General features: G+C 67.3%; 113 protein-coding genes and 5 tRNA genes (1 of these 118 cut by a window edge). 84 read left to right on the top strand and 34 right to left on the bottom strand.

Annotated elements, in window-relative coordinates; all coding sequences use genetic code 11:
• The first annotated feature begins 308 nt into the window (after positions 1-308).
• On the top strand, positions 309-632 hold the full coding sequence (locus tag M2351_RS40740) for a hypothetical protein (RefSeq protein ID WP_264661660.1): 324 nt from the start codon (positions 309-311) through the stop codon (positions 630-632).
• Positions 633-1,334: 702 nt separating this feature from the next.
• Here the strand turns inward: M2351_RS40740 and M2351_RS40735 are convergent.
• Positions 1,335-1,652 (bottom strand): hypothetical protein, encoded by a 318-nt coding sequence (locus M2351_RS40735; RefSeq protein ID WP_264661659.1) that lies wholly within the window; start codon positions 1,650-1,652, stop codon positions 1,335-1,337.
• 158 nt (positions 1,653-1,810) lie between these two features.
• On the opposite strand from M2351_RS40735, the gene M2351_RS40730 reads away from it, so the two are divergent.
• From M2351_RS40730 to M2351_RS40590, 29 genes are all read left to right on the top strand, one after another.
• On the top strand, positions 1,811-2,134 hold the full coding sequence (locus M2351_RS40730) for an HNH endonuclease (protein ID WP_264661658.1): 324 nt from the start codon (positions 1,811-1,813) through the stop codon (positions 2,132-2,134).
• Positions 2,135-2,257: 123 nt separating this feature from the next.
• Complete coding sequence (locus M2351_RS40725) at positions 2,258-2,641, top strand: hypothetical protein (RefSeq protein ID WP_264661657.1); 384 nt, start codon at positions 2,258-2,260, stop codon at positions 2,639-2,641.
• The gene (locus M2351_RS40720; RefSeq protein ID WP_264661656.1) at positions 2,598-4,394 is read left to right on the top strand and encodes a terminase large subunit; all 1,797 of its coding nucleotides are present in this window, start codon (positions 2,598-2,600) and stop codon (positions 4,392-4,394) included. Before M2351_RS40725 ends, M2351_RS40720 begins: the two co-directional genes overlap by 44 nt.
• A 2-nt stretch (positions 4,395-4,396) precedes the next feature.
• Complete coding sequence (locus M2351_RS40715) at positions 4,397-4,588, top strand: hypothetical protein (protein WP_264661655.1); 192 nt, start codon at positions 4,397-4,399, stop codon at positions 4,586-4,588.
• A 47-nt stretch (positions 4,589-4,635) separates the two neighbouring features.
• Entirely contained in the window at positions 4,636-5,886 is a 1,251-nt protein-coding gene (locus M2351_RS40710) for a phage portal protein (RefSeq protein WP_264661654.1), read from the top strand.
• Between the two features lie 6 nt (positions 5,887-5,892).
• Complete coding sequence (locus M2351_RS40705) at positions 5,893-6,792, top strand: S49 family peptidase (RefSeq protein ID WP_264661653.1); 900 nt, start codon at positions 5,893-5,895, stop codon at positions 6,790-6,792.
• Between the two features lie 78 nt (positions 6,793-6,870).
• Positions 6,871-8,208: a phage major capsid protein gene (locus tag M2351_RS40700; RefSeq protein ID WP_264661652.1), complete on the top strand. Its 1,338-nt coding sequence runs from the start codon at positions 6,871-6,873 to the stop codon at positions 8,206-8,208.
• A 36-nt stretch (positions 8,209-8,244) separates the two neighbouring features.
• Complete coding sequence (locus tag M2351_RS40695) at positions 8,245-8,706, top strand: discoidin domain-containing protein (RefSeq protein WP_264661651.1); 462 nt, start codon at positions 8,245-8,247, stop codon at positions 8,704-8,706.
• Positions 8,706-9,035, top strand: coding sequence for a hypothetical protein (locus M2351_RS40690; protein ID WP_264661650.1), 330 nt, complete (start codon positions 8,706-8,708; stop codon positions 9,033-9,035). The genes M2351_RS40695 and M2351_RS40690 overlap by 1 nt, the downstream gene beginning before the upstream one ends.
• A gap of 3 nt (positions 9,036-9,038) precedes the next feature.
• Positions 9,039-9,407: a hypothetical protein gene (locus M2351_RS40685; RefSeq protein ID WP_264661649.1), complete on the top strand. Its 369-nt coding sequence runs from the start codon at positions 9,039-9,041 to the stop codon at positions 9,405-9,407.
• Positions 9,383-9,694: a hypothetical protein gene (locus M2351_RS40680; RefSeq protein ID WP_264661648.1), complete on the top strand. Its 312-nt coding sequence runs from the start codon at positions 9,383-9,385 to the stop codon at positions 9,692-9,694. The genes M2351_RS40685 and M2351_RS40680 overlap by 25 nt, the downstream gene beginning before the upstream one ends.
• Entirely contained in the window at positions 9,691-10,017 is a 327-nt protein-coding gene (locus M2351_RS40675) for a hypothetical protein (RefSeq protein ID WP_264661647.1), read from the top strand. Before M2351_RS40680 ends, M2351_RS40675 begins: the two co-directional genes overlap by 4 nt.
• A 2-nt stretch (positions 10,018-10,019) precedes the next feature.
• The gene (locus tag M2351_RS40670) at positions 10,020-10,727 is read left to right on the top strand and encodes a hypothetical protein (RefSeq protein WP_264661646.1); all 708 of its coding nucleotides are present in this window, start codon (positions 10,020-10,022) and stop codon (positions 10,725-10,727) included.
• An 8-nt stretch (positions 10,728-10,735) separates the two neighbouring features.
• Positions 10,736-11,188: a DUF4128 domain-containing protein gene (locus M2351_RS40665; protein ID WP_264661645.1), complete on the top strand. Its 453-nt coding sequence runs from the start codon at positions 10,736-10,738 to the stop codon at positions 11,186-11,188.
• 11 nt (positions 11,189-11,199) lie between these two features.
• Entirely contained in the window at positions 11,200-11,691 is a 492-nt protein-coding gene (locus M2351_RS40660; RefSeq protein ID WP_264661644.1) for a hypothetical protein, read from the top strand.
• 98 nt (positions 11,692-11,789) lie between these two features.
• Positions 11,790-12,149, top strand: a complete 360-nt coding sequence (locus M2351_RS40655; protein ID WP_264661643.1) for a hypothetical protein — start codon at positions 11,790-11,792, stop codon at positions 12,147-12,149.
• Between the two features lie 71 nt (positions 12,150-12,220).
• Positions 12,221-12,409, top strand: a complete 189-nt coding sequence (locus M2351_RS40650; RefSeq protein WP_264661642.1) for a hypothetical protein — start codon at positions 12,221-12,223, stop codon at positions 12,407-12,409.
• Between the two features lie 30 nt (positions 12,410-12,439).
• Positions 12,440-15,916 (top strand): phage tail length tape measure family protein, encoded by a 3,477-nt coding sequence (locus tag M2351_RS40645; RefSeq protein ID WP_264661641.1) that lies wholly within the window; start codon positions 12,440-12,442, stop codon positions 15,914-15,916.
• Complete coding sequence (locus M2351_RS40640) at positions 15,913-16,281, top strand: phage tail protein (RefSeq protein WP_264661640.1); 369 nt, start codon at positions 15,913-15,915, stop codon at positions 16,279-16,281. Before M2351_RS40645 ends, M2351_RS40640 begins: the two co-directional genes overlap by 4 nt.
• A gap of 10 nt (positions 16,282-16,291) precedes the next feature.
• Positions 16,292-17,005 carry a phage minor tail protein L gene (locus M2351_RS40635; protein ID WP_264661639.1) on the top strand — a complete coding sequence of 238 codons (714 nt, stop codon included), beginning with the start codon at positions 16,292-16,294 and terminating at the stop codon, positions 17,003-17,005.
• Position 17,006: 1 nt separating this feature from the next.
• Complete coding sequence (locus tag M2351_RS40630; protein ID WP_264660943.1) at positions 17,007-17,720, top strand: C40 family peptidase; 714 nt, start codon at positions 17,007-17,009, stop codon at positions 17,718-17,720.
• Positions 17,720-22,216, top strand: a complete 4,497-nt coding sequence (gene gpJ / locus M2351_RS40625) for a TipJ family phage tail tip protein (RefSeq protein WP_264660944.1) — start codon at positions 17,720-17,722, stop codon at positions 22,214-22,216. Before M2351_RS40630 ends, gpJ begins: the two co-directional genes overlap by 1 nt.
• The gene (locus tag M2351_RS40620; RefSeq protein ID WP_264660945.1) at positions 22,213-22,632 is read left to right on the top strand and encodes a hypothetical protein; all 420 of its coding nucleotides are present in this window, start codon (positions 22,213-22,215) and stop codon (positions 22,630-22,632) included. Before gpJ ends, M2351_RS40620 begins: the two co-directional genes overlap by 4 nt.
• Positions 22,629-22,829: a hypothetical protein gene (locus M2351_RS40615; RefSeq protein WP_264660946.1), complete on the top strand. Its 201-nt coding sequence runs from the start codon at positions 22,629-22,631 to the stop codon at positions 22,827-22,829. Before M2351_RS40620 ends, M2351_RS40615 begins: the two co-directional genes overlap by 4 nt.
• Positions 22,830-27,635: a cell envelope integrity protein TolA gene (locus tag M2351_RS40610; RefSeq protein WP_264661638.1), complete on the top strand. Its 4,806-nt coding sequence runs from the start codon at positions 22,830-22,832 to the stop codon at positions 27,633-27,635. It begins immediately after the preceding gene.
• A 15-nt stretch (positions 27,636-27,650) separates the two neighbouring features.
• The gene (locus M2351_RS40605; protein WP_264661637.1) at positions 27,651-28,100 is read left to right on the top strand and encodes a hypothetical protein; all 450 of its coding nucleotides are present in this window, start codon (positions 27,651-27,653) and stop codon (positions 28,098-28,100) included.
• On the top strand, positions 28,100-28,384 hold the full coding sequence (locus tag M2351_RS40600; protein WP_264661636.1) for a hypothetical protein: 285 nt from the start codon (positions 28,100-28,102) through the stop codon (positions 28,382-28,384). The genes M2351_RS40605 and M2351_RS40600 overlap by 1 nt, the downstream gene beginning before the upstream one ends.
• Before the next feature lie 1,333 nt (positions 28,385-29,717).
• On the top strand, positions 29,718-30,224 hold the full coding sequence (locus M2351_RS40595) for a structural protein (protein ID WP_264661635.1): 507 nt from the start codon (positions 29,718-29,720) through the stop codon (positions 30,222-30,224).
• 375 nt (positions 30,225-30,599) lie between these two features.
• Complete coding sequence (locus M2351_RS40590; RefSeq protein WP_264661634.1) at positions 30,600-30,998, top strand: holin family protein; 399 nt, start codon at positions 30,600-30,602, stop codon at positions 30,996-30,998.
• 154 nt (positions 30,999-31,152) lie between these two features.
• On the opposite strand, the gene M2351_RS40585 is transcribed toward M2351_RS40590, so the two are convergent.
• The 8 genes from M2351_RS40585 to M2351_RS40550 form a co-directional block, all read right to left on the bottom strand.
• Positions 31,153-31,443 (bottom strand): hypothetical protein, encoded by a 291-nt coding sequence (locus M2351_RS40585; protein ID WP_264661633.1) that lies wholly within the window; start codon positions 31,441-31,443, stop codon positions 31,153-31,155.
• 241 nt (positions 31,444-31,684) lie between these two features.
• A complete protein-coding gene (locus tag M2351_RS40580) occupies positions 31,685-31,930 on the bottom strand; it encodes a DUF4167 domain-containing protein (protein ID WP_264661632.1) in 246 nt (81 codons plus the stop codon).
• A gap of 94 nt (positions 31,931-32,024) precedes the next feature.
• A tRNA-Ile gene (locus M2351_RS40575) sits at positions 32,025-32,100 on the bottom strand.
• Between the two features lies 1 nt (position 32,101).
• Positions 32,102-32,186: transfer RNA gene (locus M2351_RS40570), tRNA-Leu, on the bottom strand.
• Between the two features lie 2 nt (positions 32,187-32,188).
• Positions 32,189-32,265, bottom strand: a tRNA-Pro gene (locus M2351_RS40565).
• A 5-nt stretch (positions 32,266-32,270) separates the two neighbouring features.
• A tRNA-Ile gene (locus M2351_RS40560) sits at positions 32,271-32,344 on the bottom strand.
• A 2-nt stretch (positions 32,345-32,346) separates the two neighbouring features.
• Positions 32,347-32,431, bottom strand: a tRNA-Leu gene (locus M2351_RS40555).
• On the bottom strand, positions 32,431-32,592 hold the full coding sequence (locus tag M2351_RS40550) for a hypothetical protein (RefSeq protein WP_264661631.1): 162 nt from the start codon (positions 32,590-32,592) through the stop codon (positions 32,431-32,433). Before M2351_RS40550 ends, M2351_RS40555 begins: the two co-directional genes overlap by 1 nt.
• Before the next feature lie 62 nt (positions 32,593-32,654).
• On the opposite strand from M2351_RS40550, the gene M2351_RS40545 reads away from it, so the two are divergent.
• Positions 32,655-32,867 carry a hypothetical protein gene (locus tag M2351_RS40545; protein WP_264661630.1) on the top strand — a complete coding sequence of 71 codons (213 nt, stop codon included), beginning with the start codon at positions 32,655-32,657 and terminating at the stop codon, positions 32,865-32,867.
• Between the two features lie 578 nt (positions 32,868-33,445).
• Complete coding sequence (locus tag M2351_RS40540) at positions 33,446-33,766, top strand: hypothetical protein (RefSeq protein WP_264661629.1); 321 nt, start codon at positions 33,446-33,448, stop codon at positions 33,764-33,766.
• A 102-nt stretch (positions 33,767-33,868) separates the two neighbouring features.
• On the opposite strand, the gene M2351_RS40535 is transcribed toward M2351_RS40540, so the two are convergent.
• Positions 33,869-34,633: a hypothetical protein gene (locus M2351_RS40535; RefSeq protein ID WP_264661628.1), complete on the bottom strand. Its 765-nt coding sequence runs from the start codon at positions 34,631-34,633 to the stop codon at positions 33,869-33,871.
• Between the two features lie 330 nt (positions 34,634-34,963).
• Between M2351_RS40535 and M2351_RS40530 the strand changes: the two genes are divergently transcribed.
• Both M2351_RS40530 and M2351_RS40525 read left to right on the top strand, forming a co-directional pair.
• Entirely contained in the window at positions 34,964-35,089 is a 126-nt protein-coding gene (locus M2351_RS40530; protein WP_264661627.1) for a hypothetical protein, read from the top strand.
• A gap of 343 nt (positions 35,090-35,432) precedes the next feature.
• A complete protein-coding gene (locus tag M2351_RS40525; RefSeq protein WP_264661626.1) occupies positions 35,433-36,869 on the top strand; it encodes an ATP-binding response regulator in 1,437 nt (478 codons plus the stop codon).
• Positions 36,870-37,109: 240 nt separating this feature from the next.
• On the opposite strand, the gene M2351_RS40520 is transcribed toward M2351_RS40525, so the two are convergent.
• The 4 genes from M2351_RS40520 to M2351_RS40505 all read right to left on the bottom strand — a co-directional run bounded on the left by M2351_RS40520 (position 37,110) and on the right by M2351_RS40505 (position 40,733).
• Positions 37,110-37,364, bottom strand: a complete 255-nt coding sequence (locus M2351_RS40520; protein ID WP_264661625.1) for a hypothetical protein — start codon at positions 37,362-37,364, stop codon at positions 37,110-37,112.
• Positions 37,365-39,005: 1,641 nt separating this feature from the next.
• The gene (locus M2351_RS40515; RefSeq protein WP_264661624.1) at positions 39,006-39,902 is read right to left on the bottom strand and encodes an IS3 family transposase; all 897 of its coding nucleotides are present in this window, start codon (positions 39,900-39,902) and stop codon (positions 39,006-39,008) included.
• On the bottom strand, positions 39,899-40,270 hold the full coding sequence (locus M2351_RS40510) for a transposase (RefSeq protein WP_264661623.1): 372 nt from the start codon (positions 40,268-40,270) through the stop codon (positions 39,899-39,901). The genes M2351_RS40515 and M2351_RS40510 overlap by 4 nt, the downstream gene beginning before the upstream one ends.
• A gap of 154 nt (positions 40,271-40,424) precedes the next feature.
• Complete coding sequence (locus tag M2351_RS40505; RefSeq protein ID WP_264661622.1) at positions 40,425-40,733, bottom strand: hypothetical protein; 309 nt, start codon at positions 40,731-40,733, stop codon at positions 40,425-40,427.
• A gap of 316 nt (positions 40,734-41,049) precedes the next feature.
• Here M2351_RS40505 and M2351_RS40500 point away from each other — a divergent pair, with 316 nt between their 5' ends.
• Positions 41,050-41,238 carry a hypothetical protein gene (locus tag M2351_RS40500; RefSeq protein ID WP_264661621.1) on the top strand — a complete coding sequence of 63 codons (189 nt, stop codon included), beginning with the start codon at positions 41,050-41,052 and terminating at the stop codon, positions 41,236-41,238.
• Between the two features lie 787 nt (positions 41,239-42,025).
• Positions 42,026-42,469: a hypothetical protein gene (locus M2351_RS40495; RefSeq protein ID WP_264661620.1), complete on the top strand. Its 444-nt coding sequence runs from the start codon at positions 42,026-42,028 to the stop codon at positions 42,467-42,469.
• A gap of 410 nt (positions 42,470-42,879) precedes the next feature.
• On the opposite strand, the gene M2351_RS40490 is transcribed toward M2351_RS40495, so the two are convergent.
• Together M2351_RS40490 and M2351_RS40485 are read right to left on the bottom strand one after the other, a co-directional pair.
• Positions 42,880-44,253: a transposase gene (locus M2351_RS40490; protein WP_264661619.1), complete on the bottom strand. Its 1,374-nt coding sequence runs from the start codon at positions 44,251-44,253 to the stop codon at positions 42,880-42,882.
• A 59-nt stretch (positions 44,254-44,312) separates the two neighbouring features.
• Positions 44,313-45,026 carry an IS5 family transposase gene (locus M2351_RS40485; RefSeq protein WP_264661618.1) on the bottom strand — a complete coding sequence of 238 codons (714 nt, stop codon included), beginning with the start codon at positions 45,024-45,026 and terminating at the stop codon, positions 44,313-44,315.
• A gap of 260 nt (positions 45,027-45,286) precedes the next feature.
• Between M2351_RS40485 and M2351_RS40480 the strand changes: the two genes are divergently transcribed.
• The 3 genes from M2351_RS40480 to M2351_RS40470 all read left to right on the top strand — a co-directional run bounded on the left by M2351_RS40480 (position 45,287) and on the right by M2351_RS40470 (position 48,030).
• Positions 45,287-45,688, top strand: a complete 402-nt coding sequence (locus tag M2351_RS40480) for a WapI family immunity protein (RefSeq protein ID WP_264661617.1) — start codon at positions 45,287-45,289, stop codon at positions 45,686-45,688.
• 502 nt (positions 45,689-46,190) lie between these two features.
• Complete coding sequence (locus M2351_RS40475; protein ID WP_264661616.1) at positions 46,191-47,540, top strand: IS701 family transposase; 1,350 nt, start codon at positions 46,191-46,193, stop codon at positions 47,538-47,540.
• A 298-nt stretch (positions 47,541-47,838) separates the two neighbouring features.
• The gene (locus tag M2351_RS40470) at positions 47,839-48,030 is read left to right on the top strand and encodes a hypothetical protein (RefSeq protein WP_264661615.1); all 192 of its coding nucleotides are present in this window, start codon (positions 47,839-47,841) and stop codon (positions 48,028-48,030) included.
• Between the two features lie 74 nt (positions 48,031-48,104).
• On the opposite strand, the gene M2351_RS40465 is transcribed toward M2351_RS40470, so the two are convergent.
• From M2351_RS40465 to M2351_RS40455, 3 genes are all read right to left on the bottom strand, one after another.
• Positions 48,105-48,314, bottom strand: a complete 210-nt coding sequence (locus M2351_RS40465) for a DUF3008 family protein (protein WP_264661614.1) — start codon at positions 48,312-48,314, stop codon at positions 48,105-48,107.
• 70 nt (positions 48,315-48,384) lie between these two features.
• Positions 48,385-49,476 (bottom strand): site-2 protease family protein, encoded by a 1,092-nt coding sequence (locus tag M2351_RS40460; RefSeq protein WP_264661613.1) that lies wholly within the window; start codon positions 49,474-49,476, stop codon positions 48,385-48,387.
• A 119-nt stretch (positions 49,477-49,595) separates the two neighbouring features.
• Positions 49,596-50,480: a LysR substrate-binding domain-containing protein gene (locus M2351_RS40455; RefSeq protein WP_264661612.1), complete on the bottom strand. Its 885-nt coding sequence runs from the start codon at positions 50,478-50,480 to the stop codon at positions 49,596-49,598.
• A gap of 430 nt (positions 50,481-50,910) precedes the next feature.
• Between M2351_RS40455 and M2351_RS40450 the strand changes: the two genes are divergently transcribed.
• The gene (locus tag M2351_RS40450; protein WP_264661611.1) at positions 50,911-52,029 is read left to right on the top strand and encodes an NADH:flavin oxidoreductase/NADH oxidase; all 1,119 of its coding nucleotides are present in this window, start codon (positions 50,911-50,913) and stop codon (positions 52,027-52,029) included.
• Positions 52,030-52,074: 45 nt separating this feature from the next.
• Here M2351_RS40450 and M2351_RS40445 read toward each other — a convergent pair whose 3' ends face one another.
• A complete protein-coding gene (locus tag M2351_RS40445; RefSeq protein ID WP_264661610.1) occupies positions 52,075-52,695 on the bottom strand; it encodes a TetR/AcrR family transcriptional regulator in 621 nt (206 codons plus the stop codon).
• Between the two features lie 218 nt (positions 52,696-52,913).
• Between M2351_RS40445 and M2351_RS40440 the strand changes: the two genes are divergently transcribed.
• The 12 genes from M2351_RS40440 to M2351_RS40385 all read left to right on the top strand — a co-directional run bounded on the left by M2351_RS40440 (position 52,914) and on the right by M2351_RS40385 (position 65,446).
• A complete protein-coding gene (locus M2351_RS40440) occupies positions 52,914-54,020 on the top strand; it encodes an HlyD family secretion protein (protein WP_264661609.1) in 1,107 nt (368 codons plus the stop codon).
• A gap of 36 nt (positions 54,021-54,056) precedes the next feature.
• Positions 54,057-55,766: a DHA2 family efflux MFS transporter permease subunit gene (locus M2351_RS40435; protein ID WP_264661608.1), complete on the top strand. Its 1,710-nt coding sequence runs from the start codon at positions 54,057-54,059 to the stop codon at positions 55,764-55,766.
• A gap of 108 nt (positions 55,767-55,874) precedes the next feature.
• Positions 55,875-56,399, top strand: coding sequence for a hypothetical protein (locus M2351_RS40430; RefSeq protein ID WP_264661607.1), 525 nt, complete (start codon positions 55,875-55,877; stop codon positions 56,397-56,399).
• Between the two features lie 264 nt (positions 56,400-56,663).
• A complete protein-coding gene (locus tag M2351_RS40425) occupies positions 56,664-58,508 on the top strand; it encodes an autotransporter domain-containing protein (RefSeq protein ID WP_264661606.1) in 1,845 nt (614 codons plus the stop codon).
• 151 nt (positions 58,509-58,659) lie between these two features.
• On the top strand, positions 58,660-59,484 hold the full coding sequence (locus tag M2351_RS40420; RefSeq protein ID WP_264661605.1) for a universal stress protein: 825 nt from the start codon (positions 58,660-58,662) through the stop codon (positions 59,482-59,484).
• Between the two features lie 91 nt (positions 59,485-59,575).
• Positions 59,576-59,821 carry a hypothetical protein gene (locus tag M2351_RS40415; RefSeq protein WP_264661604.1) on the top strand — a complete coding sequence of 82 codons (246 nt, stop codon included), beginning with the start codon at positions 59,576-59,578 and terminating at the stop codon, positions 59,819-59,821.
• 192 nt (positions 59,822-60,013) lie between these two features.
• Complete coding sequence (locus M2351_RS40410; protein WP_264661603.1) at positions 60,014-60,313, top strand: DUF2934 domain-containing protein; 300 nt, start codon at positions 60,014-60,016, stop codon at positions 60,311-60,313.
• Between the two features lie 49 nt (positions 60,314-60,362).
• Positions 60,363-60,770 carry an Hsp20/alpha crystallin family protein gene (locus M2351_RS40405; protein ID WP_264661602.1) on the top strand — a complete coding sequence of 136 codons (408 nt, stop codon included), beginning with the start codon at positions 60,363-60,365 and terminating at the stop codon, positions 60,768-60,770.
• A gap of 11 nt (positions 60,771-60,781) precedes the next feature.
• Positions 60,782-63,235 carry an endopeptidase La gene (gene lon / locus M2351_RS40400; RefSeq protein WP_264661601.1) on the top strand — a complete coding sequence of 818 codons (2,454 nt, stop codon included), beginning with the start codon at positions 60,782-60,784 and terminating at the stop codon, positions 63,233-63,235.
• A 131-nt stretch (positions 63,236-63,366) separates the two neighbouring features.
• A complete protein-coding gene (locus tag M2351_RS40395) occupies positions 63,367-64,185 on the top strand; it encodes a DUF2076 domain-containing protein (RefSeq protein WP_264661600.1) in 819 nt (272 codons plus the stop codon).
• A 253-nt stretch (positions 64,186-64,438) separates the two neighbouring features.
• Positions 64,439-64,960, top strand: a complete 522-nt coding sequence (locus tag M2351_RS40390) for a MarR family transcriptional regulator (protein ID WP_264661599.1) — start codon at positions 64,439-64,441, stop codon at positions 64,958-64,960.
• Between the two features lie 78 nt (positions 64,961-65,038).
• The gene (locus M2351_RS40385) at positions 65,039-65,446 is read left to right on the top strand and encodes a NifB/NifX family molybdenum-iron cluster-binding protein (protein WP_264661598.1); all 408 of its coding nucleotides are present in this window, start codon (positions 65,039-65,041) and stop codon (positions 65,444-65,446) included.
• Positions 65,447-65,449: 3 nt separating this feature from the next.
• Here M2351_RS40385 and M2351_RS40380 read toward each other — a convergent pair whose 3' ends face one another.
• Positions 65,450-66,142 (bottom strand): sensor histidine kinase, encoded by a 693-nt coding sequence (locus M2351_RS40380; protein WP_264661597.1) that lies wholly within the window; start codon positions 66,140-66,142, stop codon positions 65,450-65,452.
• A gap of 250 nt (positions 66,143-66,392) precedes the next feature.
• Here M2351_RS40380 and M2351_RS40375 point away from each other — a divergent pair, with 250 nt between their 5' ends.
• Positions 66,393-67,421, top strand: a complete 1,029-nt coding sequence (locus M2351_RS40375) for an esterase-like activity of phytase family protein (protein WP_264661596.1) — start codon at positions 66,393-66,395, stop codon at positions 67,419-67,421.
• Positions 67,422-67,452: 31 nt separating this feature from the next.
• Here M2351_RS40375 and M2351_RS40370 read toward each other — a convergent pair whose 3' ends face one another.
• Entirely contained in the window at positions 67,453-68,043 is a 591-nt protein-coding gene (locus tag M2351_RS40370) for a LabA-like NYN domain-containing protein (RefSeq protein WP_264662435.1), read from the bottom strand.
• Between the two features lie 310 nt (positions 68,044-68,353).
• On the opposite strand from M2351_RS40370, the gene rpoZ reads away from it, so the two are divergent.
• The 11 genes from rpoZ (at position 68,354) to M2351_RS40315 (ending at position 79,333) form a co-directional block, all read left to right on the top strand.
• Entirely contained in the window at positions 68,354-68,800 is a 447-nt protein-coding gene (gene rpoZ / locus M2351_RS40365) for a DNA-directed RNA polymerase subunit omega (RefSeq protein WP_264661595.1), read from the top strand.
• Between the two features lie 88 nt (positions 68,801-68,888).
• Complete coding sequence (locus M2351_RS40360; protein WP_209762378.1) at positions 68,889-71,060, top strand: RelA/SpoT family protein; 2,172 nt, start codon at positions 68,889-68,891, stop codon at positions 71,058-71,060.
• A gap of 39 nt (positions 71,061-71,099) precedes the next feature.
• Positions 71,100-71,513 carry an HIT family protein gene (locus M2351_RS40355; protein WP_264661594.1) on the top strand — a complete coding sequence of 138 codons (414 nt, stop codon included), beginning with the start codon at positions 71,100-71,102 and terminating at the stop codon, positions 71,511-71,513.
• A 220-nt stretch (positions 71,514-71,733) separates the two neighbouring features.
• Positions 71,734-72,903, top strand: coding sequence for a formate-dependent phosphoribosylglycinamide formyltransferase (gene purT / locus M2351_RS40350; protein ID WP_264661593.1), 1,170 nt, complete (start codon positions 71,734-71,736; stop codon positions 72,901-72,903).
• A gap of 156 nt (positions 72,904-73,059) precedes the next feature.
• The gene (locus tag M2351_RS40345) at positions 73,060-73,812 is read left to right on the top strand and encodes a pyridoxine 5'-phosphate synthase (protein ID WP_264661592.1); all 753 of its coding nucleotides are present in this window, start codon (positions 73,060-73,062) and stop codon (positions 73,810-73,812) included.
• On the top strand, positions 73,809-74,264 hold the full coding sequence (acpS, locus tag M2351_RS40340; protein ID WP_209762390.1) for a holo-ACP synthase: 456 nt from the start codon (positions 73,809-73,811) through the stop codon (positions 74,262-74,264). Before M2351_RS40345 ends, acpS begins: the two co-directional genes overlap by 4 nt.
• Positions 74,261-75,031: a signal peptidase I gene (gene lepB / locus M2351_RS40335; RefSeq protein ID WP_264661591.1), complete on the top strand. Its 771-nt coding sequence runs from the start codon at positions 74,261-74,263 to the stop codon at positions 75,029-75,031. The genes acpS and lepB overlap by 4 nt, the downstream gene beginning before the upstream one ends.
• Before the next feature lie 31 nt (positions 75,032-75,062).
• The gene (gene rnc, locus M2351_RS40330) at positions 75,063-75,842 is read left to right on the top strand and encodes a ribonuclease III (RefSeq protein ID WP_264661590.1); all 780 of its coding nucleotides are present in this window, start codon (positions 75,063-75,065) and stop codon (positions 75,840-75,842) included.
• Positions 75,835-76,824, top strand: coding sequence for a GTPase Era (era, locus tag M2351_RS40325; RefSeq protein WP_406567497.1), 990 nt, complete (start codon positions 75,835-75,837; stop codon positions 76,822-76,824). Before rnc ends, era begins: the two co-directional genes overlap by 8 nt.
• Before the next feature lie 95 nt (positions 76,825-76,919).
• Positions 76,920-78,332 (top strand): YcjX family GTP-binding protein, encoded by a 1,413-nt coding sequence (locus tag M2351_RS40320; protein WP_264661589.1) that lies wholly within the window; start codon positions 76,920-76,922, stop codon positions 78,330-78,332.
• Positions 78,329-79,333 carry a YcjF family protein gene (locus M2351_RS40315; RefSeq protein ID WP_264661588.1) on the top strand — a complete coding sequence of 335 codons (1,005 nt, stop codon included), beginning with the start codon at positions 78,329-78,331 and terminating at the stop codon, positions 79,331-79,333. The genes M2351_RS40320 and M2351_RS40315 overlap by 4 nt, the downstream gene beginning before the upstream one ends.
• Positions 79,334-79,389: 56 nt before the next feature.
• Here the strand turns inward: M2351_RS40315 and M2351_RS40310 are convergent, their stop codons facing one another.
• From M2351_RS40310 to M2351_RS40300, 3 genes are all read right to left on the bottom strand, one after another.
• Entirely contained in the window at positions 79,390-80,784 is a 1,395-nt protein-coding gene (locus tag M2351_RS40310; RefSeq protein WP_264661587.1) for a hypothetical protein, read from the bottom strand.
• A gap of 23 nt (positions 80,785-80,807) precedes the next feature.
• Positions 80,808-81,404, bottom strand: a complete 597-nt coding sequence (locus M2351_RS40305) for a BON domain-containing protein (protein ID WP_264661586.1) — start codon at positions 81,402-81,404, stop codon at positions 80,808-80,810.
• 166 nt (positions 81,405-81,570) lie between these two features.
• Positions 81,571-82,374 (bottom strand): N-acetylmuramoyl-L-alanine amidase family protein, encoded by an 804-nt coding sequence (locus tag M2351_RS40300; protein ID WP_264661585.1) that lies wholly within the window; start codon positions 82,372-82,374, stop codon positions 81,571-81,573.
• 316 nt (positions 82,375-82,690) lie between these two features.
• Here M2351_RS40300 and M2351_RS40295 point away from each other — a divergent pair, with 316 nt between their 5' ends.
• Complete coding sequence (locus M2351_RS40295) at positions 82,691-82,843, top strand: hypothetical protein (protein WP_264661584.1); 153 nt, start codon at positions 82,691-82,693, stop codon at positions 82,841-82,843.
• A 151-nt stretch (positions 82,844-82,994) separates the two neighbouring features.
• Here M2351_RS40295 and M2351_RS40290 read toward each other — a convergent pair whose 3' ends face one another.
• A complete protein-coding gene (locus M2351_RS40290; RefSeq protein WP_264661583.1) occupies positions 82,995-83,417 on the bottom strand; it encodes a hypothetical protein in 423 nt (140 codons plus the stop codon).
• 153 nt (positions 83,418-83,570) lie between these two features.
• Here M2351_RS40290 and purU point away from each other — a divergent pair, with 153 nt between their 5' ends.
• On the top strand, positions 83,571-84,437 hold the full coding sequence (gene purU / locus M2351_RS40285; RefSeq protein ID WP_264661582.1) for a formyltetrahydrofolate deformylase: 867 nt from the start codon (positions 83,571-83,573) through the stop codon (positions 84,435-84,437).
• Positions 84,438-84,481: 44 nt separating this feature from the next.
• Here the strand turns inward: purU and M2351_RS40280 are convergent, their stop codons facing one another.
• On the bottom strand, positions 84,482-85,282 hold the full coding sequence (locus tag M2351_RS40280) for a response regulator (protein WP_264661581.1): 801 nt from the start codon (positions 85,280-85,282) through the stop codon (positions 84,482-84,484).
• Positions 85,283-85,951: 669 nt separating this feature from the next.
• On the opposite strand from M2351_RS40280, the gene M2351_RS40275 reads away from it, so the two are divergent.
• The 3 genes from M2351_RS40275 (at position 85,952) to M2351_RS40265 (ending at position 88,931) form a co-directional block, all read left to right on the top strand.
• Positions 85,952-86,485: a hypothetical protein gene (locus tag M2351_RS40275; protein WP_264661580.1), complete on the top strand. Its 534-nt coding sequence runs from the start codon at positions 85,952-85,954 to the stop codon at positions 86,483-86,485.
• 361 nt (positions 86,486-86,846) lie between these two features.
• Positions 86,847-88,499, top strand: a complete 1,653-nt coding sequence (locus M2351_RS40270) for an AMP-binding protein (RefSeq protein WP_264661579.1) — start codon at positions 86,847-86,849, stop codon at positions 88,497-88,499.
• A gap of 30 nt (positions 88,500-88,529) precedes the next feature.
• Positions 88,530-88,931, top strand: coding sequence for a GtrA family protein (locus M2351_RS40265; protein ID WP_264661578.1), 402 nt, complete (start codon positions 88,530-88,532; stop codon positions 88,929-88,931).
• Here the strand turns inward: M2351_RS40265 and M2351_RS40260 are convergent.
• From M2351_RS40260 to M2351_RS40250, 3 genes are all read right to left on the bottom strand, one after another.
• Positions 88,895-89,689: a class I SAM-dependent methyltransferase gene (locus tag M2351_RS40260; RefSeq protein WP_264661577.1), complete on the bottom strand. Its 795-nt coding sequence runs from the start codon at positions 89,687-89,689 to the stop codon at positions 88,895-88,897. The two genes, M2351_RS40265 and M2351_RS40260, sit on opposite strands and share 37 nt — an antisense overlap.
• Positions 89,690-89,869: 180 nt before the next feature.
• On the bottom strand, positions 89,870-91,552 hold the full coding sequence (locus M2351_RS40255; protein ID WP_264661576.1) for a glycosyltransferase family 39 protein: 1,683 nt from the start codon (positions 91,550-91,552) through the stop codon (positions 89,870-89,872).
• 156 nt (positions 91,553-91,708) lie between these two features.
• Positions 91,709-92,578 (bottom strand): ChbG/HpnK family deacetylase, encoded by an 870-nt coding sequence (locus M2351_RS40250; protein ID WP_264661575.1) that lies wholly within the window; start codon positions 92,576-92,578, stop codon positions 91,709-91,711.
• A gap of 72 nt (positions 92,579-92,650) precedes the next feature.
• On the opposite strand from M2351_RS40250, the gene hutI reads away from it, so the two are divergent.
• Genes hutI through hutU form a run of 4 tightly spaced genes read left to right on the top strand, consistent with a single transcriptional unit; the run spans position 92,651 to position 96,323 of the window.
• Entirely contained in the window at positions 92,651-93,889 is a 1,239-nt protein-coding gene (hutI, locus tag M2351_RS40245) for an imidazolonepropionase (protein WP_264661574.1), read from the top strand.
• A 45-nt stretch (positions 93,890-93,934) separates the two neighbouring features.
• On the top strand, positions 93,935-94,183 hold the full coding sequence (locus M2351_RS40240) for a hypothetical protein (RefSeq protein WP_264661573.1): 249 nt from the start codon (positions 93,935-93,937) through the stop codon (positions 94,181-94,183).
• Positions 94,180-94,581, top strand: coding sequence for a type II toxin-antitoxin system VapC family toxin (locus tag M2351_RS40235; RefSeq protein WP_264661572.1), 402 nt, complete (start codon positions 94,180-94,182; stop codon positions 94,579-94,581). The genes M2351_RS40240 and M2351_RS40235 overlap by 4 nt, the downstream gene beginning before the upstream one ends.
• A gap of 56 nt (positions 94,582-94,637) precedes the next feature.
• Positions 94,638-96,323, top strand: coding sequence for a urocanate hydratase (gene hutU / locus M2351_RS40230; protein WP_264661571.1), 1,686 nt, complete (start codon positions 94,638-94,640; stop codon positions 96,321-96,323).
• On the opposite strand, the gene M2351_RS40225 is transcribed toward hutU, so the two are convergent.
• Positions 96,301-97,263, bottom strand: a complete 963-nt coding sequence (locus tag M2351_RS40225) for a DMT family transporter (RefSeq protein WP_264661570.1) — start codon at positions 97,261-97,263, stop codon at positions 96,301-96,303. The genes hutU and M2351_RS40225 overlap by 23 nt on opposite strands.
• A 19-nt stretch (positions 97,264-97,282) precedes the next feature.
• Complete coding sequence (locus M2351_RS40220) at positions 97,283-98,089, bottom strand: helix-turn-helix transcriptional regulator (protein WP_264661569.1); 807 nt, start codon at positions 98,087-98,089, stop codon at positions 97,283-97,285.
• A 100-nt stretch (positions 98,090-98,189) separates the two neighbouring features.
• Here M2351_RS40220 and M2351_RS40215 point away from each other — a divergent pair, with 100 nt between their 5' ends.
• From M2351_RS40215 to M2351_RS40180, 8 genes are all read left to right on the top strand, one after another.
• Entirely contained in the window at positions 98,190-98,966 is a 777-nt protein-coding gene (locus M2351_RS40215; RefSeq protein WP_264661568.1) for a class I SAM-dependent methyltransferase, read from the top strand.
• 379 nt (positions 98,967-99,345) lie between these two features.
• Entirely contained in the window at positions 99,346-100,947 is a 1,602-nt protein-coding gene (locus M2351_RS40210) for an ABC transporter substrate-binding protein (protein ID WP_264661567.1), read from the top strand.
• A 126-nt stretch (positions 100,948-101,073) separates the two neighbouring features.
• Positions 101,074-102,084, top strand: a complete 1,011-nt coding sequence (locus M2351_RS40205; protein ID WP_209762455.1) for an ABC transporter permease subunit — start codon at positions 101,074-101,076, stop codon at positions 102,082-102,084.
• 9 nt (positions 102,085-102,093) lie between these two features.
• The gene (locus M2351_RS40200; RefSeq protein ID WP_264661566.1) at positions 102,094-103,008 is read left to right on the top strand and encodes an ABC transporter permease subunit; all 915 of its coding nucleotides are present in this window, start codon (positions 102,094-102,096) and stop codon (positions 103,006-103,008) included.
• A 15-nt stretch (positions 103,009-103,023) separates the two neighbouring features.
• Positions 103,024-104,028, top strand: a complete 1,005-nt coding sequence (locus tag M2351_RS40195) for an ABC transporter ATP-binding protein (RefSeq protein WP_264661565.1) — start codon at positions 103,024-103,026, stop codon at positions 104,026-104,028.
• Entirely contained in the window at positions 104,025-105,032 is a 1,008-nt protein-coding gene (locus M2351_RS40190) for a peptide ABC transporter ATP-binding protein (protein WP_264661564.1), read from the top strand. The genes M2351_RS40195 and M2351_RS40190 overlap by 4 nt, the downstream gene beginning before the upstream one ends.
• A gap of 169 nt (positions 105,033-105,201) precedes the next feature.
• Positions 105,202-105,906, top strand: coding sequence for an aspartyl/asparaginyl beta-hydroxylase domain-containing protein (locus tag M2351_RS40185; RefSeq protein ID WP_264661563.1), 705 nt, complete (start codon positions 105,202-105,204; stop codon positions 105,904-105,906).
• A gap of 283 nt (positions 105,907-106,189) precedes the next feature.
• Positions 106,190-107,356, top strand: a complete 1,167-nt coding sequence (locus M2351_RS40180; protein ID WP_264661562.1) for a GNAT family N-acetyltransferase — start codon at positions 106,190-106,192, stop codon at positions 107,354-107,356.
• On the opposite strand, the gene M2351_RS40175 is transcribed toward M2351_RS40180, so the two are convergent.
• Positions 107,242-107,517, bottom strand: a complete 276-nt coding sequence (locus M2351_RS40175) for a DUF3072 domain-containing protein (protein WP_264661561.1) — start codon at positions 107,515-107,517, stop codon at positions 107,242-107,244. The two genes, M2351_RS40180 and M2351_RS40175, sit on opposite strands and share 115 nt — an antisense overlap.
• A 231-nt stretch (positions 107,518-107,748) precedes the next feature.
• Here M2351_RS40175 and M2351_RS40170 point away from each other — a divergent pair, with 231 nt between their 5' ends.
• Complete coding sequence (locus M2351_RS40170) at positions 107,749-108,159, top strand: bacteriohemerythrin (protein WP_264661560.1); 411 nt, start codon at positions 107,749-107,751, stop codon at positions 108,157-108,159.
• 50 nt (positions 108,160-108,209) lie between these two features.
• Here M2351_RS40170 and M2351_RS40165 read toward each other — a convergent pair whose 3' ends face one another.
• Entirely contained in the window at positions 108,210-108,641 is a 432-nt protein-coding gene (locus tag M2351_RS40165; protein WP_264661559.1) for a CBS domain-containing protein, read from the bottom strand.
• Between the two features lie 504 nt (positions 108,642-109,145).
• Between M2351_RS40165 and M2351_RS40160 the strand changes: the two genes are divergently transcribed.
• Positions 109,146-109,811 carry a MotA/TolQ/ExbB proton channel family protein gene (locus M2351_RS40160; protein WP_264661558.1) on the top strand — a complete coding sequence of 222 codons (666 nt, stop codon included), beginning with the start codon at positions 109,146-109,148 and terminating at the stop codon, positions 109,809-109,811.
• On the top strand, positions 109,808-110,247 hold the 5' portion of the coding sequence (locus M2351_RS40155) for a hypothetical protein (RefSeq protein ID WP_264661557.1). The gene runs 190 nt beyond the window's last position; 440 of the gene's 630 nt are visible here — the first part of the coding sequence; it begins with the start codon at positions 109,808-109,810; the stop codon falls past the right edge of the window. The genes M2351_RS40160 and M2351_RS40155 overlap by 4 nt, the downstream gene beginning before the upstream one ends.

Raw genomic sequence — 110,247 nt, 5'->3', positions numbered from 1 at the left:
TATTCGCTGTCCAAACCCGATACGGGACCGCACTCACGCCACGCGGTCCTGCTCGCCACGCCAGAGGCTCCGATGACGGCTGAGCAGCCCCCTTACGTGCGGGTGATTGATGGACAAGTGCAGGTGGTCCAATGGTCACTGAACCACCGCGAGACCAAGCCAACCGTCATCCCCGACCCAGTAGGCCTCGCTCGCGACCCACTGAACGCTCATTTCGAGGCGACTGCCGGAGAGCGTGCCCTCGTCGTCGCCGATCACAATGAAGTCCTGGGCCAGCCAGCCCAGCCCGTTATGCTGGGAGGCTGAGCATGCCCGATCCCAACAGCCACGACTTAGCGCAGATGGCCCGCGGGCTCTCACCAACCCTGGCCGGCGTTGTCATCGGCATGCTGGCCCGCTGGGCACGGGAAAGCCGTGAAGGCGGGTGGAAGGCGCTTGTGCGTGTGGTGGTCCTCGACGTTCCAAGCATCCTCGCCTTGACGGTTGCGTCCGGCGTGCTCGCGCAGCAACTCCAGGCCGACACGCTCATGGCATGTGGCATGGGGACCTGTGCCGGTTATGCGGGGAGTGAAGTGCTCAAGCTTCTGCTGGCCAAGCTGCCGGGTGGGCAAATCGACAAAGGTGAGGGGTGACTATAACCATTGGTTAACAATTTTCGGTTGATGTGTAGCCGGCATCACAGCAACCAGTGTTAGCCGAAGGCGGGCGGCCAGCATGGTTTCACTCCTCACCATTCCCTCCGACGTGTTGACCGGCATGGTTGCCGTTATCGAGGCCGCGCGCGCGAGGATAGAGAAGAGGCTAAAGGGCCCACTCGATAAGCCGGTACATCACAGCCCAGGGCGTTGCGATACCCAGAGTCCAAGTTGCCACTAGAGGAACGCCGCGAAGCTTTTTGTCGTCAGATACGGGGGTGGTGGCCTTCATTGCGGCCTGCGGGATCGTTGGAAGATATTGGGACATGACTACCTGCCGATTCTTGTATGGATGCAGGATGCGCGACAATTAATTAACGGCGAATAAAGCCACCATCGGCGTCTCGCTCAAATTCAGGTTTACTGCTTTAGGAATGTGGGTCGCTCCCATAGCATTGCCGCGGCATTGCCCGGAGTGCAATCGGTCAATCCTGTCGATGTAGAGGCCGCTTAACTTGATTGGCGTAGTCAATACAGCCGATCCATCTGCGGCGTGATACCACGGCCACTACCGCTGATCACCTGCCCGGCGAACCTGCCCGGCGAAGCGGCGTTCAAAAAGTCTTTAGCTGCGGCCAACGCCGACCAAGCGCGATACGGGAGGGGTGAGTTGGCTCCGGGTGTTGGCGGCAACCCACCTCACCTGCGACCGCCGAAGAGCATGCGGAACGCTGCCTCGGAAGTGAACGCAATTCGCGCTTCGGCATCCATGTCTAAATACCGTCTAGCACACCAGATGGCAAATTCATCTGGCATGATTAGAACCCTGATAACAGTGAAACCCTGAGATGCAGCCGCAGAAGCTGTTGCCTCCGATCGCCGAAGCCATTCGTCGTAGGTTTCAGGCAGTTTGTTGCCGTCAACAAAACGCTGCTTTATCTCCGGCCAGTCCTCGCGTCGATGCCAAACCATGACGATGAAATTATCGTCATCATCTGTGTCGTCGTCGTTGCTCATCGCCGGGCCTGTTTCTTGTGTCCAGCCGTTTTTCCCACGAACAGCGAACCCATCAGAATGTGCCTGTGCACTACTGGCATGCTACGCCCGTGCTATGAGGAACGGGTGGATGCCTTTCTCATCTGTGGCGTGAGCGTGCGCGTGGAGCGGAGGGGCTGATGCCGGGCAATCCGTTCTACCGCACGCCGTTCTGGCTGGGCCTCCGCAAGCAGGCGCTCGCTCAGGCCAACTACCGGTGCTTGGCGCAAGGCTGCGGCAAGCTTGGGACGCACGTGGATCACATCATCACCCGCCCACGTGGTGCGCCTGGCCCCACGCAGGCCGACGTGCTGACGAACCTGCGGGTGCTGTGCGCCCAGCACGATGCTCAGGTCAAGGAAGGGCGCGGCGGGGTGAGGCGCAACGGCGGGCAGCTGACGGTCCGCGGCTGTGACGCCAACGGCCGGCCGCTCGACCCCAACCACCCGTGGAACCGGGCCTGACCCGCGCGAGGTCCTCGTCTGGTCCATGGGGTAGGGGGTTTCAATCCTTACCGACGCATGGGGGCCGCGACCGGTCAGGGCAGTTTCCCGCACGACCGCGGATTGAAATCCGGGAGAAATGCAATGGCAGTCCGGGGCGCCAAGCCGAAGGCGACCGTTCTGAAGCTGGTCACCGGCAACCCCGGCAAGCGGGCGCTACCGTCCGCCGAGCCCGAGGCGACGGGCCGTCCGATCAAGCCGGCCAAGCTGAGGGGGCGTGCCGCCCAGCTGTGGGACGAGGTGGTCGAGGTCGCGTGGTGGCTGACCGCCGCCGACGGCTACAAGCTGCACATCTGGTGCGCGCTGCAGGCCGAGTTTGAGAAGGCGCCGACCAAGATGGTGGCGGCGCGCATCAGCCAGTTGCGGGCGGCAGGGTCGGAACTCGGCCTGGACCCGGCCAGCCGGGCACGCCTGGGAGCAAAGGATGGCCAAGGGCCGCACAACCAGGAAGACGACGACTTTAGCTGATCCGGCGACGCAGTACGCGCTCGACGTGGCCGAGGGACGGATCGTCGCCGGGCCCCACGTGCGGGATGCCTGCCGCCGCCACCTGCGCGACCTGGGGGAGGGAGCCGAGCGCGGGCTGGTTTGGGACGCCGACGCGGTCGAGAAGACGATCGCATGGTTCGCCAAGTACCTGCGGCTGAATGGCGGTGAGGCGGAGGGCCAGCTGTTCGTCATGCAGGGCTGGCAGGCTTTCGTTGCGGGCTCGATCTTCGGCTGGAAGCGGGCGGAAACCGGGCATCGGCGCTTCAACGTCGCCTACATCGAGACCGCCAAGGGGTCGGGCAAGAGCCCTCTGTCGGCGGGCATCGGGCTGAAGCTGCTGATGGCGGACGGGGAGGCCCGCGCTGAGGTCTACGCCGCGGCGACGGCCAAGGAACAGGCCCGCATCCTGTTTCGCGACGCGTTGGCCATGTACGACCAGTCACCGGCGCTGCAGAGCCGTCTCACCGCGTCCGGTACTGGCGACAACCGCTGGAACCTCGCGTACCTGAAGACCGGGAGCTTCTTCCGGATTATCAGCTCGGACAACCGGGGCAAGAGTGGTCCCCGGCCCCACTGCGCGCTGATCGACGAGCTGCACGAGCACAAGGACGGCTCGGTCATCCGCATGATGGAGGCCGGCTTCAAGTGGCGGAAGCAACCGCTGCTGTTCGCCATCACCAACTCGGGACACGACAAGCAGTCGGTCTGCTGGGAGTATCACGAGTATGGCGCCAAGGTAGCGGCCGACGCCGTCGAGAACGACGCCTTCTTCGCCTACATCTGCGCCCTCGACGAAGGCGATGACCCGTTCGAGGACGAGGCCTGCTGGATTAAGGCCAACCCGAGCCTGCCGGCGCTGCCGGGCTTCGACTACCTGCGCAAGGAAGTGACCAAGGCGCGCGGCATGCCATCCGCGATGGCGACCTGTCAGCGCCTAAACTTCTGCGTCTGGGTCGAGGGCGCCAATCCGGTGATCGACCGGGACCTGTGGGAGGCCTGCGAGGTCGAGGGGCTGTCGGTCGACCAGCTCGAGGGAGACGAATCGTTCCTGTCGCTCGACCTGTCCGCCAAGCGCGACCTGACGGCGATGGGCGCGGTGGTGAAAGACGGCGAGGAGCTACAGGCGGCAGTCGAGTTCTGGACACCGGCCGACACGATGACGGAGCGGGCCCAGAAGGATCGCGTGCCGTATCAGGCCTGGGCCGAGGCGGGGCACCTGAATTCCATCCCGGGGCGGACAATCGATTACACCTACGTGGCGCAGCGGGTGGCCGAGGTGGCGGCGCGGTTCGAGCGCGTGACTCTGGCCTTCGACCCGTGGCGGATCGAGGACTTCCAGCGGGCGCTGGACGAGGTGGGCGCCGACAGCTGGATTTGGGAAGGGCCGGAGATGCCAGAGGGGCAGGGCATCCGCCTGGTGCGGCACGGCCAGGGCTTTGGCGGCGGAGATTCGAACAAGAGCCTGTGGATGCCGCGCTCGTTCTCGGCCTGGGAGGACGCGGTTGTGAACGGGCGGCTGCGGGTTGGCAAAAGCCCGGTGCTGCGCTGGAACGTTTCGGCGGCGGTGGCCATCGAGGACCCAGCCGGCAACAAGAAGTTCGACAAGCGTAAGGCGACCGGGCGCATCGACGGGCTGGCGGCGCTGGTGATGGCGGTCGGCGCGGCAACCGCCGACGCATTTGCGGGTCGGTCGGGCTTTACCAGTGATTACGACCTTTCGGTGTGGGGCTGAGCATGGCTGAAGCAAACACGAACACGGCGGGGTGCGGTTCCGTAGCAATGGAAGCCGCCCGCCTTGTGCTGGCCGTGGTCGGCGTCGGGCTGATCGGCTACGGGGCGTGGCTGCATTACCCGCCGGCCGGTTTCATCGCCGGTGGGGCTCTGGTGTTCGCGATGGCGCTGATTGGCGCTCTGAGGGCGCGCTGATGGGTTGGCTTGGAGACTTCCTGGGGGGCGGCGCCAGTTACGGCGCCATGACCACAGGCACGGAAACGAGCGGCACGGCGGACCCGGCCGGCTGGCTGACGGACCTGTTCGGCGGCATGATCACCGAGACCGGCATTCGTGTGTCGGTGACAGACGCCCTAACGGTTCCCGGTGTAGCCGCGTCCGTACAGGTGCAGGCGGACGACTTGGCGAAGGTGCCTGTCTACCTGCATCGGCGCCTGCCGAATGGCGGGAGCGAGCGCGCTACCGACCATCCGCTCTATGCGCTGCTGGTCGGCTGGCCGGCGCCGTGGTTGTCGTCGTTCAACTGGCGCCGCACGCTGATCCACAATGCCATCACCCGCGGGAACGGATTCAGCCGCGCGCGCTGGTCGGCGGAGGGCATCGTCGAGCGCATCACGAACATCCAGCCGGGCCGGATCACCACCCGTTGGACGGATGACGGAGAGCCGTACTTCGATCTGTCCGGCCATACCTACGAGCGCGGGCTGTCCTGGCGGGACATCATCCACGTCCCGTATCGGGCCTCGTCGGACAAGGCGGAGAACGGCGGCGTCTTCGGCATCTCGCCAATCGAGCAGCACAAGGAGATGATCGCGCTGTGCATCGCCACGGAGCGCTTCGCGGCCAAGTTCTTCAAGAATGGTGCCCGTCCGTCCGCCGTGATCGAAATGGATGGCAAGCTTCCCAACGATCAGGTCGCGGCACGCATCCGAGCTAGCCTGGAGCGCACCTATGCCGGCGTGGACAACGCCTTCAAGATCGCGATCCTGGAACTTGGCATGAAGCTGAAGGAGTTCAGCTTCTCAAACGCCGACAGCCAGCTCATCGAAATCCGCAAGGAGCAGGCGGTGCAGTGCGCGCAGGCCTTCGGCGTGCCGCCGCACAAAATCGGCATTCTGGATCGCGCGACGTTCAGCAACATCGAGCACCAGGCCATCGAGTACGTCACTGGCCCCTTGTCGGCCCTGGCCGAGGCAATGGAGTCGGCCATCGAGACGACCAGCCTCTCGGTCGCCGAGCGCGGCCGGTACTTCGTGGAGGTCGACCTCGACGGGCTCAAGCGCGGCGACATTCTCACCCGCTACCGGGCCTACGCGATCGGGCGGCAGTGGGGCTGGCTGAGCGCCGACGAGATCCGCGAGTGGGAACGCCAGAACCCGCTTCCGGACGGTCAGGGCAAAGAGTTCCTGAAGCCGCTGAACATGATCCCAGCCGGGCAGGACCCGACCAAGGACGACCCCGCGGACAAGCCGGCCGCGCCGAACAAGGATTGATCCCGCATGACCATCGTATTCGACGCGCTCACGGCGGAACCGTGGGCGATTCAGGCCGACTGGCTGCACCGATTGGCTGCCTTCGCCCAGCGGGGCGGGCTCAACAAGGAGGCCGCGGAGGCCGCGCGCCTGCTCCGTGAGCAGGAACTGGCGATGGTCGCCGGCTCCACCGCGCGGCGGCTGGAGGGTGCCCGGTATGCCATGGTGTCGCAGGACGGCGTCGCCGTTCTGCCGGTGTTCGGCCCGATCTTCCCGCGCGCCAATCTCATGACGGAGATGTCGGGAGCGTCGTCAGCCGGCGCCCTGCTGAACGATTACCGGCTGGCGCTGTCCAATGCGGACATCGGCGCCGTGATGCTGCTGATGGACACGCCGGGTGGCGCGGTGTCGGGGATCAACGCGCTGCACGACGCCATTGCGGCCGGTCGGAAGCAGAAGCCGACCATGACCTACGTCACCGGGACGGCGGCATCGGCCGGCTACTGGATCGCGGCGGCCGTTGGCCCGGGCAACATCGCCATGGAACGCACCGGCGTCGTCGGCAGCATCGGCGTGGTGGCCGCCATTCCGAAGCAGGTGGAGCCCGGCAGCGACGGCGTGGTGGCGGTGGAGATCGTCTCCGCCAACGCGCCAAACAAGCGCCCAGACCCAACCACCGCGGAGGGCGCCGACACGATCCGCGCCACGCTCAACGCCATCGAGACGCAGTTCATCGCCGACGTGGCAAAGGGCCGCGGCGTGCCGGTGGAGACGGTCAAGGCCGACTTCGGCCAGGGCGGCGTCATGGTCGGCAAGGACGCTGTGACCGCTGGCATGGCCGACAAGATCATGAGCTACGACGCCGCCTTCGCCGAACTGGCAACGATGGTTCGCAACAAGCGTCGCGCTGACGCGCTGCGCAAGTAATCCCCCGGCGAAGGCTCGGGGTTCGTGGGGCGCCTTCCGGGCGCCCTTTTTTCGTTGGGCAACCCGAAGGAGACCAGAATGCCCGTCGATATCATCGGCCTTCGCCAGGAGCGCGCGAAGGCGTATGAGGGGCTGACCGCTATTCTGACCGCGACCGACGGCCGCGCCATGACGGCGGAGGAGCAGGTGCAGTTCGACACCGCCGAAGCCGCCGTCAAGGACTTTGACGCCACGATCAAGAATGCCGAGCGCGTGCAGGCCCTGCGCGCCACCACGGCGGTTCCGTCGCGCACCTCCGTTGCCGACGACGACCGGGGCTCCAAGCCGGCCGCCACCGTGCCAGCCACCCCGGCAGCGAGGGAGGAGCCCGGCATTGACCTGGCCCGCTACACGCGCGCCATCGTCGCCGCCAAGGGCAATCTGGATCAGGCCGCGACTTGGGCCGCGGCGCAGTTCGGCGAGTCCCACCCGGTGGTGATAGACATTCAGGGCGCCATGCAGACGAACGACATGGCCGGCGGCGGCATCTTCGTCCCGGAGCGCCTGTCCAACGAACTGATCGCTCTGCTCTACCCGAAGACGGTCATCCGCCGCATCTCCCGCGTGGTCCCGCTGGTCGGCGGCACTGACACCGTGCCGACCGTCGAGAAGGGCATCAACGCGTACTACATCGGCGAGGGCGAGGACATCACCACGGACGAGCCGAGCTTTGGCGCGCTGTCGTTCAAGGAGCGCGAGATCGCCTCGCTGGTCCCGCTGTCCAACAAGCTGCTCCGCCTGTCGCGCGTCGGCATCGACCAGTACGTGCGCGACATGATGCTGGAGGGCTTCGCGCAGGCCGAAGACACGGCGTTCCTACGTGGCTCCGGCACCGGCCCGTCGCCGAAGGGCCTGCGCTACTACATCCCGGCGGGGCAGATCTTCGACGCCACCGGTGGTGTTGCCCCGACCGCGGCACAAGTGGACGCCGACACCCGGAAGATGATCCTGGCCCTGTCCACCGCCGAGATCCCAATGGTGAACGTGCGGTGGTTGATGCATGACCGCGTGTTCCTCTATCTGGCCGATCTGCGCGACGCCAACGGCAACCTGATCTACCCGTCGCTGAACGCGCCGACCCCGACCTTCCGCGGCTACCCGGTGGAGCGGTTCCACCGCATCCCGACCAACCTGTCGGACGGCAGCAACGCGGATTGCACCGAGCTATACCTGGGCGACTTCTCGTTCAGCATGGTCGCGGACAGCTACAGCGTCCGCATCGATGCGTCGGACACCGCCGCCTACAAGCAGGGCAACACGATGGTGTCGGCCTACAGCAAGAACCAGACGCTGATCCGCGGTCTGGCCGGCCATGACTACGGCGTCACGCGGCCCAAGGCGTTCGCGATGCTGAACAAGGTCCGGTGGGGCGCCTGAGGCACCCCGTCCCCCTGATCGACAGGAGAGAGCAGTATGTACGCTTTGGAGCGTAACGTCGTCGTTGAGACGACCCCCGTCGCCTTCGCCCTCGCGCCGACCAGCGCGACTGCCGGCGGTTCGGGCGACAGCGCCGCCGTCAATGGCACGTCCATCGACGTCACCGGCTTCTCCGCCGGGCGTGTCGAGTCCGTCGGCTTTTTGCTCGGCGCGACCGCCACCCTGGCCGCCACGAAGACCCTAACCGTCGGGGCGAAGATCCAGACGAGCAACGACGGTGCGTCCTGGACCGACGTCAAGGACGCTGCCACCATCCTGACGCTGACCGGTGCGACTGGCGGCAGCGCTGAAACCGGCGTCGGCAAGATCGGCGTGTCGCTGGAATACTGCGGCCGGTACGTCCGCGTCGTCGCCACGCCAGAGCTGTCCGCCACCGGCGCCGACACCGCCACCATCTTCGGCACCGCCGTGTTTGGCGGCGCCCACAAGAAGCCGTGATGCCGGTCATCGTGCGTTTCCGCCGAAACGCTCCCCCGTATGTTGCGGGGGAGTTGGCGGGCTTTCCTGCTGAGCAGGCCGAACGGCTGCGGCAGCAGGGGGTGGTCGAGTCCCACGGGCACGCGGAGGAAGCGGGAGAGGCGGAGCAGGGCGAGGGGGAGGGCGGCGTCGGTCCTGGCGCCTCTGGCGAACCGACCGCCTTCGACCCGTCCACCGCCGACACCGGTGCCCTGCGCGCCTTCCTGGAACAGCACGGCGTGAAGCCGCATCACAAGGCCGGCGAAGACAAGCTGCGCGAGATGGCCGCCGACGTGCTGGCGCAGGAGTAAGCCATGCCGACCCTGACCGTCGCGCCCCCTGTAGCCGACCGCAGCCTTGTGGATCTGCGGACGGTCAAGGCCGAACTCGGCATCACGGACACCGCCTCTGACGCTCTACTGGCCCGCTGGATCAAGGAGGACAGCGACGCCGTGTGCGCGGCCTGCGGTGTCGCCCCGGACCAGATGGGCCGGCGCACGTTCCTCGCTGAGGCCGTGACGATCAGCTATCGCGCCGACGAGGTGCCGGGCGGCTATCGGCCGACCCCGCTGATCCTGCCGTGGCGGCTCCCCCTGGGGTCGCCACCGTCACTGTGGACGGAACCTCCGTTCCCCTGGATGAGGTCGAATGCGGGCCCATGGCCGGCTTGCTGTGGCGGCTGAATGGCTCCGGCAACCGAGCCCGGTGGGGGCGTGGGCGCATCATCATCACCGGGGTCGCCGGGTGGGACCTGAATGACGTGCCGGCGGCGCTGAGCGGGGCGGTGACGGAGCTGGTCAAACTGCGCTGGTACGAGAAGGAGCGCGGCGATCCGCTCCTCCGGTCCTACGAGAACCCGGACGTCGAGAGGCTGACCTACATGGATGCCGACAAGATGCCGATGGAAGGTGGTCTGCCGACAGCCGTCTATGACCAGCTGGCACCATACCGCTCGGCGGTGTTCGCATGAGTGCCTCGGCTCGCTTTGCCGTCAGCTTGCGCCGCGCCGGGCGGCCGATGGTGCTGAAGCGCCGAGTCGGCACGACGAACACGTTCACGGCGTGCACCATCTGCGGCAAGGACCGGGAGTACCGCCCCACCGAACTCGTCGGGGGCGTGGTGCAGGGCGACCGGCGCATCAGGATCGCGCAGGCGGACATTGAGGCCGAAGGCTGGCCGGGGCCGCCGAAAGCTGGGACCACGGACTTTCTGGATGGCGGTGCCGTCAAGGGCGTCCAGCCGCTTCACGACGGCGCCGAGCTGGTCGGCTTCGTGCTCTGGGTGCGGGGCTGAGCGTGGCGCGCTCCACCGCCGCCTTCGAGCGGATCATCGATCTCGCGGTCGCCAGGGTGAAGCCGCCGGAGTTCCAGAAGCTCCACGCGGAAATTGCCCGCAAGGGGCTGGCGGAGCACCTGGCTGGTCTGAACGGGCCCCCGCCGGAGGTCGTCACCTATGTGGACGGCCGCCGGGGGCTGTCCGAGGACACCGTCAAGCCCTACGGCGTCATCCGCTACGACTTCCACCGGCTGGCCGAAGTCGCCGCGTTCGCGCTGCGGCGCTGCCGCGAGCTGTCGCCGGTCAAGGAAGGGCGCTACCAGGAGTCCTGGTTCGTCATGGCCGCCAGCCGCCAGGTGGCCGACGGCGCCATCCCGAACACCGGCGAGCTGATCATGACGAACGACCAGCCCTACCACCGCAAACTGGAGATGACCGTCAACGCCGACCACTGGCGGGGCAAGGCCCGCGCCCGGCTTCCCGCCGGCATCGTCGAGCGGGTACGCCAGGAGGTGCGGCGCGAGTTCGGCCGGACGGTGGAGGCCTCGATCAGCTTCATCACGCTCCAGGGCGGCTACGTCCTCAAGGGCCGGGCCCACCTGAAGCCGGCCAAGCAGAGCCGGCGCAGCCGCGCCTACCGGGCCGGCCGCAAGCACCTGGCGCCGCGCAAGGACACCGCCGTCGGCCAGCCGATGACCTACCCGGCCATCTTCCTGCGATCCCTGTAGGACCGACTATGACCGCCCCCAACCCGCTGACCGCCATCCGCACCAAGCTGGAGGCGGAATGGACCGACACGCCCGTCACCTACGAGAACGGCGGCGCGTTTCGGCCCGACGCCCCCGGCAATCGCGACCCCTACGATGCGTCGAGCGCCCCGGATCGACCGTGGGTCTACCTGGAAATCCTCGGCGCCGGCTCGGCCTCCACCGTCATTGGCTCGCCTGGAAAGCGCGCCGCGCGCGACGACGGCGTGATCTTCGGCCATGTCTTCGTTCCGGTCGGCACTGGCGACGACGAGGCCCGGCGGTTGGCCCGCGCGCTGGGTGACCTCTTCCGCGTGACTCGCTTCGGCGGGCTCGTCACCGGCGCTCCCGACCCGCTCGGCGCCGGCGAACCGGGCGACGACGACGGCCTGTGGTGGCGCCGGTCGGTCTCCATTCCCTTCACCGCTCACTACACAGCCTGAGGAGCAGCATCATGAGCGAGTTGACCGCCGCCATCGGCGCCAAAATCTACATCGGTAGTAAGTCGTGGGCGCACGACACGCTGGCCGAATACGACGGCCAGGCGTCCGGCTGGACCGAGATCGGCTTAGCGGAGTCCGTGCCCGAATTCGGCACCAAGTGGGAGACCGGCAGCTTCACCCCGGTCAGCGACGGCCGCAAGCGCAAGTACAAGACGGTCCAGGACAACGGCGCCCTGAGCATCACCTGCGCCCGCAAGGGCGACGACGCGGGCCAGGTCGCCGTCGCCGCCGCGGCCGACAAGCAGGGCGACTATCCGATCAAGGTCGAGCTGGGCGACAACACCGGCGGCAGCGGCGGCAAGCCGACCCGCGCCTATTTCCGCGCCCTCGTCACCTCCGCCACGATCAATCCCGGCGGCTCCAGCGACACCGTCAAGACCACCATCGGCCTCGACATCACCACTGAGGTCTTCGTCGGCGAGGCGGCCGCCGGCACGCCGTAACGGATCGCCTGCGCCGGGCAGGTAGCCAGTCGGGGCGCCGCTGGCCCCTCCAGCCCATGCCCTGAGAACACTGACCGACCCCATTGAAGGACCCCGTCATGCCCAAGCTGAATTCCGGCGAAGTCACCATCACCCTCGGCGGCGAGGAGCGGACCCTCGCCCCGACGCTGGGCGCCGCCACCCGTATCAGCCGCGCGTTCAACGGCTTCCAGGGCGCGCTGCAGCAGCTCCAGGCCTCCGACCTCGACGCCTACGTCACCGTCATCCAGCACGGCCTGGGGCTGCGGACCGAGGCGGAGACCAAGGGGCTGCGCGAGAAGGTCTGGTCGGCCGGCCTGAACCGCATCGTCCTGCCGCTGACCGAGTATGTCCTGATGCTGTCCAACGGCGGGCGTCCGCTGGAGGAGCCGGAGGACGACGAGGCCGGGGGGATGCCGGCGGGAAACGCCGACGACTGAGCAACGACGCGTACCACGAACTCCTCTTCAGGCGTGGTACCGGATGGCTCGGGTGGCCGCCGGAGGTCGTGATGGCCACCCCGATGCCGCAGCTCGAACTGGCCGTCAGCGGGCTGGTCGAGTTCCACAACTGGCTGAATGGCGCCCCGCTGGACGGCGCCGGCGCGGCGCAGGACGCGGCGCCCGCTCAAGGCCCGGCGCAGGCCGCTCAGCAGTTGATGTCGTTTCTCAGGTCCAAGGCGCAGCCGCGGGGCGCGTAGCCCCGCGCCCCCTTTCCCCGCGAGGCGTGCATGGCACAGCAGGAAGCGACGACAGCCCTCGTGTACGACGCGAGTCGGGCCTCGGCCGGCGCGCGTGAATTCGAGCAGGCGTCGGAGAAGATCAAGTCGGCGAACCAGAACGTCGTGCAGACGACGGAGCGCGTGCAGCAGGTGTTTGGTAACCAGGAGCGCGCCCTGGATCGCCTGCGCCGGCAGATCGATCCGGCCTACCATGCACAGCAGAAGCTGGCGCTGGGGCAGGAGCTTCTTGACCGCGCCTTGCAGCGCGGGGCGATCACGGCCGAGGAGCACGGCAAGCGGCTGGAGCAGCTGCGCCAGCGGTACGATGCCACCTTCCAGGCCCAGGGCGTCATGGAGCAGGCGTCGAAGGCCGAAGTGCAGGCCTTGATCGAACGCGAGCGCGCGATCCAGCGCGCCGCAGACGCGCAGCGGCATTTCAATGAGCAACTCGGCGTGACCACGCCGCCGTCCGGCTCCGCCCAACGATCAGCGGGCGTGTTCGAGGAGGCGGCTGATCTGGAGCGGCGGGCGCGTGCTCTGCGGGAGAGCATCGATCCGGCGGCCAAAGCTCAGCGCCTGTTCTCGGACAGCCTCCGTGAAGCCGACGAGCTACTGGCGGCCGGGGGCATCAGCTACGAGCAGCACACCATCGCGGTCAAGAAGTACCACGACACGCTGCAAGCCTCGATCTCTCCGCAGACGATGGCGGCGCGTTCCGCCAAGCTGACGGCTCACGAGATCACCAACCTCTCGTATCAGCTGCAGGACGCCGCGGTGCAGCTCGCCGGTGGGCAGAATCCCTTCCTCATCCTCATGCAGCAGGGGCCGCAGACGACCGCGGCCGTGGGCGGCGTCGGTCGGGTGCTGTCGCTGCTGGTGAGCCCCATCGGCTTGGCCATCGCGGCGGGACTCGGGTTGGCGGCCGCCTTTGCCGTGATGGAGAAACACGCCGCCGCCCTGCGCGAGGTGCAGACGGCGGCCACGCTGATGGGCGGGGCTATCGGCCGCTCCGCCGACGAACTGGAGGCGCTCGCCGTGCGCGCGGCAGACGCCGGAGAGGTCTCGGTGGCCGCGGCGCGCGAACAGGAGGCGGCGTACATCCGTGCCGGCAAGCTGGGCGCGGAGAGCATGGAGCGCCTGATCGGCCTGTCGCGCGATTACGCGGTGGCCACCGGGCAGGACGTGGGAAAGGCCGCCGCCGACCTCGCCCAGCTGTTCGCCGATCCGGTCGCCGGCGCCGAGAAGCTGACGGCAGCCTACGGGATTCTCTCCGGTAAGGAGCTGGAGCGCATTCGCGTGCTCAAGGCGACCGGGCAGGAGGAGCAGGCGCGGCTTCTCCTCGCCGACAGTCTGGCAACCAGGACGCGCGGCCTCGGTGACCAGGTCGGCACGCTGGCCTCCGCCTGGGAGCGGGTGGCCCGCGCGGCCTCGAACGCGTTCAACGCCATCGGCAACGCCACCGCGCCCGAGACCAACGCGCAGGCCATCGCGCGCCTGGAGGCAAAGCGGCGCCAGCTCCTCGCCGCCCGCGGGCTCGACGACGCCCGTGTCGCCGCGGAGACCGGGGGCGTCTCCCTGCCCGCCGGTTCCGTCCCGGTGGATGGCCGCTACGCCGCGCCGGGCATGGCCACCGCCACCGGTGAGTTGGCGAGCGTCGACGCCGCCCTGGCCCAGCGGTACGCGCAGCGCGGCCACGAGCGCGAGATGGCCGCCCGCGTGGCCGACTGGCAAGGGCAGGTGACGAACAGCGTTGCCGCGGACAGCGTAGCGCGCTCGGTGCGCCCGATGGCGACGGAGATCACGGCGCTCACCGCGTCGATCACGACGCTCGAAGCCGGCCTCAAGAACCCCGGCTTGATGGCGTTCGCCACCGATGCCGGCAAGGCCCTGGAGGGCTTGAAGAACAAGCGCGCCGACTACGAGACCGCGGCCTCGCAGGGTCTCGACATCGAGACTTACAAGCGCCAGAAGCTCACGGCGGTCGAGCAGAAGTATGCGGGCCTCGTCGGCCCGGCCTACGCGGCGCAAAAGGCGGCTGAGGTGGAGCGGATTAACCTGCTCGGCACGGCCACGACGGCGGAGGAACGGAAGCTCGCCGTCGGCTCGGCGGTGACCCAGGTGACGGTGGGGCAGACGCAGGCGGTCGCGCAGCTGAACGCGGCTCTCAGCGTCAACGCGCGCGAATCGCTGGCGGTCGCCGACGCTTACCTGAAGTCGGCCGGGGCCGGCGCGGAGGCGGAGGCGCGGCGCCAAGCGGCGACCGAGGCGCTGACGATGAACATCGATGTCAAGGCGCGCACCCAGCAGCTGCTGCAGGAGCGCGCGGCCCAGCAGGCGGCCACTTCGGCGCAGGCGCTGCCGCAGATGCAGGCCGACGTGGCGGGGCGGCAGAAGGTGGCTGAGGCGACGCTGGTCGGGGCGGAGGCGCAGCAGAAAGCCGAGCTGGCCGAGAAGGTGCGGCAGGCGACCATTGCCGAAACCATTGCGCTGGAAAGGGCGCAGGGCGGCACGGCCAACGCGTTGCGCCGGATCATCGAGGCCAAGACGCAGGCGGTGATCGCTGACGACGCCGCGCAGCGCAAAGCACGGGCCGGGTCCATCCTGCAGGGGCAGGAGGAGCAGATCGCCCAGCTTGGCAAAGAGCGCGAGCTGCTGTTTGCCACGGCCGAGCAGCGCGCCGTCGGTTTCGCCCGCCTGCTGACCGAGCAGCAGCTCCGCCGCGAGGGCATTCCTCTGCTAAGCACGGAAGGGCAGAGGATTCTTGCGAACGCCGAAGCGCTCGCCAAAACTGGCGTTGAGATGGACCGCCTCAACGAGTTGGGGCAGACGTTCGACCGCGCCTTCGACCGCGTCGGCGACGCCATCAGCGAGGCCTTCACTCAAGGCAGTGGCGCCGCCGTGAGTTTCCGCTCGGTCGTCTCGGGCGTCCTCTCCAGCATCACCACGGACCTGGTGAAGCTCGCCGTTATCACCCCGTTCAAGAATTACCTGCTCGGGGGCATCAGCAGCCTGTTCGGCGTAGCCGGCGGCAAAACGGCGGGCATGCCGGCGCCGACCACGGACTATGGCATCGCCATGCAGATCAACGCCGGAACCTTCCATTCCGGCGGCGTGATTGGGCAGCCGGCGCCGGCCAACCGGTCCGTGTCGCCGGCGGTCTTCCTCGGTGCGCGGCGCTACCACACTGGCGGCCTCGCTGGCCTCGCTCCGGATGAGGTGCCGGCCATTTTGCGGACGCGCGAGGAGGTGATCACCGAGGACGACCCGCGGCACCGCTTCAACCTCGGCGCGGCTGCTGGCAACGGGAGCGTAACCTTCGGCGACATCAACATCGAGGTCAACGCCAACGGCGGCACGCAGGAGCAGAACGCCGACCTCGCCGACCAGATCAGCCGGGCGGTCGGTGACCAGCTCGATGCCCGCATCGTGACCGTGCTGCGCCAGCAGATGCGGCCGATGGGCCTGCTGAACGGAGGTTCTCGATGAGCATTCCCACCTTCGCCCCGCCAGTGTCGCCGTCCGTCAACAGCCAAAAGACCGTGCAGCCGCGCGTGCTCAAGGCCGAGTTCGGCGACGGCTACCGGCAGCGCGCCGCCGACGGGCTCAACAGCCGGCCGGCCGCGTGGGATTTGAAATGGGACGCGCTGTGCACCGCCGCCGCCGACACCATTGAGGCGTTTCTCGTCGCCCGCGGCGGCTATGAGGCGTTCTGGTGGACGCCGCTCGACGCCGCGACGCCGTGCAAGTTCGTCGCCGAGTCCTGGAGCCGCGCCCCGATCGTCGGCGCGGAAGCCCTCGGCGAGCGGCGTTTCTCCCTGTCGGCCAAGCTGACTCAAGTCTTCGACCTCTGAGGTCTCCCCGATGAGCAACGCTCCGATCGCACGCGAGGCACAGCGCCCCGCGCCGAGCCCCTACGTCGTGCTGTTCCAACTCGACGCCACCCGGCTCGGCGGCGGCGTCTACGCCTTCACGCAGTCGGCCTATGAGGCGGCCCCGGTGGTCTACGGCGGCGTCACCTACACGCCGGTCGACATCGAGGCCGAGGGCTGGGAGTGGAGCGGCACCGGCGTCCTGCCGACGCCGAAGCTGCGCATCTCCAACGTCAACCGGGCGTTCTCCGCGCTGGTCGGCACCTACGACGACCTGCTCGGCGCGCAGGTGACGCGCATCCGCACCTTCCGCCGCTTCCTCGACGGCGAGCCCGACGCCGACCCGACCGCGCATTTCCCGCTCGACGTCTACCGCATCGAGCGCAAGGCCGTGCTCGACAAGACGCACATCGAATGGGAACTGGCCGCGGTCATCGACCAGGAGGGCCGCCAGCTGCCCGGCCGTCAGGTGCTGCAGGGCGCCTGCACGGCGACCTATCGGCGGTGGAGCGGGGCGGGCTGGGACTACAGCGAGGCGACCTGTCCCTATGCCGGCGACGCCTGCTTCGACGTCCACGACCAGCCGACCGCCGCCGCGTCGGACGCCTGCTCGAAATTCATCACCGGCTGCGAGGCCCGCTTCGGCGCCACCGCCGTGCTCCCGACCTGGGCCTTCCCCGGCGTCGCCCGCGTGAGGACAAGCTGACATGCCCCTGACCCTGACGCCCGCGCTGCGCGAGGCCATCGCCGCGCACGCCCTCGCCGAGTTCCCGAAAGAGTGCTGCGGCCTCATCGTCGCCGGCGCTTACGTCCCGTGCCGCAACAACGGCAAGGATCCGCGCGTCGACTTCCGCATCGCCGACGACGTCTATGACGCGCACCGCGACCGTGTGCAGGCAATCGTGCATTCCCACACCAACAGCAACTCGGCGCCGACCCGCGCCGACATGGCCGGGCAGATGGCGACCGACGTGCCGTGGCTGCTGGTGATGACCGACGGCGAGAGCGTGTCGGACCCGGTCGTGTGGGGCGCCGACACGCCGACGCCCGACCTCATCGGCCGCCCGTTCTGCCACGCGGTGACCGACTGCTACGCTTTGATCCGCGACTACTTCGCCAAGACGCACGGAATCACCCTGCCGGAGTTCCCGCGTGACGACGCCTGGTGGACGAACGGCGAGAACCTTTATGTCGAGAACTTCGCCGCCGCCGGCTTCGCCGCGGTGCCGCGCGCCACGATGCGCGACTCCGACGTCCTGCTGATGCAGATCCGCAGCCCGGTCCCCAACCACGCCGGCGTCGTCGTCAAGGGCGGCGCCCTGGTACTGCACCACCTGCAGAACCGCTTGAGCCGGCGCGAGCCGCTCGGCCCGTGGCTGCGCACCGTGACCCACGTCCTGCGCCACAAGGATCTCGCCTGATGGCCCTCCGCAAAGTTCACCTGCACGGCGCGCTGCGCCGCCGCTTCGGCGCGGTCTACGAGTTGGACGTCGCCAGCCCGGCGGAGGCGTTCCGGGCGCTGCACGTCCTGACCTCCGGCGCCTTCCTGCCGGCGGTCAAGGATGGCACCTATCGGATCATCCGCGGCGACAAAAAGACCGGCCTGCACCTCGGCGCCGATGAACTGACTTTTCACCTCGGCGCCGGCGACCTGCACATCGCTCCCGTCGCGGCGGGCTCGGGCCAGAAGTCCAAGGGCGGCGTCAAGGCGGTGATCGGCATGGTCATCATGGCCGTCGCCATCGTCTACTCGGGCGGCACCGCCGCCGGGCTGGCGGCTCCGGCCTTCGGCGGCGCGGCGATGGGCATGTCCTACGGCTCCATTGCGCTGTTCGGCCTGTCGATGGTGCTGTCCGGCGCCTCGATGATGCTGGCGCCGCAGGTCAAGGGGCTCGACAGCCTGGAGAGCGTCGACAAGCGCGCCTCGTTCGTCATGAACGGCCCGGTCAACGCGCAGGAGCAGGGCGGCGCCGTGCCGCTGATCTACGGGCGCTGCCGGGTCGGCTCGACGGTCGTCTCCGCCGGCCTCTCGGTCGACCAGATCAGCACCGGCGCGACCGTCGATTACGGCACCGCGGGCGAGTCCGGCGGCGTCTCCGGCTCGGGCGGCGGCAAGGGTGGCGGTGGCGGCGACGGCGGGCGTGTCGCGCAGGAAGATCCCAACACCCTGCAGAGCACGACCGTCGCCCGCGTCATCGACCTGCTCGGCGAGGGCGAGATTGACGGGCTCGTGGATGGCGCGCGCTCGATCACGCTCGACGGCACGCCGCTGATCACCGGCGACGGCAGCGCCAATTTCCCGGGCGTCACCTGGACGCTGCGCACCGGCCTGCCCGACCAGCCGCACGTCGAGGGCTTCACCGCCACCGAGAACGAGGTGGCGGTCAGCACCGAGGTCAAGCACGACGTCCCGGTCGTCCGCACGATCACCAACCCCAACGCCGACGCTGTGCGCGTCACCATCCGCATTCCGGCGCTGACCCGGCAGGACGTCACCAACGGCGACCTGCACGGCGCCGAGGTCGACATCGCCATCGAGGTCAAGCCGACCGGCGGCGTTTACCGGCGCGTCGTCCACACCTCGATTGCCGGCAAGACGACCAGCCCGTACGAGCGCAGCTTCCGCATCGAGCTGCCCAAGGATGGCACCTACAGCGCGCCGTGGGACGTCCGCGTCGTCCGCATCAATGGCGACAGCACCTCGACTGCCCTGCAGGACGCGACCTGGTGGCAGAGCTACACCGTCCTGACCGACGGCAAGTTCAGCTACCCGAACAGCGCCTATGTTGCGCTGGAGGTCGACGCCAAGCTGTTCGGCTCCTCCATCCCGGCCCGCGCCTACGAGGTGCGCGGCCTGCGCATCCAGGTCCCGAGCAACTATGACCCGGCGACCCGGACCTATGTCGGCGCATGGAATGGCCTGTTCAAAGTCGTCTGGAGCGACAACCCGGCGTGGGTGCTCTATGACCTGCTGACCAGCAAGCGCTACGGGCTTGGGAAGTTCATCAACGCCAGCCAGGTCGACAAGTGGAGCCTGTACCAGATCGCGCAGTATTGCGACCAACTGGTGCCGGACGGCCAGGGCGGCTGGGAACCGCGCTTCACCTTCAACGGCGTGATCGCCTCGCGCGAGGACGCCTACAAGGTCATCCAGGGCATCGCGTCGAGCTTCCGCGGCCTGGTCTACTGGAGCAGCGGGCAGATCTACGCCCGCGCCGACATGCCCGGCGACCCGGTCAAGCTGGTCGCCCCGGCGAACGTCATCAACGGCGCCTTCAGCTATTCGGGAACGGCGGTCAAGGCCCGGCACTCGTCGGTGCTGGTCACCTACACCAACCCCGATGACGGCGACCGGGCGGCCATCGAGGTCGTCGAGAACCCGACGCTGATCGAACGCTACGGCTGGCGGCAGACGGAGATCACCGCCTACGGCTGCCGCTCGCGTTCGCAGGCCCGCCGCCTCGGCCGCTGGCTGCTGGAGACCGAGCAGCGCGAGACCGAGACGGTCACCTACGAGGCGGCGTGGGACCACGCCGACGTCATGCCGGGCGACCTCGTCGCCATCGCCGATCCCAACTATGCCGGCGTCCGCTTCGGCGGGCGCGTGGCGGCGGCGACCACCAGCACGGTCACGCTCGACGCGCCGGTGACGCTGGAGGCCGGGCAGAGCTACGCGCTGTCGGTCGTGCTCGCCGACGGCAGCGTGGTCGAGCGCGACGTGGTCACCGGGGTCGGCAGCGTGGCGACGATCGCCGTCGCCGGCGGCTTCCCGAGCGCGCCCGAGCCCGGGGCGATGTGGGTGCTGACCGGCTCCAATCTGGCGCCCCGGCTGTTCCGCGTTCTGGCGGTGCGGGAGAAGAGCAAGGCGGTCTATGAGGTCACGGCGCTGTCGCACGACCCGGGCAAGTACGCCCGCGTCGAGGACGGGCTGGATATCCCGCCGCCGGTCTACCAGAACAACGGCAACGGCATCCCCGCCCCGACCAACCTGACGGCGGTGGAGAGCGTCTACTGGATCAACGGCCTGCCGCAAGCCCGGATGACCGTGGCGTGGTCGCCGGTGCCGGATCCGGTCGTCGCCAAGTACCGCCTCGCCGTGCAGACGCCGGGCGGCCAGTGGCAGGTTCACGAGACGGCGCTGCACAGCCTCGACCTCGACGGCCTCCAGGAAGGGCTCTACACGCTGCGCCTGCGCTCGGTCGCCGTCGATGGGCGCGAGTCCGACCCGGCGGTCGAGGCGGCAGTGAGGGTGCACGGCAAGGGGATTCCGCCCGGCCAGCCGACCGGCCTTGCCGCGATCGGCGGTTACCGGCAGATCACCCTCACCTGGGTCAACCCGAGCGACACCGACCTCGCCGAGATCGAGGTGTGGGAGAACGACCGCGACGACCTGGCGACGGCGGTGCTGGCCGGCACGGTCAAGGGCAACACCTTCCCTCGCGGCGGGCTCGGCGGGCTGGTCACCAAGTGGTTCTGGGTGCGCGCCGTCGACCTCGGCCGCAACCCCGGCGACTTCAACTCCAACCTCGGCACCAGCGCGACGACGCAGCAGATCAGCCACGAGGACCTGGTCGACCGGGTCATCGCGGAGTCAAAGCTTGTCCCGCTGCTCGCCGAGAAGATCGACAGCGTCGAGAAGGTCGCCGAGACGCTGGCGCTCGCCGCGGTGCGCGCCGACAGCACCTTCGCCCGCGTTAAGGCGGAGATCGGCAAGCGCGAGGCCGACGTCGCCGAGGTGACGACGAAGATCACGCAGGAGGTCACCGACCGCCAGGCGCTCGCCGAGCAGGTCACGACGGTGACCGCGCAGTTCGACGGCCAGTTCGCGCAGGTGACCGAAAAGCTCACCACCCTGGCGAACGCCGACGAGGCGACGGCGACCCGGATCGACGGCATCGTCGCCGACGTCGACGAGCGGATCGCCGGCATCGTGACGACGCAGGAAGCGCACGCCGACGGCATCAGCGCCAACGCCAAGGCGGTCACCGACCTCGCCGCCGACGTCAACGGCAAGCTCGCCACCGTCAACCGGACGCTGACCACGCAGGCCAACGACATCGCCGCCACGGCGGGCAGCGTCACGGCGTTGTCGGCCACCGTCGGCCAGAACACCGCGGCCATCGCCAGCGAGGCGACCACGCGCAGCAGCGCCGATCAGGCGTTGAGCACGCGCTTCGACCAGATGGCCGTTACGGTCGGGCAGAACACCGCCGCGATCACCGCCGAGCAGACGACCCGGGCCACCGCGGTCTTGGCGGTCGCCAGCGACGTGCAGACGTTGAGCAGCACGGTCGGGCAGAACACAGCCGCCATCCAGACCGCCGCCTCGTCGATCGACGGCCTGCAGGCGCAGTGGACGGTGAAGGTCGACGTCAACGGCTATGCCGCCGGCTTCGGTCTCGCCGCCTACGACCGCGGCGAGGCTGGCAAACTCAGCGAGTTCGTCGTCCGCGCCGGCAACTTCATCGTCGGGCAGCCGGGGCAGTCGGCCGACTTCCCGTTCGTGATCGGCACGGTCGACGGCGTGCAGCGCATCTCCATGTCGACCGCGTTCATCCAGGACGCGAGCATCAACAGCGCGAAGATCGCCAACGCCGCCATCAAGTCGGCCCACATCGGCTACGCCGAGATCGACGACGCCAACATCAAGAACCTGACCATCCAAGGCCGGTCCATCGCCGACCTCGCGACCGGCAACATGGCGTGGGGCGCCGGCGGCAACAACGCCTCCTGCACCATGACGACCACCGGCAAGCCGATCGCCGTCTTCGCCTGCAGCACCGACGGCTTCTTCAACTACGCCAGTGTCCGCGTCGTCGGCCGGGCCGCCGGCACCAACACATTCACCTCCGTCAGCGATGCCGCCATCGCGCAAAGCGGATTCCACTTCATCGTCGAGATCGAGCTGCGCAAATGACCGACACGCCCGCTCCTCCCCCTCCGTTCGTGCCGCCGTCGACCGGCGCCGTCTTCACGCGCTACGACGCGCAGGGCCGCATCCTCGGCACCGGCGGCTGCGCCCTGTCCGACTACCGCCACCAACTCCAGCCCGGCGACTACGGCATCGTGCCGCAGGGCGCCGACTATGAGCGCGACTACGTCGACCTGTCCGGCGACGAGGTCATGGTGCGCCCGCGCCCGACCATCGCCGGCCTCGACGCGCTGCCGATCCCGGCGACGGTGACGGTAACGAGCGTGACGCTCGGCACGTCCGAGACCTACGAGGTCACCGACGGCGCGTTCGAGTACGACGACGCGCCCGGCGCCTACCGCGTCGCCGTCAGCGCCTGGCCGCACCTCGACACGACCTTCGAGATCGAGGTGCCGGCATGAAGATCGTCAAGACCCGCACCCGCGACGAGATCGCCGCGCTGCGCGAGGCCGCCTACCTGGCGGCGTGGCCGGCGCACAAGCAGCAGGAGGCCATGCAAGACGCCCTGCTGCGCAACAAGCCCGAAAAACTGGAGCGCATGACCGCCGACTTCGCGGCGATCCGTGACCGCCTTCCCTACCCCGAGGAGTCCGCGTAAATGGCCGGTTGGTATCGCACTGGAACCGTGAACCTGACCAACGGCTCGGCCACCGTCGCCGGGATCGGGGCAACGCTGTGGGCGAACGCGCTGCGCCCCGGCATGGTCTTCACGACCGACTTCCACACGCTCTACGAGATCAAGACCGTCGACGGCGACGCGCAGATCACGCTCGACCGGGCGTGGGCCGGGGGAACCGTGGTCGGCGTCGCCTACGCGGTGATCTTCGGCGGCGCGGCGATCTCCAACGCCGAGGTCGTCGCCGAGCTGATGACAATGGTCGGCAAGTGGCAGACCCGCGAGGATCAGTACGACGACTGGGTCGCCGGCCAGCCCGACGGCGGGCCCAACGGCGACGGCAAGTACCCGCTGACCGACAGCAAGGGCGTGACCCGCCTAATCACCTCGCCCGGGCGCCTGCTCATCCTCATCGACAACGGGCTGCTCGACAACGTGCAGCAGGTCGTCGACATGATCGAGGACGACATCGCCGCCGCGCAGCAGGCCGCCGACCAGGCGACCGCCGCCGCGACGACGCTGACCGCCTACGTCACCTCGGCCGACCAGGACCGGCAGGCGGCCGAGGCCGCGCGCGACGCCGTGCTCGACGCCAAGGGCGCGGCCGCGACCAGCGAGGGCAACGCCAAGGCGTCGGAGACGGCGGCCGGGAACAGCGCCGTGACGGCGAACACCGCCGCCACCACGGCGACCGGCGCGCGCGACGCGACCCTGACGGCGAAGACGGCCACCGAGCAGGCCCGCGACACCACCCTGACCGCCCGCGACACGACGCTCGCCGCCCGCGACGTGACCACGGCGGCGCGCGACGTGACCACGCAGGCCCGCGACCAGGCGACCGCCGCGCAGACCAACGCCGCCGTCTCCGCCGGACAGGCCGCCGACGCCAAGACGACGGCGATCAACGCCGCCGCGGACTCGGTCGACGCCAAGATCCACGCGGTCGCCGCGCAGGTCGTCGCCGAGCAGCGCCGCAACGAGGCGGCGGACTCCGCCACTCTGGCGAAGGCGTGGGCGTCCAACCCGGTCGGCCAGCCGGTGGCCTCGGGCGCCCTGTCGGCCTATCACTGGGCCGAGCAGGCGCGCACCGCCGCGCAGACCGCGCAGGTCATCGCCGGCGGCTACATGTTCGGCGTGGTCGGCGACGGCAACTCCGGCCGCATCAACGCGCAGGCGGCGGCCGACACGCTGCACCTGGTGCCCGGCGCCGGCATGAACATCACCTACGACAACGCGACCCGCAAGGTCGTGTTCTCGTCGCAGGCCCGCGCCGTGGCCTCCGAGGATCCGGCGATCACCGTGCGCCTCGACGAGACGGCGGCGCTCGCCTACCTCGGCCTCGACGAGTCGAAGATCAGCCACCAGGCCCTCATCGGGGCCGGCACGCGCAGCCACGCCGAGATCGACACGCACATCGCCAACTCCGGCATCCACGTCCCGGCGCCGGGCTCGGGCGATACCGACAAGCTGCTGAAGGCGACCGGGGCCGGCACCTTCGCCTGGGTCAAGGGCACGGGCTCGGGCATCGACGCCGACAAGCTCGACGGCCTATCCTGGGAGGAGGGCGTCGAGGTCGGCAACAACGCCGGCACGGCCGACTGGGTCAAGCTCGGCCGCTGGGATGCGCAGACCACGGTCGGCCGCCGCCTGCTGATCACCGCCGCGGGCGGCTACGGCTACGGCCAGAGCGACAACCTCGCCTCGGGCGGCATCACCTGGGTCACGGCCTACAGCGGGGACAACTCCAACACCGCGGCCGGCAACGCCGAAGGGCGCTTCAGCTACCTCGGCGCATCCATGTTCACCGCCGTCAAGCTGGTGCAGGTCGGCAGCAACCGCTTCCAGTACGACGTCTACGTCAACCGCGTCGAGTGGTCGCCCTTCAACTTCCGGGTCCAGTGCAACGGCACCTGGACCACGGCGGTCGCCACCGGACAAGCCTCGCCCGGCAACGCCTCCGCCACCGTGGCGGACATGGCCGCGCTCGGGCAGATCATGACGTCGGCCAACATCGACCAGAACGGCTCGGGCAACACGCTGGTGCAGCGCCGCTTCGACGGGTCGATCAGCGGCAGCTACGCTTACTTCGCGGGGGGTGGCCCCGCCATCGTGCTCGAGGAGACCGACGCCACCGCCAATAACAAGATGTGGCGGACCATCGTCGACGGGCAGGTGCTGTCGTTCCAGACGGTCGCCGACGGCTGGGCCTCGACGGCCAACTGGCTGGAGGTCTCCCGCAACGGCGCGACGCCTACCGAGGCCAAGTTCAAGGCTCAGGTCAAGACCAGCCTGTCGGCGCTCGGCACCGCCACTGGCAATTCGGTGCAGCACACTGAGCTGTACTCGTCGACCGGCAACAATGACTTCCTGCGCACCAAGCTCGTGCGCTTGGCGAACAACACCAACTGGTCGTCGGCCACGTGGCGCATCCAGCGCACCGTTGACGCCGACGACCAGGGCTTCGTGCAGATCGGACTCGGCGCGGCGGAGAACTACTCGGTCGGTGTCGGCCTCGGCTACGCAAGCACGGTGCGCCTGTGGGTGCCCAGCGGCTCCGCCGACGTCACCATCGACAACAACAAGATCTGGCACGCCGGCAACTTCGATCCGGCCAGCAAGGCTGGCACGGCGGTCGCCACGGTGGGCGCGAATGGCCTGATGTCGGCGGCCGACAAGCAGGCGCTGAACGCCGCGACCAGCTCGGCGACGGCGAACGCGCTGGTGGCGCGCGATGGCAACGCCTGGGCGGCCTTTGCCGGAGTCACCCTCGGCGGCAACGCCGCCCTGCACGCCGGCAATAACGGCAGCGCGAAGCCGACGCTTGCCGCCATCAACCTGTCCAGCGGCTACACCAACGTCCGCTTCAATGACACGGACGGCGCGACTGGCCTGAAGTTCGCCAACTTCGATTACGAGAACGGACGCTTCGCCCTCCAGGCGCTCGACGACAACGGCGCGTGGGTCCGCGACAACCTGCTGGTGTGGGCCGACGGACGGGTGGAGGCCCAGAGCGGCGACGTGTCCTCGCGCACTTGGGCCACAATGTCTGGCGCGAGCAACGGCGACGCTGTGTTCGGCTCCAACCTGTACTTCGACGTCAACAACGTTCCGCGCGCCAAGCAGACGCACGGCAGCATCGGCTCGCGCGGCATCCTGTTCAACTGGCCGAGTTGGGGCGACATCTCGGTCGTCAACTACAGCGGCGCGACCACGGCGAACCAAGACCTGTCGGGGCAGACCGCCTACAAGCTCATGCACACCGGCAACATGAGCGGCATCACCCCGACCTTCGCCGGGGCGAACATGACCGGCGCGCTGTCCCTCGCAAGCTCGTGGGGCACCAACTACTTCGGCACCGGCACCGGCGACGGGGCCGACTACAGCACCTACAACTTCAAGCTCCAGGGCTGGTGGGGCATGGGGCTGGCGTCTTACGACGGCACCGTCCACGGCAACTACGATTTCCGCTCCGGCCGCTGGGACGTGCACGGCGGCTACTACCACACGCCCATCAGCGACTTCACGGCGAACAACCCGGCGTTCTGGGCTGGGCCCGGCGCAATGACGCCGGGCACCTACAACATGGCGTTCCGCGCCGACAACAACGCCGGTCAGCGTCTGATCGCCTTCGTCAACGGCACCACCCGCAACACCGACGGCCCGGCCAACTCCGCCACCATCCGCAACGACGGCGGTACGCTGATCCTCGGCGCGGTCGCGCAGCCCACCGTGCTGTACGGCTCGTCGGTGACGGTCAACGGCAACCGTGCGGTGGACGTGTCCACCGCCGCCATGCCGGCCCGCAACCTCGCGCACAACCCGCGCTTCCGCATCGCGCAGCGCGGCATCGGCCCGTGGACGGGCGGCCAGATCGGCCCCGACCGCTGGGGCACCTACTGGGCCGGCACGATGGTCGCGCAGCACCGCGTCCTCGCCCGCAGCACCGAGGCGGGGGCGAACTGGTACGACGTGGTGATCAACACCCCGCAGACGTCGCTCGGGGCCAACGACTTCGTGGTGATGCAGCACAAGGTGGAGAACATCGACACCTCCCGCCTGAACTGGGGCACCGCGCAGGCGAAGGCGATCACGACCTCGTTCCGCTGCTACTCCAGCGTGGCGGGCCGGTTCTTCCTCACCGTCCGCAACGACTGGAACTACTACACGGCGTCGGCGTCGCGCTACAGCTACATCGTGCCGTTCGACGTGGTCGTCGGTGAGCAGACGATCACGCTCACTATCCCCGGCCCGACCACCGGGCGCTCCTCCTACTGGCTGAGCCCGAACGTCGGCTTTGAGCTGTGCTGGTTCCTGGCGGCCGGCAGCGCGCAGGTGACCAGCTCCGTCAACCAGTGGGTATCGGGCACGCTCAACGTCGGCACCGGGGGCACCAACTTTGCGGCCGGCGTCAACGAGTTCGCCGTCAGCGACATCACCGTCGAGGAGGGCGGCCTCGCCACGCCGATCAGCGCGATGGAGCGGCCCTACGACGAGGAGGTCCGCCTGTGCCGCCGCTTCTATCAGGAGGTGCCCGTCGGCATCCGCTCCTACGCGGCGGCGGCAATGACCTACTACAGCTACGTCGTCACCCTGCCGGTGCCGATGCGCGCGGCCCCGTCGCTGGTCCTGACCACGCCGTCCGGGGCGTCGGCGGTCAACGCCTACTCGGAGAGCGTCGGCAATGTCCCGGTCGGTGGGCACGCCGCCTTCCGCTACGAGATGATCGCCGGGGCCGTGGGCGACAACTACGTGCTGGGCCGCGTCATCCTCTGCTCGGTCGACATCTAAGACAGGAGCCATCCCATGAGCACCCCCGATTACCGGATGACGAAGGACGAGCACAGCGTCCTCCGTGTCGCCGACAACACGGTGATCCCGACCGACGAGCGCAACATCGACTATGTGGCGTATCTGCGCTGGGTGGAGGCGGGCAACACGCCCGCCCCCTACAAAGCGCCGCCCGTCCCGGTGCCGGCCAGCATCTCCGACCGCCAGTTCTTCCAGCAGCTCGCCGTCGACGGCATCGTCACGCAGGCGGAAGCCCTGGCGGCCGTGAAGACCGGCGACATCCCGGCGGCGCTCGCCGGGATCCTCGACGCCCTGCCGGACGACCAGAGGTTCGCCGCCGAGATGCTGCTGTCCGGCGCGACGAGCTTCGAGCGTGCCCACCCGCTGTCCATCGCCATCGGCGTCGCCCGGGGCATGAGCGACGCCGAGGTCGACGGCTTCTTCCGCGCGGCTGCGGCGCTGTGATGCTGCGCCTCTACCTGCTCAACCTCGCCGTTGCCGTCGACCAGCTCGCGAGCGCGTTGACCGGCGGGGCGGCCGACGAGACGATTTCCAGCCGTCTCGCCAAGGCGCAGCGCGGCGACTATGGGCCGCGGTGGCGGGCGACCACCGCGCCGCTGCGGTGGCGGGCGACCACCGCGCCGCTGCGGTGGCTGGTCGACGCCCTGTTCCGGGCGCTGACCGGTCAGCCGGACCATTGCCGCACGCACATCGAGGACGACGAGGGCTGGGACAAACTGGCGATCTGACCCACCGCGACAACACTCCAACCGACCGGCCTCCGCGTGCGGCCTTTTCAATGCCCGCTCAAGAGAATGGCGGCCACGAAGGGCCGCCGAAGGCAGGATTAGGAGTGCTCAGGGAAACAGCACAGGCTGAATCCGAGGGATGAAGCGAACTCAGCCCAACCGTCAGGATGCACAGATGCTCTGCCCACCACAGAAGCAGCGGCTGTGCCAACCGCCTGTGGATGGACGGCCTGCTCCGGATCGGAGCTTGTGGGGTGGCCGTGATCCCCGTCAGCGACACAGGCAGCTTGCGACACGCAACCGGCGCTGAGCAACAGCACAATTCGGCGGACGGGGACCACACATGTGGTGCCGTCATCATGATAACGGTGGACGATGACGCGGCGAAGATGCGCGCCATTGGCCGGAAGAGGGTGGAAAAAGGCGGCCACATAGGGCCGCCAAGGGTGGTTTTGAGGTCTATGCCTACCGGGGACGATAGGCACCGGGACCTTGGCCTTATCGGCCGCACGCATCAAACGACAAAAATAAGGTTGATTATGCCCACGCTCCCCGGCTCTCACGACCCGAGGACGTCGGTGATCATCCTGGCGCACCGGCAGTCTGGCCAGACCATGCGGCAGGGGTGAGTGTCAGTGCACAGCTGATCAGCGATCAACGCCAGCCTCTTGGTCATGCACGCCTTCTGATGGTCCGAAATGACATCCGTCGCTTGGATCGTGGCGATGGCGTCATGGAATAAGTCTGGGGAAATCGACTGCACTCTCCCCTCCTGCCGGTTGCTAGGGGAGTTTATGACGATTTACGTTTCGGAGCGATTTCCGGTTGCGCTCATTTCTTGACGATTTGAAACAATTGGGGCTGTCACAACTTGCGGCGTTTGAGCGATTTTACGCCGCACCAAAAGAACGGCGGCCGCACCGGGCCGCCGAAGATCTCTGCGAGTTCGGCTCGCCATGAGCCGACCCTAATGATCTCGCCCCCGTGACTTTCCAGCAATTTCTCAAATGGATAGGACCATGACCACCAATCCCCCCGGCGCGACGATCGCGCGCACGCCGCTCGTCATTATTCGATGAAGGCTGTTCAGGCCGGCTCTGACTGCTCTTTGCCTTCCTCCTGAGACCTCCTCACGGAGCTTGCAGCTTCCGACTGGGGCGGATGCCGCCGAGTGAAGTCCGGAGGCTCGCAATGACCAGGCTCGCCAGGTTGCGCGCCTATGCTGTCTTGGTTCGTTTGAGTGCTCATCGGACGGCATCCCAATCCAAAACGCCTCGACCTTAAACAGGCCGGCCATCGTTTTGGCCCGCTTTCCATCAGGGAGATTTCCTCTATGCCCACGCTCCCCGGCGCGGCGATCCCGCGCGACTCCACGCTCCCCCGCGGAATCCGCAACCGGAACCCCGGCAACCTCCGCCACGGCGACGACTGGCAGGGCCTGTCCGCCACCCAGGGCGACGCGGCCTTCTGCCAGTTCGACGATCCGGTCTACGGCCTGCGCGCCCTGATGCGCGTCCTGCTGAACTACCGGCGGAAGGCGGACGGCCAGGGCAAGCGCATCGTCACCATCCGGCAGGCGTTCAATCGCTGGGCGCCGCCGAAGGAGAACGACACCAACGCCTACGTGAACACCGTGGCCCGGCGCCTCGGTGTGGATCCGGACGCTCCGGTCGATTGGGCCTCAGCCGAGACGCTGATCGGCATGGCCCGCGCCATCGTCACCCATGAGAACGGCCGAGCCCCGCAGGACTTTCCGGCCGACTGGTACAGCCCCGAGCAGTATCACCGGGCGGCCATGATGGCGCTCGGCCTGGTGGATGTGCGACATGGGGGCGCTTAGTCGCTGGCTTCAGAAGGATCATCTTTTGGTTAGCAGATCGCATTTTCTGCCATTCTGAATGAAGGCGCCGGGACTCGTTGAGAACGGCACGAGCGTGAAGCAAAGCCACTCTATGTCGCCGTATCAGATCCTCGATGCGCCTGTGTCGCAATTCGTCCTCAAGGTCCTCCAGATCCGCAAGGGTCATCTGTCCCTCCCGAGCTAGTCGAAAGACAAACCACGGAAGACTGGCACGGTTCCATAATACCCCGCTTACGCTGATCCATCGACATACCCATCGGGCAAGGAAGGTCAAAACGCCATGGCCACCTCGCCCCGAACCGGCCGCCCGGCCCCCCGCCCGGCGGCTTTTCTCATGCCCGAAAGGAGGGCTCCATGCTCCAACTCCTTCCCCTGCTGATGCCGATCATCCAGGACCTGATCGGCCGCATTCCCGACCCGCAGGCCCAAGCCAAAGCGGCGGCCGAGATGCAGACCAAGCTGATCGACGTGCTGTCGGCGAGCGACGCGGCGCAGCTGCAGGTGAACGCCGCCGAGGCGGTCAACCCGTCGGTGTTCGTGTCCGGCTGGCGGCCCTTCGTCGGCTGGCTGTGCGCGATCGGCTTGGGCGTGCAGACTATCGCCTATCCATTGGCCGGCTGGGCGCTGTCGGTCTACTCGCCCGGTACGCGCCTGCCGCAAATGGACACGGACACGCTGCTGGCCCTTCTGTTCCCCATGCTGGGCATTGGGGCGTACCGGACCATCGAGAAGGTCAAGGGGGTAGCGAAGTGACGGCCGCGTTCCTCGCCCTGATCGGAGCTGCCATCGGCGGCGCCGCTGTTATCATCGTGTTGTTCCGGAGGTGGAAGTGGCCCGGCTGAAAAGGCAAGGGCCGCACCGATGTGAAGCGGCCCCAGGTGGCTTGATGGAGGGTGATGGAGGGGCGTTAATGCATTGGCCAGCTGGCCAGCGTAATTTCCTCTTCGATCTGACGGCGCTCGGCAGCAACTTTGGTGTTGTCGGAAAAATCATCGGAAATGAGAGCGCTCGGCGGGATGCTGCCTGTCAGTTCCCAAAGCTCCTTGCTCCAGCCATGTGAGTCCATTCGCTGGATGCTCTGTGCTTGCACCTGGCCTGAGACCTGATGATCACCGGGGAAGGCTACAGGTAACCCAAAGGCGCCGGCGAAGATTGCTGCGCAGGTGATGTAGGCGCCAACAACGTCCTTGCTGTCCATGGGGCACGCCTCCTTTCGGCGTAACCAAAACCCGCTCGGGAGCACAACGGCGGACCCGGCTGGAATTCAAGTACTCCTTTCTGAGTTCGCCAGCATCAACAATCTCGGGCGCTGCTCAACGGGTATAAGCGCCATCTGCTCTCTATGGCGTTGGTGGGGAGCGCTCCGCGATGATGCAGGTGTACTTTCGCGCATGCACTGCGACCACCGTCAACAGGCAGATGCCTCAGTGGGGATTGCGTCAATCCTGTCCCTGCAATACCCGGAACCAGTGTTCGGCGTATTGGCGACAGAGCTCCGCCTCGACCGCATCTCCACTGCGTTCCGCATCGGTTGCGCGGGCGAGCCACTGAGCATGCTTCTGCTGCGCCGATCCGCTCACGCGCGGAGCCGGCCGGACGACACCTTGAGCGCCACCAGCATGGGGACGTGCCTTCCCATAATGAGGCCTGGGTGCTCGGCCGCCGCTGGGCTTTGAGGGCGACATTCGGTCTGTGTCCTTTGTGATCGAGAAAACCGGAGAAATCCCCGTCGGCGGCCCTCGCGGAGAAGGACGCGCGGTCACAGGGCAGGTTGAGAGATGGTGGACCCGGCAGGATTTGAACCCGCAGCCAGACCGTTATGAGCGGCCCGCTCTAACCGTTGAGCTACGGGTCCCTGGTGCGCCTGGAGGGACTTGAACCCCCACGACTGTCGTCACCGGAACCTAAATCCGGCGCGTCTGCCAATTCCGCCACAGGCACGATGGTCGGAGCGACTGGATTCGAACCAGCGGCCCTCTGCTCCCAAAGCAGATGCGCTACCAGACTGCGCTACGCTCCGTCAACTGGTGCCGGGTGAGGGTATGAATCCCCAACATCCTCGGTATAAACGAGGCGTTCTATCGCTGAGCTAACCCGGCCTTGGTGCGGGCGGTCGGACTCGAACCGACACTCCTTGCGGAACCGGATTTTGAGTCCGGCGCGTCTACCAGTTTCACCACGCCCGCTACGCGGCCGTCCGTCTATCAAGTTCGGCCATCATTGCCAAGTCCGACTCGATCAGAGCGCGAAAACGTTTCAGTGCGCTTCGGCGCTGTGGTTGATCGGGAGCATCAGCAATGGCCTGATCAATCATCCTCAGCATGGCCCAGGCATTGTCCTCGGGCATGATCCATCCGCACAGCGGCTTCATTCCCATGATCTTGCAAAGGCGAAACGAGAGGGAGGTTTATGGCCGAGGCCGAGCCGCGGCGGAAGGCGGTGGCATGTCCGTCCCAACTGGCCAAGAGACGACCTTCGTGGGCTGGCTGGGCGCTGTCGGTCTACTCGCCCGGCACGCGCCTGCCGCAGATGGACACGGACACGCTGCTGGCCTTGCCGTTCCCCATGCTCGGCATTGGGGCGTACCGGACTATCGAGAAGGTCAAAGGGGTGACAAAGTGACAGCTCCATCATGCTCCGCGCAACGGTTGTGTCTTCATGCTAAGCATCTATGACAATGTTCAGGGTGTGAAGTCGGCCTTTGTACTATAACTCTAATCCACTTAGCCGAATGAAAGGCAATTGACGCATCGGATGCATAATAGACATTCCTGATGCAACGCAGCCATACTCCGAACGCCAATTTGTTTTGGCTCGCATTTCCGATTTCATAAGAGAAGCGGAGGGAATGGCTATGTCTACACGAGCTGCACGGCGCTTGTGGAGCGATGAGCCGCGCTGCCTCTTCTGTTTGCGCACTGAACCTGGCGGGGTGTGGTGCAGCGGCGTTTGTCAGGAGCTTTCACTCTCAAGAGTTGTGGAGTGGTGCGGCGCCATGCGTAGCAATGCCGTTGACGCCGAAGGAGCCACACAGAGCAAGCTCACCGTGGTAAGGAAGGGGCTTGCCGGTATCCGGACAAAATCGGATCGCCGGGGATGACACGGCTACCGCACAGAAAAGTGCGGCCGTCGCCAACGCTCTGGTGACGGCCGCAGGTAAGGCTACAGGGTGTGAGGTTACTCCGGCCAATACGTAGGCCGTGGCGGATCAGATCTCCGCTGACCCTAAATTGCTTGCCGATTTCTGGCACATGCTGGGCGAGCAGCTGGTGGCCCTGCTAACCCTCGACAACCAGGATCGGGCCGATGCGCGTTCGCAAACGGTGGAACTGGTCAAGGCTGGCAGCCGAATCGCATGGGGCGCCCCGGTAATGTCGATCCTGATGGTAATCGGCTGCTTCGGGGTGATGTCCCTACTGTTGCTCGCCCGTCAGCAGGATATAGCCGTGCGCACGTTCAACCTGCCGAACATGCTGTTCGGCGCCTTGGTGCTGGGCTTCGGGCAGGTCTGCTACTACTAGCTTGGCTCGTCCGCTGACAGTGCCGCCAAGGATTCGTTGCTCTGGGGGCGGTAGCCCCCGGAGCTATCACCGTTGGGCTCCATCCCGTTCCGGAACCGGTGATCAACCGAATATAGCTTTGTTCAGATCCGGCAGCATAGACCCGAGATTGCTGGCGAGATTGGAAACGATTCCACCTGGAAGCTCGCGAATGATCCCATTCGTGACTGGAACGCCTGCAACGTAGCCATCACTCCCGTTTACTTCGTTTCCTGTGCCCGCGCCCGAACCAGAAGGAACATTCTCACCGTGGAACTGGAGCCCACGCCCGGCAAGGCGATCAGAAAGTTCGCCGAAGATTGCGCTCTGCTGGGAATTGTTGAGGTCAAACGTGAAGACCCGTCGGAAGTCGATGTTGCCCGCGGCATCGGCGGTTGGGAAGGCATTCAGCGCTAGCTCCTGGGCTGGTGGGCTGTCCTCTCCCATCGCAAAAATGACCGGACCGAAGACCACGCTACCTTCGGAGCTTTCGACAAACCCGTCCCGATCCGTGTCCTGAGCAATCGTCGGGAGTTGGGACGGGCGGTCGTCAGCAAAGCCGTGGATATGGAAGGGGTGCGGTCGGTTTGGTGTGAGCCCCGACGCTGCGACGTCGACGGTGAGCGTATTCTGCCCCAACGTCAGCAGACCGACGCCGTGCGCCCCGGAATTGTTGGCGGGTTCCAGAAGGGCAACGAAATGCTTTTGCTCGTCATCTGAGTCATTCACAACGTCGCCAAGCAGATTGGTTACAGTATCAATAAGAGACCCGGCATCTGAGCCATTCACAAGCCCCCCTAGTGGAGCGATTACAGTGTCAAAAAGAGAGTTGTCCGGAATACCAGCCATGATTTTCCTCCCCGATCTTTCTCTTAATTTTCATTAGAATTGTGCATGGTGACCGCGCTTGCAGCTTTGGCTTTCAGGCGATAGCGACAACGGTCAACGAATAGGCGCCCCCGAAGGAGCGCTCTGAGAGCAGGTCTGCACAATTTATAGGCGATAAACTTCCGCTACCAATGGGCAGGCAGGGTAGTATAAAACCGTGGCAGTGCTCCGTAAGAGAACGCCGGGGCTGAAGCGGGGTCTGCGCAGCGGCACGGAGACGCCCTGGCTCTGCTGTTATATCCTCGGCGTTGGGGCGTGCCGGACCATCGACGAGGTCAAGGGTGTGGCGAAGTGACCGCGCTGGGCATCGCCGCGGGCCTGATTATCGGCTTTGCAGCCGGTCTGCTCTTCGTCGTGTGGAAGGCCGGCGAGGCGGAGCGGCTCTATCCCAAGACGCGGCGGTGGCTGGAGAGGTAGACGAATTGATCCGCTCTGCCGGGTGGCCGTGGTCGTCAGAACCGGCTGCAACGCCGGTCAAGCAGCGGCACCTAATCCCGTGCTTGCGGGCGGTCAAACGAGTTCGGAGAGCTTGAGCGAACAGTCGTTGTTCGATGGCCTGAGATCAGATACCAGCGGCGCCAGAACGCTTCTCACATGGGCATTTCAGGTCACATGAGCATTTCGGGCAGATGCTGGATGCCAGTGGGGCAGCGTCTTGTGCTCTTGGCAACAGTCCGGTTTGACAGCGTCTATTCGCCGCCTTAGCATCGAGCGGGCCTTCTGTCGCAGGATGTAAAAAGCGTTAATTCTCGGAGATTTCATGAGAATTACAGCAATCACGATTGCGGCAGCGGTGCTGGTTTTTCTGGCGGACGCCATCCTGCCAAGCGGCGTTTCCGTCAATGTCCTTTACGTCGTTCCTTTGTGCCTAGCCTCCCATGCCCGGTACCGAAACGCTCTCTTCGTGTGGGCAGCCATCCTGAGTGTGGCCTCCTCCATGGTGCCCTTCGTAAGCCCGCAAGGGCTGGCGATACAGTGGGAGGAGGCTGACCGCGCTCTGACCATCCTCGTCCTTTGGTACAGTGCCGTCATTCTGTACCGGCTGCGAGGGCAACGTGAGCGGGCGCTTCGGGAGCGGGCCGTTGCTCTTGAGGCCACCAATGCGAAGACCCGGTTCTTCGCCGCCGCCAACCACGACCTGCGCCAGCCGATGCAGTCGATGTTCTTCTTTGTCGAGGTTCTGCGCAGTCACGTGCCCTCCGAGAAAGGGCGGGATGCCGTGGGTATGCTGGAGCGCAGCCTGGAGGCACTCAAAGGCCTGCTCGACAGCATGCTGGACGTCTCGCGGCTGGACGCCGGTGTGGTGACGCCACAGATCGAGGATTTCGTTGTCAAGCCGGTGCTCGATCATGCTGGGGCGGAGTATGTACCACTTGCGGCCGCCAAGGGGCTCGAACTCCAGGTCGTCAGCGATGGCGAGGTCGCAGTGCGCAGTGACCGTGTTCTGCTTGGACGCATGGTGCGGAATTTGGTCGAGAACGCCATCCGCTACACCGAGGCCGGAAGCATCACGATCCGCTGTTTCGTCGCGGAAGGCCACGCCTGCATCGAGGTTCGCGACACCGGCATTGGCATTCCTCGCGAGCACCTGACGCGGATCTTTGAGGAGTTCTTCCAAGTCGGCAACCCGGAGCGTGACCGCCAGCAGGGGCTCGGCTTGGGCTTGTCCATCGTGCGACGCCTGTCACAGTTGCTCGACCACCCAGTCGCCGTTGAGTCCGAACCCGGTAAGGGATCGCGGTTCCGCATCACCGTTCCGCTCGGTGAAGCCGTGGCTGAGCACGCCATCCTGTCCGTTTCAGCAATCAAGGGCGGCGGGCAAGGGCGTATGGCGGTGCTGGTCGACGACGACGTTGCTGTCCTGAAGGGATTGCAAACCCTCCTTCAGAACTGGGGTTATGAGACGCTCGCCGCGACGTCGACGGAGCAAGCTCTCGAACTCCTCCAAACCTCGGGGCGACGGCCGGACATCGTGATCGCCGATTACCGGTTGCGCGAGGGCAAAATTGGCAGCGAGGCGATCGTGAGGGTTCGGAAACTGATGGGCCCCGCGGTGCCCGGCATCCTGCTGACCGGGGAGATGGACGGTGACCTTCGCCGGAAGGCTGCGGCGCAGGCCATCGAGGTCGTCGTGAAGCCGGTCTTGCCAGGCGAGTTGCACAGCGTGTTGAACCGTTATCTGGGAACGGCGGTATAACAGGCTTCTCGTCCACCTGATTTAAGACGGATCATGCCCCGACAGAGACGTTCCAATGTCCCTGCGTCAACGTGACAAACCAAATAAATAGGTCACCGATGACGGTGTTGCGCCTATTTAAGCGTCATGTTGACAGAGACAGATAGAGAGCCGCCCATGTGAGGCGCAGCTCTCCCTTCAATCAGCCACCATCACGTCGCCTGGAACCCCGCGCGTCGTGGCGGCAGCCGGCTGTTGGGGTCAGCCGCCGATGTCGTTGTGGTTTTTCCCGGAGCCTCCCGGAATTCCGTCGCCGCCGCCATTGCCGCCGCCATTGTTCGGATGCGACCCACGCCCACCGTGAGACTTGGCAATGGCCTGGGAGGTCAATGACGTTGACAACAGCGTGGTGACCGCAGGTGATGTGACCACTGCGAACTTGCCGCAGGTGGCCAGAAACTTCCGCCGCTCCAGATCATCGGCATCACGGGTAGGATCAGTCTTAGGCGTTTCCATGTGCGCCCTCCTAGCGTTGCCTAAGAGAGCGATACTGGAACAAACGGACTTACAAGGCCACGGCGAAACCGCTGAAGCATTCGAATTGATGATGCGTTGCACCTAAGTCTACCCGGCCTCCGCCCCTCCTGGAAGTGAAGGGTCAGCACTGGCCACACGCCCTCAAAACGCTCTGGAAATAGATTGATTTCAAGTGCGTTCCCATGCGGAAGCTGATCATGCGCCGTCCGCATGAGATCTGATTGCGCGGCTCATCGCCATCAGTTCTCGAGCAGCCTGGAGAATGCGCTGCGACTGGGGCGTCGGCGTATGGCGCTTCGGCTGCATAGTTTGCCGTGCGCAGATTTTGCGCAGTAAGAATCGGACTACTCGGCCGCCGCTATTACACCCGTACCGAACTGCCCCGTTCGGACGCGTCACGCCCCACCGAACGCGCTGGGCGGAGCTGTCGGAGACGCGAAGGGAGGGGGCAATCCTCGAAGACAGATAAAGAAGCGCGGCATGCCCAGGAGCTGATGGGACGCCGCGCTTATCTGTCGTATAGGAGGTCGTATCATTGGGGGTGTGTGGCATGTCCTTCTGCTGTGCGGCAATATGCTGATGCTACACTGCATGAGCTGACCTGTGCGCCGGTTCATATGATATGTCGCGGGGGACGGCGCCGGCTTTATCGGACGGTAAACGCAAGTGCGGCGTCCAGCCGGGGAGACTGAACGCCGCACTACCGATACCCTGTCCGCTGCACTGGTAGAATGATGGTTGCGTTCCCCATTGTGGTGGCAAACCAAACTGCGCTGTAAGCGCAGCTTATCAACAGGCTATCGACGTTGTTGTGTGCTTGCGCAGTTGGCATACCGCGCCTGGGGAGGTCAGTTCTGCTATGTGGCGGACAGGAAAAGCCCGCCGCGACGGGAAGTGGACGGCGGGCCTGAGTTCACTGACACCGGTCCCTACGGACCGAGCGAACCCTACTGGTCGCGGTGGGATCTGGCCAGCGGGCTTGCGGAGTGCCGCAGTGCAGCCGCGGCCCCAAATAGGAAGCCCGCCGTCCGGATGGGGGCGGCGGGCAAGGTCAACTGGTGTAGTGTAAGAGTTGCCCGACTTAGGGCATAGCAACCTTACACTGCGATACTGCCCGATCCAGTGGGCATGCGGGTGGGTATAGCCCCACCGAAGCCTCTCAAAGGAAAGCCCGCCGCGGGAATGACCGGGCGGGCTGAGTTTTCAGGGAGGAACTACCCCACAGGGGTGAGAAAGCTGTGGGCACGCCGCTCCCAACAGGGGTAAGCTGAAAACGTTGCGAGGGAAAATGAGCCCGCCTTCGCGTGGACAAGGCGGGTCGTAGTCGGTCTTGCGAGGGCTACAGCTGCCCAAACCGGCTCGGGCCGGGACGGTTCCCCGGCGAGCTTGGGCGAGGTGTACCGCCACCAATAGACTGGACACCGGGGAGTGGTCAGGGGCTGCAACTCCAGGCGGCATCTCCCGACTGGAACCAAGATGCCACCGAGCTCGGCGCCGTCAAGCACAAGCCGCTGGCGCGGCGGCCTTTGGCCGTGCTTGACCGCACCAGCGCCCGGCGGCCAAGCGGGAGCTTGGTCGGGACGATGGGATCGGTCATTTTCGATCGAACAACAGGATCAGTCATGCGGCAGCCTTCGGCTGGTCGAGAAACCGGGCCCGGTAATCGAGAGGGCTGCGGTAGCCGAGCCGCTCCAGAGGCCAGCAGGCGTTGTAGCGCGCGACGAAGTCGGCGACCGCGGCTTTGACCTCGGCCACGGTGCAGAAGATGCGGCCATAGATCGTCTGCTCTTTCAAGGTCCGAAACCAGCGTTCGGCGATGCCGTTGCACTCTGGCTGGTATGAGTAGGCGTAGCTCATCGCCATGCCCCAGTGCTTGACCTGTTGGGTGAAGTGACGGGCGATGTACTGCGGCCCGTTGTCGGCGCGCACGCTGACGCCACGGGCGGCGTCCGCCCCCACCGCACCGAAGCGCGCGGTCACCGCCTGGCTGAGCGGCTCCAGGGCCGAGAAGCGCGAGCCATCGGTCGAGACATAGTGCCCGATCACCTCGGCGTTGAAGTGGTCCAGCGCGGCGAAGATCCAGACCCGCCCGTCCTCGACCGTCTGCACCATCGTGGCGTCGGTCCCCCACAGCACGTTCGGTGCCTCCGGCACGATGGTCCCGTCGTGATCGTTGGCCGGGCGGGGCGGGCGGCGGTGGGGCGAGAGCAACTGGTTCTCGCGCATGAGGCGCAGGACGCGATTGCGCCCGACCGGCAGGCCCAGGCCATAACGCAGACGAGCCCACACCTTGCGGTGCCCCTCGCCCTGGAACGGCGAGGCCGCGAGGTCGGCCTGGATGGCGGCGAGCAGGCTGGTCTCATCGACCGGCGGCACCGGCCCGCGCCGCGCGGGCGGAGCCGTCTCGGCGGGCCGGTTGGCCGCGGCATAGAAGGAGGAGCGCGCCACGGCCCAGACGCGGCAGACCCGCTGCACGCCGTGGGGCCGCTGGGTGGAGGGCGAGATCGCCGCGCTCATCGACGCGACCTCGCCCTTGGAAAAGACCCGCCGCCTTCCAGGCGGGCGATCTTCTCGCGCAGCAACTCGACTTCCATGCTGAGCTCGCCGACCCGCTTGTACGCGGCGTCCAACCCGGCCTGCACGGGATCGCCCTCTTGGCGCTCCTTCAGGCTGGCGTCCAGCCCCGCCAGGGCGCGTTCGCGCCAGCGCTCCAGCCGGTATGGCTCGACCCCAATCTCGCGGGACACCGCCTCCAGCGACTCCCCGCGCAGCAGGCGCAGGACCACCTCCCACTTGCGCACGGCACTCCACCGCTGGACCGGCTTGTCGGCCACCGCCGGGGTGGTTCCACAGGACAACTTCTGGTTCGGATTCGACTCGGTCATCGGACTCCCATATGGGCTGTCCGGTGTCCAGCGCCACCGATGGCAGATCAGAGCTTGGGCGAGGTCATATCTGGCGCTTGGCCAGCCACAGCAGCTGCTTGCGGCGGTCGGGCAAAAGTGAAGGTAGAGGGCCACGATCAGAGCCTGCTCCTTCTTAATGAATAGCCCTTGATTGTTCCGGTCGCGTAAAGCGCCACATAGTAACCGCCCAAGCCAATCGCAGATCGCGCACACTCTCATCCATGTGCTTGGCGTTTCCGTGCATTTTTGAAATTGTTAAGGCGCTGTCAAGAAAACTGGCGCAATCCCCCATGCCGGCTTTCAGCATGTTGCGAATTTCGTGAGTAAGAAATTCGATCGCGCCTAAATCAATGTCGTCTCCGCCGCCACTCTCCAATTCATTGAGCATGATTGATATTGCGGCTAGGCGGTGCTGTATGTCCAAAATATTTTTGGCGTCCATGCTCACCTCCAAATCTAACCCTACGGAGGCACTCGCGATGTGCTGAGTCGGATTTTATGGATTGGACGATCGGTGCACTGAGCACAACCCGGATCAGCGAAGGGCCTAGAGATATGCGTGAGGTAGGCCAGTATACGGCGGGCCTCGATGCCGTGCGCTATAGGCAAGGCATCTGGAGTCCTACGTCTGCCCGCTCCACGTTGTCCGTGCCGGCGCGCGACGGCCGCTCTCCGGGGCGGCCGTTGTCGTTTGGGGATAGGGGGAGTACCGTTGAGGTGAACCGCGCCGGCTTTGCGCGTCTCCAGAGGAGGGCGTCATGCACCTCGCTCACTGGAACACTCCTACCGTAAGCGCCCACGCCCGTTCCGTCGCCTCAGCCCTCCTTGCCACGGTGCTGATTGCGTTGCTGGCCGTGGCGGCTTACTGGCTAGCGCTGGAATTGCTCGGGCTGTTCACGATCGAGAACACTCACTCGCTGATCATGACGCCAGTTCATCAGCGGTGATGCGAGCAAAGGCGCTGGGACGCGTTCGGGTCCACCGCCGCTATCACACACCGTAGCGAGCTGCCACGTTCGGACGTATCACGCCTCACCGGCCGGGGCGGGCGGGGGGCGGATAGGCGAGGGGAGGTCAGTTCCGCAGCCCCGACGCGATTGCGGCGCCCTGTGTGGGGACAGGACGCCGCAACGTGCCTTTGACGAACATCACCACGGGTTGATACGGTCCGCCTCCATGTTGTGGCCTTTCGCCATCAACAGATCGGCATGACGCCGGTGCGCCTTCTCGATCGGCATATCACGAGTGGGGATGCCATTCCGGCCGGATGACCGACACAGAAAACCCGCCGCGAGAGAGTGGGAGAGGCGGCGGGTGCGAGGGATTGGGTTGCAAATGCCGATTGCTCGGATGCATCGCCATCCTACCTCGCGACCGAACATTGCGCCAACACGCATGTGAGTGAGCGCGGAGCCGAGACCACCCAAATAGGAAGCCCGCCGTCCGGATGGAGAGGCGGCGGGCGAGTTCAACTGACGTAGCGGTGAAAATTGCCCAACTGTAGGCATTAGAAGCTTATGCCACGGCGTGATCCGGTGGGCATGCGGGTGGGTATAGTCCCGCCGAAGCCTCTCAAAGGAAAGCCCGCCGAGGTAATGGCCTAGGGGCCAGCCCTCAGGGCGGTGCCGCCGCACTGATCGCGCATCGGCCCGTTCCTCCGGCGCTCAATCGTTGTTCATCCTTTGTTCGCCGTCGCTGTCGATCATGGCAGTGGGAGCGTGCGGAGGAAAGGGCATGGACGAGCGGGATACCGACGGCAAACAGCAACCCGTTCCGGTCGCGTCGAACGCCGAGGAGGGCGACTACGGCGCCCCGATCCTGTACCTGGAAGGCTGGTGCGGCTCCTGCGCACAAACCGTCCATGTCCACTTGGGTCTCGACGCCCGGCCCCACGCATGCGGAGCGTCCCTGGTTGACATCATTGACGGTGGCCAGCGGTGGCGGCGGGCCAGTCCGGCGCGTGACCTGGGCGCTCTCCTCGGCCGCCCGCCGACCGAAGCCCCACGCAACGGGACGCGCATCGTCGTGTGGTTCGACGGTGGACGGCACGTTGCCGATTCGCGTTGGAGCGGCGGTGGGTGGCGGAGGCTCGGCTCCGACGGTTGGGAGCGGGTAGAGCGCGAGCTGCTGGCGTGGCTGCCGTGCACGCTGGAAGCGGACTCGGAGGATCTGGCGTGAGCACCAAGCGCCTCGACTGCTTTGAGCGGCTCTCCTACCATTATGTGCTGATTTCGCTGAATTGCCGGGCGGCAGGAGCTTAGCCGTGAAGATTTTTCCCCGCCCGAGTGTCGGCCAAGTCTGGCGTGGCAAAAACGGGCGCCTGCGCCGCGTAGTGAACGTCGATCCGCCTGCGCCGGCCGAAGCCGGCTACACCGTGGAATGGGAGAAGGTCGACAAAGGGGATGGCCCCAGGGCTGGGTGCGCTTGGTGGGTGACGTGGAAGGGGTGGGCCAGGGAGCCGGTTTTGCCTGCCATGGATTAAAGGACGGTTTTCAGAACTCACCGAGGCGGGCTGCGACGAGAAAGATGCACGCTGCGACGAGCAGCGCATCGACGATGGCACCTAACAGCCCGTCGATTTACCGACCTTAGATTGAGAAAGTACCGAGGTATGCCGCCACGATCTGGACTGGTTCGTTGGAGCGCGTGGCGTCTGGTGCTTGGATGAGCAGAATCGCGCAGATCGCACACCCACCGGCCCAAGACTCGCGAAGGATGAGCCAAAAGGCCATTGTCGCCTGCCGTGGCGTGCCAACCCCGAAGCGGCGCCGGATCACCAATCCGAGATTGTCGGCGGCGACCTGAAGCGAGTAGCGTTTTTCCACGTTGGCCACACCGCGCAGCCAGGTCCGGCGCAGACCGCCGATGTCCAGGATGAGCGCGAAGCTGCGCTCCACCTTCTCGGCGCGCAGCTTGAAGGCGTGGTGGGCGACGCCGCTCAGCAGCCGGGCGCGATTGTTGTAGACGGCGCGCCGTGCCGCCGTGTCACCATGCCAGCGGGCAAAGTGCGTGCTCCGCTTCTCCGCGATCCGGCTTTTCCAGGCGCTGTCCTCCAGCCCCTTGAGGACCTCGCGCGAATGGTAGCCTTTGTCGGCCACGACCTCGCTTGGCCACTTCGGACTGGGCGCGGCGTCGAGCAGGCCGAGCATGACTTCGGCCTGCTCCAGCGTGCCCGCCAGTGTGCGCGTGTCGCCGTGGTCGGCGGCATGGATCTTGGCCGCGACGATCACCCCGCTGTCGAGATCGACCGCATGCTCCGGCTTGTAGGCCAGATGCGTGGTGCCGTCCTTCATCTTGGCGATGCGCGCCTCAGGATCGGTCGGCGACGCCCAGTCGGCGTTGGACAGGCACTTGCCCTTGCGGGTGCGGTCGAGGCGGATGAGGTCCTCGGTCGTTGGCGTCTTGATGCCGCTCTCCCGGGCCAGGCGCTCCAGCATCCGCCGGTAATCCTCACCGCTGTCGCGGCGGACCAGACGGCGCAGCGCGGCGTTGGCTGCTTGGGTGGAGGCATCGACGCCCAGGCGCTTGCCCGTCACCAAATCGTGCTTGTCGGCGATTTCCAGGATCAGGCCGAAGACGGCGTGATGGACGTCCAACGGCAGGCGCGAGCGCGTCAGGCTCAGGGTCGTGTGGTCGGGTGCCATCTCCTCCGCGTCCAGTCGCAAGAAGCGGTGCAGCGACAGCGAGTCCGCGCAGCGCCAGGCGATCTCGCGTTCCGACGCCAGCCCCTCGAACTGGCCAACGAAGAGCATGCGGAAGTAGCGCCCGGGCGGGATCGACGGGCGGCCGACCCCGTCGGCGTAGTCGGGCTGGCAGAGCATCTCGACCGTTTCGTCGAACTCCGCTTCCGCCAACACCTTGTTGCAACGGTCGTAGAAGGCATGCCGCGGAGCGAGCTCCACCGCCAAGCGGCTGCCCGTCCCACCGGAGGTCCGGCGATTGCTCAAACGGCCCATGGCCATGCCGCGCCTCCCCATCCACACACGACTGACGAGTAACGCTTCAGCCAAGCCTCAGTTTCTCAACGGACTGCTAACCTGTCATGGCAGCGATCCAGGCGTTTGTTGGCGAGCAACCACGCGTTGGCGTGCTCAACGATGCAGCGAACCTGCCCAAGACCGGAACCATGCGGCTGGCCGATTTTGCGAATGACGGGCTGGATGCCTTCGCGCAAGCAGAGCCAGCGGTTGTCGGCGCTGTCGTATCCGGCGTCAGCGAACAGCCGAGCAAGACCCGCACAGGCGACCATGGCCAGCCGCAGCAGGTCGGGAAACAGCCGGGTGTCATGGACGTTCGCCGCGGATGGCAATGCCGCCACCGGAAGCCCATCCGTTGTAACGGCCAAGTGATACTTGGTACCCGGCTTGCCGCGGTCGGTGGGGTTCGGGCCTGTGAAGGCGCCGCCGCGCTTGGCGCGCACGGAACAGCTATCGACGACCACGTCCCAGGTTCGTGCGGCGGCTTCCGGGCCAGAGCGCACCATGCGGATCAGCACGGCGTGGACGCGGCGCAGGAGGGCCGTTGCGCTCCACTCCATCAGCTGACGGCGCAACGTTGATCCAGACGCTCGGTCCTGTGAGGCCCGGAGTTCCCGCCACTGCACGCCCTCGCGCAAGAAGAAGCGAAGCGTCTCAAGGATGGTGCTTGTAGTAACCGGAGGCCGCCCCGTCACCGGATTGGCCCGTTCGATCTGGTCAATGACGCCCGCCACCAGTTCCACCACTCTCCGCCTCATGCCCACCTCCCCAATCCATTGACAGGGGAAACGGCATCGAGCCCGTGCGTGCCTACCAAGGCTGGCTTTCCCAGGAAAGTCGTTCTCTGATCAGCGGCGCCGGATACAGGGCACTATTGGGCCGGAGGCGATCTGATTGAGTTGAGTGTTCTGACGTATGGGTCGGTTTGGCCGCAATTGTTCACCTGGAAGCGCCTACCAAGCGGTGTAGATGTTTAGGAGCCAGCTTGAATGGGCAGGCGTGGACACGGGAGCGGCGCATGGTCACCAGCGAGGAGGAGATCGTGTTGGCGGACGACAGCAGCCGGGTTGCCCTGACATCCGCTGGTCCACCAGGGCTTGGCTATCCCACAAGGATTGTGATCTCCAGTGGCCCGTTTACCGCAGTCGTTGAGGCGGAAGCGTTTGACTACGACGGCTTTCGCAGAGCACTTATCCAACTGTACGATACCCTTGAGGGGCAAGCTGAATTGAGCTTCGTTGAGGGCGGCAATTATCTGACCTTTACCGGAGACGGCCGTGGTGGCATCGAAGCCACCATCGTAATCGAGGATGGACGGGCTCCGTGTCGCGCATTCCTAACCATCAGCATGGAATTGGACCAGTCGTATCTCCCGCCAGTCATTCAGGCAATTCGGCGCATATTTCCCCCACCTCCCTGAACCGGGTGGCATGGGCGGCTGAATGAAGGCATTTCGCGCTCTGGTAGGCGCTGAAAGCCCCGCCATGCGCAGAATGAACGTTACGGTAATCGACCTCCGCGCCTTCAATTCGACCTGAGGTTCACGTCGAGGGAGCCGTCTGGGGTTCTGAGAACGGCCCCTAATACCGCTGCGCGTCGCCTGATATGACGATGCGCAGGCGCCGAGGCGGCCTTTCTCATCCGTTCCGAGGTTGGTGCATTCAGAACATGGCAAGAACAAGAGGGCGGGAGGCTGTGCCGACTCCCGTGCCTTCGCGAACCGCTTTCGTTCTCGCGCATTACGCGTGCTGCGTCTCGCGAAACCCGCAGAAACAAAGGCGATGAGCGGGTTTTTGCGGTGCGGAACGGCTTCGGGGATGGGTTTGCTAAACCGTTATAGCACTACTTTGGCAGTTCCCGCGTGAGGACGCGAGGTGAGGGCTGTTGTACCGCTCAGGGGGTGACCGGCGCTGGAGGCGATCATGCTGGCGGTGCGGACCTGGGAAGCCGAGTTGGACGCTTGGCTGGAGCCATTTCTGGACGCTCTGGGCCACAAGGCCCGACGGCGCTGGGCCCCGGTGTACATCCGCGGTCTGTACGGCCGCACCGAACGCAAGAGCGTTCAGCCGATCGCCGCGGCGTTGACGCCCGGCGACTACGACCAGCTGCACAACTTCATCGCCAGCCGCTCCTGGGACACGGCTCCACTCGAACCGATCCTGGCGCGAACGGCGGATCAGCTGGTCGGCGGTCCGGATGCGATCCTGGCCATTGACGACACCGCCGTGCTGAAGAAGGGCGAGCATTCCGTCGGGGTCGCCTCGCAGTATGCCGGCGTCGTGGGCAAGAACGCCAACTGTCAGGTCCTGGTCACCCTGACCCTGGCCCGCCGCGAGGTGCCGGTTCCGATGGTCATGCGCCTGTTCCTGCCCGAGGAGTGGACGAGCAAGCCCGATCGGTGCCGGCGCGCGCAGGTACCGGAAGCCCAGCAGAAGCCGCGGACCAAGCCGGAGCTGGCGATCGAGGAAGTGGATCGGGTCCTGGCCCTGGGGGTGCGTTTTGGCTGTGTCGTTGCCGATGCCGGCTACGGCCATGGTGCCCCGTTCCGTCACGCTCTCAGCCAGCGCGGATTGGCCTGGGCGGTGGGGGTGACGAGCACGCAAGCGGTGTACGCCACCACGGTGTCCCTGACCTGGCCGGTCGCCAAGACCGGTCGGCCGCGCAAGCGGGCCGTCGCCAGCGAGAAGCCGGTCACCGCGCAGGCCATGCTGAAGACCGCCGCGTGGCGTCGCATCACGTGGCGCACCGGCACGAAGGGGCCCCTCACGGCCCATTTCGCCGCCGTGCGCGTCCGCGTCGCTGATGGGCCGCGTCAGCGCGGGGGCACCCCGCTGCCGGGTGACGAGGTCTGGCTGGTGGGCGAACTGCGGAACTCGGGCGAGCGCAAGTATTATTTGAGCAACTTGCCCCCGGACACGCCGCTCCGCACCCTGGCGTCTTGGATCAAGGCGCGCTGGGTGTGTGAACAAGGGCACCAGCAAATGAAGGAGGAACTGGGGCTGGATCACTTCGAGGGCCGCAGCTGGCCCGGCTTGCACCATCATGCGCTTCTGGTGATGATCGCCTTGGCGTTCCTCCAGCACCTCCGGCTCGCGGCCGCCCCGGAGTGGGGAAAAAAGGCCAAAGCGCAACAGCGGACCGCCGCCGCAACCGACGCTGCCCGCCGTGCGCCGAGCCATTCTCGCGCACATCCTTCAGACGGCACCGATCCGATGTCCCTGCTGTCGGTGCTGGCTCGCCCCGTACAGGCGCGAGTAGAACTGCCAAAGTAGTGCTAGGGGCTCAAACCCCTATCGTGGGTTCGAATCCCATCCCCTCCGCCATTTTCTCCTAATTAAAGTGCATCCTTCGCCCATGTGGGCGGACCCCCTGGGTTGGCCCTTGGGGCGGTTTGCCATGCCGGACGCTGCTCGTATGGGCCGGACTTGGGGAAGTCAGGCCGGGATTCCTTCTCTCCGCAACAGGGTACCGCGAATGCGCCTTGGCCTCCGGCGCAGGACTGCGGTGGAAAGGCGCGTCCAAGCACCGCCAACACGGTGAAACCGCCTCAAACCGCTTCTGGAGGGTGCCATGGAGAAGACTGAGAGTCGTTATGTCGCGCGCCTTCGCGACGACGGCGCCGAGTGGTGTGTGATCGACCGCCGGACCGGAGCCTACGCGATCCCCGCATCCTTGCGGCTCGACCGGTTGCCCGAGGACACCGCCAAGCTCATGAGCGAGCGGCTGAACGAACTCTCGGTGACTGGGAAAGCCCGCGGCTGAGCCATCCCCCGGCTGGACCGCGCGTCCAGCCGGGGCCGTCCAGCCAGGGCCGGACGGGTCCGGCCGGTGCGCTCTTAGTCATCCCTGGATTCGCGGCTGGAGGACTCACGGGTCGGCAGGTCTTTGCGCTTGGCGGAGGCCATGTCGTGGAGTTCCTTCTCGCTCATGGTCTCGACCATCTGCCGGGACGCGCCCTTGAGGCTCGATTTGGGCCGTTCGCCGCGCTTGGCGGACAGGGCCGCGCCGGCGGCCATCTGCTGCTTCTTCGATTCGGCCTTCGCCATGGACTGTCTCCTGGGGTGATTGGGTGTCCGATGGGTCAACAAGGGACGGCGTTCGGAATCGCGCAGCCGCTCAGGACGCCATGCGGCGGTCGGGGCGAGCGGCGTGGACCATCATCATCTCGCCGACGTTCTCCGGCGTGACGAGGCCGACCAGACGGCCGTCGTTGTCGTTGACGCCGACAGCGGGAAGGCGGTTCTCCTGCATCAGGCGCAGGGCCTCTTCCAGGTTGCGGCGGCGGTCGATCACCGGGATGTCGGCCCGCATCACCTCCAGCACCGGCGTCGCCGGGCCGCGGTCGCGCAGGGCGCGGATCATGTCGTCGCGGGTCAGTACGCCGCGCAGCCGGCCGGAGCCGTCCACCACCGGAAACTCGTGCTGCGTGGTCTGCAACAGGCAGCGAACCGCGTCCTCCAGCACGCTGGCCGGCGAGAGGCTTTCGAAGTGGGTAATCATGGCGTCGGACACGATCACGCCGCGCGAAACCTCCCGCATCTGCACGGCGTGCGATTCGGACGCCGCGCCCAGATAAACGAACAACGCGATGAAGAGCAGCAGCGGGTTACCGAACAGCCCCAGCAGCCCGAGGGCGAAGGCCACCGCCTGCCCGACGGTCGCGGCGAGTTGCGTGCCCCGTCCGTAGCCGAGGCGGGACGCCAGGATCGCGCGCAGGACGCGGCCGCCGTCCATGGGGAAGGCTGGGATCAGGTTGAACAGCGCCAGGAACAGGTTGGCGGAGGCCAGCCGCTCCAGCACGCCGACCCCGGCGTTTTGCGGCTCCGCGCTTGCCGATGACGGAAAGCCGCCGAGTGCCAGATAGAGCAGGGCGGCGATCACCACGTTCACCGCCGGGCCGGCGAGCGCCACCAGAAGCTCCTGCGACGGCTTCTCGGGCAGGCGTTCCAGCCGCGCCACGCCGCCGATGGGCAGAAGCGTGATGTCCGGCGTGCGGATGCCGTAGCGCCGCGCGGTCAGGACGTGCCCGAACTCGTGCAGCAGGACGCAGAGGAACAGCAGGGCGATGAAGACGACGCCCTCTGTCGCCGCGGCCCAGCCGCCCTGCGTGTAATGCGCACTGCCGATCCACAGGAGGAGCAGCAGGAAGGTGATGTGGATGCGCACCACCGTGCCCTTGATGGTGCCGATGGGGATCGACCAGCCCATGTCGGTTCTCCTGCTTCTGATTCGTCTGGCGACGATGGCGGGGGAACGCGTGGGGCGGCTGTTGGGTCCGCGGGTGCCGGTGGCGGGCGGTGTGGCGAAAGGCCGCGGCGAAGGAGCGGTCAGTCGCCGGACGCGGCAACGGCGTCGAGCAGCCAGTCGCGAAAGGCCCGGATCTTTGGGGAGCGGCGGCGCGCCTCCGGATAGACCAGCCAGTAGCTTTCCCCCGACCCGTGGATGAGCGGGAAGGGCTGCACAAGGCGCCCGCTGGCGATCTCCTCGCGGAAGAGAAGCGGAGACAGGATGGCCACACCCTGTCCGGCCATGGCCACGCCGGCCCCCAGATGCTGCGTGCCGACGCGCAGATCCGGGCGGTACGGCAGGCCGGACGGATCCACGCCGGCCGCGGTGAACCAGTCCGTCCACCAGAAATCCTGCGGGTCGATCAGCGGCAGCTTCAGCAAGTCGGCCGGGCTGTCCAGGGGGCCAGCGCGTTCCAGCAGGCGCGGGCTGAGCATCGGCGTGTAGGCCACCGGCTGCAGGCGGTGAGCGGTCAGGCCCGGCCAGGGTCCGATGCCGCTGCGGATGCCCACGTCCACCTCCTCCCGCGCGAAGTCGACGAGCCGGCCGGTGACGTCCAGCCGCACGGCGATGGCCGGATGGGTGATCTGGAAGCCGCCGAGGCGCGGCGCCAGCCAGTTGGACGCGAAGGTGTTCACGACGCTGATGACCAGCACCCCCTCCGCCGCGTGGCCCAGATCCTCGAAGGCGTCGCGCAACGCGGCGAAGGCGTCGGTGACGGCGGGCGCCAAACGCCTCCCCGCCTCGGTCAGCGCGACGCCGCGCGGCCGGCGCAGGAACAGCGGCCCAAATCGCTCCTCCAGCAGCTTGATCTGATAGCTGACGGCCGCCTGGGTCATGCCCAGCTCCTCCGCGGCGCGGGTGAAGCTCTGGTGCCGGGCGGCGGCCTCGAAACATCGGATGGAGGAGAGCGGGGGGAGGGGCATGGGCGGCGCGCCAAGGCATAAGGTGGCCTTATGCTAGCCCCTTGAGCTTTCGTTGTACAGGAAGCCGCGTCCGGTCCAGTTCGATGGGGAGGCATAAACCGGCAGGAGGATTCGTGGTGATGACCGACGGTGTGCGCGCGACAGCCCATGCGGCCCGCCCGGAGGAGCCGTCGGCGTTCCGCCGGCTGGCGCGGCTGCTCCCGCCCTGGGCGCAGCGGAGGGATCTTCTAGACCCGGAACGGCTGAGCGACCATCTTCGACGGGATCTGGGCTTTCAGGACGGCCGCGACCCGCCCCCGCATGATCGGTGCCAGGATGGCCGGTGCCAGCATGATCGGTGGTGGTGAGGCTTTCGATTGTCGGGAGGCGCGGAGCGGCGGCCTGTTGACGCCGCCATACCCAATGGGACCGAAGGGCAGAGGGATTTCCGATGGCCAGCAAACTCTTCGAGCCGATCGAGATCGGGCAGCTTCGCCTGCAGAACCGGATCGTCATCGCGCCGATGTGCCAGTATTCGGCGGAGGATGGTAAGCCGGGCAGCTGGCACCTCATCCACCTCGGGCATCTGGCGCTGTCGGGCGCCGGGCTGATGTTCCTGGAAGCGACGGCGGTCGTTCCGGAGGGGCGGATCAGCCCCGGCGACATCGGTCTGTGGTCGGACGAGACCGAAGCCGCGCTGAAGCATGTGCTGGACTGCGTGCGCAAGGAATCGGCGATGCCCATCGGTGTCCAGCTGGCCCACGCCGGGCGCAAGGCGTCGGTGCAGCCGCCCTGGGAGGGTGGGCAGCAGATCGCGTTGAAGGATGGTGGCTGGGACTGCGTGGCGCCGTCGCCGATCCCCCACGCCGACGGGGAGCGCACCCCGGTGGCGCTGGACGCCGCCGGGCTGGAGCGCGTGCGCGACGCGTTCGTCATGGCGGCCAAGCGCGCCGCGCGCATCGGGCTGGACGCGATCGAGCTGCACGCCGCGCACGGCTACCTGCTGCACCAGTTCCTATCGCCACTGTCCAACCGGCGGGAGGACGCCTATGGCGGCAGCCTGGAGAACCGCATGCGCTTTCCCCTGGAGGTGTTCGACGCGGTGCGCGCGGCCTTTCCGGCAGACCGGCCGGTGGGCGTGCGCGTGTCTGCCACCGACTGGGCGCAAGGCGGATGGGACCTGGAGCAGACGATCACCTTCGCCAAGGCGTTGGAACAGCGCGGCTGCTCCTTCATCGACGTGTCGTCCGGCGGCCTGACGCCGGCCCAAGATATTCCAGTCGGTCCTGGCTACCAAGTGCCGCTGGCCGAGGGCGTGAAGCGCGCGACGGCCATGCCGACCATCGCCGTCGGCCTGATCACCGATCCGCAGCAGGCCGAGGAGGTCGTCGCCAGCGGCAAGGCCGACATGGTCGCGCTGGCGCGCGGCATCCTGTACGACCCTCGCTGGCCCTGGCACGCCGCCGCGGTCCTGGGCGCCGAGGTGCAGGCGCCCAAACAGTACTGGCGGTCGCAGCCGCGCGAGTACAAGCGGCTGTTCGGGACGACGTCGATCGAACAGCGGTCGTGATGGGGTGGTGGGCCTGAAGCGGATGATGATCCGCTTTGGGCCGCTTCAGGCCGCGTAGCCCTTGATGAACAGGTTCACGGCGCCGTCGATGATGCGGGTCAGCTCCTGCTCCGACGGGCGGTCGGCGAGGCAGAGCATGTAGCGCAGGTGGGTGTGGGACTTCACGAGGCCCACCAGCTGTTCGGCCGCGAGCTGCGGATCGGGGATGGCGAGCTGACCCTTGCGGTCGACCTCTTCCATGTAGCCGACGATCTGCTCCATGGTCTTGGCCGGGCCGGCCTCGTAGAAGGCCTGGGCAAGCTCGGGGAAGCGGTGCGCCTCGCCGACCACGACGCGATAGCCGGCCATTGCCCGGGGCGACATCACGAGGTCGGCGAAATGGCGGGCGATCAGGCGCAGGCCGTCGGCGACCTCCAGTCGCTTGGCCTCCTCGCAGATGGCGACCAGCGTCTGTCCCTTGGACACGCAGGCGACCATGGCGCGGAACAGCTCGTCCTTGCTGCCGAAATGGGCGTAGAGCGTCGCCTTGGACACGTTGGCCATCTTGGCGACCGCGTCCATGCTGACGGCGCCATAGCCGTTCTCCAGGAACAGCTTGCCGGCGGCGTCCAGGATCTGGGCCGGCTTCGATCCCGCCTCCGGGGTGGGGGCGACCAGCGTGTTCATGCTTTCCTCGCGTCCTGCCACAGTGCGGGCAACGTCACGATGCCGTACCGCGTTCCGCATCGAACCTCAATCCCTACCGTTAAAACTAAACCGTCCAGTTCAGTCTTGACAAGAGGTAGGCCCTCGGCCATGTTTGCGCAAGACTAAACTGAACGGTTCAGTTTGTGTGAGGCCCGGATGTGGGCTTCCTGAACCGGAATGGGATGGACGGAAGAGACATGGCCAAGGGCGTTCGGAAGATCGTTCTGTCGGGAGTCGCGGTGGCCGCCCTGGTGGGCGGGGGGTTCGGCGGCTGGCATTGGTGGACCGAGGGTCGGTTCATCGAGTCGACGGACAACGCCTATGTTCACAGCGACATCACCGTGGTCAGCCCGAAGGTCTCCGCCTATGTGCGGGAGGTTCGGGTGGCCGAGAACCAGCAGGTCTCCGCCGGCGACGTGCTCGCCGTGCTCGACGACCAGGACTTCACCGCCAAGGTCGCGGAGGCCGAGGCCAACGTCGCCGGGCAGAAGGCGGCGCTGGGCACCATCGGCAGCAAGCTGGAACTCCAGCGCGCGCTGATCGACCAGGCCGCGGCTTCGGTCGCCAGCGCGGAGGCGGAGCAGCGCCGCGCCCAGCAGGACTTCGACCGCACCCGCGCGCTCGCCAACGAAAGCTGGGCGAGCAAGCAGAAGTTCGAGACGGCCGACGCCGACTTGCGCAAGGCGGTGGCGGCGACCAACAAGGCCCGCGCCGCGCTCGACGCGGAAAAGGACCAGGTCGGCGTGCTGAATGCCAGCCGGGTGGAGACGGAGGCGCGCCTGCGCCAGGCCGAGGCGGCGCTGCAAACCGCGCGCAACGACCTCGCCAACACGGTGATCCGCGCGCCGGTTGACGGCGTGGTCGGCAACCGTGGCGTCCAGGTCGGCCAGTACGCGCGCCCCGGCGTGCAACTGCTGTCGCTGGTGCCGCTGCCCGACGTCTATGTCGTCGCCAACTTCAAGGAGACGCAGCTCAGCCGCATGCGGCCGGGCCAGGTGGTCACCGTGGCGATCGACGCCTATCCGGGCCGGCGCTTGGAGGGCAAGGTGGAGAGCTTCGCGCCGGCGTCGGGCTCGCAGTTCAGCCTGCTGCCGCCGGAGAACGCGACCGGCAACTTCACCAAGATCGTCCAGCGCGTGCCCGTGCGCATCGCCCTGCCGCGCGACAACGCACTGGCCGGCCTGCTGCGCCCCGGCCTGTCGGTCACCGCCGAGGTCGATACCCGCGGTGCGGCCGATGCCCAGCACGTCGCCGGCACTGTGTTCGGCGCCGTCCGTCCCGGACAGGCCGTCGCGTCGAAGTAAAGCCAGACACACTCTTTCGTCCTGGAGAGGGCGACCATGACCGCCATCACCAACGACGACACGCCTTCCACCCGCATTGCCGTTCCCCCGACGGCCGCGGGTGGTGCGGCCGCCGCGCCCCGGCTTCCATCCCCCACCCCCGCGGGTCGGGACGCGGCGGCCCCTTCCTCCCCGAATCCGCCGGCCGGCTCCCCACCGGGGGCCGGAGCCTTCCGCAAGGTCACGGGCCGCGACTGGGCGGGATTCCTGTCCATGGTCGTCGGCATGTTCATGGCGATCTTGGACATTCAGATCGTGTCCAGCTCCCTGTCGGAGATCCAGGCGGGCCTCGCGGCCAGCGCCGACGAGATCTCGTGGGTGCAGACTTCCTACCTCATCGCCGAAGTGGTGATGATCCCGCTGTCCGGCATGCTGGCGCGGATCCTGTCCACCCGCGTGCTGTTCACCATCGCCGCCGCCGGCTTCACGCTGACCAGCGTCGCCTGCGCCTTCACCTCCAGCATCGAATCGATGATCGTGTGGCGGGCGCTCCAGGGCTTCATCGGCGGCGCCATGATCCCGACCGTCTTCGCCACCAGCTTCTCCCTATTCCCGCCGGAGAAGCGGGCCGGCGTGTCGGTGATGATCGGTCTGGTCGCCACCATGGCGCCGACGCTGGGGCCCACGCTGGGCGGCTGGCTGACGCAGAGCTTTTCCTGGCACTGGCTGTTCCTGGCCAACGTGCTGCCGGGCATCGCCGTGACCTCGCTGGTCTGGACGCTGGTCGACGTGGACAAGCCGAACCCGGCGCTGCGCAAGGGTTTCGACTTCGTGGGCCTCGGCCTGATGGCCGCCTTCCTCGGCAGCCTGGAGTTCGTGGTGGAGGAGGGGCCGCGCCAGGACTGGTTCGAGGACGAGTATGTGGCGGTCTTCGCGGTTGTCGCGGCGGTGGCCGGCATCGGCTTCTTCTGGCGGGTGCTGACCTACCGCAACCCGATCGTGGAGCTTCGCGCCTTCCTGGACCGCAACTTCGCCATCGGATCGCTCTACAGCTTCATCATCGGCATCGGGCTGTACGGTGCTGTGTACTTGCAGCCGCTGTTCCTGGCCCGCGTGCGCGGCTTCAACAGCCTGCAGATCGGCACGATCATGTTTGTGACCGGCGCCTTCCAGTTCATGTCCGCCCCCATCGCCGGCGCCCTGTCGAAGAAGGTGGACCTGCGCGTCATGCTGGGCATGGGGCTGACCCTGTTCGGCACCGGCGTGTGGCTGAACGCCCAGCTGACCAACCAGTCCGGCTTCTGGGAGCTGTTCCTGCCGCAGGCGGTGCGCGGGCTGTCGCTGATGCTGTGCTTCATCCCGGTGAACACCATCGCGCTCGGCACCCTGCCGCCGGAGCAGCTGAAGAACGCGTCGGGCCTCTACAACCTGATGCGCAACCTGGGCGGCGCCATCGGGCTGGCGGCGATCAACACGGTGCTGATCGAGCGGCTGGCGCTGCATACGAACCGGCTGGGCGACAATCTGAATATGGCGCGCCCGCTGGTGCAGGACACCATCGACGGGCTGACCAACAAGTTCGACGGCATGGTGGTCGACCCGCAGGGGGCGGCGATGAAGACGCTGGCCGGCATGGTGCAGCGCGAGGCGCTGGTCCTGACCTTCAACGACTGCCTGCTGTTGATGGCCGGGGTGTTCTTCTCCGCCCTGCTGCTGATGCCGCTGGTCCGGCGGCCGGGCGGCAAGCCGGCACCCGCTGATCATTGACGGGCGGATCACTGATCCTTCGCGTGTGCGAACACGCGCCACGGTGACCCGGGGCGCGTGTTCGTGCTATAGGGCGGGCCATCGCAATCAAAGAACCGCCCCGCCGCCATGAGCAAGCGCCAGTACACCCGCGCCGAGGTCACGGAGTTGCTGTCCGCCCTGGAGCGGCAGTGCCGCGAGGCGTCGAAGCTTGCCCAGCGCGCCGAGCACGACGCCAGCAAGCACAGCTTCGGCGCCTACCGCGACTTCCGCGACAAGGTCGGGGAGTTCCAGGCGCTGGTCATCCTGATCGAGCAGCGGCTGCGCAACCTCGTGGACACGCGCTCCGACGACCTGCGCGAGCAGTTCGAGCGGCTGGACACGGTCATGCTGGCCCTGCTGGTGCGCGCCAGCATGCGCTTCTTCTTCGTGCTGTCGGCCAATCCGATCCTGCCCATGGGTGCGCGCGAGATCTTCGTGGCGGAGCTGCGCAGCCTGCACGACGCGCACGAAAAGCTTCAGCGCCCGAGCTACGCCGGCAAGCTGGGGGCGGAGCTGGAGCGCGACCTGGAGACGGCCTCCCTGATCCTGGAGGAGATCATCGACAAGGCGCCGAGCCTGCTGAACTTCCGGGGCGGAGGCGGGGTGGTCTGACGGCCAATCCGAAAAGGCGGGCCTTAAAAATCGGGCGGCCCCGCCAATGCAGTGCCGCCCGGTGCAGTTTCGAGGTCTTGCCTCCTCCACGGGGCCGCTCCATGCAAGCGCGGCCCCGTGGATGACCCAAGAAAATCGACCTCTTGCGCTGATGAACGTGTCCGGAAGGCTTCTCTTCCACGCGAAAAGGCGGTAACGCCCGCGACGGCGCGCCATGACGGCCCCCGACGCTGTTTCCAGCGGGAGAGCAGCGGTGGGGGGATCATGCGCGCGATCGGGATGGCGGCGGGAGTGGCGGCGGTGTTGCTGGGGGTGCCCGTGGTAGCGGGGGCCGTGCCCTTCGACCGCACCTTCGTCTTCGGCGACAGCCTGTCCGACACCGGCCGCGTCTATGAACTGACGAAGGGCCTGATCCCACAGAGCCCGCCCTATTTCGACGGCCGCTTCTCCAACGGCCCGGTGTGGGTGGAGCGCTTCGCGCCGCTGGTCGGCAGCACGCCGAACCAGCAGACCAACTACGCCTACGGCGGCGCGGAGACGGGCGCGCTGTCGCAGTCCAACGTCCCCGGCGTGCTGGGGCAGGTCAGCCAGTTCGCCCTGACGGGGCCCGGCAACCGCGGCGGCGGTATCTTCACCGTCTGGGCCGGCGGCAACGACTATTTCAACGGGGTCAAGGCGGGGCAGGATCCGGCCCCGCTGATCGCGCAGACGGTCGGCAACATCTCCACGGCCGTCACGCGGCTGGCGGCGCTGGGCGGGCGCACCTTCCTGGTGCCGAACCTGCCGGACCTCGGCAACATCCCCGACACGCGCGGCACCGACCGCGCCGCGCTGCTGAACCTCGTCACCGGGGCGCACAACGCACAGCTCCAGCAAGCGATGAACGACCTAGAGAAGCGGCTGGGCGTCAAGATCATCGTCGCCGACGTGAACGGGCTGTATCGGGCAGTGGCGGCCAACCCGACGGCTTACGGCTTCACCAACACGCTGACCCCCTGCATTTCCGGCAACAAGGCCACCGGCGCCTGCCCGACCCAGGCGCAGGCCGACCAGACCGTCTATTGGGACGAGATCCACCCGACCCAGGCCGCGCATCTGCTGATCGCGCAGTACATGCAGGGCGCCGTCCTGGCGCTGAACGACGCGGCGGAGACGGTGGCGATGCAGCCGGAGCTGGCCTTCGACATCTCCCGCGGTTGGCACCGGGCGCTGCTCGGTTCCGTGACCGGAACGGCGCTGGGGACGGCGGCCGGATCGCGGGTGGAAAAGATCGGGGAGGGGCCGCTGTCGGCGTTCCTGATCGGCGACGCCTCCTGGGGGCGGCTCGCCGGGAACTCGGAACAGGCGGGGTTCCGGTACGACACCCAGGTTGGCGGGGTCGGGGCGCAATACACGATCAACCCGTCGACGCGGGTCGGCCTGTCGGTTGGCGGCGCGCATGGGCATGCGACACTCGACAAGGGGGAAGGGGAGGTCGGCGTCACCAGCACCATCATCGGCCTGCACGCGATCACCGAGGCGCAGGGATTCTCCCTCGCCATTCTCGGCAGCGTGTCCTTCGACCATTACGGCGACATCGACCGCAACACGGGCTTCGCGGTCTTCCCGACCGCGTCGGCGGAAACCGACGGCCAGACCTACGGATTCTCGGTCGCGGGCGGCTACACCGCGCAGGTCGGTCGCTTCTCCGTCGGACCGCGGCTCGGCCTGCGGTACCTGTATTCGGAGGTCGACGGCTACGGCGAGACCGGCGCTGGGCCGCTGTCGCTGCGCACCGAACGGCAGAGCGCCCGGTCGGTCGCCAGCAGCGTCGGGGCCGAGGCCTCCACCAGCTTCGAGATCGGGCAGGCGGTGCTGGAGCCGAGCCTCGCGCTCGCCTGGGAGCACGAGTTCGCCGACGACCCGCGCACCGTGACGGTGATCCTTCCCGGCGGCGCCTCCAACAGCGTGAACCCCAGCGGCATCGGCCGCAACGCGCTGGTGGTCGGCGCCGGCCTGTCGGCCCACATCGGGCAGGCGGTGACCGCCGCCGTCGGCTATCGGGCGGAGTTGTCGGGCGCCGACGGCCACAACCACGCCTTCACCGCCCGCGTCGGGGTGCGGTTCTAGACGGGACGCCATTCCATCCCGCACCGCCGTGTTCCTTTCGTACGCACCCGGGTTTTCGTGCTGGCGTTGTTTTCGCGCTCGTTGGACAATTGGCGGCGATGGGCAACCTCGCGGCCCGCCCGGCTGCACAAGAAAAACGGGAGGAGTTCTCATGTCCTACAAGCACATCCTCGTGCATCTCGATTCCGGTCCGCAGGTGGAGATGCGGCTCGACGCGGCCGTCGCGCTGGCCAAGCAGCATGGCGCCTTCCTGCGCGGCGTGTTCGCGCAGACCGACCGCAACCCGACCAGCATCATCGCGCGCCGGTCGAGCGACCATCTGGGCCAGTCCGCCACCGCCAGCGAGGAGATGTTCCGCGCCAAGCTGCAGGCCGCCGGCCTTCAAGGGCACTGGCACGCGCTGTCGCACGGCGAGTACAACCACGTCATCCGCGAGACGATCATCTGGTCGCGCTTCGCCGACATCACCGTGCTGGGCCAGTACGACCGCAGCGCCGGCGACGGTGCCGCGCCGGAGGAGCTGAACGAGCAGGTGGTGCTGAACTCCGGCCGCCCGGTGCTGGTGGTTCCCTACGCCGGGACGTTCCCGACGATCGGCAAGCGCATCGCCGTCGCCTGGAACGCCGAGCGGGAGGCCGCCCGCGCACTGGGCGACGCCATGCCCTTCCTGACCGCGGCGAGCGACGTGACGGTCATCACCGTGCTGACCCAGGCCGCGGCCGCCAACGTGTCCGACACGGAACGCGTCGGCCTGCTGGAGCATCTGGCCCTGCACGGCGTGAAGGCGGAGCAGACGCACTTCACCGTGTCCGACATCGGCGCCATGGACGCGCTGCTGGCCCGCACCATGGACGCTGGCGCCGACCTGCTGGTGATGGGCGCGCACGGCCATTACGGCTTCCCCTTCCTGCACCGCGGCGGCGGCACCCGCCACGTCCTGCGCACCAGCCCGGTCCCGCTGCTGTTGTCGCATTGAGGAAGTCAGGCGAGGGGTGTGATGCGTCTTGAAACCGGCGCTCATCTCCCTCGCCCGCCCCCGGCGGGGCTGGGAGAGGGGATAAGCGTGCATGAGCTGGCTTCGCGTTTTTCTGATCGCCTGTCCCGTCCTGGTCGCCGTGGTTCTGCTCGGCGCCTGGGCGGTGCAGGGTTTCGACACCTTCGGTCTCAGCCTTCAGGGGCTGCTGGCGATGATCGCCGGGGCGGTGCTGACCAGCGCTGTCGCCATCGGCCTGATGGCGCTGGTCTTCCTCAGCAACCGCAGCGGCCATGACGACGACATCGGCCGTCCCGATCCGCCGGATGGGCATGGTTGAAATCTCAACCATTCCGTGACTCCAACGGCCATCTCCTCCTCTTCCGTCTGATGTCCGGACGGACAGCGGAACGCCGGACTTCCCAACGCCGTTGCTAAGCCAACGAACGGTCCCCGGCCCGAGTGCCGGGGATGCTGCGTTGCGCCATCGCGCCGCAGCATACGGCCGACAACGGGAAGGGACCAAGGCGCCATGGACGAGAACCGCATCCGGCAGCGGGCTTACGAGATTTGGGAACAGGAAGGGCGCCCGGAGGGCCGGCATGCGGAAAATTGGGAGCGGGCTTGCCGGGAACTCAGCGACGGCGATTCGGGGGGTGACGGAGCCAGCCACGCGGCGGAGGCCATGGACGCCAACGTGGTGTCCGGGAGCGGGAACCTGGGTCGCGCCGCGGAAGGCATGATGGGGATCGAGAACGAGCCGCAGGGAGGCCGGCGGGGTGCCGAGGATCGTGCGCCCGGCGCCGCCGAGGAATCCGGCGGCGGTGCCTGACGTCGCCCGATCTTGACCGCCCGATCTTGACCCTTGCCGAGGAGGTTCCATGCCACCCCGTCGCGACCCCGGTTCCTTCATGTGGTCGGAAGCCGTCGAACTGCTCGACCGCGCCGAACGGCTGCACCGCCAGTTCTTCCGCCCAGCGCCGCCGGGCTCCCGCCGGGCCTGCTGGACCCCGCCGGTCGACGTCTACGAGACGGAGGACGCGGTTATGATCGTCGTGGCCCTGCCCGGCGTCGCGGCGGACCAGTTGGACATCGCCGTCGAGGACGGGGTCCTCGTCGTCGCCGGCGAGCGGTCTCTGCCGCTGGGCCGGGACGGCATCATCCACCGGCTTGAAATCCCGCACGGCCGCTTCGAGCGGCGAATCGAACTGCCCGCCGGCGCCTTCCGCATGGGCCGGCGCGACCTCGTCGCCGGCTGCCTTGTGCTGGCGCTCGACAAGATGGGTTGAAGGACAGATGCATGACGGACGATGACGCTGCGGGCGACGCCACGGACCAAGCCACCGACGCGGCTGCCAAAATCACCATCCCCGAGGCCGCCCCCGAAACCGCCCCCGAAACCGCCGGCGACAGCCTTCCGGACGATGTGATCCCGGTCATCCCGGTGCGGAACCTCGTGCAATTCCCGGGGGTCGTGCTGCCGGTCACGGTGGGCCGGGCGCGGTCGATCGCCGCCGCTCAGGAAGCGGCGCGCCGCGAACGGGCGGTCGGCATCCTGCTCCAGCGCGACGAGGCGGTGGAGGAGCCGACCGGCGCCGACATGCACCGCATCGGCACCACCGCGAACATCCTACGCTACGTCACCACGCCGGACGGGTCGCACCATCTGGTCTGCCAGGGCTTGCAGCGCTTCCGCGTGGTTGAATGGGTGCCGGGCCACCCGTTCCTGGCCGCCCGCGTGGAGATGGTGGAGGAAAGCGAGGTCAACTCGCCGGAGGTCAAGGCGCGCTTCCTGAACCTGCGCAACGAGGCGGCGGAGGCGCTCCAACTGCTGCCCCAGGCCCCGCAGGAGCTGCTGGCCGCGGTGCAGGCGATCGACAGCCCCGCCGAACTGGCCGACATGACCGCCAGCTACATGGACCTGAAGCCCGCCGAGAAGCAGGGGGTGCTGGAAACCATCGACCTGCTGGAGCGGCTGGAGAAGGTCGGCAGCCTGCTGGCCCAGCGCATCGAGGTGCTGCGCATCTCCCGCGACATTCGTGAGCGTACGCGGGAGGCCATGGACGAGCGGCAGCGGGAGTTCCTGCTGCGCGAACAGCTGCGCGCCATCCAGAAGGAACTGGGCGAGGCTGACGAGGGCCGGCAGGCGGAGATCGGGGAGCTTCAGGACGCCATCGTCAAGGCCGGCATGCCGCCCGACGTGCGCGAACACGCGGAGAAGGAACTGCGCAGGCTGGAGCGGATGCCGGAGGCCGCCCAGGAATACTCCATGGTGCGCACCTACCTGGACTGGCTGATCGAGATGCCCTGGGACCGCCTGTCGGAATCCAGCATCGACATCGCCGAGGCGCGGCGCATCCTGGATGAGGACCATTACGGGCTGGAAAAGGTCAAGCGCCGCATCCTGGAGTTCCTGGCCGTCCGCAAGCTGAACCCGGAAGGGCGCAGCCCCATCCTGTGTTTCGTCGGGCCGCCGGGCGTCGGCAAGACCTCCCTCGGCCAGAGCATCGCGCGGGCGACGGGGCGGGCCTTCGCGCGCGTCTCGCTGGGCGGCGTCCATGACGAGAGCGAGATCCGCGGCCACCGCCGCACCTACGTCGGCGCGCTGCCCGGCAACATCGTGCAGGCGATCCGCAAGGCCGGTACGCGCGACTGCGTGCTGATGCTGGACGAGATGGACAAGCTGGGCCAGGGCTTCCACGGCGACCCGTCGGCGGCGCTGCTGGAGGTGCTGGACCCGGAGCAGAACGCCACCTTCCGCGACCATTACCTGGGCGTGGCTTTCGACCTGTCGAAGGTGATGTTCATCGCCACCGCCAACGTGCTGGACACCATCCCCGGTCCGTTGCGCGACCGCATGGAGCTGATCGAACTCAGCGGCTACACCGAGGACGAAAAGCTGGAGATCGCCAAGCGCTATCTCGTGAAGCGCCAGCTCGCCGCCAACGGGTTGCGGCCGGATCAGCTGGAAATCCCTGACGACACGCTGCGCGCCATCATCCGCGACCACACGCGCGAGGCCGGGAACCGCAACCTGGAGCGCATGATCGGCGCCGTCGCGCGGCACGTCGCGGTGCGCATCGCCGAAGGGCAGGTGGAGCGGCTTCGTGTCGACCCGCCGATGCTGACCGAGATCCTCGGTCCGCCGCGATTCGAGAACGACGTGGCGATGCGCACCAGCGTGCCCGGCGTGGCGACGGGGCTCGCCTGGACGCCGGTCGGCGGCGACATCCTGTTCATCGAGGCGAGCCGCTTCCCCGGCTCCGGCCGGCTGATCCTGACCGGGCAGCTCGGCGACGTGATGAAGGAAAGCGCGCAGGCCGCGCTCAGCCTCATCAAGTCGCGGGTGCGGGAGCTGGGATTGGACCCGGAGGGGTTGGACAAGTTCGACATCCACGTCCACGTCCCGGCCGGCGCCATCCCGAAGGACGGCCCGTCCGCCGGTGTGGCGATGTTCACGGCGCTGGTCTCGCTGCTCTCCGGCCGCTGTGTTCGCGCTGACACGGCGATGACGGGGGAGATCAGCCTGCGCGGCCTCGTCCTACCGGTCGGCGGGATTCGGGAGAAGGTGGTGGCCGCCCAGCGCGCCGGGCTAAAGACGGTGATGCTGCCGGCCCGCAACCGCAAGGACTATGACGACATCCCAGCCGCCGTGCGCGACCAGCTGACCTTCGTCTGGCTGGAGCGGGTCGACGACGCGGTGCGCGCGGCGCTCAGCCCGCCGGAGGCGGAAACGCAGCGGAAGGTGGGATGAGCGGTCGCCCAACTTCGTGAAGATCGCTTCTTGGTGACGATCGTTTAATGTGGGGCACCCTTGTCCCTGAGGGGGCGGGGACTCCACATGATGGGTGGCGCCCGAGAAGAGCGCGCACAGGAGACATCCGCATGACGCCCGAGGAACGCAACCTTCTGACCGACCTGTTCAAGCACCTGCGCGAGGTGGAGAACCAGCCGCGCGACCAGGAGGCGGAACGTTTCATCCAGCAGATGGTCCAGTCCCAGCCGGCCTCGTCCTATTACATGGCGCAGTCCGTCCTGGTGCAGCAGCAGGCGCTGACCGCCGCCCAGAAGCGGATCGAGGAGCTGGAGCAGCAGCTGAAGGACGCGCAGTCGCGCGCGCAGTCGCAGACACAGCCGGCGGGCGGCAGCTTCCTGTCCAACGCTCTCGGCCTCGGCCGCGGCAGCCCGTGGGGCAGCCGGCCGGAGGAACCGCGGGCGCCCGACCCGGCCTACAACCCGGCCCCGCCCTCCGGCGGCCGCGGTCCGTGGGGCGCGCCCCCGCCGCAGCCGGGTTATGGGCAGTCGGGCGGCTACGCCCAGCCCGGTTATCCGCCGCAGCCGGGCTACGCCCCGCCGGCCCAGGCATTCGCGCCGCGCGGCGGCGGCTTTCTGAGCGGCGCCGCCCAGACCGCGGCCGGCGTCGCCGGCGGCATGCTGGCGGCGAACGCCATCTCGTCGCTGCTCCACCACTCGCCGGGCCCATTCGGCTCGGCCATGGCGGCCCCGATGGGCGGGGTGGGCGGCCCCAGCGAGACGATCATCAACAACTACTACGGCGATTCGGCGGGCGATTCAGCCGGCCGCGACGACCCGCAGGGCTTCCTGCCCGACAACACCGCGCGTGACGTCGATTATCAGAGCGACGACCCGGGCCAGGATGATCCGGGCTTCGATGATGGCGGCGGGGACGATAACTGGGTGTGACGCCTGTGTGTGGAGGGGGGCGCGTTGGGCCTCCCTCCCGACCTCTCCCCACTTCGCGGGGGAGGGGTAGGGTGGGGCCCAGTGCCGAGGACCAGCGGTGACAAGTGTGGGGCCGGCGCAAAAGCCCGCCAAGGATTGGCAAGGTCGCCAACCCTTCCCGTCGTTCACAGTTAACATATCTTAAACAGTTCGGTCTCTACGGTGTCTTCGACACGGAGAGTATTCCCGCCCTCCCACGAAGAACCCGAGGCCCATGTCGACGCTCGCCCAGCCATTGACGGAAGACGCCGCGCGCAAGGACAAGGCGACCGCCACCCAGATGTACCATGAGGTGGCGCGCATCATCGAACGGATGCATCGCCGGTTCCTGGATGTGCTGCGCATCGAATTGGGACGCATCGGCGTCGATGACATCAGCCCCGTGCAGGTCATGATGCTGCTGAACATCTCCAACGGGGAGATCAGCGTGCGCGACCTGATCGAGCGCGGGTACTACCTGGGCTCCAACGCCTCCTACAATCTGAAGCAGCTGGTGGACACCGGCTATGTGGACCGCACCGCCTCGCCGCGGGACAAGCGGGCCGCCCGGCTGAAGCTGTCCACCAAGGGCATCGAGCTGTGCGAGCGGCTGCGCCACATGGCCTCGGTCCATTCCGATGGGCTGATCCGCACGGACGGCGACACGCAGGACTTCGAGGTCACCTACCGCACCCTGCGCCGGCTGGAGCGCAAGTGGACGGACGTTATCCGCTCCGACGAAACGGAAATCCTGTAACGCGCATTGATCTCCCTCAGTGCCGGCGCCGTTTCGCCATGCGACGGTGGCGCGCCCGCATTGAGGGAGGAAGCGCGCATGAGGATCGCCGTCGGCACGCAGGATTACCGCAGCATCGCCACCCACGGCGGGCGCACCCGCCGCTTCCTGGTGTACGAGGCGGAGGCCGGCCGCGACCCGGTGGAGGTCAAGCGCATCGAACTGGCGGAGGATGAGGTGCTGCACCTCGCCGGCGACGGCCGTCCGCACCCCATCGACGAGGTTTCGGTCGTCATCACCGGCAGTTCCGGCCAGGGCTTCATCAACCACATGCGCCGCCGCGGCATCGAGCCGGTGACCACCACCGAAACCGATTCCGTCCAGGCGATCCGCGACCACCTCGCGGGCGTGGTGAAGACGGCGCCGGAGCCCGAATTCCCCCATGAGCACCATGACCACGGGCATGGTCATGGCCACGCCCACGCCCACGGCCCGTCGGAGGGCTGACGCTTAGACCGGGAAGGACACGCTGGCGGTGGTGCCGCTGGCGTCGCTTTCGGTGTTGAGGGTGTCGCCAAGCTGGGCGGCGAGCGCTTCGGCCAGCATCAGCCCGTCCTCGGCGGTGGTGTCGAATCCGGCGGGCAGGGCGCGCCCGTTGTCCTCCACGATCAGCCGCGCGCGCCCGTTGGCCTCCTGCGAGATGGAGACGTTGATCCAGCCCTGCTCCGGATAGGCGTGGTGCAGGCTGTTGGTGATCAGCTCCGCCGTGATCAGGCCCAGCGGCATCGCCTCGTACAGGCCGATCTGGATGGGATCGCTCTTCACGTCGATGGGCACGTTGGCGAGCCCGCCGGGCGTGCCGTGCTTCACCGCGTCGGCCAGTGCCTCGACGTAACGGCCAAGGTCCACATGCGTGCCCGTGCCCGATTCGTGGAGCTGCCGGTACAGGATGGCCAACGCCTCGATGCGGACGAGCGTCTGTTCGTAGGCGGCGCGGGCGTCCGGGTCACGGATGCGGCCGGTCTGCAGCTTCAGCAGGCTGATTACCAACTGAAGGCTGTTCTTTGCCCGGTGCTGCAACTCGCGAAGCTCGGATTCAAGCTCCCGGATCCGCGCGGCGAGCGGATCGTCCGGCGCTTCCGGACCGGTGGCGGGGCGATCCGGTGGCAGGGTGACCGGCTGGTACCGGGGATGAATGAGCATTACGCGCTTCTCGGTTGGAGCCAGTGACGTTTTTCTTGGGTCCACAACAATTTATGCGCTTCGACCCACTCTCGAATTGGTTCTGAGGAAGTACCCCGAGCCTCATACGCCGATCGTTCGAGGGGGACCGGCCGTACAGGTGATGTGCTCCGCGGGCTACAACCGTCCGGATGGGGCGGGCGACCGGCGAAGTCGTGGCACGCCCGAAAAGGCATTTGCAGCCGCCGCCGCCCGTGGTTGAGTGCCGGCCATGCGAAAGCGTCTCCTCCTTGCTTCGTGCCTTGCGGCCCTGGCGATCGCCGGCGGCTGCGCGGTGCTGGCGGACAGCGGCCGTGGGCCGTCCGCCCCATCCATTCCCGTCCGCCTCGACCCGGAGCGCCCGGCCGTTGCCGAGGTCGGCGCCCTGAAGTTCCGCGGTGCCCTGGAACTGTCCGACAACGCCGTCTACGGCGGGTTGTCGGGCCTGTGGGTCAGCCCGGACGGCGGCCGTTTCCTGGCGGTTAGCGACACAGGCCGGACCGTTAACGGACGTTTGTCCTATGACGGCGCCGGGTTCCTGGCGGCGGCTTCCGACATCGCCATCCATGCCCTGCCGCTCGACGACGACCCCGCTTACCGTGGGCGCCGCAACGACTCGGAGGAAATCGCGCGGCTTCCGAACGGAGCTTGGCTGGTGTCCTTCGAGCGCAACCACCGCATCCTGCGGTACACCGGCGGGCTCGGCCATCCGGAGGGCGCCCCGGTGCGGCTGCCCACACCGCCGGGGCTGGAGGACGCGCCGCCCAACGGCGGGATCGAGGCGCTGACGGTGCTGCCGGGCGGCGGGCTGCTCGCCATCGAGGAAGGCGACGACGACGGGGTGCGGGAGCGTCCGGCCTGGCTGGGGGACACGCGAATCGAGTCGCGTGCCGATTGGCACCGGCTGACCTACCGCGCGGCTCCGCGCTTCCGCCCGACCGGGGCGGCGGCGCTGCCGGACGGGAGCGTGCTCGTGCTGGAGCGCCGGGTGTCGCTGCTGGGCGGCTGGGCGGCGCGGATTGTCCATGTGCCGGCCGACTCGCTGCAACCCGGCGCCATCGTGGAGGGCGTCGAGCTGGCGCGGCTGGAGCCGCCGCTGCTGGTGGACAACTTCGAGGGGATCGCGGTGCGGCCGGGTGCCGCCGGCGAGACGCTGGTCTACATCGTGTCCGACGACAACCGAAGCCCGTTGCAGCGGACCTATCTGGCGATGTTCAGCCTTCCGGAGTCGGCCCTGCGGCCGACCGTCGCGCGGCGCTGAGCCTGTTCGAGCTCAGCGCCGCGGCTTGCCATTACAAATTGTCGTAGAGGTTGTTCGGCCCCTGGGCGCCGTGGTCGCTGCTGCCGCCCATGCCGCCCGTGTTCATCATCGGATCGCGGTGGTGATGGATGCGGGCGATGCTGGGGGCGAGGTCCTGCAGCTCAATGAAGTTGTCGGCTTGGCGGCGCAGCTCGTCGGCGACCATCGGCGGCTGGGAGCGCACGGTGCTGATGACGCTGACGCGCACGCCCTTGCGCTGCACGGCCTCCACCAGCCGGCGGAAGTCGCCGTCGCCGGAGAAGAGCAGGATGTGGTCGACATGCTCGGCCATCTCCATCACGTCGATGGCCAGTTCGATGTCCATGTTGCCTTTGATCTTGCGCCGGCCGGACGCGTCGGTGAATTCCTTGGTCGGCTTGGTCACCATGGTGTAGCCGTTGTAGTCGAGCCAGTCGACCAGCGGCCGAATCGGCGAGTATTCCTGGTCCTCGACAAGCGCGGTGTAGTAAAAAGCCCGGACAAGGCGCCCCTCGGAGGCGAATCCGTCGCGCAGCCGCTTGTAATCGATATCGAAGCCCAGGGCGCGCGCGGCGGCGTACAAGTTGGCGCCGTCGATGAACATCGCCAGCCGTTCTTCCTTATAAAACAGCTTCGTAACATCCTTCGGCAAAGTCGTATTGCGCTCCAATGTCGTATTCCTTCCACAAGGGATTGTATTATATTGCCGGCACACGCCAAAATGCGTTTCACCTAACTAGAAATTAGGGCCTGACCTTCTTCGGAGCAAGGGGTTGTCGGTGGAGGCAATGATGCGGGCGGAGTGATGCGGGAGGATTACGGCGGCGGGGCCGATCATGGCTCGAACCGCTTGCGCCCGCGCTGACGCATCAATATATTCAACTGCCTTCAGAAGATGCCGGAGTTGGTTTGGTATGGCCCGCGTTACCGTCGAAGATTGCGTCCTCAAGGTTCCCAACCGTTTCGAACTGGTGATGATGGCCGCCCAGCGCGCGCGTGAAATCGCGTCCGGTGCGCCGCTGTCGATCGACCGCGACAACGACAAGAACCCCGTCGTTGCCCTGCGCGAGATCGCGGACGAGACGGTGTCGCTGGAGTTCCTGAAGAACGCCCTGATCAAGGGCCACCAGAAGCACGTCGAGCCGGACGAGCCCGAGGAGGAGATCGTCGAGCTGATGGCCGGCGAGCACGACTGGGCCGCGCGCAGCGACAACTCGCTGGACGACGACGAGGCGATGGGCGAGGCCGAGGAGGCCGGCGAGGGCGAGGACATGCTCGCCGACATGGACGCCGATCCCGACGCGGCCTTCGGCGCGACGGAGGACGACGTCGTCGGCCGTGACGCGGACGGAGACCTCTGACGCTGGACGCTTCCCATGGATCGGGGGCCGCAAGGCCCCCTTTCAGTCTAAACGCTAGCAAGGCGCACGCTGCGCCGGGTCCGGTGACATGATCCGGCAATATGAGCTTGTCGAGCGCGTCAAGGCGTACGACCCCTCGGCCGACGAGGACCTGCTCAACCGCGCTTACGTCTTCTCCATGAAGGCGCACGGTTCGCAGACCCGCGCCTCGGGCGACCCCTACTTCCTCCACCCGCTGGAAGTCGCCGGCATCCTGACCCAGCTGAAGCTGGATGCCGGGACGATCGCGACCGCGCTGCTGCACGACACGGTCGAGGACACGGTCGCGACGCTGGAGGACATCGAGAAGCTCTTCGGCAAGGAGATCGCGCGGCTGGTCGACGGCGTGACCAAGCTGTCGCGCCTGGAACTGCACAGCGAGCAGGCCAAGCAGGCCGAGAATTTCCGCAAGCTGGTCCTGGCCATGTCGGAGGACATCCGCGTCCTCCTGGTGAAGCTGGCCGACCGGCTGCACAACATGCGCACGCTGTTCCACCTGAAGAACCCGGACAAGCGCAAGCGCATCGCCCGCGAAACCATCGAGATCTACGCCCCGCTGGCCGAGCGCATCGGCATGCACCAGGTCAAGGACGAGCTGGAAGACCTGGCCTTCGCGGAGTTGAACCCCGACGCGCGCGACAGCATCCTGGCGCAACTCGCCCGCCTGCGTTCGGAAGGCGAGAACCGCGTCCAGCGCATCATCGACGAGCTGCGCGAACGGCTTGCGGAGGAGGGGCTGCCGAACGTCGCGATCTCCGGCCGCGAGAAGACCGCCTATTCGATCTGGCGCAAGCTGCAGCGCAAGAACGTCAGCTTCGAGCAGCTGTCGGACATCATGGCCTTCCGGGTCATGGTCGATTCGGTGGCGGAGTGCTACCAGGCGCTGGGCATCATCCACGCCCATTACCCGGTCGTGCCGGGGCGTTTCAAGGACTACATCTCCACGCCGAAGCCCAACGGCTACCGCTCGCTGCACACCGGCGTGATCGGCCCGGAGCGAAACCGGATCGAGGTGCAGATCCGCACCCGCGACATGCACGAGATCTGCGAACTCGGCGTCGCCGCGCACTGGGCCTACAAGCAGGGCGAGCAGCGCACCCAGCAGGGGCGCGAGTACCGCTGGCTGCGCGAACTTCTGGACATCCTGGAGCACGCGCAGAAGCCCGAGGAGTTCCTGGAGCACACCAAGCTGGAGCTGTTCCAGGACCAGGTCTTCTGCTTCACGCCCAAGGGCGACCTGATCGCGCTGCCGCGCGGCGCGACTCCGGTGGACTTCGCCTACGCCGTCCATTCGGAAGTCGGCGACCACTGCGTCGGCGCCAAGATCAACGGCCGCATGCTGCCGCTGCGCACGCAGCTGCAAAACGGCGACCAGGTCGACATCATCACGTCGAAGGCGCAGACCCCGGTGCCGGGGTGGGAGCGCTTCGTCGTCACCGGCAAGGCGCGGGCGCGCATCCGCAAGTTCCTGCGCACCCAGCAGCGCGCGCAGTACATCGAACTCGGCCGCGCGATTTTGCAGCGCCAGTTCAAGGCGGAAGGCTACGAGTTCTCGGAAAAGGCGCTGGACGGGGTCGTCAAGATCTTCCAGCAGCCGAGCGCCGACGATCTGCTGGCCAGCGTCGGCTCCGGCCTGCATTCGGGCCGCGAGGTCTTCCACGCCGTCTTCCCGGGCCACAAGCCGCACGTCGCGACGCCGAAGGAAGGCGACGAGAAGAACGCCATCTCGGTGCCGAAGCCCAAGCCGAAGGTGAAGGGCAACAACGCGCCGCTGCCCATCAAGGGCCTGATCCCCGGCATGGCCGTGCACTACGCCCGCTGCTGCCACCCGCTGCCGGGCGACCGCATCGTCGGCATCGTGACCACGGGCAAGGGCGTCACCATCCACACCATCGATTGCGAGACGCTGGAGAGCTTCCACGAGTCGCCGGAGCGCTGGATCGACGTCGCCTGGGACATCGGCCCCGACAACCCGGAGGAGCATGTTGGGCGTATCACGCTGGTCGTCGCGAACGAGCCGGGCTCGCTGGGCACGCTGTCGACGGTGATCGGCAAGAACGGCGGCAACATCACGAACCTGAAGATCACCAGCCGCAACACCGACTTCTTCGAGCTGCTGATCGACATCGACGTGAAGGACGCCAAGCACCTGACCAACATCATGGCGGCCCTGCGCGCGACCCCGGCGATCAACTCCGTGGACCGCGCGCGCGGGCGGTGAGGGCGCTATACTCCCGCAAAATCCGTTGCGGGAGGACAAATGCCGGACCAGCCCACCATCTTCAGCCGCCTGATCGCGGGGGAGCTTCCCTGCGCCAAGGTCTATGAGGACGACCAGACCTTCGCCTTCATGGACGCCGGGCAGGTCAACCCCGGCCATGTGCTGGTCGCGCTGAAACGGCCCGCGCCGACCATCCTCGACGTGACGGAAGACGAGGCCGCGGCGCTGTTCCGCACCGTCCATAAGGTGGCGCAGGCGGTGCAGGCGGCCTTCGCGCCGGAGGGGATCACGCTTCTCCAGGCCAACAAGCCTGCGGGTTGGCAGACCGTGCCGCACATCCATGTCCATGTGGTTCCACGGTACGAGAAAGACGGCGCCGATCTCGCCTGGCCGCGGCACAGCCCGCCAATGGAGGAGTTGAGGGCGCTCGCGGCGCGGATCGTGGTGGGGTGAGTGGGGTGTGAGGTTGTCGCGTTGTGCCCCCACCCTAACCCTCCCCCATCTTCGACGGAGGAGGGAACTCCGCCGCTCGTCCCTCGAAGCCCTCCCCCGCGAAGTGGGGGAGGGTTGGGTGGGGGCCCAACGCAATCACTCCACCAACACCGACAAGCGCGTGACGGCGCGCCCTGCCGCCGCTAGTTTGTCCGCTCTGATCGATGGGAGTCCTTTCAGCATGTTCACGGCCAAAATCCTGCTCCTCGGTTCCGGGGAACTCGGCAAGGAGTTCGTCATCGCGGCAAAGCGGCTCGGCTGCGAGGTGATCGCCTGCGACAGCTACGCCAACGCGCCGGCGATGCAGGTGGCCGATGCGGCCGAGGTGTTCTCCATGCTCGACCCCGACGCGCTGCGGGCGGCCATCGGCAAGCACAAGCCGGACTTCATCGTCCCGGAGATCGAGGCAATCCGTACCGAGGTGCTGCACGAGTTCGAGGATGCCGGCCTGACCGTCGTGCCGAGCGCGCGCGCCGCGACCATGACCATGAACCGCGACCGCATCCGCGAGGTGGCCGCGACGGAACTGGGCCTGCGCACCTCCAAGTACCGCTACGCCGAGAGCCTGGAGGAGGTGATGGACGGCGCGGAGCACACCGGGCTGCCCTGCGTGATCAAGCCGGTGATGTCCTCCTCCGGCAAAGGCCAGAGCACCGTGCGCACGGCGGAGGAGCTGGAGGCCGCCTGGAATTACGCGGTGGCGAACATGCGCGGCGACCGCAAAAAGGTCATCGTCGAGGAGTTCGTCGCCTTCGAATACGAGATCACCCTGCTGACCGTGCGCACCCGCGACGGCGTGCTGTTCTGCGAACCCGTCGGCCACCGGCAGGAGCGCGGCGACTACCAGGAATCCTGGCAGCCCGTCGCCATGACGGACCGCCTGCTGGAAGATGCCAAGGACATGGCGAAGCGGGTGGTGGACAACCTCGGCGGCTACGGCATCTTCGGCGTCGAGTTCTTCGTGACAAAGGACGAGGTGGTCTTCTCCGAACTGTCGCCGCGGCCGCACGACACCGGCATGGTGACGCTGCTGTCGCAGAACCTGTCGGAGTTCGAGCTGCACGCCCGCGCCATCCTGGGATTGCCGATCCCGAGCATCCGCGTCCATGGCCCGACCGCCTCGGCCGTGATCCTCGCCGACCGCGAGTCGGAGAGCTTTGCCATCGAGGGGTTGGCCGACGCCCTGAAGGTCAGCACGCCGGAGTACGACGTGGACGTGCGCCTGTTTGGCAAGCCGGCGACGCGCAAGAACCGCCGCATGGGCGTGGCGCTTGCCGCCGGGGCCACCACCGACGACGCGCGGGAGCGGGCGCTGAAAGCCGCGTCGGCCATCACGATCCGCTACAGCTGAGCGTGAAAGCCCCCGTCCCGCGCCCCGTACCGTGATGTGGGCGGGGGCTGGAATGCCGAAGGCGGGGCGTGACGGGACGCCGCACCACCGCTATATAGACGGGAACACCGGCCGCGCGGACGCGCGGGGGCGGTGCGACACCGGAGTCCTGAGCCCATGCCCCGTCCTCTCCGCCTCGGCGTGAACATCGACCACGTGGCGACCGTGCGCAACGCGCGCGGCGGGCGCCACCCCGATCCCGTGCGCGCGGCGAAGCTCGCCGCCGAGGCCGGGGCCGACGGCATCACCGCCCACCTGCGCGAAGACCGGCGCCACATCGTCGATTCCGACATCGACCGGCTGATGGCCGAGATCCGGCTGCCGCTGAACCTGGAGATGGCGGCGACGGAGGAGATGCTGGGCATCGCGCTGCGCCACAAGCCGCACGCCTCCTGCCTCGTCCCGGAAAAGCGCACGGAGGTGACGACGGAAGGCGGCCTGGACGTGGTCGGCCAGTTCGAGAACCTGAAGCGCTACGTCGGCGAGCTGGGTTCCGCCGGCGTGCGTGTCTCCCTTTTCATCGATCCGGAACCGGCGCAGCTGGACGCCGCCAAGGCGCTCGGCGCGCCGGTGGTGGAACTGCACACCGGCGCCTATTGCGACGCCCCGGCCGGGCCGGAGCGTGAGGCGGAATTGCAGCGCATCGTGCGCGCCGCCGCCCACGCCGAGGCCATCGGGCTGGAGTGCCACGCCGGCCACGGCCTGAATTACGAGACGGTCGGCGCCGTCGCCGCGATCCCGACCATCGTGGAGCTGAACATCGGCCATTTCCTAATGGGCGAGGCGATTTTCGTCGGGCTGGGCAACACGATCCAGCGCATGCGCGCCGTCATGAAGGACGCGCGCGCTGCCGCGGGATCGGCCTCATGATCCTGGGCATCGGCAACGACCTGATCGACATCCGCCGCGTGGAGCAATCGCTGGAACGCTTCGGCGACCGCTTCATCAACCGCATCTTCACCGACGTGGAACGCGCCAAGTCGGAACGCCGCGCCGGCGCAGCCGGCCGGCACAGCGCGCGGGCGGCCACCTACGCCAAGCGCTTCGCCGCCAAGGAGGCCTGCTCCAAGGCGCTGGGCACCGGCTTCCGCGACGGCGTGTTCTGGCGCGACATGGGGGTGGTGAATCTGCCGTCCGGCCAGCCGACCATGCGGTTGACGGGCGGGGCGCTGGACCGGCTGAAGGCGATCACACCGCCGGGCATGCAGGCGCGCATCCACGTCACGCTCACCGACGAATACCCGATGGCGGAGGCCTTCGTCATCATCAGCGCCGAACCGATCGACGCCCCCATCAACACCTCCACGGCATCCCCCGCATGACCATGAACAAAGACACAGCCCTGGCTGGAAAAACCAAAGAGGCAGGCGGCTTTGCCGAAACGGTGAAGACGGTCTTCTACGCGGTGATCATCGCCTTCGGCGTGCGCACCTTCGCCTTCGAGCCGTTCAACATCCCCTCGGGCTCGATGATCCCGACGCTGCTGATCGGCGACTACCTGTTCGTGTCGAAGTTCTCCTACGGCTACAGCAAGTACACGGTCGGCTTCGGCCTGCCGCTGTTCGAAGGCCGCATCTTCGGCCACGCGCCGGAGCGCGGCGACGTCGCGGTGTTCAAGCTGCCGCGCGACAACAAGACCGACTACATCAAGCGCGTGATCGGGCTGCCCGGCGACACGATCCAGATGATCGGCGGCGTGCTGCACATCAACGGCCAGCCGGTGAAGCGCGACCGCATCGAGGACTATGTGTCCCGCGATTCGCTGGGACGCGAGGTCCGTGTCGCGCAGTACATCGAAACGCTGCCGGGCGGCCGCACGCACCGGATCATTGAGGAGTCGGACAACGGCCCGCTCGACAACACGCCGGTGTTCAAGGTGCCGGAAGGCCACCTGTTCATGATGGGCGACAACCGCGACAACTCGCTGGACAGCCGCGTGCCGTCGCAGGTGGGGTACGTCCCGCTGGAGAACATGGTCGGCCGCGCCGAATTCCTGTTCTTCTCGCTGGAGGACGGAACCCGCTTCTTCGAGGTGTGGCGCTGGCCGGTGGACCTGCGCTTCAGCCGCCTGTTCAACAGCGTGAAGTAAGGGTGCGGTGACTGACGTGTATCCAGAGGGCGTGAGCGCGGACAACGCGGGGGACCCCGCGGCAACGGATACGCCGGCGGCGGAGACGACCGCCGATCTTGATGAACTTGCCGCGGCGGTGGGCCACCGCTTCGCCAACATGGGGATGCTGGCCGACGCCGTCACGCACCCCAGTCTGATGGGGCTGGAGCGCACGACGCGCGGCGCCGGCCGGCCGGAGCAGGGGCCGGGCCTGAATTATGAGCGGCTGGAGTTCCTGGGCGACAGGGTCCTCGGCCTCGTCATCGCGGAATGGCTGTTGGAGCGCTTCCCGAACGAGCGCGAGGGCGCGTTGGCCAAGCGGCACGTCTCGCTGGTCCGGCGCGAGGCGCTGGGGCGCGTGGCCGACGCCATCGGGCTGGGGCGCTATCTGCGCCTGTCGCCGGCGGAGGCGCAGGGCGGCGGGCGCAACAATCGCACCATCCTGGCCGACGCCTGCGAGGCGGTGATCGGGGCGTTGTACCTGGACGGCGGCATGGACAAGGCGCGGACCTTCATCCGCACCGCCTGGGCCCGCCAGATCGACCGCGCGGAACCGCCGCCGCTGGATTCCAAGACGGCGTTGCAGGAATGGGCGCAGGGCCACGGCCGGCCGCTGCCCACCTATCAATTGATCGAGCAGAGCGGCCCGGCGCATGAACCGCTGTTCCGCATTTCTGTTCACCTGAAGGGCATGGAGCCGGTGATCGGCGTCGGCCCGTCCAAGCGGGTCGCGGAGCGGCAGGCGGCGAGCGAGCTGCTGCGCAAGTTGGGAGTGCAGGTCGATGACTGACGGTCACGGCGAGGGTTTCGAGGGCGACGAGTTCAAGGACATGGACAACGACGGCGATGAGGCCGAAGGCGGCGGTGTGCCGGAAAACCCGCGCTGCGGGTTCGTGGCGCTGGTCGGCGCGCCCAACGCGGGCAAGTCGACGCTGCTGAACGCCATGGTCGGGTCCAAGGTGTCCATCGTCAGCTCCAAGGTGCAGACGACGCGCACGCGCGTGCTGGGCATCACCATCGCCGGCGATAGCCAGATCATCTTCGTGGACACGCCGGGCATCTTCAAGCCGAAGCGCCGGCTGGACCGCGCCATGGTGCAGGCGGCCTGGCAGGGGGCGGAAGACGCCGATCTGGTCGGCGTGCTGTACGACGTGTCGCGCCGCGGCATCGACGACGACACGCGCGGCATCGTCGCCCGCCTGAAGGAGCAGGGGCGCCAGGCCATCCTGATCCTGAACAAGATCGATCTCGTCCCGCGCGAGAAGCTGCTGGGCCTCGCCGAGAGCTTCAACAGCGAAGGCATCTTCACCGACATCTTCATGCTGTCGGCCTCCACCGGCGACGGCGTGGAGCATCTGCGCGACTTCCTGGCCGCGCGCATGCCGGAAGGGCCGTGGCATTACCCGGAGGACCAGATCTCCGACATGCCCATGCGCCTGCTGGCGGCGGAGATCACGCGCGAGAAGCTGTTCCAGCAGCTGCACCAGGAGCTTCCCTACGCCGCCACGGTCGAGACCGAGCAGTGGGAGGAGTTCGAGAACGGCTCCGTCAAGATCTCCCAGGTCGTGTTCGTGCAGCGCGAGAGCCAGAAGGCCATCGTGCTGGGCAAGCAAGGCGCCCGCATCAAGGCTTTGGGGCAGGCCGCCCGCACCGAGCTGGAGGAGATGCTGGAGCAGCGCGTCCACCTGATGCTGTTCGTCAAGGTGCGCGAGAACTGGGAGAATGACCCGGAGCGGTACGAGGCCTGGGGCCTGGATTTCGGCGCATCCTGACACAGGCGGCGTAGGTTTCGCTGGCGCCTCTGTGAGCGGACGCGCGCTCCCCCATATAGAGGGGCATTCGTCCACCTCGCGGATGCCGGTCTACCTTGCGCCTTCCCATCATCAACGATCTGTACGACGCCGGTTCGCGCCTGTTGGGGCGGGCCGGCGATTTGGTGTCCGGCGGCATCCTGGAACAGGACGTGCGGTTGGGCGTCACCGGGCTGCGCCGCGCCGGCAAGACCGTGTTCGTCACGGCGCTGGTCGACAATCTGCTGAAGGCGGGGCGGCTGCCCTTCCTGGACGTGGTGTCGTCGGGCCGCTTCCAGGCCTCCCGCCTGCGGCCGCAGCCCGACCCGGACGTGCCCCGCTTCGAGCTGGAGGACCATCTTGCGTCGCTGACCGGCCCCGATCCCCACTGGCCGGAGCGGACGCGGGGGATCAGCCAGCTGCGCCTGTCGCTGCGCTACCGCCCCAACGCGGTGCTGAAGCGCACCATCCAGCCGGTCGCCACGCTGAACCTGGACATCATCGACTACCCCGGCGAATGGCTGCTCGACCTGCCGTTGCTGCACCAGTCCTTTTCGGAGTGGAGCGCGCTGACGCTCGACCTCGCCGGCCGGCCGCCGCGGGACGAGCTGTCGCAGAGCTGGCGCGGCTGGCTCGCCACCGTCGATCCGGCGGCCCCGGCCGAGGAGGAGGAGGCGCGGCGTGGGGCGGCGCTTTATACGGAGTACCTGCACGCCTGCCGCCGGTCGGAGAACCTGCTGAGCCTGATCCAGCCCGGCCGCTTCGTGGAGCCCGGCGACCTCGCCAACGCGCCGCTGCTGACCTTCTGTCCGTTGCCCGGCGAGCGGCGCGGGCGCGGCAGCCTGTGGGCGCTGATGGAGGACCGCTACGAGGCCTACAAGAAGACGCTGGTGCGCGGCTTCTTCGCCGAGCATTTCGCGAAGCTCGACCGCCAGATCGTGCTGATCGACGTGCTGGGGGCGCTGAACTCCGGCCCGGCGGGCATGTCCGACATGAAGCGCGCGCTGGAACTGAGCCTGGAGCCCTTCCGCCACGGCAGCAGCGGTTGGCTCGACTGGCTGCTGGGCACCAAGATCGACCGCGTGCTGTTCGCCGCGACCAAGGCCGATCACGTCGCCTCCCACCAGCACAACAGCCTGCGCCACCTGCTCGACCGGCTGGTGTCGGACGCGCGCTCCGGCATCCGGTTCGAGGGCGCGCAGGTGGAGACCATGGCCATCGCCGCGCTGAAGTCCACCGAAACGGTGGTCAGCGAGCATGAGGGCCGGCAACTGCGCTGCGTACGCGGCGTGCCCATCGGGCGCGACCGGCCGACCGTGCTGTACCCCGGCGAGATCCCGGAGGACGCCGACTTCCCGCCCGGCCGCGAGCGACCCTACAACTTCATGGCCTTCCAGCCCCCGGCCGATCTGGCGCGCGAAACCCGCGGCCTGCCGCACATCCGCCTGGACCAGGCGTTGCAGTTCCTGCTGGGGGATTACCTGGAATGACCGAACGCACACGCGACAGCGCCTGGGTTCCGCCAATGGAGCTGGACCCGGAGCGGGCCGTTCCGGTCCCCGCGGTGGAGGAGGAGGCGATCATCGCCGGGGCTGCGGCGGAGCGGTTGCCCGTTCTGCTCGCGGAGGATCGGCCGAAGAGCCGGCTGGGGCGCTGGCTGGTCGGCGGGATCGCGGCGCTGGTGCTGGTGGCGCTGGGCTTCGACACCTGGGACCTGTTCACCCGCGCCTTCGCGACGAGCATCGCGCTGGGCGTGCTGGTGGCCTCGGCCGTCGCCGTGGCTGGTGGGGCGGCAGTGGCGATGCTGCTGGGCGAATTGCGCTCCCTGCGGCGTCTGCGCAAGATCGAGTCGCTGCGGGTGGAGGCGGAGCGGCTGTCCACGGTGGAAACCCCGGCCGGGGAAGCCGACCGCTTCGCCGGGTCGCTGACGCGGCTGTACGACGGTCGGGCGGACCTTGCGCCGGCCCTGGAGCGCGTGAAGGACCAGGTCACCGACGCCCATGATGATTCGGAGATCGTGCGTCTGCTGGATCGGGAAGTTCTGGCTCCGCTCGATCGGCGCGCCTACCAGACGGTGCTGCGAGCCTCGCGCGACACGGCGGTGGCGACGGCGTTGAGCCCGGCGGCGGTCGTGGACTTGGCCGTCGTGCTGTGGCGGAACCTGAAGCTGGTGCGGGAGATCGCGGCGCTCTACGGCGCGCGGCCCGGCTATGTCGGGTCGCTGAAGCTGTTGCGCCGGATGCTCGCCAACATCGCGGTCGCGGGTGTGGCGGAGAGCGCGCACCATGTGGCGGTGGAGGCGCTGGGCGGGTCCATCGCCGCGGCGATCTCCACGCGGATGGGGCAGGGGGTGATCAACGGGCTGCTGACCGCGCGGGTCGGCATCACCGCCATGCATCTTTGCCGTCCCATCGCCTTCGGCCCGGCCAACCGTCCGAGCCTGGGGCAAATCCGCAAGGAGCTGCTGTCCCTGCCGAAGCAGGTGCTGTGACGGGCGAACCGTAGGTTGGGTTGAACTGCGCTTCACCCAACCTACGGGGCAAAGCCTCAGTCCAACATCGGCAGGCCGGTTTCGATCCGCACCAGGGCGGCCAGAAGGGGCGCACCGATGTCGCGGCGGACGAAGTTGCTGGCGCGCTCCGACGCGTTGATGGAGGCCTGGAAGCTCTTGCGCCAGCGGTCGTCCGGGTACAACGCCTTCTCGGCCTTGGCCTTCTGGGCGAGCAGGCCTGGGCGCTTGCCGGCGGCGTCGTCCACCAGCTTGTTCAGGCGCTTCATCAACTCGTTGGCGCTGGTCAGGTCGCCGCGCTTCACCGCCGCCTCGACCAGTTCCGCGAAGGACTCGCCACGGATGTCGACGTCCTGCACCTGTTCGGCGTAGGCCAGCGCGACAGAGGCGTCGGTGCGCCGCGCAAGTCGACCGAGCACCGCCGGGATAGTCCAGGGATTCTCGTCCTGCACGGTGCGCAGCAGGCCGAGCGCCAGGTTGGTGTCGCCCAGCTCCGCCGCCGCCACGGCCAGCTCCGGAGGGCAGCAGTCGCCCTTAGTCTCGCGGAACTTGGAGAACTGGGTCTCCACCGTGTTCAGGAACAGGGTGCGGGCCGCGGCCTCCTTGCCGGCGCGCAGCAGCGCCTGGGCGACCAGCCCCAACTCCCAGGAGCAGCCGCGGGCGGTGGCGTAGGCCTTGGCCTCGTCGGCCAGCTGGACCGTCAGGTTTGCGTCGCCACGCCACGCCGCGGCCTTGGCGATGTCCGCGAGGTTGTAGATGCGCGTCGAGCATTCCGGAATCTGCCGGGTGATGTCGAGCGCAAGCTGGGTCTGACCCATCAGCGCCAGGGCGCGGGCCACGAACAGGTCCTGCCCGTTGCCGTCGGCGGCGGCCCCGCGGCGCACCGCGCTGACGAAGGGGGCGATGATTTCCCGGGCGCGGGCGTTGTCGCCGATGGTGTTGTAGGCGACGGCGAGCGACAGCCAGTCCCAGCGGGCCGCGCTGATCGGCGTCTCCACCGGCGGCAGCATCTCCCCGATCCGGTGCAGGAAGCAGAGCGAGGTCATCGGCTCGTTGCAGACCAGCGCGCGGATGCGGCCGCGGAACTCGTAGAAGTCGAAGTCGCCGACGAACTGGTTGGTGACCAACTGCACCGCCAGCGCGCTGTCCGGGTACTTCACCACGATCTCGTTGAGGAGCTTGTCGGCCTCCTTCAGCAGGCGGCTTTCCTCGGCGATGTCGTAGGTGTTGTCGGCCTGCCGGATCATCTGCATGGCCTGGACGAACAGGCGGTTCGCCGGTCCCTGCTCCTGCAGCGGCGGCTGTTGGGCCGCCGCCGGGCGGGCTCCTCCCGCCACCACGGAAAGCGCCGCCACGGCCAGGAACAGAGTCGTGGCGAAGGCGGCGGCGGTGCGGCGGACCCAGCTTGATGGGCGGGCAGGCAGGAGGGCCATGGCGGTGCGGTGACCTTGGAGCGCTAGAGGACGCGGACGTAGTTGACGACGCGCTGGACGTTGGGAAGCGCACGGGCGTGGTCGACGGCGCGGTTCAACTCGTCCTGGCTGTCGGCCAGACCCATCAGATAGACAACGCCGTTGACGGTATCGATGCTGTAATTCTGGCTATGGATACGCGAATCGAAGGTGAGCTTCGTCCGCAGCTGGGTCGAAATCCAGGTGTCGCGCGCGCTGTCCATCAGCCCGGAGTCGTTGTCCACCTGGATCTCGTTGATCACTTCCTGCACGCCCTTGGCCTGCCAAGCGAGCCGGACGGCGTCCAGGCGCATCTGCGCGTCGGCGGCCCGGCCGGTTAGCAGGACGCGGCCGTCGGATACGGTCATGTCGACGCGGCGCATCAGTTCGAGCGAGTTCTGAAACCACAGGTGGTTGATCTCGGCCTGGATTTCGGTGTCCGACGCGAAGCCGGACAGTCCGCGGTGCTCCGTCGACGCGACGGCCGCCGTCCCCCCGGCGGCGCCCAGCAGCAAGGGCGCGCAACCGGAGGCGAGACCCGCCACGGCGGCCATTCCGGCGGCCATTCCAACCAGCGCCCAAAGGCGGCCAAACCCCGACACGCTCTGCCTCCGATCCCCGGCCCGCAGCGATGGCGGGCGGCCGGAAAAAGTCATGCCGCAGGCGCGTTGACAATGGGGAATCTTGGGAGTGGTGTGCGTCATCGTCTTTTTGTTCCAAGGTGATGCACGAATGTTGCACTCGCCGCAGGCGCGAAGGCGGGGCGCTTCAGGCGAAGGGTGTGCGCGTGACGAGAGAGGCGATTTCGCGCGCCAGAACGCGTGCGACGGTACGCCGCGCCTTGGAGTCGCGCAGGATCGCCTCGTCGAGCTTGTTCGATAGGAATCCGGTCTCAATGAGGACGGAAGGAATCTCAGGTGCCTTCAGCACGGCGAAGTTCGCGGCGCGCATCGGGTTGTCGAGCAGGCGCAGTTCCTTTCCGGCCCCCTTCACGATGGACTGGCGGGCCACCAGCGACGCGTGCTTCGTGTGCCGCGCGGTCAGGTCGAGCAGGATGTCCTTGACCACCCGCTTCTGCGCCTTGAAATCGACCCCGCCCAGCCGGTCGACAGCGTTCTCGCGCTGGGCCAGCGAGGCGGCGAAGGCGTCGGAGCCCTTCTCCGACAGGGTATAGGCGGACAGGCCGCGCGCCTCCCGGTTCGGGGCGCTGTCGGCGTGGATGGAGACGAACAGGTCGGCCCGTGCTTCGCGCGCGAGGTCGACGCGCTCCTGCAATTCCAGGAACCGGTCGTCGGATCGGGTGAGCGTCGCGCCCAACCTGTGCTGGCCGGACAGCAGCCGCGCGACCTCGCGCGCAATGTCCAGCGTGACCTCCTTCTCCTGGGTGCCGCGGGTCCCGATGGCGCCGGGATCGACGCCGCCGTGGCCGGGGTCGAGCACGATCATGCGCGTCCGCGGCGCCGGGCGGGCCGTGGCCTTAGCGCCCGTGGCCAGCAACGGGGAGGGTACCAGTCCGGCGGCGCCGGCGAGCGGTACGGTCAAGGAAAGCTGAAGAAAACGTCTGCGGTCCATGCGCCCCAACACCCATCCCGGCCGGCCGCCTGGATCCGGCGTCCCATCGTCGTCGAGGCGGCCAAAACCGCCGACGCGGACGGGGCGGCGGCGAAGGGCGGGCGCCAGCGTCAAGCCCGCGTTAACCAATGATGTTGCGACAAAGTGTTGTCAAGGTCGGTGGTGGTAACCCCGCCAAATGTCCCCGGAACATATTCATACGCTGGTACATCGCCGGATGAGGATTCGACTCTTCGAACCCATTGCTTGAAGATAGTCTCCGAAAGCGCTAAAATTTTAGCAATAAGCTCGGGAGGTGGCGATGTTGAGAAAAGCCTTGTTCAACATCATCCGGCAGGAGCAGCGCGAGGTCGAAGGCGAGCTTGAAAAGGAAGAGCAGCGCCCGTCCCCCGACGTGGGACGGCTTGTTGCTCTCAAGCAGCAGGCGACGAATCTGAGCCGGGAACTGGAGCACTTCCGCGACGTATGACCGACCGCGGAAAGCTGACGCGTCTGATGAATCGGCCCAATCGATGTGGCGCCGAACCAGACAACCGACACTCCTGGGCCCCTTCTTCGCTTTGGCGGGGAAGGGGTTTTGCTTTGCCGCATTTTGCGCTGCAGCGAAGACTGGGTGAGAATCAGGACAACTTCACGTAGCCGCGTTCGATGACCCGCTCAGCCGCTTCGAAGACGGCCAGCACCTCCTCATAGGCCCGGCGGACGCGCGCCAGATCGTCGATGGCGGCGGTGTTGGGGTGGCGCGCCTCCGCGACCTTCATGCCGGCGCGGATGTAGTCGGCCCGCAGCTCGGCCACGCGGACGGCCATCCGTAGAAAAGATTCCTGGTTCAGGTGCGGAATTTCCCGGCCGATGACCTCGCAGTTCGCCTCCAGCACGGCGGCTTCCATGGTTTCCAGGAAATGCATGATGCGGTGGCGCGAGGTGTTCTCCGCGGCCTCCGGCGTCAGGAGCTTGTCCACCTTGCCTTTGGCGTATTCGCCGATGATCTTGCCGCCCATGCCCATGGCCACCTCCCGCGGTCGAGACGGCCAGTGTGCCATGGAATCCTTTACCAAAAGCTGCGACCCGCGCCGCAGGCAACGGGTGCGCCCATTGTTGTGGGGTGCATCCCCGGGAGGTTCATGCTACGGAGTCGTCCAGGAGGTGGTCCGGCCCATGGCCCGGCCCGCGGATTTCTTCAACGGCAGGCGCGCATGTCCGAACCCGGTTCCGAATACATCCTGACGATCTCCTGCCCCGACACGGTGGGCATCGTCTTCGCGGTGGCCGGCTTCCTCGCGGAACGGTCGTGCAACATCATCGACAGCGCCCAGTTTGGCGACCGCACGTCGGGGCTGTTCTTCCTGCGCATCCATTTCGCGGCGACGCCCAGCGGGCCGTCGCAGGCCGAGGTCGAGGCCGCCTTCGCCGAACAGGTGGCGCAGCGCTTCTCCATGACGTGGAAGCTGCACGACGCCCGTCGGCGCCAGCGCGTGATGATCATGGTGTCGAAGTTCGGCCATTGCCTGAACGACCTGCTCTACCGGTACCACAACGGCTACCTGCCGATCGAGATTCCGGCGATCGTGTCCAACCACCGCGATTTCTACCAACTCGCGGCCTGGCACAACATCCCGTTCCACTATCTTCCGGTGACCGGCGAGAGCAAGGCCCAGCAGGAGGCCAAGCTGCTGGAGATCGCGGAGGAAGAGAAGATCGACCTGGTGGTGCTCGCCCGCTACATGCAGGTGCTGTCGCCGGCGCTGTGCGAGCGCATGGCGGGGCGGGTGATCAACATCCACCATTCCTTCCTGCCGAGCTTCAAGGGCGCCAAGCCCTATCACCAGGCCTTCACCCGCGGCGTCAAGCTGATCGGCGCCACGGCCCACTACGTGACGTCGAACCTCGACGAGGGGCCGATCATCGAGCAGGAGGCGGAGCGCGTGGACCACACGATGACGCCCGACGACCTGGTGGCCATCGGGCGGGACATCGAGAACGTCGTGCTGGCCCGGGCCGTGCGGTACCACGTCGAGCATCGCGTCCTGCTGAACGGCAGCAAGACCGTCGTATTCAAGTAGGCGTCGTCACGTAAGGTCGGGGGGAGAGGCCGGTTCGACCGCGATCAGTGCGGCTTGCCGGCGATGGCCACCTCCTCCGGGTGGGGGGTGAAGACGGCGCGGGTGATCGCCTGCTCGATCTGCTCGCGGTTGAAGGGCTTGGGGATGACCGGGCCCAGATGCTCCAGCCCGCGCTTGGACAGCTCGTTCGGGAAGGCGGTCACGAAGATCACCGGCAGGAAACGCTGCCGGCGCAGTTCCCGCGCCACCTCGATGCCGTTGTCGCCTTCGGCCAGTCGGATGTCCATCAGGGCGAGTGTCGGCGTGTGCTTCGCGGCCAGCGTCAGCGCCTCGTCCATGGTGGCGGCGTTGCCGCACACCGTGTGGCCCATGCCGCGCACCGTCTCCGCCAGATCAAAGGCAATGATCGCGTCGTCCTCGACGATCAGGATCACGGCGGCCAGACTGGCGCGCACGCTCTCCCGCGCGTGGTTGAGGCGTTCAACCGCCTCTTCCGGCGGAATGCCCAGCACCGACGCGGCGTCGGCGACCGGCAGGTCCTCCAGGTTGACCAGCAGGTAGAGCCGGCGGTCCATCTCGTCCAGGCTGTGCAGCGCGGCTTCCACCGGGTGCGGCGTGGCGGGTGCGCGTTCCTTCGGCCCGGCGCTGTCCTGCAGTTGGTTGAGGTGGCGGTACAGCGACCCGCGCGACAGGTCCATGGCGGCCCCGCCCGTCGGACTCTCCAGAAACCATTCCAGGGTGCGCGTCACCAGGGCATCGCCCTGCACCGAGGTGCCGGTCAGGGCACGAGCGTAGCGGCGCAGGTAGGGCAAATGCTCCATGAGGTGGCGGGTGTTTTGATCCATGACTCTCCCCGTACCTTCTTGGCAGAGCGGTTCGGTGGACACCGCCGCGATTCTTCAGGATGTGTTCGTGCTGGGACTCGGGCCTTCACGACGTTACGTACATATGGCGCGAACTGCGCTATATCAGGAGTGAGTTCTAAAGGGATATTGGTGATAGCTGCATCGAGGTACGTCTTGTCGCTGATTGGGGAGGGGCGATTCTCCATCCGATCGCGTCGGCGCTGTGACCTCTGTTGTCCTTAACGCTTGGGAAAGACTCGGTCCATTCTCTGGAATCTCCCCCGCCGAGAGATCGCGATGGGGTTTATGGCGAGTGTTCCCAAGACTGTCCGCGCTGTCACCGGTCCCGGTGGCGGCGCGATTTTTTTTCCGGCGTCCCTTCGGTTCCTGCATGACGTGAATGCGATGGGGCCGGGAACCAAACGGGAAATCGAGGTGTTCATCGGGGCAATGGTGTGATTCCTCCCTGAACCGCCAGTCCCTGATGCCGCCGGCTGCACCCGATCCGGGATCGCAGCGGCGGTATTTTTTTATCACAAGCGAGGGGCGAATTGCGTTCGCGGACTTGCGCACCGATTTCAGGGGTATTACTGACTGCTTCCGGGTGTCGCGCGTCGGCGGTGTGAGAGCCGTCGCCGTCCACACCCCCGCACCGCCCTGGAACCGCGTATGGCAGACCCAGATCCCGCCCCGTCCGTCTTCGACGGCATTCAGCCGGACGAATTGGCCGATTTTCAGGCGTGGCGCGAGCGCGTCAATGGCACCAACATTTCGGACAAGACCCTTCTGGCGACGGATTACCTCAATCACTTCAACGAAATCGTGATGCTGATCGAGATGGTCCCGGACATGCCCGACATGCTGGAGGAGTGCCGGATCTGGCAGCCGAAGAGCTATCAGGAGCATTTTCGCGACAGCGGCTTTTCCGACAAGGAGCTTGCCATCGAGGCCTACGGCCATGTTCCGGCCAAGTTCAAGCGGCCCTTCGAGGACACGATCGCCCAGGCCCATCAGGTCATCGGCCACACCCTGTCCCGCATCAGCGCCGACATCGACGAGGGGGCGGAGGACAAGCTGCGGGCCGATTGCCGGACCTCGGTGGCGATGATTCACCGGATCATCCAGATCGCCAACGGAATCATCCACGGAACCGCCCATGTCATGGAGCAGGGCGAGATCGACCTGTACCTCAGCGCGGGGTGATGCGTTCGAACGTTGCGCTTGTGGGTCGGTACTCGCCCATGCCTCGCGCAAATGCTTATTGCTTGTGCATCCACCATTCATTCCTTGCATGGCTCAAAGGCCGAGTCCCGCACTACAGTAAGTTTTCATACGAAGAGGGGGCACCGTGTCTGCGGATGCCTCCCACCGGGAGTGGAGACAGACCATGAAGGGTTCCGCCACCGCGGGCGCCGGGCGTGCGTCCGGGCCGATCGGGGACGTGTGGATCGTTGGGCCGGGACACGGTACCGCCCATGAAATCAATTGGCTTCGTCGCCGGGTGCAGGCGCCGGCGGGGCTCCCGGGATCGCTGTTTGCGGCGTGCGGGGGAGGGAAATAGGGCATGGTCAGGTCCGGTCACATCGACACCTTCACCCGCGACCGCCTGCCCTCACGGGAGCAACTTCCCGAATTCGATTTCAACAGACCGGAACTCACCTATCCCGACCGGCTGAACGCGGCGGTGGCCTTGCTGGACGTCTGGCGGGAGCGGGGCTGGGATGCGCGCCCCTGCGTGATCGGCACCGACACGGTGTGGAGCTACGGCCATTTCCGCGACACGGTCGACCGCATCGCGCGGGTGATGGTGGAGGACTTCGGCCTCGTCCCCGGCAACCGGGTGCTGGTGCGGGGCACCAACACGCCGATGCTTGCGGCCTGCTGGCTCGCCGTGCTGAAGGCCGGCGGCGTGGTGGTTCCGACGATGCCCCTGCTGCGGGCGCCGGAACTGGAAGCCATCCTCGACCGCGCGTCAGTCAATCTGGCGCTCTGCGACGTCCGTTTCCTTGGGGAACTTGTCCACGCCCGCGCAGCCTACGCCAACGAGGCCGTCCCGAACGGCCTACCGGTCCTGACCTTCAACGGCGGCGACCTTGAGGAGCGCATCGCGCGGACCGAGCCGGTCTTCACCGCGGCCGACACCGCCGGCGACGACGTCGCGCTGATCGCCTTCACGTCGGGCACGACCGGCAAGCCGAAGGCGACCGCCCACTACCACCGCGACCTGCTGGCCGTTGCCGACCTGTCGCCGCAGTCGATCTTGCACACGACGCCGGACGATGTGTTCTGCGGCACGCCGTCGCTGGCCTTCGCCTATGGGCAGGGCGGGATGCTGCTGTTCCCGCTGCGGGCCGGCGCCTCGGTGGTCCTGCTGGACCGTGGCACGCCGGAGCGGCTGCTGGACGCCGCACTCCGGCACAAGGCGACGGTGATGTTCACCGTTCCGACCGTCTACCGTGCCATGACCGCCCAGTTGGAGGCCGACCAATCGGCGGTCGAAGGCTTGCGGAACCTGCGCGCCTGCGTCTCGGCCGGGGAGCCGCTGCCCGCCACCACGCTGGAGGGGTGGAAGGCCCTCACCGGGATCGAGATCCTGGACAGCTTCGGCACCACGGAGTTGCTGAACGCCGTGCTCCACGCCCGGCCCGGCGACGTGCGGCCGGGGGCGACGGGCAAGGTCGTGCCGGGCTACGAGGCCTGCGTGGTGGACGAGACGCTGACCCCGCTTCCGCCCGGCCACGTCGGGCGCCTCGCCGTGCGCGGACCGACCGGCTGCATCTACCTGGACGACCCGCGGCAGGAAGGCTATGTCCAGCGCGGCTGGAACCTGACCGGCGACGCCTTCCACATGGATGAGGACGGCTATTTCTGGTACCACGCCCGCACCGACGACCTGATCGTGTCGGCCGGCTACAAAATCTCCGGCCTGGAGGTGGAGGACGTGCTGCTCCGCCACGACGCGGTGGAGGAGTGCGCGGTCATCGCCGCCCCGGACCCGTTGCGCGGCACCATCCCCAAGGCCTTCGTCGTCCCGCGGGACGGCGTCCGCCCGAGTGACGATCTGGCGGAGGTGCTGCAATGCTACGTCAAGGATCGCATCGCCCCCTACAAGTACCCGCGGGCCGTAGAGTTCCTGGACCATCTGCCGCGGACGGAAACCGGCAAGATCCAGCGCTACAAGCTGCGCCAGCGCGAGTGGGTGGATGACGGGGATTGATAAGGGGCGGGGCGTGACCGGCGGATTCTTGTGGGCCGGCATCACCCGCTGATCCAGTTCGTTCTGTTCGCCATGGTCGGCTGCGCCGCCGCCGTGGGCCATTACGGCGTGCTGGTCGTGCTGGCCGAGTTGCTGGCGACTCCCCCGGTCCTGGCGTCGGCCGCTGGCTTCATCGTCGGCGGCGTGATCAGCTATTGGCTGAACTACGGGCACGTCTTCCGCAGCGAACAGGACCACCTGCCCACCGCCGCGAAGTTCCTGGCCGTCGCGACGGTGGGCCTGTGCCTGAACAGCGCCATCATGTGGGTTCTGGCCGAGCGTGTTGGCCTGCACTACCTGTTGGCGCAGGTGACCGCGACCGCGCTGGTGATGGTCTGGAGCTTCGGCGCCAACCGCTACTGGACGTTCGGCGCCGGATCCTCCGCGGCCTGAGCGGCTGGTTGGGCTGCTGGCCGCGCCAGGAAGGAGCGGCGGTGCGGCGTCGGCCCGACGTTGTGCGGCAGTGGCGCTGCGTGAAGCCCGGCCTCGGCGAGGAGGTCGCCCATCTCCTCCGGCGTGTAGGCGGAGAATCCGGCCTCGCGCCGGACGCGGCGGTAGTCGGACAGCGCCAGCCGCCCGATCCCGAACAGCGCCGCCATGAGGAAGCCGTTCCGGCGGGCCATGGCGAGCTGGCTTGCGACGTCGCGCAGCATCGGCGTGCGCGGGTCGACCACGTCGGCGATCAGGATCCGGCCCTTTCCACTCAGCAGGCCGCGCCAGCGGCGCAGGACGTCGCCGGCATCCGCCCGGGGAATGTACTGGAGCACCGACACGGCGAGGACGAGGTCGACGCTGCCCGCGGGCAGAGCCGCGAGGTCGGCGTCGGTCAGCACCTTGATCCGCGGATGATCCGGGAAGCGGGCGGCGAGGCGGTCACGCACCGCCGGCGCGGCGTCGTACAGGTACAGCGTGCCACAGCGCTCCGCCATGGCCTCCGCCGCCAGGGCGTCGCCGCAGCCGAAGTCGAGCACGGTCCCACCGGCCGGCAGGTAGGCGTCGAGGTCGCGCTGCAAACAGGCGAAATGCGCTTCCAAATTGCGGCGGTTGGCGTAGATGGCGTTCGGACGATTCCAGAAGTCGACCCAGTCCGGCGCACCCTGTGGCGGTGTGGTGGGACGGCCGTTCGGCGTCCCCACATCATGAAATCCCATGCCTCTCCCTTTCGCATGACCCTGTCGGTTGCGCGGGAGCGGTCGTTGTTGGGCTCCGTTTTTGACGGAGATGCCGTCCCTTGCCGCAACAATGCTTGGAAGAGCGTACGGACGGCACGCCGAACGCGTCAAGTCGCCGCAGTCGGCCTATAACCTTCGGATGTGGGGCGGTGCGTCGCGCTACTCTTCGACGCGGCGGCGATCCTTGACGATGGACAGGGGCACGCCGTCCACGCCGATTTCGATGATCGGCCGGCCGTCGAGCAGCGACGGGCAGCGGCGGCTCTGCGTGAAGGCCAGGAAGAAGTCGGCGCGGCGCCAGTCCGGCTCGATCCCGTTGACCAGCCTCAGCCAGGGCGGCAGGTCGTAGCGGACCGCCAGCGGGTTGCCGCAGACCGTCAGGGTGTAGGTGCGCGGCGGCGACTTCCCGTCGTTCTCCCGCTCGACGAAGGCGATCAGCTCCTTGGTCGCCTCGTGCAGGGAGTTGCCCCAGTAATCCAGCTCGAACCGGCCGTCGGCGCCCTTCAAGCCGCCGACGAACTGGTTGTAGTAGACATACTGGTTCGGGTGCAGCGTGCCGAGCGACCAGGCCTGCACGGTCGCGGTCGCCGCCAGCGCCAGGGCGACAACCCGCCCAGCCAGCTCGCCGCGGGCTTCGGCGGCGCTCCAGACGCGGTCGAAGGCGACCGCCGCCAGCACGACCAGCGGCGGCGCCACGAACAGGAAGTGGCGGATGCCGTTGTAGACGGTCGGCCGGGTCGCCATGACCATGGCGATGGGCAGGAAGGCGGCCAGGGCGGTGACCGCGTGGCGCACCGCCGGACCCCAGCTGCCGCCACGGCGCAGCGTCCGCCAAGCCCAGTGCGAGCCGGACAGCACGGCCAGCGCGGTGCCGACCACCACCGTCTCCGGCAGCTTGATCAGCAGGTAGACCGGCAGGTACAGGCACGGGGCGTTGACGGCCGGCACCATCTCCCCGAAGAACAGCGTCTGCAGGGAGAACTGGAGGTGCTGGAAGCTGGAGAAGGTGAACAGCGCCCGGAAGGGATTCAGCGGCTCGAACACGCCCCACGGCCAGAAGACCGCCATCAGTCCATAGGCGACCGGCAAAGCGGGCAGGGAGCGGACGGCGATCGTGCCGGCGTCCGCCAGCGCCGCGCGCCAGCCCGCCCGGCGCATCACCATGACGAGGTAAAGGCCGGCCGCCGCCGCGAGATAGATCCCGGCGAGGATCGCCGCGACCCGGATGCCCAGCGCGAGCCCGAGCGCCAGCCCGAACTTCAGCACCGCCGCGGTGCGCGGCTTTGGGAATTGAAGGGCCATGCGCGTGCCGAAATAGACGGTCCACACCATGCCCGCGGCAAAGGGCACGTCCTTGGTGTTGTTGAACATCGCCCCGTAATAAGCGCCCGACAGCGCCAGCATCACGGCGGCGAGGAACCCCGCCCGCGCGCCACCGAGCAAGCGGCCGAGCCGCCAAGTCCCGGCGATGCCGATCACCCCGACGATGGCGCACAGCAGGTGCCGGGTTTCGTACTCTTCGAAAGGCGAGACGGGGACGAGCAGGGCGACCACGAGGTCGAACAGCCCGCCGTAGAGATACAGGTCCTTGAACTGGAAGGCCGACCAGTCCTGGAAGCCGCTGGCGTAGAAGAGCAGCAGCTTTTGGCCGTAGATGTGCTGCACCTCTTCGTCGGTGCTGATGCCGTAATCGCGAAAGGTCAGCGCAGCGATGACGGCGAGGCAGAAGAGAAGCGTCCGGGCGAGCTGGTCCCAAACGGGCTTCTTCCGCGCGGCTTCTCGTTCCACCGCACCGAGGGCGGCAAGGGGGTACCGCTGGTCGTACGGTAGATGCTGAGTCATGCGTCGGTGAAATCCAGCAGCCGCCCCGCCACGCGGAGGTGACACCCGCCGGATCAGTTCAATCGACGGGGCGCCGCCTGTGACAATTCTTAGGTATAGAATTGTCCGCGCCGGGTCAAAGGCTACCGCACTGCACCGTGCATTTGTTGCGTTGCGTCAAACAGTTGCGAGTTCGGCGAAGCGCGCAAGCCGGATGCGATGATCGTTCAGGAGGGCCGCGAATTCAGGGCCTTTCAGGTAGTCGTATTCGACTTTTCGCTGGTCCACCAGTGGGTCGGCGCGGCGCAAGGCCGCATCCGGGATGCCGGGGTGGACCATGACCAGCGTGCGCCGACCCGGCCGGTCGAGGAACCGCTCCATCAGCGCCCCGAAGGGAATCCGCCCGGAGAAGTCGTAGACACCGCGGAAGCTGTCGTTTGCCGGAATCCCGCGCGCGCGGGCGATCCGCGCCAAGCCACCGCCAAGGCCGCCGATCAGCAGCGTCTTGGGCACGGCGACGCCCCGGCGCAGGATGTCGGCGGGGGGCTCCCCGCACAGGCGCACATAAGTGCCGGGCAGGGTGGCGAGCGCGTCGGCCACGGCGTTGCGGACGGTGGGCAACTGGTGGATGTGCTGGTGGCCGTCGATGTAGGCTGGCGGCCCGCCCCAGGCGGCCGTGAAGGCTGTGATCTGCCGGGCCAACTCGTCCCGGATCTCCGCGGCGTCGAGGCCGCCGGTGTAGGCCAGCCGCATCAGGCGGCCGAGCGGCGGCAGCGTGCCCTCCGGCGCAAGCTTGGGCATGGGGCCGAGCGGCGGCTGGTCGGTCAGGGTGAAATGCAGCCCCACGTCGGCTCCCATATCGGCCCGGTCGGACAGCGCCTTCAGCGGTGCGGCACCCTCCGCCCAATAGGGGCACAGCGTCATAACCGAGGTGGCGGTCAGCCGCCCGGCAGCGATCAGGTCACGAATGGCCTCGTTCACGCCCGGCGACAGGCCGTAGTCGTCGGCGCAGAGCAGGACAGGGTGGGGGGCTTGGTCAGACGTCATGGGACGGTGCGGGCGGTTCTGGGTTTCGCTAGAGTGGCGCATGGCCGCATTCAAATGGCCGGGGAGGGGACAATGGACTGGGACAGCCTGTGGTTCAACGGGCATGCGGCGACAATGGCGACGACGGTGGGTCCGGCGGGCGCCGTCCGCGACGCCGCGGTGGCCGTGAAGGACGGCCGGATCGCCTGGATCGGCCCGCGTTCGGAGCTGCCGCCGGGACAGGCTGCGGAGCAGCACGACTTGGGCGGGCGCTGGGTCACCCCTGGGCTGATCGACGCGCACACGCATCTGGTCTTCGGCGGCAACCGCGCGCGCGAGTTCGAGATGCGGCTGGAAGGGGCCTCCTACGAAGAGATCGCCCGCGCCGGCGGCGGCATCGTGTCCACCGTCGCCGCGACGCGCGCCGCGGACGAGGACGCCCTGGTCGCGAGCGCCGCGGTGCGGCTGGAGCGTCTGCTGGCCGAAGGCGTCACGGTGGTGGAGATCAAGTCCGGCTATGGCCTGGACCTTCCGACGGAGCGGGCGATGCTGCGCGCCGCGCGGGCGCTGGGGGAGCGGTACCCGGTGACGGTGCGGACGACGTGCCTCGCCGCCCATGCCCTGCCGCCGGAGTATGCCGGGCGGCCCGACGACTACGTCGGGCTGGTTTGCGACACCATCCTGCCGACGCTCGCCGGGGAAGGGCTGGTCGATGCGGTGGACGCCTTCTGCGAGCGGATCGCCTTCTCGCCGGAACAGACCGCGCGTGTCTTCGACACGGCGCGGCGCCTGGGGCTGCCGGTGAAGCTGCACGCCGACCAGCTGTCGGATGGCGGCTCCACTGGGGGTGGTGCAACGCTGGCCGCGCGCTACGGCGCGCTGTCGGCCGACCATGTGGAGCACACGGGGGAGGAGGCGGTGGGCGCCATGGCCGCCGCGGGCACGGTGGCGATGCTGCTTCCGGGCGCCTTCTACATGCTGCGCGAGACCAAGCTGCCGCCCATCGACCTGTTCCGGCGGCACGGCGTGCCCATGGCGGTGTCCACCGACTGCAACCCCGGCACGTCGCCGGCGGTGTCGCTCCTGCTCATGCTCAACATGGCCTGTACGCTGTTCCGCCTGACCCCGCAGGAGGCGCTGGCCGGGGTGACGCAGAACGCCGCCAAGGCCCTGGGCATGGGCGCGACGCACGGGACGCTGGAGGCCGGCAAGGCCGCCGACCTCGCCGTGTGGGACATCGCCGACCCGGCGGAGCTGTGCTACTGGCTGGGCGCCAACCCCTGCGCGGCGGTGGTCAAGGAGGGGCGGCTGGTGCGGGGCGGGGTGGGATGACGGCCTGATAGGGATCGCGTAGACTGGCCGCGGCAGGAGGGTGCGATGGGCAAGATCGTTCTGGAGAACATCGAAGAGGACACGCTCGATCGCCTGCGGGCGCTGGCGTCCAGCACCGGACGCACGCCCGAGGAAGAGGCAAAGTTCTTGATCGCTGATGCGTTGTCACGATCACAGGAGGAGCGCGGCCGACGCGAAGCCCTGTTGCGGCGAATGCGGGAGATCTCCTCCATGTCGCCGCCCGTTCGCGGCGTGGATATGACCGATCTTATCCGCGAGGACCGCGACCGATGATCGTCGATGCAAGCGTGGCGGTCCGTTGGTACGCGGTTGATGATTGGACGCCGTCCGCGCAGGCGCTGATGAATGTCCCGGGGACGCTGCTTGCCCCCGATTTCTTCGTTGCGGAAGTTGCCAACGCGCTCTGGAAACTGGCGCGCGCCGGGCATGTTCAGGATGCGCAAGCGGAAGCCGGATTGGAGCAGCTGCCGCGGGTCGTTTCCCTGGAACCGGCTGCGCCTTTGGCGTTGCGGGCATTCTCCATCGCCCGGATGCTCAATCATTCGGTTTACGACTGCCTCTATCTGGCCTTGGCTGAACGCCACGGCGAGAGGCTCGTCACGCTCGACAAGCGCCTGCACACACACGCGGAACACCCCTTGGGCCAGTCTTACGGTGATGCTGGGGGATGAAAACATCCCGGTTTGAACGCCGTACCAAAAATAAAATCCAACGAGGGAAGAGCATCATGTCCGATACCCCGTCTGCAAACCGCCGCGTGATCCGCGCGCCGCACGGGACCGAGCTGTCCGCGAAGTCCTGGCTGACCGAAGCGCCATTGCGCATGCTGATGAACAATCTCGACCCAGACGTGGCGGAGAATCCCGACGAGCTGGTGGTCTATGGCGGCATCGGGCGCGCCGCGCGGAATTGGGATTGCTTCGACGCCATCGTCGCCGCGCTGAAGACGCTGGAGGAGGACCAGACTCTGCTGGTCCAGTCGGGCAAGCCGGTGGGCGTCTTCCGCACCCACGCCGACGCGCCGCGGGTGCTGATCGCCAACTCCAACCTCGTGCCCGCCTGGGCGACCTGGGACCATTTCCGGGAGCTGGATGCCAAGGGGCTGATGATGTACGGCCAGATGACCGCGGGGTCCTGGATCTACATCGGCAGCCAGGGGATCGTGCAGGGCACCTACGAGACCTTCGCGGAGGTCGGGCGGCGGCACTACGGCGGCGACCTGAAGGGGCGCTGGATCCTGACCGGCGGCCTGGGCGGCATGGGCGGGGCGCAGCCGCTGGCCGCGACCATGGCCGGGGCCTCCATGCTGGCCGTGGAATGCTCCGCCCGCAGCATCGAGCGGCGGCTGGAGACCAAGTACCTGGACCGCTCCGCCACCACGCTCGACGAGGCCATGGCGCTGATCTGGGAGGCGCAGGCGAAGGGCACTCCGGTGTCGGTCGGTCTGCTCGGCAACGCGGCGGAGGTGTTCCCGGAACTGGTGCGCCGCGCCAAGGCCGACCCGCGCTTCCGGCCGGACGCGGTGACCGACCAGACCAGCGCGCACGACCCTCTGAACGGCTACCTGCCCGCTGGCTGGACGCTGGAGGAGGCGGAGAGCCGCCGGCGCAGCGATCCCGGCGCGGTGGTCGCCGCGGCCAAGCAGTCCATGGCCGCCCATGTGCGGGCGATGCTGGACTTCCACGCCATGGGCGTGCCGACGCTCGACTATGGCAACAACATCCGTCAGATGGCCAAGGACGAGGGGGTGGCGGACGCCTTCGCCTTTCCTGGCTTCGTGCCGGCCTACATCCGGCCGCTGTTCTGCCGCGGCATCGGCCCCTTCCGCTGGGCCGCCCTGTCCGGTGACCCGGAGGACATCTACCGCACCGACGCCAAGGTGAAGGAGCTGATCCCCGACAACCCGCACCTGCACAACTGGCTCGACATGGCGCGGGAGCGCATCCGTTTCCAGGGCCTGCCGGCCCGCATCTGCTGGGTGGGCCTGGGCGACCGCGCTCGGCTGGGCCTCGCTTTCAACGAAATGGTGGCGAAGGGCGAGCTGCAGGCGCCCGTCGTCATCGGCCGCGACCATCTGGACAGCGGCTCCGTCGCCAGCCCGAACCGTGAGACGGAGGGGATGATCGACGGGTCCGACGCCGTCTCCGACTGGCCGCTGCTGAACGCGCTGCTGAACTGCGCGTCCGGCGCCACCTGGGTGTCGCTGCACCACGGAGGCGGCGTCGGCATGGGCTACAGCCAGCACGCGGGCATGGTGATCGTCGCCGACGGCACCCCGGCCGCGGCCAAGCGGCTGGAGCGGGTGCTGACCAACGACCCGGCTACCGGCGTCATGCGTCACGCCGACGCGGGCTACGATATCGCCAAGGACTGCGCCCGCGAGCAGGGGCTCACGCTGCCGATGATCGGGTGATGGGGGCGGACTTTTCCGGCTGGGCTGCCCTGCTGCCGCTGCGCGGCGGCAGGGTCGCCAGCAGCAGGCCGGGCAGGACCAGCGCCACCCCGGCGAGGTGGAAGAGGTGCAACTCCTCGCCGAGCAGCGCCCAGGCGGCGAGCGCGGTCCACAGCGGCATGACGTAGAGCGACGTGCCGCCCCGCGCCGGGCCCATCAGCAGAATGGTCTTCTGGTAGGTGATGAAGGCCAGGACCGACGCGAACAGCGCCAGCCCGGCGATGCGGGCCACCGTGTCCAGGGTCATCGGCGCGGGGTGCAGGGCCACCGTCTCCCACAGGCAGAAGGGGGCCAGCGCGACGATGCCCGCGAAGGCGTTGGCGGCAAAACTGGTCACCACCGGCAGCGAGCTTTTCGACTGGCGGGCCAGCACGGTGTAGACCGCCCAGGCCGCCGCCACGCCGACCATCATCAGGTCGCCGATGTTGAAGGAGAGATGCAGCAGCACCTCCGGATCGCCGCGCGTCAGGATGACGAGCACCCCGGCCATGGCGAGCAGGATCCCGGTGGATTGGCGCAGCGTGACGGCCTCGCCGAGCCACAGGGCGGTGATCAGCAGGATCATCACCGGGCTGGTCGCGTAAATCAGCCCGGCGTTGGTCGCGCTGGTGTACTCCAGCGCCACATAGAGGCCGGCGCCGCAGATCACCTGCCCAAGGACGCCCATGACCAGAAGCCGCTTCCACGAGGCGAACAGCGCGTGGCGGTGGGTCAGCAGGCCGCGCGCCGCGAAGGGAAGGATGATCAGGAAGGCGATCACCCAGCGCCAGAAGGCCAGCCCGGCCGGCGGCACGACATGCGCTGCCGCCCGCCCGAACACGATGTTCGACGCGAAGAAGGCTGAGCTTAGGAAATAGAAGCTGTAGGCCGCGATCGCGGCGTTGGGCGAAGCCTTGGGCATGGAGGGTCCGGGGTGGCGGTCACGGGGCTTCCTCGGCCGCCGTCGGCCCCAGGAGCATCACCAGCTTGTAGTCGCTGCGCCCCGTGGGGTTCAACGTCACTTGTTCGTAGACCAGCAATCCCTCCAGCGGATGGCTGAAGGACCGGACGCCGCCTTCGCGGTCCAGAACGCCGTGGTCATCCCACATGCGGGCGAAGGCGGGGCTGGCGCCGCGCAGTTCCTGCACCAGAGCGGCGACGTCGGCGTCGTCGCTCCGCCGGGCGGTGTCGGCGCGGAACTCCGCCAGCAGGCGGCGGGCGCGGTTTTCCCAATCGCAGATGAAGGTCCGTGCGGACGGGTCCAGGAAGACGTAGCGCAGCTGGTTGCGTCCCGTCCCGCCGAGCCACCCGGTGAAGAGCCGCTCCGCCCCCGCGTTCCAGGCGCGGGCGTTCCACAGCCGGTCGAGCAGGTAGGCCGGAGCGGCGATGGCGTCCAGGGCGGCGAGCAGCGGAGCGGGCGGCCGGTCGCCCGCGGCGCCCGCGTCCGATTTCGGGTCGCGCTTGCGGGCCAGTTCGAAGAGGTAGGCGCGCTCCGCCGCCGTCAGGTGCAGGCCCTCGGCGATGCGGGCGAGCGCGGTGGGGGAGACGGAGACGTCCCGCCCCTGTTCCAGCCAGGTGTACCAAGTCGGGCTGAGGCCGCAGAGGTGGGCCACCTCCTCCCGCCGCAGGCCGGGCGTGCGCCGCCGGGCGGAGCCGCCATGGACGCCGGCCTCGGCCGGGGTCAGCCGCTCGCGGTGGGTGCGCAGGAAGGCGCCGAGCAGGCGGCGGTGTTCGACGGAGGGGAGCATGGTAGCAGGAATTATACCAGGATAACTGCTCGCCTTGTACCAGGGTAAAGGGTGGCGGATGCTGCACCGACAACGAACCCGCCCAAGAGGACGCCAGCCCATGAGCAACACCAGCTCCAACACCCACCACAGTGTCGTCGCCGACCATTATGGCCCCCGCGCCGGCGATTACGTCACCAGCGCCGTGCACGCGGCCGGCGCCGACCTGGACCAGATCGAGGGCCTGCTGCGCGGGCGGTTGGCGGCGCGCGTGCTGGATTTGGGCTGCGGCGGCGGGCACGTCAGCTACCGGGCAGCACCCCATGTGGCGGAGGTGGTCGCCGTCGACGTGACCGCGGAGATGCTGGACAGCGTGACGCGCACCGCGGCGGAGCGCGGGCTGACCAACATCCGGACCCAACAAGCCCCGGCGGAGCGGCTGCCCTTTCCCGACGGGCATTTCGACGTGGTGCTGAGCCGCTTCAGCACCCACCACTGGCTGGACGCCGAGGCTGGTCTGCGGGAGGCACGCCGGGTGCTGGCGCCGGACGGCATGGCCGTCTTCGCCGACGTCATCGCACCCGCCCAGGCTCTGCTGGACACGCATTTCCAGGCGGTCGAGCTGCTGCGCGACCCGTCGCACGTGCGCAATCTCAGCGTCGCGGAATGGACGGCGGCGCTGGCCCGCGCCGGCTTCGCGGTCACCGGCCTGACGACCCGCCGCCTGCGCATGGAGTTCGCCAGCTGGACCGCGCGCACGCGCACGCCGGAGGTCCACGCCCGCGCCATCCGCTCCCTCCAGGACATGGCGTCGGACGAGGTGCGCCGCCACTTCGCCATCGAGCCGGACGGCAGCTTCATGCTGGATGCGACGGTGTTCGAGACTGTGCCGCTCTGATTCGCAGTGGTATGACCGGACGGCTGTAGCCGACGGCCCCGCCGCCGCCTCGGTCGACGTGATTTGCTTTCCGAAACGTACCTTTTCGGGCAAGTAACGATCATGTGAAGAAAGGCACGCCGCAACAGGTGTGCCTTTTGTCATGGAAAGGCCAGAATCCCGCGCTTTCCTGGTACTATACGGTGTACGGCAGTCCCGGCTGCGGCGGTGTCGTCCGCCGTCCGATCGCCCGCGCTTTACGGCGTGGTGCAAGGACGGGACAAGGGTTGGGTAGCGTGTTGACAGAAAATCCGGCCGCGCGCCAAATGAACCGGGATTCCACAGGGTCGGCCGGGTATACCGGCGGCCCCCACTGTCCGAATGCGGGAGGCTTATAAGAATGAAGCGTATTCTGCTGGGAGCCGGGCTCGGCGTTGCCGCCGCGCTGGCGCTTGCGGCACCGGCACAGGCGGCGAAGACCCTCGTCTACTGCTCCGAAGGCAGCCCCGAAAACTTCAACCCGATGGTCAACACCACCGGGACGAGCTTCGACGTGTCGCTGCCGGTCTACAACAACCTTGTGGAATTCGAGCGCGGCGGCACCAAGGTCGTGCCGGGCCTCGCCGAATCCTGGGAGATCTCGGACGACGGCCTGACCTACACCTTCCACCTGCGCAAGGGTGCCAAGTGGCACAGCACCGGCGACTTCAAGCCGACCCGCGACGCCAACGCCGACGACGTGCTGTGGTCCTTCAACCGCCAGTGGAAGAATGACCATCCCTTCCACAAGGTGTCCGGCGGCGCCTACGACTACTTCAACGACATGGCCATGCCGACGTTGCTGAAGTCGATCGACAAGGTGGACGACTACACGGTCAAGTTCGTCCTGAACAAGGTCGAGGCGCCCTTCCTCGCCAACCTGGCGATGCCCTTCGCGCCGATCCAGTCGGCCGAATACGCCGAGTTCCTGCAGAAGAAGAACCAGATCGACAAGATGGACCAGGTGCCCGTCGGCACCGGCCCGTTCCAGTTCGTCGCCTACCAGAAGGACGCGGTCATCCGCTACAAGGCCTTCGACCAGTTCTGGGGCGGCAAGGCGCCGATCGACAACCTCGTCTTCGCCATCACGCCGGACGCCGCGGTGCGCTACGCCAAGCTGAAGGCGGGCGAGTGCAACATCGTGCCGTACCCGAACCCGGCCGACCTGGAGACGATGAAGAAGGACACCTCCATCACCCTTATGGAGCAGGAAGGCCTGAACGTCGGCTACCTGGCCTTCAACACCACCAAGAAGCCCTTCGACGACGTCCGCGTGCGTCGCGCCCTGAACATGGCCATCGACAAGAAGGCCATCGTCGACGCGGTCTACCAGGGCGCCGGCGTCCCGGCGAAGAACCCGATTCCGCCGACCATGTGGTCGTACAACAAGGACATCGAGGACTACCCCTTCGATCCGGAGCGCGCGAAGAAGCTGCTGGCCGAGGCCGGCTACCCGGACGGCTTCGAGACCGACCTGTGGGCCATGCCGGTGCAACGCCCCTACAACCCGAACGCCAAGCGCATGGCGGAGATGATGCAGGCCGACCTCGCCAAGGTCGGCGTCAAGGCCAAGGTCGTGCAGTACGAATGGGGTGAATACCGCAAGCGTCTGCAGGCCGGCGAGCATCTGATGGGCATGATGGGCTGGACCGGCGACAACGGCGATCCGGACAACTTCCTGAACGTGCTGCTCGGCTGCGAATCCGCGCGCATTGGCGGCTCCAACGTCGCCAAGTGGTGCAACAAGGAGTTCGACGACCTGACGGTGCAGGCCAAGCGGACCACCGACATCGCCGCCCGCACCAAGCTGTACGAGCAGGCCCAGGTGATCTTCAAGGAAGAGGCGCCCTGGTTCCCGGTCGCCCACTCCGTCGTTCACATGGCCGTGAGCAAGAATGTGGTCGATTACAGAGTGGAGGCGTTTGGTATCCATCGCTTCTACGGCGTGGACTTGAAACAATAAGTCTGCGCAGCAAACAGCTTTACAAAGCGTAAGCCGGGGCGTTAAACCCCCGGCTTCCCTTTTGGTAAGCAAGGGACAAGGGGGCAGCGGCCCCCTTGCTTTCGTTTCGAGCCCGGTGACCATCCGATGCTACGCTTCATCCTGACGCGGGTGAGCCTGGTGATTCCGACCTTTCTCGGCGTCACCTTCCTGACCTTTCTTTTGATCCGCCTTGTCCCCGGCGACCCCATCGAGGTCCGCGTGGGCGAGCGTGGCATTCCGCCGGAACGGCTGGAACAGTTGCGCCACGAGCTGGGCCTTGACCAGTCGCTCTGGCACCAGTTCCTGGACTACATCGGCGGCGTCCTGTCCGGCGACCTGGGCCTGTCGCTGGTGACGCGCAACCCGGTGCTCGACGAATTCCTGACGCTGTTCCCGGCGACCATCGAATTGGCCGCGCTCGCCATGCTGTTCGCCACCGTGGTCGGCCTGCCGGCCGGCATCATCGCGGCGGTGAAGCGCGGGTCGATCTTCGACCACGGCGTGATGGGCATCAGCCTGACCGGCTATTCGATGCCGATCTTCTGGTGGGGCCTGCTGCTGATCCTGTTCTTCTCGGTCGGGCTCGGCTGGACTCCGGTCTCGGGCCGCCTCGACCTGCTGTACTATGTGGAGCCGGTGACCGGCTTCATGTTGATCGACACGCTGCTGGCCGGGGAGTACGGCGCCTTCTGGTCGGCGCTGCACCACCTGATCCTGCCGATGGTCGTGCTGGGCACCGTGCCGCTGGCCGTCGTGGCGCGCATGACGCGCTCTGCCATGCTGGAGGTGCTGGGCGAGGACTACATCCGCACGGCGAAGGCCAAGGGGCTGGCCGGCAAGCGGGTGATCGGTCTGCACGCGCTGCGCAACGCGCTGATCCCTGTGGTCACCGTCATCGGCCTTCAGGTCGGCACGCTGCTCGGCGGCGCCATCCTTACGGAGACGATCTTTTCCTGGCCGGGCGTGGGCAAGTGGCTGATCGAGAGCATCAACCGGCGCGACTATCCGGCGCTCCAGGGCGGGGTGCTGCTGATCGCCTCCACGGTGATGGCCGTGAACCTGTTGGTGGACCTCCTCTACGGAGTCCTCAACCCCCGCATCCGCCATTCGCGGTGAGGTGACGACATGACGAGCGAAGTCCAAGCCACGGCGATCGCCGCCACGGTTCCGACCTCCCAGCCGCCGCACCCGCTGGTCGAGTTCTGGTACCATTTCCGGCAGAACACCGGCGCCATGATCGGCCTGACGGTGATCCTGGTCATCGCGCTGCTGGCGCTGTTCGCCCCGCTGGTCGTGCCGCACGACCCGAACATCCAGTACCGCGACGCCATCCTGGTCCCGCCGGTCTGGCAGGAGGCGGGGAACTGGCGCTTCATCCTGGGCACCGACGACATCGGGCGCGACATGCTGTCCCGCCTGATCTACGGCGCCCGCCTGTCGATGATGATCGGCCTGATCGTCGTGACGCTGTCGCTGGCCATCGGGCTGGCGCTGGGTCTGGTCGCGGGATTCTTCGGCGGGATGGTCGACGTGCTGACCATGCGCCTGATGGACATCCTGCTGGCGCTGCCCAGCCTGCTGCTCGCCGTGGTGGTCGCCGCCATCCTCGGGCCGGGGCTGGTCAACGCCATGCTGGCCGTGTCCATCGTGGTGATCCCGCACTACGCCCGCCTGACCCGCGCCGCGGTGATGGCGGAGACGGGGAAGGACTATGTGGTCGCTTCCCGCGTCGCGGGCGCCGGGCCGCTGCGGCTGATGCTGATCGTCGTGCTGCCGAACTGCCTGGCGCCGCTGATCGTGCAGGCAACGCTGGGCTTCTCCACGGCGATCCTCGACGCCGCGGCGCTGGGCTTCCTCGGCCTCGGCGCGCAGCCGCCGACGCCGGAGTGGGGCACCATGCTGGCCTCCTCGCTGCAGTTCCTCCAGCGCGCTCCCTGGGTCGTGACCTGGCCGGGCGTGGCCATCCTGGTGACCGTGCTGGCCTTCAACCTGCTGGGTGACGGGCTTCGCGACGCCCTCGATCCCAAGCTGAAACGCTGAACCCGCAGGGTCATCATGCCTCTTCTCGACATCAAGAACCTGTCCGTCGAGTTCACCACCCGCGCCGGCACTTTCCGCGCCGTCGACGGCATCGACCTCACCGTGGACGAAGGCGAAGTGGTGGGCATCGTCGGCGAGTCCGGCTCCGGCAAGTCGGTGACCTCGCTGGCCGTCATGGGCCTCTTGGGCTCCAACGGTAAGGTCGTCGCCGACCGGATGAGCTTCGGCGGCAAGGACCTGCTGGCCATGAGCGCGTCGCAGCGCCGCAAGCTCACCGGCAAGGACATCGCCATGGTCTTCCAGGAGCCCATGACCAGCCTGAACCCCTGCTTCACCGTCGGCTTCCAGATCATGGAGACGCTGAAGGTGCATGAGGGGCTGTCCGGCCGGGCGTTGCGCAACCGTGCCATCGAACTGCTGGAGCAGGTCGGCATCCCGGCCCCGGAAAGCCGCCTGTCGGCCTTCCCGCACCAGCTCTCCGGCGGCATGAACCAGCGCGTGATGATCGCCATCGCCATCGCCTGCAACCCGCGCCTGCTGGTCGCCGACGAACCGACGACCGCGCTGGACGTGACCATCCAGAAGCAGATCCTCGACCTGCTGGTCCGCCTCCAGAAGGAGTGGGGCATGGCGCTGATGCTGATCACCCACGACATGGGCGTGGTGGCGGAGACCGCGCAGCGCGTCGTGGTGATGTACGCCGGCCAGGTCGCGGAGACGCGGCCCGTCAGCGCGCTGTTCAACGCGCCGCGCCACCCCTACACCGGCGCGCTGCTCGACGCGTTGCCGGAGCGGGCGCTTGGCAAGCGGCGGCTGCCGACCATCCCCGGCATGGTGCCGGGCATCGGCGACCGGCCGCAGGGCTGCCTGTTCAACCCGCGCTGCGGCTTCGCCACGGAGCGCTGCCGCATCGAGCGGCCGGCCCTGTTCGACGTCGATTCCGGCAAGGCGCGCTGCTTCTACCCGCTGTCCAATTCCGGTCCCGGCGCACCTCTGGGCGTCGAGGAGGCTGTGCGATGACCGACACCCTCACCGAAACCCTGCCGACGACCGGCCCGGTCGTTCTGGAAGCCATCCACCTGCGCAAGCACTATTCGGTCAAGCGCGGCGCCTTCAAGCCGGCGGCCACCGTAAAGGCGCTGGACGGCGTGTCGTTCCAGCTGGAGGCCGGCAAGACCCTGGCGATCGTCGGCGAGTCTGGCTGCGGCAAGTCCACGCTGGCGCGCTCCGTCACCATGATCGAGCCGCCGTCGTCGGGCCAGCTGCTCTACGACGGTCGCGACGTGGTCGGGCGCACCGCGGCGGAGATGAAGGAGCTGCGGCGCACCGTCCAGATGGTGTTCCAGAACCCCTACGGCTCTCTGAACCCGCGCAAGACGGTGGGTTCCATCCTGACGGAGCCGCTGGTCATCAACACCGACCTCGGCAAGCAGGCGCGGCGCGAACGGGCCATCGCCATGATGGCCAAGGTCGGTCTGCGGCCGGACCAAGTCGACCGCTACCCGCATATGTTCTCCGGCGGGCAGCGCCAGCGCATCGCCATCGCCCGCGCGCTGATGCTGAACCCGCGCGTGGTCGTGGCGGACGAGCCGGTGTCGGCGCTCGACGTGTCGATCCAGGCGCAGGTGCTGAACCTGATGATGGATTTGCAGGAGGAGCTGAACCTCGCCTACCTGTTCATCTCCCACGACCTCAGCGTGGTGCGGCACATCGCCGATGCCATCATGGTCATGTATCTGGGCCGTCCAGTGGAGCATGGTCCGAAGGACGTGGTCTTCAACCGGCCGCGCCACCCCTACACCCGCATCCTGCTGGCCGCCACGCCGCGCGTGAACCCGGCCCTGCGGGCGGAGCGGGTGGTGCCGAAGGGCGAGTTGCCGTCGCCGCTGAACCCGCCGCCCGGCTGCCCCTTCCACAAGCGCTGCCCCTACGCGCGGGAGAACTGCGCGACCGACGTGCCGGCGCTCCGTCCGGTGGACGAGCGGCTGGTCGCCTGCCACTACGCCGAGGATATGGCGGTGTAAGCCGCCCCGGTCTTCCGACGGACGATGAAGCCGGGCCGTGCGCAAGCGCGGCCCGGCTTTTTTTCATGGCCTTTGCCCGGACGTCTCTGCCCGCGCCGATTCGTTTGCACGCACGGAGGGAAATCGCGATAAAGGGGCATCGATCATTGCGGGAAAAGGTGTCGGCATCATGGAGCAAGCGGTTCTGCAAACCCCGGAAGCCGACAACTTGGCACACCCCTGGCAGCGGATCACCGTCGGCAGCGGCCTCACCCTGCACGCGCCCGCCGACCTGAGGTTGGACGCGGCGGCGCTCCAGGCGGAGTTCGCCGCGCTGGATGCGGCACTTCCACAGGACGAGCGCGGCCATTACCAGAACGGCGTCGGGGAGGGGTGGACGAGCATCGCCCTTCTGCACCATCCGCGGGAGGGGTCGTCCAGCGGCCTCAAGGGGACGCCGCGGCCGGCGCTGGACTTCATGTCCAGCTTGCGCGCGCTGCTGGATCGGCCGGGCTGGGTGGCCTGGGGATGCGACCTGCTTCGCCAAGCGCCCCAGGGCACGCTCGCGTGGCACGCCGAACCGCAGGCGCTCCACCTGGAGCATTTCCGGATGCTGATCCCTATCCATGCGCCGGCCGGAGCGGTGACCCTGCTGGGGCACGAGTCCGCCGCCTATCCGGAGGGACAGCCGTGGACGGGCGATTTCTGCTTCCCGCACCAGGTGGAGAACTTTACCGACCGGGAGCGGATCGTCGTCGCCATCGACCTGTTGGTCACGCCGGAGGTGCGCGCCCTGTTCCCGTCGGCCCTGGCCGAGGATGTGCCCCAGCGCACGGAACTGGCGAACGAAGCCAACCGCGCGATGCGCGCCTGGCTCGACGGCGCGGCGGCCTGACGCCGCCCCCTTCGCCCTCGTTGGGAAATCCCGGGGTGAAAATACTCAAGTATGCTATGAGTGCTTCATGATAAACGGTCTTCATCTAAAAATTTTCTTTCATTGAATTTATCTATACGGCGAAACGTTGCAAAGTTATCTAACTTGCGGCCACTGGGGGTCGTAGGTGTATTCGCCGCGGCTGATTTCCGGATTGCCGGGTTGACGTGTGAGCGGAAGTGAAATTCTCCTTTTTCGTGCAGACGCGCGGTATGCGCCTCTCGGACGTTAAGGAGAGTGCTGCATGTGCCCCGATATGGTTGCCATCCGTCCCATGGTCGCGGACGACGCTCCGGCCTTTGCCCGCTGCATGCAGCGGGTGTACGGGGACACCTACAAGCCGTTCGTCTATGAGCCGGACGAGGTTCAAAAGCTGCTGGCCGGCAGGCGGCTGCGGTCCGTCGTGGCCGTCACGCCGGACGGGGAGATCGTCGCGCATCAGGGCGTGATGCGGGAGCACCGGGCGAGCCGCATCGCGGAAGTCACCATGGGCATCGTCGACCCGGCGCACCGCGGCGGCGGCCTGTTCAAGCGCTTGAAAGAGGTGGCTTTCGCCCAGGCGAGGCGGGAGGGGCTTCTTGGGCTCTATGGCGAGGCGGTGACCATCCACGATCATTCGCAGAAGGCCAACATCGCCATGGGCGCGCGGGAGACGGGCGTGATGCTCGGCTACATCCCGGCGAAGCGGACCTTCACCGATTTTGGCGGCGCTGGCGATAGTGCCGGCGCCCAGCGGCAGGCGGCCGTGCTCTTCTACATCCGCCTGAACCCGGAACCGTCGCGCACCGTCCACGTCCCACTGGCCCATTGGGCCATGGTGGAGCGCATCTACCGGCACGCCGGGTTGGACCGCCGCATCGCCATGGCCCGCGTCGGGGCTTTGGCGGGCCTGCCGGTCCATGCGGACATCCGCTTGAAGGTCCTGCCCGATTTCGGTGCGGCGATGATCCGCGTGGCGTCGAGCGGGCTGGACTTGGTCGAGGTGGTGCGGACGCGGCTGCGTGAGGCGGTGCTGCGGCGGGCGGAAGCGGTCTTCCTGGACCTGCCGCTCGCCGACCCGGCCACCCAGATGATGGCCGGGCGGCTGGAGGCGCTGGGCTTCGCCTTCGCCGGGGTGTTCCCCGAGTCGGACGAAGGCGACCTGCTGCGCCTTCAGTACCGGGGCGACCTTCCGGGCTCTTCGACGCCTGAACCGGGCCGCATCCGCATGGCCACCGACTTTGGCCGAACGCTGCTGGCCTACGCGCTGGCGGAGGATCCCGTGTGCGCAAGACTCCCGGACGCGGTGGCCGGAGGTCAGGTCCCGCGGCCTGTCTTTTCCTGGAGCGCGTCGATTCGCTTCGACGCCTCCGCCTTGGTGAGGTCGCCGTCGAAGGACTCGCCGGCCTCCTCGCTGAGCGTCTTCAGGTAGGAGGCCTGTGCACCGGTCATTGGCTCGTCGCCGGTGGTCCAGTCGTCCGGGTTCTTGTCGCGGTTGGAATGGTCGTCGCCGGTCTTCGGGTTTTCGGCGGTGTGGCTCCGGTCATCGCGCGCGTTGGCGGGATGACCGGAGTTGGGATGTTTCGTGTTCATGATATGTTCCTATTCTGCGAAAAACGATGGGTCAACAAGCGGCGGTCCGGAAAAGTTCCGGGTCATGTGGCGGGGAGAAAGACACGGTGGGCGCCGTCCATATGCCGTGTGAAATAACCAAACACGCCTACCACCCGTTGAATCATCCGCCGGAAGTGATTACCATTTCTCAAAACGGGGTCTTATCCCGCCGGGGGAAACGTCCGTCTCGTCACGAGGAAGGGAAACGCGATGCCGCTGATGGAGTGGAACGACAAACTGAGCGTCGGGGTGACGCAGTTCGACAACGAGCACAAGAAGCTCGTCGCCATGGTCAACGAGCTGTTCGACGCCGTGCAGGGTGGCCGGGGCAAGGACGCGCTGGGCAAGATCCTCGATGGGCTGATCGCCTACACGAAGACCCACTTCGCGAACGAGGAACGCTATTTCCAGCAGCACGGCTACCCGGATCTCGCCGCCCACAAGGCGGAGCATGATGCCCTGGCCAAGCAGGTGCTGGACGTCCAGCAGAAATACCATTCCGGCGCCACGGCCACGCTCAGCATGGAGGTGATGAACTTCCTCAAGAACTGGCTGGTCAAACACATCCAGGGCACCGACAAGAAGTACGGTCCCTTCCTGAACGGCAAGGGAATCAAGTGAGGGCCTGAAGGGAAAGCCCCTTTCCCATTTGGGAAAAGGGGCTTCCTGGATCAGCGCTTGCCCTTCGTGGGCTCGCTGACGTCCTGGACCGTCTGTCCGACCACGTCGTCGTCACCGGTCTTGGTGGCGAGATCGCCCAGCGCCACCACGCCGACCAACCGCTTGTCGCGGTTCAGGATCGGCAGCCGGCGGATTTGCTTTTCCGCCATGATCTGGGCGGCCTCGCTGCTGTCCTGGTCGTCGAAGGCGAAGGCGAGGCTGGCCGTCATGGCGTCGGCCACCTTGGCGGTTTTCACGTCCTTTCCCTCCGCGACCGCGCGGACGGCGATGTCGCGGTCGGTCAACGTGCCGACCAGACGGTCGTTCTCGCCCACCGGCAGGAAGCCGATGTTGGCGTCGCGCATCATCCGCGCGGCTTCCTGAAGGGGTGTGTCGGGTTTCACAAGCTCGACCTGCCGGGTCATGATCTCCCGGATCTGCATGATGCTCTCCCTCCTGCTTGGATGATGAGGATCATACCGCCGGCCCGGGCTTCGCCGGGTTTCGGCGGCAGCCTCCCGGCACCGGCGCGCCGATTCCCGCTCAACCAGGGGGATGTCCGAAAGTTCCGTGACAAAGCCCGTAGCCGGGAACACGCGTCGGGAACTCTTGACCGGGGCCGGGGTTCATTGGTTGACGGATGAATCCTGGATGGCTCCGTCATCGCGCAATGCCGGCGAAGGTGCGCCGATGGTTGTACCGCCTATTGTTGTGCAGGCGAGAGCGTGCCCGACCGACCGCCGCAACCCGCCGACCCGACGGGTCTGTGCCGCCGCGCAGGCCGGATTTCCACAACCGCGCGATCCTTTCCCTTGGCGGCCGCCGGCTCGATACAGCCGGGATCTTCCATTCCGATCACACCCCGCCACGCCGCCGACCCCTCTCCGCCCGCTTGGCCGTCCGCTTGGCGCACGGAGTCTTTTCGATAACCCATAGGAGGCAGGCATATGGAAGAACAGTGGCTGCTCAAGGCAAAATTCACCGCGTTCAACCTGACCGCCCTGGTCTTCGTGCTGGTCCTGTACATCCAGGGCTGGCTCGACCGCGTTCTGACGGGGCCGATCGCGGTCGCGACCGCGGTCATCGCCACGACCTTCTTGATCGGCCTGGTCATGTCCGCCTACCGCGTCTGGAAGATCGGCGGGGAGCTTGACCGCGCCAAGTCCGGCGGCGGACGCATGTCCACAGTGGAAAGCGAGCGCGCGCTGGAAATCCGGATGTTCTCGCGGATTTCGCACCTTCAGCACATTGCCAACGCTCTGGGCATGCTGGGCCTGATCGGCACCGCCTGGGGCTTCAGCCTATTCGCGGCCAACATCACGCCGGACATGGTCGGCAACGCCTCGTCAGCCGGCGCCATGGTCACCACGCTGGCGAGCGGCCTGGGTGTGGCGATCTACGCGACGATGCTGGGCGGCGCGCTCTGCCTCTGGACCACCTGCAACCTGCAACTGCTGCGCGGGGCCACCGCCTCGCTCTGCGCGCTGATCATGGACCAGGCGCACGCGCGGCGCCGGGTGTCCCCGACCATGTCCCCGTCCAACGAGGGCGTGTCCTTCGCGGCCCAGCAGGCCGCCGCCTACAACGCGCTGAGCGGCGAGGCCACTCCATGAACGACTTCCTTGGCGAGGACCAGACCGGGGTGCTCGTCGCGCGCGACCTGCTGACGCTTCTGCTCTGCGGGTTCGTCGCCTGCGCCGTGCTGGCGGTGCCCTTCATCAACGAATCCAAGAAGACGGAGGGCAACCAGAACAACTCATCTTCCGCCGCAGCCGGAATGGAGCCGCCGGGCAACGTCATCATCGAGGCGCGTTGGGACGACAAGCTGCGCACCGACGTGGACCTGTGGGTGCAGGCCCCGGGCGACGTGCCGGTCGGTTATTCCAACAAATCGGGCCTGATCTTCAATCTTTTGCGCGACGACCTTGGCGCCTACGCCGATCCGACCGAAATCAATTTCGAAACCTCCTATTCGCGGGGGATCCCTCCCGGCGAATACACGGTCAACGTGCATCTGTTCCGCAATCTTGAGAATGTCTTTCCCATCTG

The organism is Azospirillum canadense, from assembly GCF_025961225.1.
Classification (GTDB): domain Bacteria; phylum Pseudomonadota; class Alphaproteobacteria; order Azospirillales; family Azospirillaceae; genus Azospirillum; species Azospirillum canadense.
The sequence above is the reverse complement of the archived record's forward strand: the minus strand, read 5'-3'. Positions and strand labels throughout refer to the sequence as shown.

Excerpts from the sequence above, each read along its gene's own strand:
- M2351_RS40590 (WP_264661634.1), top strand. The coding sequence starts at position 30,600 with ATGCTCCAACTCCTTCCCCTGCTGATGCCGATCATCCAGGACCTGATC.
- M2351_RS40720 (WP_264661656.1), top strand. The coding sequence starts at position 2,598 with ATGGCCAAGGGCCGCACAACCAGGAAGACGACGACTTTAGCTGATCCG.
- M2351_RS40455 (WP_264661612.1), bottom strand. The coding sequence starts at position 50,480 with ATGCCCCTCCCCCCGCTCTCCTCCATCCGATGTTTCGAGGCCGCCGCC.
- M2351_RS40460 (WP_264661613.1), bottom strand. The coding sequence starts at position 49,476 with ATGGGCTGGTCGATCCCCATCGGCACCATCAAGGGCACGGTGGTGCGC.
- M2351_RS40165 (WP_264661559.1), bottom strand. The coding sequence starts at position 108,641 with ATGCAGATCCGGGAGATCATGACCCGGCAGGTCGAGCTTGTGAAACCC.
- lon (WP_264661601.1), top strand. The coding sequence starts at position 60,782 with ATGACGGACGATGACGCTGCGGGCGACGCCACGGACCAAGCCACCGAC.
- M2351_RS40655 (WP_264661643.1), top strand. The coding sequence starts at position 11,790 with ATGCCCAAGCTGAATTCCGGCGAAGTCACCATCACCCTCGGCGGCGAG.
- M2351_RS40520 (WP_264661625.1), bottom strand. The coding sequence starts at position 37,364 with ATGGAAACGCCTAAGACTGATCCTACCCGTGATGCCGATGATCTGGAG.
- M2351_RS40415 (WP_264661604.1), top strand. The coding sequence starts at position 59,576 with ATGAGCTGGCTTCGCGTTTTTCTGATCGCCTGTCCCGTCCTGGTCGCC.
- M2351_RS40605 (WP_264661637.1), top strand. The coding sequence starts at position 27,651 with ATGAGCACCCCCGATTACCGGATGACGAAGGACGAGCACAGCGTCCTC.
- M2351_RS40225 (WP_264661570.1), bottom strand. The coding sequence starts at position 97,263 with ATGCCCAAGGCTTCGCCCAACGCCGCGATCGCGGCCTACAGCTTCTAT.
- M2351_RS40300 (WP_264661585.1), bottom strand. The coding sequence starts at position 82,374 with ATGGACCGCAGACGTTTTCTTCAGCTTTCCTTGACCGTACCGCTCGCC.
- M2351_RS40310 (WP_264661587.1), bottom strand. The coding sequence starts at position 80,784 with ATGGCCCTCCTGCCTGCCCGCCCATCAAGCTGGGTCCGCCGCACCGCC.
- M2351_RS40175 (WP_264661561.1), bottom strand. The coding sequence starts at position 107,517 with ATGAACACGAAACATCCCAACTCCGGTCATCCCGCCAACGCGCGCGAT.
- M2351_RS40660 (WP_264661644.1), top strand. The coding sequence starts at position 11,200 with ATGAGCGAGTTGACCGCCGCCATCGGCGCCAAAATCTACATCGGTAGT.
- M2351_RS40235 (WP_264661572.1), top strand. The coding sequence starts at position 94,180 with ATGATCGTCGATGCAAGCGTGGCGGTCCGTTGGTACGCGGTTGATGAT.
- M2351_RS40160 (WP_264661558.1), top strand. The coding sequence starts at position 109,146 with ATGGAAGAACAGTGGCTGCTCAAGGCAAAATTCACCGCGTTCAACCTG.
- M2351_RS40420 (WP_264661605.1), top strand. The coding sequence starts at position 58,660 with ATGTCCTACAAGCACATCCTCGTGCATCTCGATTCCGGTCCGCAGGTG.
- M2351_RS40290 (WP_264661583.1), bottom strand. The coding sequence starts at position 83,417 with ATGGCACACTGGCCGTCTCGACCGCGGGAGGTGGCCATGGGCATGGGC.
- M2351_RS40280 (WP_264661581.1), bottom strand. The coding sequence starts at position 85,282 with ATGGATCAAAACACCCGCCACCTCATGGAGCATTTGCCCTACCTGCGC.
- M2351_RS40445 (WP_264661610.1), bottom strand. The coding sequence starts at position 52,695 with ATGAACACGCTGGTCGCCCCCACCCCGGAGGCGGGATCGAAGCCGGCC.
- M2351_RS40390 (WP_264661599.1), top strand. The coding sequence starts at position 64,439 with ATGTCGACGCTCGCCCAGCCATTGACGGAAGACGCCGCGCGCAAGGAC.
- M2351_RS40195 (WP_264661565.1), top strand. The coding sequence starts at position 103,024 with ATGCCTCTTCTCGACATCAAGAACCTGTCCGTCGAGTTCACCACCCGC.
- M2351_RS40430 (WP_264661607.1), top strand. The coding sequence starts at position 55,875 with ATGAGCAAGCGCCAGTACACCCGCGCCGAGGTCACGGAGTTGCTGTCC.
- M2351_RS40250 (WP_264661575.1), bottom strand. The coding sequence starts at position 92,578 with ATGACGTCTGACCAAGCCCCCCACCCTGTCCTGCTCTGCGCCGACGAC.
- rpoZ (WP_264661595.1), top strand. The coding sequence starts at position 68,354 with ATGGCCCGCGTTACCGTCGAAGATTGCGTCCTCAAGGTTCCCAACCGT.
- M2351_RS40740 (WP_264661660.1), top strand. The coding sequence starts at position 309 with ATGCCCGATCCCAACAGCCACGACTTAGCGCAGATGGCCCGCGGGCTC.
- M2351_RS40490 (WP_264661619.1), bottom strand. The coding sequence starts at position 44,253 with ATGGCCATGGGCCGTTTGAGCAATCGCCGGACCTCCGGTGGGACGGGC.
- lepB (WP_264661591.1), top strand. The coding sequence starts at position 74,261 with ATGACCATGAACAAAGACACAGCCCTGGCTGGAAAAACCAAAGAGGCA.
- M2351_RS40270 (WP_264661579.1), top strand. The coding sequence starts at position 86,847 with ATGGTCAGGTCCGGTCACATCGACACCTTCACCCGCGACCGCCTGCCC.
- M2351_RS40480 (WP_264661617.1), top strand. The coding sequence starts at position 45,287 with ATGGTCACCAGCGAGGAGGAGATCGTGTTGGCGGACGACAGCAGCCGG.
- M2351_RS40650 (WP_264661642.1), top strand. The coding sequence starts at position 12,221 with ATGGCCACCCCGATGCCGCAGCTCGAACTGGCCGTCAGCGGGCTGGTC.
- M2351_RS40715 (WP_264661655.1), top strand. The coding sequence starts at position 4,397 with ATGGCTGAAGCAAACACGAACACGGCGGGGTGCGGTTCCGTAGCAATG.
- M2351_RS40535 (WP_264661628.1), bottom strand. The coding sequence starts at position 34,633 with ATGGCTGGTATTCCGGACAACTCTCTTTTTGACACTGTAATCGCTCCA.
- M2351_RS40385 (WP_264661598.1), top strand. The coding sequence starts at position 65,039 with ATGAGGATCGCCGTCGGCACGCAGGATTACCGCAGCATCGCCACCCAC.
- M2351_RS40370 (WP_264662435.1), bottom strand. The coding sequence starts at position 68,043 with ATGTTCATCGACGGCGCCAACTTGTACGCCGCCGCGCGCGCCCTGGGC.
- M2351_RS40630 (WP_264660943.1), top strand. The coding sequence starts at position 17,007 with ATGCCCCTGACCCTGACGCCCGCGCTGCGCGAGGCCATCGCCGCGCAC.
- M2351_RS40190 (WP_264661564.1), top strand. The coding sequence starts at position 104,025 with ATGACCGACACCCTCACCGAAACCCTGCCGACGACCGGCCCGGTCGTT.
- M2351_RS40410 (WP_264661603.1), top strand. The coding sequence starts at position 60,014 with ATGGACGAGAACCGCATCCGGCAGCGGGCTTACGAGATTTGGGAACAG.
- M2351_RS40375 (WP_264661596.1), top strand. The coding sequence starts at position 66,393 with ATGCGAAAGCGTCTCCTCCTTGCTTCGTGCCTTGCGGCCCTGGCGATC.
- M2351_RS40405 (WP_264661602.1), top strand. The coding sequence starts at position 60,363 with ATGCCACCCCGTCGCGACCCCGGTTCCTTCATGTGGTCGGAAGCCGTC.
- gpJ (WP_264660944.1), top strand. The coding sequence starts at position 17,720 with ATGGCCCTCCGCAAAGTTCACCTGCACGGCGCGCTGCGCCGCCGCTTC.
- M2351_RS40725 (WP_264661657.1), top strand. The coding sequence starts at position 2,258 with ATGGCAGTCCGGGGCGCCAAGCCGAAGGCGACCGTTCTGAAGCTGGTC.
- M2351_RS40315 (WP_264661588.1), top strand. The coding sequence starts at position 78,329 with ATGACCGAACGCACACGCGACAGCGCCTGGGTTCCGCCAATGGAGCTG.
- M2351_RS40500 (WP_264661621.1), top strand. The coding sequence starts at position 41,050 with ATGCACCTCGCTCACTGGAACACTCCTACCGTAAGCGCCCACGCCCGT.
- M2351_RS40695 (WP_264661651.1), top strand. The coding sequence starts at position 8,245 with ATGTACGCTTTGGAGCGTAACGTCGTCGTTGAGACGACCCCCGTCGCC.
- purT (WP_264661593.1), top strand. The coding sequence starts at position 71,734 with ATGTTCACGGCCAAAATCCTGCTCCTCGGTTCCGGGGAACTCGGCAAG.
- M2351_RS40170 (WP_264661560.1), top strand. The coding sequence starts at position 107,749 with ATGCCGCTGATGGAGTGGAACGACAAACTGAGCGTCGGGGTGACGCAG.
- M2351_RS40600 (WP_264661636.1), top strand. The coding sequence starts at position 28,100 with ATGCTGCGCCTCTACCTGCTCAACCTCGCCGTTGCCGTCGACCAGCTC.
- acpS (WP_209762390.1), top strand. The coding sequence starts at position 73,809 with ATGATCCTGGGCATCGGCAACGACCTGATCGACATCCGCCGCGTGGAG.
- M2351_RS40210 (WP_264661567.1), top strand. The coding sequence starts at position 99,346 with ATGAAGCGTATTCTGCTGGGAGCCGGGCTCGGCGTTGCCGCCGCGCTG.
- M2351_RS40275 (WP_264661580.1), top strand. The coding sequence starts at position 85,952 with ATGGCAGACCCAGATCCCGCCCCGTCCGTCTTCGACGGCATTCAGCCG.
- M2351_RS40610 (WP_264661638.1), top strand. The coding sequence starts at position 22,830 with ATGGCCGGTTGGTATCGCACTGGAACCGTGAACCTGACCAACGGCTCG.
- M2351_RS40425 (WP_264661606.1), top strand. The coding sequence starts at position 56,664 with ATGCGCGCGATCGGGATGGCGGCGGGAGTGGCGGCGGTGTTGCTGGGG.
- M2351_RS40705 (WP_264661653.1), top strand. The coding sequence starts at position 5,893 with ATGACCATCGTATTCGACGCGCTCACGGCGGAACCGTGGGCGATTCAG.
- M2351_RS40710 (WP_264661654.1), top strand. The coding sequence starts at position 4,636 with ATGACCACAGGCACGGAAACGAGCGGCACGGCGGACCCGGCCGGCTGG.
- M2351_RS40180 (WP_264661562.1), top strand. The coding sequence starts at position 106,190 with ATGTGCCCCGATATGGTTGCCATCCGTCCCATGGTCGCGGACGACGCT.
- M2351_RS40395 (WP_264661600.1), top strand. The coding sequence starts at position 63,367 with ATGACGCCCGAGGAACGCAACCTTCTGACCGACCTGTTCAAGCACCTG.
- M2351_RS40465 (WP_264661614.1), bottom strand. The coding sequence starts at position 48,314 with ATGGCGAAGGCCGAATCGAAGAAGCAGCAGATGGCCGCCGGCGCGGCC.
- M2351_RS40620 (WP_264660945.1), top strand. The coding sequence starts at position 22,213 with ATGACCGACACGCCCGCTCCTCCCCCTCCGTTCGTGCCGCCGTCGACC.
- M2351_RS40730 (WP_264661658.1), top strand. The coding sequence starts at position 1,811 with ATGCCGGGCAATCCGTTCTACCGCACGCCGTTCTGGCTGGGCCTCCGC.
- M2351_RS40550 (WP_264661631.1), bottom strand. The coding sequence starts at position 32,592 with ATGCCCGAGGACAATGCCTGGGCCATGCTGAGGATGATTGATCAGGCC.
- M2351_RS40510 (WP_264661623.1), bottom strand. The coding sequence starts at position 40,270 with ATGACCGAGTCGAATCCGAACCAGAAGTTGTCCTGTGGAACCACCCCG.
- M2351_RS40220 (WP_264661569.1), bottom strand. The coding sequence starts at position 98,089 with ATGCTCCCCTCCGTCGAACACCGCCGCCTGCTCGGCGCCTTCCTGCGC.
- M2351_RS40255 (WP_264661576.1), bottom strand. The coding sequence starts at position 91,552 with ATGACTCAGCATCTACCGTACGACCAGCGGTACCCCCTTGCCGCCCTC.
- M2351_RS40700 (WP_264661652.1), top strand. The coding sequence starts at position 6,871 with ATGCCCGTCGATATCATCGGCCTTCGCCAGGAGCGCGCGAAGGCGTAT.
- M2351_RS40450 (WP_264661611.1), top strand. The coding sequence starts at position 50,911 with ATGGCCAGCAAACTCTTCGAGCCGATCGAGATCGGGCAGCTTCGCCTG.
- M2351_RS40645 (WP_264661641.1), top strand. The coding sequence starts at position 12,440 with ATGGCACAGCAGGAAGCGACGACAGCCCTCGTGTACGACGCGAGTCGG.
- M2351_RS40240 (WP_264661573.1), top strand. The coding sequence starts at position 93,935 with ATGGGCAAGATCGTTCTGGAGAACATCGAAGAGGACACGCTCGATCGC.
- M2351_RS40675 (WP_264661647.1), top strand. The coding sequence starts at position 9,691 with ATGAGTGCCTCGGCTCGCTTTGCCGTCAGCTTGCGCCGCGCCGGGCGG.
- M2351_RS40505 (WP_264661622.1), bottom strand. The coding sequence starts at position 40,733 with ATGGACGCCAAAAATATTTTGGACATACAGCACCGCCTAGCCGCAATA.
- M2351_RS40595 (WP_264661635.1), top strand. The coding sequence starts at position 29,718 with ATGCCCACGCTCCCCGGCGCGGCGATCCCGCGCGACTCCACGCTCCCC.
- M2351_RS40615 (WP_264660946.1), top strand. The coding sequence starts at position 22,629 with ATGAAGATCGTCAAGACCCGCACCCGCGACGAGATCGCCGCGCTGCGC.
- M2351_RS40580 (WP_264661632.1), bottom strand. The coding sequence starts at position 31,930 with ATGTCGCCCTCAAAGCCCAGCGGCGGCCGAGCACCCAGGCCTCATTAT.
- M2351_RS40475 (WP_264661616.1), top strand. The coding sequence starts at position 46,191 with ATGCTGGCGGTGCGGACCTGGGAAGCCGAGTTGGACGCTTGGCTGGAG.
- M2351_RS40640 (WP_264661640.1), top strand. The coding sequence starts at position 15,913 with ATGAGCATTCCCACCTTCGCCCCGCCAGTGTCGCCGTCCGTCAACAGC.
- M2351_RS40680 (WP_264661648.1), top strand. The coding sequence starts at position 9,383 with ATGGCCGGCTTGCTGTGGCGGCTGAATGGCTCCGGCAACCGAGCCCGG.
- M2351_RS40440 (WP_264661609.1), top strand. The coding sequence starts at position 52,914 with ATGGCCAAGGGCGTTCGGAAGATCGTTCTGTCGGGAGTCGCGGTGGCC.
- M2351_RS40495 (WP_264661620.1), top strand. The coding sequence starts at position 42,026 with ATGGACGAGCGGGATACCGACGGCAAACAGCAACCCGTTCCGGTCGCG.
- M2351_RS40545 (WP_264661630.1), top strand. The coding sequence starts at position 32,655 with ATGGCCGAGGCCGAGCCGCGGCGGAAGGCGGTGGCATGTCCGTCCCAA.
- M2351_RS40355 (WP_264661594.1), top strand. The coding sequence starts at position 71,100 with ATGCCGGACCAGCCCACCATCTTCAGCCGCCTGATCGCGGGGGAGCTT.
- M2351_RS40515 (WP_264661624.1), bottom strand. The coding sequence starts at position 39,902 with ATGAGCGCGGCGATCTCGCCCTCCACCCAGCGGCCCCACGGCGTGCAG.
- M2351_RS40215 (WP_264661568.1), top strand. The coding sequence starts at position 98,190 with ATGAGCAACACCAGCTCCAACACCCACCACAGTGTCGTCGCCGACCAT.
- hutU (WP_264661571.1), top strand. The coding sequence starts at position 94,638 with ATGTCCGATACCCCGTCTGCAAACCGCCGCGTGATCCGCGCGCCGCAC.
- M2351_RS40635 (WP_264661639.1), top strand. The coding sequence starts at position 16,292 with ATGAGCAACGCTCCGATCGCACGCGAGGCACAGCGCCCCGCGCCGAGC.
- M2351_RS40345 (WP_264661592.1), top strand. The coding sequence starts at position 73,060 with ATGCCCCGTCCTCTCCGCCTCGGCGTGAACATCGACCACGTGGCGACC.
- M2351_RS40260 (WP_264661577.1), bottom strand. The coding sequence starts at position 89,689 with ATGGGATTTCATGATGTGGGGACGCCGAACGGCCGTCCCACCACACCG.
- M2351_RS40380 (WP_264661597.1), bottom strand. The coding sequence starts at position 66,142 with ATGCTCATTCATCCCCGGTACCAGCCGGTCACCCTGCCACCGGATCGC.
- M2351_RS40735 (WP_264661659.1), bottom strand. The coding sequence starts at position 1,652 with ATGAGCAACGACGACGACACAGATGATGACGATAATTTCATCGTCATG.
- M2351_RS40690 (WP_264661650.1), top strand. The coding sequence starts at position 8,706 with ATGCCGGTCATCGTGCGTTTCCGCCGAAACGCTCCCCCGTATGTTGCG.
- M2351_RS40585 (WP_264661633.1), bottom strand. The coding sequence starts at position 31,443 with ATGGACAGCAAGGACGTTGTTGGCGCCTACATCACCTGCGCAGCAATC.
- era (WP_406567497.1), top strand. The coding sequence starts at position 75,835 with ATGACTGACGGTCACGGCGAGGGTTTCGAGGGCGACGAGTTCAAGGAC.
- M2351_RS40360 (WP_209762378.1), top strand. The coding sequence starts at position 68,889 with ATGATCCGGCAATATGAGCTTGTCGAGCGCGTCAAGGCGTACGACCCC.
- M2351_RS40200 (WP_264661566.1), top strand. The coding sequence starts at position 102,094 with ATGACGAGCGAAGTCCAAGCCACGGCGATCGCCGCCACGGTTCCGACC.
- M2351_RS40665 (WP_264661645.1), top strand. The coding sequence starts at position 10,736 with ATGACCGCCCCCAACCCGCTGACCGCCATCCGCACCAAGCTGGAGGCG.
- M2351_RS40185 (WP_264661563.1), top strand. The coding sequence starts at position 105,202 with ATGGAGCAAGCGGTTCTGCAAACCCCGGAAGCCGACAACTTGGCACAC.
- M2351_RS40685 (WP_264661649.1), top strand. The coding sequence starts at position 9,039 with ATGCCGACCCTGACCGTCGCGCCCCCTGTAGCCGACCGCAGCCTTGTG.
- M2351_RS40205 (WP_209762455.1), top strand. The coding sequence starts at position 101,074 with ATGCTACGCTTCATCCTGACGCGGGTGAGCCTGGTGATTCCGACCTTT.
- purU (WP_264661582.1), top strand. The coding sequence starts at position 83,571 with ATGTCCGAACCCGGTTCCGAATACATCCTGACGATCTCCTGCCCCGAC.
- hutI (WP_264661574.1), top strand. The coding sequence starts at position 92,651 with ATGGACTGGGACAGCCTGTGGTTCAACGGGCATGCGGCGACAATGGCG.
- M2351_RS40525 (WP_264661626.1), top strand. The coding sequence starts at position 35,433 with ATGAGAATTACAGCAATCACGATTGCGGCAGCGGTGCTGGTTTTTCTG.
- M2351_RS40435 (WP_264661608.1), top strand. The coding sequence starts at position 54,057 with ATGACCGCCATCACCAACGACGACACGCCTTCCACCCGCATTGCCGTT.
- M2351_RS40470 (WP_264661615.1), top strand. The coding sequence starts at position 47,839 with ATGGAGAAGACTGAGAGTCGTTATGTCGCGCGCCTTCGCGACGACGGC.
- M2351_RS40485 (WP_264661618.1), bottom strand. The coding sequence starts at position 45,026 with ATGAGGCGGAGAGTGGTGGAACTGGTGGCGGGCGTCATTGACCAGATC.